111 protein-coding genes and 3 tRNA genes (1 of these 114 running past the window's edge) are annotated in these 112,241 nt (G+C 62.5%); 41 read left to right on the top strand and 73 right to left on the bottom strand.

The features are described from left to right. Positions 1-267: 267 nt before the first annotated feature. The 4 genes from map to NKI10_RS05925 all read left to right on the top strand — a co-directional run bounded on the left by map (position 268) and on the right by NKI10_RS05925 (position 3,358). On the top strand, positions 268-1,101 hold the full coding sequence (map, locus tag NKI10_RS05910) for a type I methionyl aminopeptidase (RefSeq protein ID WP_023744793.1): 834 nt from the start codon (positions 268-270) through the stop codon (positions 1,099-1,101). A 112-nt stretch (positions 1,102-1,213) separates the two neighbouring features. After that, a complete protein-coding gene (gene radC / locus NKI10_RS05915) occupies positions 1,214-1,981 on the top strand; it encodes a RadC family protein (protein WP_352859118.1) in 768 nt (255 codons plus the stop codon). 197 nt (positions 1,982-2,178) lie between these two features. Then, a complete protein-coding gene (locus NKI10_RS05920; RefSeq protein WP_023681625.1) occupies positions 2,179-2,577 on the top strand; it encodes a RidA family protein in 399 nt (132 codons plus the stop codon). Positions 2,578-2,749: 172 nt separating this feature from the next. Continuing rightward, positions 2,750-3,358, top strand: a complete 609-nt coding sequence (locus NKI10_RS05925; protein ID WP_352859120.1) for an isochorismatase family protein — start codon at positions 2,750-2,752, stop codon at positions 3,356-3,358. 25 nt (positions 3,359-3,383) lie between these two features. Here the strand turns inward: NKI10_RS05925 and NKI10_RS05930 are convergent, their stop codons facing one another. Next, positions 3,384-4,298: a LysR family transcriptional regulator gene (locus tag NKI10_RS05930; protein WP_352859122.1), complete on the bottom strand. Its 915-nt coding sequence runs from the start codon at positions 4,296-4,298 to the stop codon at positions 3,384-3,386. A gap of 158 nt (positions 4,299-4,456) precedes the next feature. Here NKI10_RS05930 and NKI10_RS05935 point away from each other — a divergent pair, with 158 nt between their 5' ends. The 7 genes from NKI10_RS05935 (at position 4,457) to NKI10_RS05965 (ending at position 10,906) form a co-directional block, all read left to right on the top strand. Then, positions 4,457-5,098, top strand: coding sequence for a glutathione S-transferase family protein (locus NKI10_RS05935; RefSeq protein WP_352859124.1), 642 nt, complete (start codon positions 4,457-4,459; stop codon positions 5,096-5,098). Positions 5,099-5,229: 131 nt separating this feature from the next. Then, positions 5,230-6,207 (top strand): DMT family transporter, encoded by a 978-nt coding sequence (locus NKI10_RS05940; protein ID WP_352859125.1) that lies wholly within the window; start codon positions 5,230-5,232, stop codon positions 6,205-6,207. A gap of 177 nt (positions 6,208-6,384) precedes the next feature. Further along, on the top strand, positions 6,385-7,269 hold the full coding sequence (locus NKI10_RS05945; protein ID WP_352859127.1) for a cytochrome c oxidase subunit II: 885 nt from the start codon (positions 6,385-6,387) through the stop codon (positions 7,267-7,269). 22 nt (positions 7,270-7,291) lie between these two features. After that, positions 7,292-9,061 (top strand): cytochrome c oxidase subunit I, encoded by a 1,770-nt coding sequence (ctaD, locus tag NKI10_RS05950; RefSeq protein ID WP_352859129.1) that lies wholly within the window; start codon positions 7,292-7,294, stop codon positions 9,059-9,061. Next, the gene (locus NKI10_RS05955) at positions 9,058-9,762 is read left to right on the top strand and encodes a cytochrome c oxidase subunit 3 (protein WP_352859131.1); all 705 of its coding nucleotides are present in this window, start codon (positions 9,058-9,060) and stop codon (positions 9,760-9,762) included. Before ctaD ends, NKI10_RS05955 begins: the two co-directional genes overlap by 4 nt. A gap of 13 nt (positions 9,763-9,775) precedes the next feature. Further along, positions 9,776-10,498, top strand: a complete 723-nt coding sequence (locus NKI10_RS05960) for a heme-copper oxidase subunit III family protein (RefSeq protein WP_023667664.1) — start codon at positions 9,776-9,778, stop codon at positions 10,496-10,498. Between the two features lie 9 nt (positions 10,499-10,507). Then, positions 10,508-10,906, top strand: coding sequence for a cytochrome C oxidase subunit IV family protein (locus NKI10_RS05965; RefSeq protein ID WP_352859133.1), 399 nt, complete (start codon positions 10,508-10,510; stop codon positions 10,904-10,906). 63 nt (positions 10,907-10,969) lie between these two features. Here the strand turns inward: NKI10_RS05965 and NKI10_RS05970 are convergent, their stop codons facing one another. The 4 genes from NKI10_RS05970 to tig form a co-directional block, all read right to left on the bottom strand. After that, entirely contained in the window at positions 10,970-11,791 is an 822-nt protein-coding gene (locus tag NKI10_RS05970; RefSeq protein ID WP_352859134.1) for a DUF2189 domain-containing protein, read from the bottom strand. 179 nt (positions 11,792-11,970) lie between these two features. Then, positions 11,971-12,903, bottom strand: coding sequence for a heme o synthase (locus NKI10_RS05975; protein WP_023807355.1), 933 nt, complete (start codon positions 12,901-12,903; stop codon positions 11,971-11,973). 152 nt (positions 12,904-13,055) lie between these two features. Beyond that, positions 13,056-13,436, bottom strand: coding sequence for a c-type cytochrome (locus tag NKI10_RS05980; RefSeq protein ID WP_023667668.1), 381 nt, complete (start codon positions 13,434-13,436; stop codon positions 13,056-13,058). 260 nt (positions 13,437-13,696) lie between these two features. Next, a complete protein-coding gene (gene tig, locus NKI10_RS05985; RefSeq protein ID WP_023681635.1) occupies positions 13,697-15,172 on the bottom strand; it encodes a trigger factor in 1,476 nt (491 codons plus the stop codon). 340 nt (positions 15,173-15,512) lie between these two features. Here tig and NKI10_RS05990 point away from each other — a divergent pair. After that, positions 15,513-15,597 (top strand) — tRNA-Leu (locus NKI10_RS05990). A 101-nt stretch (positions 15,598-15,698) separates the two neighbouring features. On the opposite strand, the gene NKI10_RS05995 is transcribed toward NKI10_RS05990, so the two are convergent. The 3 genes from NKI10_RS05995 to NKI10_RS06005 all read right to left on the bottom strand — a co-directional run bounded on the left by NKI10_RS05995 (position 15,699) and on the right by NKI10_RS06005 (position 18,913). Next, a complete protein-coding gene (locus NKI10_RS05995; protein WP_352859136.1) occupies positions 15,699-17,147 on the bottom strand; it encodes an aromatic amino acid lyase in 1,449 nt (482 codons plus the stop codon). A 75-nt stretch (positions 17,148-17,222) separates the two neighbouring features. Next, positions 17,223-17,804, bottom strand: coding sequence for a GDYXXLXY domain-containing protein (locus NKI10_RS06000; protein ID WP_352859138.1), 582 nt, complete (start codon positions 17,802-17,804; stop codon positions 17,223-17,225). Beyond that, positions 17,801-18,913 carry a DUF2157 domain-containing protein gene (locus NKI10_RS06005; protein ID WP_023739008.1) on the bottom strand — a complete coding sequence of 371 codons (1,113 nt, stop codon included), beginning with the start codon at positions 18,911-18,913 and terminating at the stop codon, positions 17,801-17,803. Before NKI10_RS06005 ends, NKI10_RS06000 begins: the two co-directional genes overlap by 4 nt. 234 nt (positions 18,914-19,147) lie before the next feature. Between NKI10_RS06005 and NKI10_RS06010 the strand changes: the two genes are divergently transcribed. From NKI10_RS06010 to trmFO, 3 genes are all read left to right on the top strand, one after another. Then, entirely contained in the window at positions 19,148-19,288 is a 141-nt protein-coding gene (locus tag NKI10_RS06010; protein ID WP_006335194.1) for a DUF1127 domain-containing protein, read from the top strand. A 51-nt stretch (positions 19,289-19,339) separates the two neighbouring features. Then, positions 19,340-19,483: a DUF1127 domain-containing protein gene (locus tag NKI10_RS06015; protein WP_023667673.1), complete on the top strand. Its 144-nt coding sequence runs from the start codon at positions 19,340-19,342 to the stop codon at positions 19,481-19,483. A gap of 492 nt (positions 19,484-19,975) precedes the next feature. Next, complete coding sequence (trmFO, locus tag NKI10_RS06020; protein WP_023830617.1) at positions 19,976-21,388, top strand: methylenetetrahydrofolate--tRNA-(uracil(54)-C(5))-methyltransferase (FADH(2)-oxidizing) TrmFO; 1,413 nt, start codon at positions 19,976-19,978, stop codon at positions 21,386-21,388. 36 nt (positions 21,389-21,424) lie between these two features. Here the strand turns inward: trmFO and NKI10_RS06025 are convergent, their stop codons facing one another. The 5 genes from NKI10_RS06025 to yajC all read right to left on the bottom strand — a co-directional run bounded on the left by NKI10_RS06025 (position 21,425) and on the right by yajC (position 26,838). Further along, a complete protein-coding gene (locus tag NKI10_RS06025; protein WP_023741500.1) occupies positions 21,425-22,243 on the bottom strand; it encodes a phytoene/squalene synthase family protein in 819 nt (272 codons plus the stop codon). A 25-nt stretch (positions 22,244-22,268) separates the two neighbouring features. Beyond that, complete coding sequence (locus tag NKI10_RS06030) at positions 22,269-22,658, bottom strand: Mth938-like domain-containing protein (protein ID WP_023667676.1); 390 nt, start codon at positions 22,656-22,658, stop codon at positions 22,269-22,271. 11 nt (positions 22,659-22,669) lie between these two features. Beyond that, positions 22,670-25,222, bottom strand: coding sequence for a protein translocase subunit SecDF (secDF, locus tag NKI10_RS06035; protein ID WP_023830616.1), 2,553 nt, complete (start codon positions 25,220-25,222; stop codon positions 22,670-22,672). Between the two features lie 218 nt (positions 25,223-25,440). After that, a complete protein-coding gene (locus NKI10_RS06040; RefSeq protein ID WP_031194771.1) occupies positions 25,441-26,436 on the bottom strand; it encodes a SecDF P1 head subdomain-containing protein in 996 nt (331 codons plus the stop codon). Between the two features lie 54 nt (positions 26,437-26,490). Continuing rightward, entirely contained in the window at positions 26,491-26,838 is a 348-nt protein-coding gene (gene yajC / locus NKI10_RS06045; protein WP_023667680.1) for a preprotein translocase subunit YajC, read from the bottom strand. Between the two features lie 270 nt (positions 26,839-27,108). On the opposite strand from yajC, the gene NKI10_RS06050 reads away from it, so the two are divergent. Continuing rightward, positions 27,109-27,984, top strand: coding sequence for an ATP-binding protein (locus NKI10_RS06050; protein ID WP_352859142.1), 876 nt, complete (start codon positions 27,109-27,111; stop codon positions 27,982-27,984). Positions 27,985-28,094: 110 nt separating this feature from the next. Here the strand turns inward: NKI10_RS06050 and NKI10_RS06055 are convergent, their stop codons facing one another. The 13 genes from NKI10_RS06055 to NKI10_RS06115 all read right to left on the bottom strand — a co-directional run bounded on the left by NKI10_RS06055 (position 28,095) and on the right by NKI10_RS06115 (position 44,292). Next, positions 28,095-29,594 (bottom strand): peptidoglycan DD-metalloendopeptidase family protein, encoded by a 1,500-nt coding sequence (locus tag NKI10_RS06055; protein ID WP_352859144.1) that lies wholly within the window; start codon positions 29,592-29,594, stop codon positions 28,095-28,097. Positions 29,595-29,916: 322 nt separating this feature from the next. Next, complete coding sequence (locus NKI10_RS06060) at positions 29,917-30,570, bottom strand: protein-L-isoaspartate(D-aspartate) O-methyltransferase (RefSeq protein WP_023667683.1); 654 nt, start codon at positions 30,568-30,570, stop codon at positions 29,917-29,919. Between the two features lie 26 nt (positions 30,571-30,596). Next, positions 30,597-31,358, bottom strand: coding sequence for a 5'/3'-nucleotidase SurE (gene surE / locus NKI10_RS06065; RefSeq protein WP_023681648.1), 762 nt, complete (start codon positions 31,356-31,358; stop codon positions 30,597-30,599). Further along, complete coding sequence (gene serS / locus NKI10_RS06070) at positions 31,358-32,662, bottom strand: serine--tRNA ligase (RefSeq protein WP_352859146.1); 1,305 nt, start codon at positions 32,660-32,662, stop codon at positions 31,358-31,360. The genes surE and serS overlap by 1 nt, the downstream gene beginning before the upstream one ends. Before the next feature lie 109 nt (positions 32,663-32,771). After that, positions 32,772-33,647 (bottom strand): twin-arginine translocase subunit TatC, encoded by an 876-nt coding sequence (tatC, locus tag NKI10_RS06075; RefSeq protein WP_023667686.1) that lies wholly within the window; start codon positions 33,645-33,647, stop codon positions 32,772-32,774. Continuing rightward, entirely contained in the window at positions 33,644-34,384 is a 741-nt protein-coding gene (tatB, locus tag NKI10_RS06080; protein ID WP_023741506.1) for a Sec-independent protein translocase protein TatB, read from the bottom strand. The genes tatC and tatB overlap by 4 nt, the downstream gene beginning before the upstream one ends. Before the next feature lie 86 nt (positions 34,385-34,470). After that, a complete protein-coding gene (locus NKI10_RS06085; RefSeq protein ID WP_023681650.1) occupies positions 34,471-34,692 on the bottom strand; it encodes a twin-arginine translocase TatA/TatE family subunit in 222 nt (73 codons plus the stop codon). Positions 34,693-34,872: 180 nt separating this feature from the next. Continuing rightward, entirely contained in the window at positions 34,873-35,640 is a 768-nt protein-coding gene (gene scpB, locus NKI10_RS06090) for an SMC-Scp complex subunit ScpB (RefSeq protein ID WP_023667689.1), read from the bottom strand. Beyond that, positions 35,637-36,437 carry a segregation and condensation protein A gene (locus NKI10_RS06095; protein WP_352499670.1) on the bottom strand — a complete coding sequence of 267 codons (801 nt, stop codon included), beginning with the start codon at positions 36,435-36,437 and terminating at the stop codon, positions 35,637-35,639. Before NKI10_RS06095 ends, scpB begins: the two co-directional genes overlap by 4 nt. A 174-nt stretch (positions 36,438-36,611) precedes the next feature. After that, complete coding sequence (nagZ, locus tag NKI10_RS06100; RefSeq protein WP_023681654.1) at positions 36,612-37,631, bottom strand: beta-N-acetylhexosaminidase; 1,020 nt, start codon at positions 37,629-37,631, stop codon at positions 36,612-36,614. Positions 37,632-37,764: 133 nt separating this feature from the next. Then, the gene (locus tag NKI10_RS06105; RefSeq protein WP_352859148.1) at positions 37,765-41,148 is read right to left on the bottom strand and encodes an SPOR domain-containing protein; all 3,384 of its coding nucleotides are present in this window, start codon (positions 41,146-41,148) and stop codon (positions 37,765-37,767) included. A gap of 103 nt (positions 41,149-41,251) precedes the next feature. Beyond that, positions 41,252-43,015 carry an arginine--tRNA ligase gene (gene argS, locus NKI10_RS06110; protein WP_352859150.1) on the bottom strand — a complete coding sequence of 588 codons (1,764 nt, stop codon included), beginning with the start codon at positions 43,013-43,015 and terminating at the stop codon, positions 41,252-41,254. Between the two features lie 62 nt (positions 43,016-43,077). Continuing rightward, positions 43,078-44,292 (bottom strand): deoxyguanosinetriphosphate triphosphohydrolase, encoded by a 1,215-nt coding sequence (locus NKI10_RS06115; protein ID WP_023716245.1) that lies wholly within the window; start codon positions 44,290-44,292, stop codon positions 43,078-43,080. 76 nt (positions 44,293-44,368) lie between these two features. Between NKI10_RS06115 and erpA the strand changes: the two genes are divergently transcribed. The 4 genes from erpA to NKI10_RS06135 all read left to right on the top strand — a co-directional run bounded on the left by erpA (position 44,369) and on the right by NKI10_RS06135 (position 46,286). Then, positions 44,369-44,716, top strand: coding sequence for an iron-sulfur cluster insertion protein ErpA (gene erpA, locus NKI10_RS06120; RefSeq protein WP_352859153.1), 348 nt, complete (start codon positions 44,369-44,371; stop codon positions 44,714-44,716). Between the two features lie 4 nt (positions 44,717-44,720). After that, entirely contained in the window at positions 44,721-45,113 is a 393-nt protein-coding gene (locus tag NKI10_RS06125) for a VOC family protein (protein WP_023667697.1), read from the top strand. A gap of 8 nt (positions 45,114-45,121) precedes the next feature. Then, positions 45,122-45,916, top strand: a complete 795-nt coding sequence (gene xth / locus NKI10_RS06130) for an exodeoxyribonuclease III (protein WP_023681659.1) — start codon at positions 45,122-45,124, stop codon at positions 45,914-45,916. 115 nt (positions 45,917-46,031) lie between these two features. After that, positions 46,032-46,286 carry a hypothetical protein gene (locus NKI10_RS06135; RefSeq protein WP_245260192.1) on the top strand — a complete coding sequence of 85 codons (255 nt, stop codon included), beginning with the start codon at positions 46,032-46,034 and terminating at the stop codon, positions 46,284-46,286. A gap of 199 nt (positions 46,287-46,485) precedes the next feature. On the opposite strand, the gene NKI10_RS06140 is transcribed toward NKI10_RS06135, so the two are convergent. From NKI10_RS06140 to NKI10_RS06160, 5 genes are all read right to left on the bottom strand, one after another. After that, positions 46,486-47,310 carry a tetratricopeptide repeat protein gene (locus NKI10_RS06140; RefSeq protein WP_023667701.1) on the bottom strand — a complete coding sequence of 275 codons (825 nt, stop codon included), beginning with the start codon at positions 47,308-47,310 and terminating at the stop codon, positions 46,486-46,488. After that, positions 47,297-49,021 carry a dihydroxy-acid dehydratase gene (ilvD, locus tag NKI10_RS06145; RefSeq protein WP_023706010.1) on the bottom strand — a complete coding sequence of 575 codons (1,725 nt, stop codon included), beginning with the start codon at positions 49,019-49,021 and terminating at the stop codon, positions 47,297-47,299. Before ilvD ends, NKI10_RS06140 begins: the two co-directional genes overlap by 14 nt. Positions 49,022-49,288: 267 nt before the next feature. Beyond that, a complete protein-coding gene (locus NKI10_RS06150) occupies positions 49,289-50,542 on the bottom strand; it encodes an outer membrane protein transport protein (protein ID WP_352859155.1) in 1,254 nt (417 codons plus the stop codon). Between the two features lie 360 nt (positions 50,543-50,902). Next, positions 50,903-53,686 carry a valine--tRNA ligase gene (locus tag NKI10_RS06155; protein ID WP_352859156.1) on the bottom strand — a complete coding sequence of 928 codons (2,784 nt, stop codon included), beginning with the start codon at positions 53,684-53,686 and terminating at the stop codon, positions 50,903-50,905. 266 nt (positions 53,687-53,952) lie between these two features. Beyond that, the gene (locus tag NKI10_RS06160) at positions 53,953-54,849 is read right to left on the bottom strand and encodes a PopZ family protein (protein WP_023825722.1); all 897 of its coding nucleotides are present in this window, start codon (positions 54,847-54,849) and stop codon (positions 53,953-53,955) included. Between NKI10_RS06160 and NKI10_RS06165 the strand changes: the two genes are divergently transcribed. Further along, entirely contained in the window at positions 54,791-55,162 is a 372-nt protein-coding gene (locus NKI10_RS06165; protein ID WP_352859456.1) for a hypothetical protein, read from the top strand. The two genes, NKI10_RS06160 and NKI10_RS06165, sit on opposite strands and share 59 nt — an antisense overlap. Before the next feature lie 15 nt (positions 55,163-55,177). Here the strand turns inward: NKI10_RS06165 and NKI10_RS06170 are convergent, their stop codons facing one another. The 4 genes from NKI10_RS06170 to NKI10_RS06185 form a co-directional block, all read right to left on the bottom strand. Next, positions 55,178-56,563, bottom strand: a complete 1,386-nt coding sequence (locus NKI10_RS06170; protein WP_352653686.1) for a TolC family outer membrane protein — start codon at positions 56,561-56,563, stop codon at positions 55,178-55,180. Between the two features lie 185 nt (positions 56,564-56,748). Further along, a complete protein-coding gene (locus tag NKI10_RS06175; RefSeq protein WP_023667707.1) occupies positions 56,749-57,423 on the bottom strand; it encodes a protein-L-isoaspartate O-methyltransferase family protein in 675 nt (224 codons plus the stop codon). Positions 57,424-57,526: 103 nt separating this feature from the next. Further along, a tRNA-Cys gene (locus NKI10_RS06180) sits at positions 57,527-57,600 on the bottom strand. A gap of 335 nt (positions 57,601-57,935) precedes the next feature. Beyond that, positions 57,936-58,196, bottom strand: coding sequence for a PGPGW domain-containing protein (locus NKI10_RS06185; RefSeq protein WP_023667708.1), 261 nt, complete (start codon positions 58,194-58,196; stop codon positions 57,936-57,938). A 231-nt stretch (positions 58,197-58,427) separates the two neighbouring features. On the opposite strand from NKI10_RS06185, the gene NKI10_RS06190 reads away from it, so the two are divergent. The 4 genes from NKI10_RS06190 (at position 58,428) to NKI10_RS06205 (ending at position 60,108) form a co-directional block, all read left to right on the top strand. Next, positions 58,428-58,502 (top strand) — tRNA-Asn (locus NKI10_RS06190). A 171-nt stretch (positions 58,503-58,673) separates the two neighbouring features. Beyond that, entirely contained in the window at positions 58,674-59,291 is a 618-nt protein-coding gene (locus NKI10_RS06195; protein WP_352859159.1) for a DUF6338 family protein, read from the top strand. Beyond that, the gene (locus NKI10_RS06200) at positions 59,284-59,445 is read left to right on the top strand and encodes a hypothetical protein (protein ID WP_023739024.1); all 162 of its coding nucleotides are present in this window, start codon (positions 59,284-59,286) and stop codon (positions 59,443-59,445) included. Before NKI10_RS06195 ends, NKI10_RS06200 begins: the two co-directional genes overlap by 8 nt. A 108-nt stretch (positions 59,446-59,553) precedes the next feature. Then, entirely contained in the window at positions 59,554-60,108 is a 555-nt protein-coding gene (locus NKI10_RS06205) for a DUF8453 domain-containing protein (RefSeq protein ID WP_023749168.1), read from the top strand. A gap of 48 nt (positions 60,109-60,156) precedes the next feature. Here the strand turns inward: NKI10_RS06205 and NKI10_RS06210 are convergent, their stop codons facing one another. Then, a complete protein-coding gene (locus tag NKI10_RS06210) occupies positions 60,157-60,420 on the bottom strand; it encodes a hypothetical protein (protein WP_352859162.1) in 264 nt (87 codons plus the stop codon). Positions 60,421-60,805: 385 nt separating this feature from the next. Between NKI10_RS06210 and NKI10_RS06215 the strand changes: the two genes are divergently transcribed. Further along, complete coding sequence (locus tag NKI10_RS06215; protein WP_352859164.1) at positions 60,806-61,120, top strand: hypothetical protein; 315 nt, start codon at positions 60,806-60,808, stop codon at positions 61,118-61,120. A gap of 31 nt (positions 61,121-61,151) precedes the next feature. Then, the gene (locus NKI10_RS06220; RefSeq protein WP_023739028.1) at positions 61,152-61,379 is read left to right on the top strand and encodes a hypothetical protein; all 228 of its coding nucleotides are present in this window, start codon (positions 61,152-61,154) and stop codon (positions 61,377-61,379) included. A 37-nt stretch (positions 61,380-61,416) separates the two neighbouring features. On the opposite strand, the gene NKI10_RS06225 is transcribed toward NKI10_RS06220, so the two are convergent. The 3 genes from NKI10_RS06225 to NKI10_RS06235 all read right to left on the bottom strand — a co-directional run bounded on the left by NKI10_RS06225 (position 61,417) and on the right by NKI10_RS06235 (position 63,294). Beyond that, entirely contained in the window at positions 61,417-62,484 is a 1,068-nt protein-coding gene (locus tag NKI10_RS06225; RefSeq protein WP_352859166.1) for a glycosyltransferase family 2 protein, read from the bottom strand. Further along, a complete protein-coding gene (locus NKI10_RS06230) occupies positions 62,478-63,023 on the bottom strand; it encodes a cupin domain-containing protein (RefSeq protein WP_023681672.1) in 546 nt (181 codons plus the stop codon). The genes NKI10_RS06225 and NKI10_RS06230 overlap by 7 nt, the downstream gene beginning before the upstream one ends. A 202-nt stretch (positions 63,024-63,225) precedes the next feature. Continuing rightward, on the bottom strand, positions 63,226-63,294 hold the full coding sequence (locus tag NKI10_RS06235; RefSeq protein WP_352859435.1) for a hypothetical protein: 69 nt from the start codon (positions 63,292-63,294) through the stop codon (positions 63,226-63,228). 138 nt (positions 63,295-63,432) lie between these two features. Here NKI10_RS06235 and NKI10_RS06240 point away from each other — a divergent pair, with 138 nt between their 5' ends. Further along, positions 63,433-64,524, top strand: a complete 1,092-nt coding sequence (locus NKI10_RS06240) for an acyltransferase family protein (protein ID WP_352740640.1) — start codon at positions 63,433-63,435, stop codon at positions 64,522-64,524. Here NKI10_RS06240 and NKI10_RS06245 read toward each other — a convergent pair. From NKI10_RS06245 to NKI10_RS06270, 6 genes are all read right to left on the bottom strand, one after another. Further along, the gene (locus NKI10_RS06245; protein ID WP_156932365.1) at positions 64,521-64,691 is read right to left on the bottom strand and encodes a hypothetical protein; all 171 of its coding nucleotides are present in this window, start codon (positions 64,689-64,691) and stop codon (positions 64,521-64,523) included. The genes NKI10_RS06240 and NKI10_RS06245 overlap by 4 nt on opposite strands. Positions 64,692-65,000: 309 nt before the next feature. Then, a complete protein-coding gene (locus NKI10_RS06250; RefSeq protein ID WP_023681677.1) occupies positions 65,001-65,300 on the bottom strand; it encodes a DUF6074 family protein in 300 nt (99 codons plus the stop codon). A 131-nt stretch (positions 65,301-65,431) separates the two neighbouring features. Continuing rightward, on the bottom strand, positions 65,432-65,794 hold the full coding sequence (locus NKI10_RS06255; RefSeq protein WP_352859170.1) for a hypothetical protein: 363 nt from the start codon (positions 65,792-65,794) through the stop codon (positions 65,432-65,434). A gap of 261 nt (positions 65,795-66,055) precedes the next feature. Continuing rightward, entirely contained in the window at positions 66,056-66,751 is a 696-nt protein-coding gene (locus tag NKI10_RS06260; protein ID WP_352859172.1) for a hypothetical protein, read from the bottom strand. Next, a complete protein-coding gene (locus tag NKI10_RS06265) occupies positions 66,748-66,930 on the bottom strand; it encodes a hypothetical protein (protein ID WP_031197728.1) in 183 nt (60 codons plus the stop codon). Before NKI10_RS06265 ends, NKI10_RS06260 begins: the two co-directional genes overlap by 4 nt. A gap of 119 nt (positions 66,931-67,049) precedes the next feature. After that, complete coding sequence (locus tag NKI10_RS06270; RefSeq protein WP_352859174.1) at positions 67,050-68,351, bottom strand: tyrosine-type recombinase/integrase; 1,302 nt, start codon at positions 68,349-68,351, stop codon at positions 67,050-67,052. Between the two features lie 410 nt (positions 68,352-68,761). On the opposite strand from NKI10_RS06270, the gene NKI10_RS06275 reads away from it, so the two are divergent. Both NKI10_RS06275 and dhaL read left to right on the top strand, forming a co-directional pair. After that, a complete protein-coding gene (locus NKI10_RS06275; RefSeq protein WP_352859176.1) occupies positions 68,762-69,769 on the top strand; it encodes a dihydroxyacetone kinase subunit DhaK in 1,008 nt (335 codons plus the stop codon). 24 nt (positions 69,770-69,793) lie between these two features. Then, entirely contained in the window at positions 69,794-70,435 is a 642-nt protein-coding gene (gene dhaL / locus NKI10_RS06280) for a dihydroxyacetone kinase subunit DhaL (protein WP_023744772.1), read from the top strand. 15 nt (positions 70,436-70,450) lie between these two features. Here the strand turns inward: dhaL and derI are convergent, their stop codons facing one another. The 15 genes from derI to oiaX form a co-directional block, all read right to left on the bottom strand. Further along, positions 70,451-70,888 carry a D-erythrulose-4-phosphate isomerase gene (gene derI, locus NKI10_RS06285; protein WP_023672592.1) on the bottom strand — a complete coding sequence of 146 codons (438 nt, stop codon included), beginning with the start codon at positions 70,886-70,888 and terminating at the stop codon, positions 70,451-70,453. A 26-nt stretch (positions 70,889-70,914) separates the two neighbouring features. Continuing rightward, a complete protein-coding gene (locus tag NKI10_RS06290) occupies positions 70,915-71,682 on the bottom strand; it encodes a triose-phosphate isomerase (RefSeq protein ID WP_352859178.1) in 768 nt (255 codons plus the stop codon). Positions 71,683-71,757: 75 nt separating this feature from the next. Beyond that, entirely contained in the window at positions 71,758-72,696 is a 939-nt protein-coding gene (locus tag NKI10_RS06295) for a sugar phosphate isomerase/epimerase family protein (protein WP_023753375.1), read from the bottom strand. After that, positions 72,696-74,213, bottom strand: a complete 1,518-nt coding sequence (locus NKI10_RS06300; protein WP_023739038.1) for a glycerol-3-phosphate dehydrogenase — start codon at positions 74,211-74,213, stop codon at positions 72,696-72,698. The genes NKI10_RS06295 and NKI10_RS06300 overlap by 1 nt, the downstream gene beginning before the upstream one ends. Next, positions 74,210-75,769 (bottom strand): FGGY-family carbohydrate kinase, encoded by a 1,560-nt coding sequence (locus NKI10_RS06305; protein WP_352859179.1) that lies wholly within the window; start codon positions 75,767-75,769, stop codon positions 74,210-74,212. Before NKI10_RS06305 ends, NKI10_RS06300 begins: the two co-directional genes overlap by 4 nt. Positions 75,770-75,879: 110 nt before the next feature. After that, positions 75,880-76,821, bottom strand: a complete 942-nt coding sequence (locus NKI10_RS06310; RefSeq protein WP_081725422.1) for a D-ribose ABC transporter substrate-binding protein — start codon at positions 76,819-76,821, stop codon at positions 75,880-75,882. Between the two features lie 38 nt (positions 76,822-76,859). Continuing rightward, positions 76,860-77,993 carry an ABC transporter permease gene (locus NKI10_RS06315; RefSeq protein WP_352511733.1) on the bottom strand — a complete coding sequence of 378 codons (1,134 nt, stop codon included), beginning with the start codon at positions 77,991-77,993 and terminating at the stop codon, positions 76,860-76,862. A 25-nt stretch (positions 77,994-78,018) separates the two neighbouring features. Further along, positions 78,019-79,557: a sugar ABC transporter ATP-binding protein gene (locus tag NKI10_RS06320; RefSeq protein ID WP_352769418.1), complete on the bottom strand. Its 1,539-nt coding sequence runs from the start codon at positions 79,555-79,557 to the stop codon at positions 78,019-78,021. Then, positions 79,554-80,201, bottom strand: coding sequence for a DUF2291 family protein (locus NKI10_RS06325; RefSeq protein ID WP_502897532.1), 648 nt, complete (start codon positions 80,199-80,201; stop codon positions 79,554-79,556). Before NKI10_RS06325 ends, NKI10_RS06320 begins: the two co-directional genes overlap by 4 nt. Positions 80,202-80,234: 33 nt before the next feature. Further along, entirely contained in the window at positions 80,235-81,248 is a 1,014-nt protein-coding gene (locus tag NKI10_RS06330) for a sugar-binding transcriptional regulator (RefSeq protein WP_352769421.1), read from the bottom strand. Positions 81,249-81,572: 324 nt separating this feature from the next. Further along, positions 81,573-83,231 carry a glycerol-3-phosphate dehydrogenase/oxidase gene (locus tag NKI10_RS06335; protein ID WP_352859440.1) on the bottom strand — a complete coding sequence of 553 codons (1,659 nt, stop codon included), beginning with the start codon at positions 83,229-83,231 and terminating at the stop codon, positions 81,573-81,575. A 50-nt stretch (positions 83,232-83,281) separates the two neighbouring features. Further along, positions 83,282-84,058, bottom strand: coding sequence for a DeoR/GlpR family DNA-binding transcription regulator (locus NKI10_RS06340; RefSeq protein ID WP_352769424.1), 777 nt, complete (start codon positions 84,056-84,058; stop codon positions 83,282-83,284). Next, positions 84,055-85,578, bottom strand: a complete 1,524-nt coding sequence (locus NKI10_RS06345; RefSeq protein ID WP_352859182.1) for an FGGY-family carbohydrate kinase — start codon at positions 85,576-85,578, stop codon at positions 84,055-84,057. Before NKI10_RS06345 ends, NKI10_RS06340 begins: the two co-directional genes overlap by 4 nt. Before the next feature lie 234 nt (positions 85,579-85,812). Continuing rightward, on the bottom strand, positions 85,813-87,147 hold the full coding sequence (locus NKI10_RS06350; RefSeq protein WP_352625941.1) for a four-carbon acid sugar kinase family protein: 1,335 nt from the start codon (positions 87,145-87,147) through the stop codon (positions 85,813-85,815). A gap of 4 nt (positions 87,148-87,151) precedes the next feature. After that, positions 87,152-88,402, bottom strand: a complete 1,251-nt coding sequence (gene oiaX / locus NKI10_RS06355) for a 3-oxo-isoapionate-4-phosphate decarboxylase OiaX (RefSeq protein ID WP_352859184.1) — start codon at positions 88,400-88,402, stop codon at positions 87,152-87,154. A gap of 187 nt (positions 88,403-88,589) precedes the next feature. Here oiaX and NKI10_RS06360 point away from each other — a divergent pair, with 187 nt between their 5' ends. Continuing rightward, entirely contained in the window at positions 88,590-89,303 is a 714-nt protein-coding gene (locus tag NKI10_RS06360; protein WP_023697639.1) for a transcriptional regulator NanR, read from the top strand. 1 nt (position 89,304) lies between these two features. On the opposite strand, the gene apnL is transcribed toward NKI10_RS06360, so the two are convergent. The 8 genes from apnL to NKI10_RS06400 form a co-directional block, all read right to left on the bottom strand. After that, positions 89,305-91,143: a D-apionate lactonase gene (gene apnL, locus NKI10_RS06365; RefSeq protein ID WP_352859186.1), complete on the bottom strand. Its 1,839-nt coding sequence runs from the start codon at positions 91,141-91,143 to the stop codon at positions 89,305-89,307. Beyond that, a complete protein-coding gene (locus NKI10_RS06370; RefSeq protein ID WP_023681700.1) occupies positions 91,140-92,174 on the bottom strand; it encodes a Gfo/Idh/MocA family protein in 1,035 nt (344 codons plus the stop codon). The genes apnL and NKI10_RS06370 overlap by 4 nt, the downstream gene beginning before the upstream one ends. Positions 92,175-92,176: 2 nt before the next feature. Further along, a complete protein-coding gene (locus tag NKI10_RS06375; RefSeq protein ID WP_352859188.1) occupies positions 92,177-93,241 on the bottom strand; it encodes an ABC transporter permease in 1,065 nt (354 codons plus the stop codon). After that, positions 93,238-94,785 carry a sugar ABC transporter ATP-binding protein gene (locus NKI10_RS06380; RefSeq protein WP_023730742.1) on the bottom strand — a complete coding sequence of 516 codons (1,548 nt, stop codon included), beginning with the start codon at positions 94,783-94,785 and terminating at the stop codon, positions 93,238-93,240. The genes NKI10_RS06375 and NKI10_RS06380 overlap by 4 nt, the downstream gene beginning before the upstream one ends. After that, positions 94,782-95,426: a DUF2291 family protein gene (locus NKI10_RS06385; protein WP_352511743.1), complete on the bottom strand. Its 645-nt coding sequence runs from the start codon at positions 95,424-95,426 to the stop codon at positions 94,782-94,784. The genes NKI10_RS06380 and NKI10_RS06385 overlap by 4 nt, the downstream gene beginning before the upstream one ends. Positions 95,427-95,517: 91 nt before the next feature. Further along, positions 95,518-96,459, bottom strand: coding sequence for a D-ribose ABC transporter substrate-binding protein (locus NKI10_RS06390; RefSeq protein ID WP_023691074.1), 942 nt, complete (start codon positions 96,457-96,459; stop codon positions 95,518-95,520). A 329-nt stretch (positions 96,460-96,788) separates the two neighbouring features. Next, positions 96,789-97,616: a phosphogluconate dehydrogenase C-terminal domain-containing protein gene (locus NKI10_RS06395; protein ID WP_023681705.1), complete on the bottom strand. Its 828-nt coding sequence runs from the start codon at positions 97,614-97,616 to the stop codon at positions 96,789-96,791. Positions 97,617-97,833: 217 nt separating this feature from the next. Continuing rightward, positions 97,834-98,061 (bottom strand): KTSC domain-containing protein, encoded by a 228-nt coding sequence (locus NKI10_RS06400; RefSeq protein ID WP_023681706.1) that lies wholly within the window; start codon positions 98,059-98,061, stop codon positions 97,834-97,836. 151 nt (positions 98,062-98,212) lie between these two features. Between NKI10_RS06400 and NKI10_RS06405 the strand changes: the two genes are divergently transcribed. From NKI10_RS06405 to NKI10_RS06425, 5 genes are all read left to right on the top strand, one after another. Next, the gene (locus tag NKI10_RS06405; RefSeq protein ID WP_352859192.1) at positions 98,213-98,809 is read left to right on the top strand and encodes an alpha-ketoglutarate-dependent dioxygenase AlkB; all 597 of its coding nucleotides are present in this window, start codon (positions 98,213-98,215) and stop codon (positions 98,807-98,809) included. A 64-nt stretch (positions 98,810-98,873) separates the two neighbouring features. Continuing rightward, positions 98,874-99,260: a hypothetical protein gene (locus tag NKI10_RS06410; RefSeq protein WP_352499604.1), complete on the top strand. Its 387-nt coding sequence runs from the start codon at positions 98,874-98,876 to the stop codon at positions 99,258-99,260. A 77-nt stretch (positions 99,261-99,337) separates the two neighbouring features. Beyond that, positions 99,338-99,772, top strand: a complete 435-nt coding sequence (locus NKI10_RS06415; protein ID WP_352859194.1) for a cupin domain-containing protein — start codon at positions 99,338-99,340, stop codon at positions 99,770-99,772. Between the two features lie 108 nt (positions 99,773-99,880). Beyond that, the gene (locus NKI10_RS06420) at positions 99,881-100,651 is read left to right on the top strand and encodes a copper homeostasis protein CutC (RefSeq protein ID WP_502897533.1); all 771 of its coding nucleotides are present in this window, start codon (positions 99,881-99,883) and stop codon (positions 100,649-100,651) included. After that, positions 100,651-101,157, top strand: a complete 507-nt coding sequence (locus NKI10_RS06425; RefSeq protein WP_352859441.1) for a GNAT family N-acetyltransferase — start codon at positions 100,651-100,653, stop codon at positions 101,155-101,157. The genes NKI10_RS06420 and NKI10_RS06425 overlap by 1 nt, the downstream gene beginning before the upstream one ends. Positions 101,158-101,196: 39 nt before the next feature. Here NKI10_RS06425 and NKI10_RS06430 read toward each other — a convergent pair whose 3' ends face one another. From NKI10_RS06430 to NKI10_RS06445, 4 genes are all read right to left on the bottom strand, one after another. Next, the gene (locus tag NKI10_RS06430; RefSeq protein WP_352859197.1) at positions 101,197-102,219 is read right to left on the bottom strand and encodes an acyltransferase family protein; all 1,023 of its coding nucleotides are present in this window, start codon (positions 102,217-102,219) and stop codon (positions 101,197-101,199) included. 288 nt (positions 102,220-102,507) lie between these two features. Beyond that, positions 102,508-103,305, bottom strand: a complete 798-nt coding sequence (locus NKI10_RS06435; protein ID WP_023672622.1) for an FAD binding domain-containing protein — start codon at positions 103,303-103,305, stop codon at positions 102,508-102,510. Between the two features lie 105 nt (positions 103,306-103,410). Further along, on the bottom strand, positions 103,411-105,756 hold the full coding sequence (locus tag NKI10_RS06440; protein ID WP_023756366.1) for a xanthine dehydrogenase family protein molybdopterin-binding subunit: 2,346 nt from the start codon (positions 105,754-105,756) through the stop codon (positions 103,411-103,413). Between the two features lie 111 nt (positions 105,757-105,867). Further along, positions 105,868-106,368 (bottom strand): (2Fe-2S)-binding protein, encoded by a 501-nt coding sequence (locus tag NKI10_RS06445; RefSeq protein WP_023725653.1) that lies wholly within the window; start codon positions 106,366-106,368, stop codon positions 105,868-105,870. A gap of 263 nt (positions 106,369-106,631) precedes the next feature. On the opposite strand from NKI10_RS06445, the gene NKI10_RS06450 reads away from it, so the two are divergent. Both NKI10_RS06450 and NKI10_RS06455 read left to right on the top strand, forming a co-directional pair. After that, the gene (locus NKI10_RS06450; RefSeq protein ID WP_373432828.1) at positions 106,632-107,801 is read left to right on the top strand and encodes an FIST N-terminal domain-containing protein; all 1,170 of its coding nucleotides are present in this window, start codon (positions 106,632-106,634) and stop codon (positions 107,799-107,801) included. A gap of 3 nt (positions 107,802-107,804) precedes the next feature. Beyond that, a complete protein-coding gene (locus NKI10_RS06455) occupies positions 107,805-109,148 on the top strand; it encodes a hybrid sensor histidine kinase/response regulator (RefSeq protein ID WP_023805427.1) in 1,344 nt (447 codons plus the stop codon). A 123-nt stretch (positions 109,149-109,271) separates the two neighbouring features. Here NKI10_RS06455 and NKI10_RS06460 read toward each other — a convergent pair whose 3' ends face one another. Beyond that, complete coding sequence (locus NKI10_RS06460; protein ID WP_023701705.1) at positions 109,272-109,955, bottom strand: response regulator; 684 nt, start codon at positions 109,953-109,955, stop codon at positions 109,272-109,274. 208 nt (positions 109,956-110,163) lie between these two features. Between NKI10_RS06460 and NKI10_RS06465 the strand changes: the two genes are divergently transcribed. The 3 genes in view from NKI10_RS06465 to NKI10_RS06475 are tightly spaced (at most 36 nt apart) and all read left to right on the top strand, a layout consistent with a single transcriptional unit that may run on beyond the window. Beyond that, on the top strand, positions 110,164-110,886 hold the full coding sequence (locus NKI10_RS06465) for a fumarylacetoacetate hydrolase family protein (protein WP_023701706.1): 723 nt from the start codon (positions 110,164-110,166) through the stop codon (positions 110,884-110,886). Between the two features lie 4 nt (positions 110,887-110,890). Beyond that, positions 110,891-111,541 carry a maleylacetoacetate isomerase gene (gene maiA / locus NKI10_RS06470; RefSeq protein WP_023672629.1) on the top strand — a complete coding sequence of 217 codons (651 nt, stop codon included), beginning with the start codon at positions 110,891-110,893 and terminating at the stop codon, positions 111,539-111,541. Positions 111,542-111,577: 36 nt separating this feature from the next. Beyond that, a protein-coding gene (locus NKI10_RS06475) for a zinc-dependent alcohol dehydrogenase family protein (protein WP_023825747.1) crosses the window boundary here: on the top strand, positions 111,578-112,241 show its 5' portion. Its footprint extends 377 nt past the window's final position; the window shows 664 of its 1,041 coding nt (coding positions 1-664); its start codon is at positions 111,578-111,580; the stop codon falls past the right edge of the window.

The following is a 112,241-nucleotide window of genomic DNA, read 5'->3' on the forward strand; positions in this document are numbered from 1 at the left end:
AAGCCCCGTTTTAAGACCGTTTTAGGACCAAAAGTTGGTGCCAAATGAAGTTGCGCGGAGGTGCCAACCGATTTTGCGCGCTACAACAGCATTCGGAGGAGATCGCGCACCTGGATGTCATCTGAGCGGCCGCGCAAGCCAGGAATATCGCCAGTATCAGTCCATTGCCGGCAGTTCTTCCTTGAACCTTGCGGCTTGCAGTGCCAGATCTGGGGAAATTTTCTAACGGGCTGATATGCGCCGCCCGCTTACAGGCAAACGGACACTATGGTCACCTATCTCGACGCCGCCACGGCACCCCTCAGGAACACCGGCCAGATCCGCCTCTACGGCGAAGAAGGATTTGCCGGCATGCGCAAGGCCTGCGATCTCACCGCGCGCTGCCTTGATGAACTGGTGCCGATGGTCCAGCCGGGTGTCACCACCGAGACCATCGACCGTTTCGTCTTCGAATTCGGCATGGACCAAGGCGCGCTACCGGCGACGCTCAACTACCGCGGCTACACCAAATCGTCCTGCACCTCGATCAACCACGTCGTCTGCCACGGCATTCCAGACAACAAGCCGTTGAAGGATGGCGACATCGTCAACATCGACGTCACCTACATCCTCGACGGCTGGCACGGCGATTCCTCGCGCATGTATCCCGTCGGCACCATCAAGCGCGCCGCCGAACGCCTGCTTGAAGTCACTCATGAGTGCCTGATGCGCGGAATCGCGGCGGTCCGGCCCGGCGCCCGCACCGGCGCCATCGGCGCCGCCATCCAGACCTATGCCGAGGCAGAGCGCTGCTCGGTGGTGCGCGATTTCTGCGGCCACGGCGTTGGCCAGCTGTTCCACGACGCACCCAACATCCTGCACTATGGCACCGCCTCGGAAGGCGTCGAGATGCGGCCGGGCATGATCTTCACCATCGAGCCCATGATCAATCTTGGCCGGCCGCATGTGAAAGTGCTGTCGGACGGCTGGACGGCGGTGACGCGCGACCGCTCGCTGTCGGCGCAGTACGAACACACGATCGGCGTCACCGAAACTGGCTGCGAGATTTTCACCCTGTCGCCAAACAAGCTCGACCGCCCCGGCCTGCCGGCGGTCAGCTGAAACAAGATCGCCTCAAGCCGCGGCTTTGAGGCGCCGTCGCCGAAAAAACTCGACCGCGCGCTGCTTACCGCTCTAATCTGCCGTCGAAGCCTTCGGGGAGTGTGGGGGATGGATGGGGAACAGCGGTGACGACGAACGGGGGTTCTTCTCCGAGCGGTGGCTTGAACCACCGGCGAAGGACAAGGCACCAAGAGACAAATCGGCGGAGAAGCCACACTATCACGGCCATCGCGACCGTTTGCGCGAGCGCTTCGTTGCCGGCGGCGCGGACGCCCTGCCCGACTACGAACTTCTCGAACTGCTGCTGTTTCGCCTGATCCCGCGCGTCGACACCAAGCCGATCGCCAAGGCGCTCTTGGCGCACTTCGGCACTTTTGGCGAAGTGCTTGGCGCACCGGTGGCGCTGCTGCAGGAGGTGAAGGGCATCGGCCCCGCCGTGGCGGTCGACCTGAAGGTGATTGCCGCTGCCGCGCAGCGCATGGCGCGGACCGAGGTTCGCGACCGCGAGGTGCTGTCCAACTGGACGCAGCTTCTCGCGTACTGCCGCTCGGCGATGGCGTTCGAGAACCGCGAACAGTTCCGCATCCTGTTTCTCGACAAGAAGAACGTGCTGATCGCCGACGAGGTACAGCAGGTCGGCACCGTGGACCACACGCCGGTCTATCCGCGCGAAGTGGTCAAGCGCGCGCTGGAACTATCGGCCAGCGCCGTCATCCTGGTGCATAACCACCCATCAGGTGATCCGACACCATCGCGTGCGGACATCGAAATGACCAAGCAGATCATCGACAGCGCCAAGCCGCTCGGCATCGCCGTCCACGACCACATCATCATCGGCAAGAAAGGCAACGCCTCGATGAAGGGCCTGCTGCTGATCTGAGCCTGATGGGCGCCGGTGCCGTCATCCCAAACGCCACCGCTCGCGAGCCAATCAGCAACATTCCGGCTTGGCTCAAACGCCCACGCTTGCGGTGTAGAAGTGATATTGCGACGGAAGCGCCCGCTTCGGCGACAATGTCGTAGACTCGCGAATACGAAGCAGCCAGTTCCCGTCAGCCATTGCAGGAGATCTATTCAATGACGCTCGAATGCATAAATCCAAATGATTTGCCGATTCCGGAAATGTACTCCCAGGTCGTCGTTGCGACAGGAAGCAAGCTGGTGTTCGTCTCGGGCCAGCAGCCAGAAGACATACACGGCAAGCTCGTTGGCCATGGTGATTTCGCAGTCCAGGCGCGCCTGGCGTTCGGGAATCTCGGCCGAGCGCTTGCTGCCGCCGGCGCTCGGCCCGAGCAAGTCTGCAAGATCACGATCTACATCGTCGATTACAAACGCGACGAACACGTGCCGATCATCGAAGCGGCCCAGATCGAGCTGTTCGGCGATCACAAGCCGGCAAACGTAGTGGTCGGGATAGCGGTGATGTCTCCCGGCTACCTGATAGAGATCGATGCGATCGCGGTCATCGACCCGTAGGCCAGGCGAGGACGCGTCAAGTCGCCCAAACAAATCCCGGAACTCGCTGCGAGATTGCCACGACCTTGATCTCTCCATCCATCCACGATCACATCGTCATCGGCAGGAATTGCGATGTCTCGATGAAGAGCCTGCTGCTCACCTGATCAACGTCGGAAACAGGAAACACGCAATGCCCCAGCCCGGCGACGAACCATGGGCGTTCGACAAGCAACGCGCAGCCCTCCTGGTCATCGACATGCAAAGCGACTTCGTCGATGAGGGCGCCGTCATGGAAGTGGCCATGGCCCGCCATCGCATTCCGGCGATGCGGCAGGTGGTCGAGCTTTGCCGCGCGCAAGGCGTCCCGGTTATCTACACCCAGCATGTGCTCAGCGACCATTTCGATATCTCGCCGCTGGAAACCGGCTATCAGCCGAAGCTGAAAACCAAAGGAATGCGGGAAGGCAGCGCCGGCGCCGAAATCGTTGCCGCGCTTGCGCCCTTGCCTGGGGATGTCGTCATCAAGAAGCACCTCCACAACACGCAGCTCGAGACGGTGTTGCGTAACATCCGTGGCGCAGGCCGGGTCGACACGGTGATCATCATCGGCACCGTGACCAGCATCTGCTGCGAATCCACCGCGCGGAACGCCTTCATGCGCGACTACAAGGTGGCTTTCATCAGCGACGCCAATGGCGGACTGGACGAGCCATCGCACAATGCAACCCTCGACATCATAGGCAAGGTGTTCGGGCGCGTGATGACCGTCGCAGAGCTTGGGAACCTGTTGCAGAGTTGAACCCCAGCGTCAGCTGGCGTGCGTCTCAAGCTCCGGCGCCGAGCCTGCCCTCAAGAAGGTCGCGCCGCTGCTGCAATTCGCCGGAGACGAATTTGGTGAAGGCGTGGACGCGCGCCGTGCGGCGCAAATCGTCGTGCACCAGCACCCACAGCGCCGAGCCAATCTCCTCGATCAGCCCTCCGACCCTTACAAGCCCGGGCAGGCTGTCGCCGAGATAACAGGGCAGCGCCGCAACCCCGATACCGGCGCCCGCCGCATACGACATCGTCACCAGGGAATCGGCGCGCATGGCGATCTCGACATCGGGCAGCGACGACCGCATCCAGCGGGCGACGCCGGTGTTGGCTAGGCTGTCGTCGGGCGCGATCCAGCGCAGCGCACCCAATCTCGGCTCCGGGGGTAGCGTTTCGGCGTAGGAACGTGTCGCGTAGGCGGCGAAGGCGACGCCCGAAATGCGCCGGCCCACCAGGATTTCCTGCGGTTGCGACACCGGCCTGATCGCCACGTCTGCATCCCTTTGCGTCAGGTTGGCGATGGAATTCTGCGTCATCGCCTCGACCCGTATGCCGGGATGGAGCTTATGAAACGCCGCCAGGATCGGCGGCAGCACCGACGCCATCAGCGTATCGGTGGTGGTGACCCGCAACCTGCCTTCGAACCTGAGATCCTGCCCCGACAGTTTGCGCGCCAGTTCATTGACCGTCTCGGCCATTGTGCGTGCCGCGCCCAGCAGTTCCTCGCCGCCCGGGGTGAGGGCATAACCAGTCGGCAACCGATCGAAAAGGCGGATACCCAGCCGCGCCTCGAAGGCGTTGACGCGCCGCAGCACAGTCGTGTGGTTCACGCCCAGGATCCGAGCCGCCGCCGCTAGCGAAGCGCCATCGGCGACGGCCAGCACCATGCGCAGATCTTCCCAGTCGATATCGCGCGAGCTGTGCATTCTTGCAGAAAGATAAGAGAAAGCGCTGCGCTCTGCGAGTCAAATGACGCTTCACTGTGCAAAAACGCAGAGCGAGCGGGCGAATCGGCATGTCGATCTGCGCATGCACGCACGCCATATGGAGTCCAACGACGAAAGAACGGTCGCGGAGAAGAGCCATGACGCCGATAGAACTCTACACCTGCCAGACACCCAACGGGCACAAGGCCTCGATCATGCTGGAAGAGGTCGGCCTGCCCTACTCGGTCCGCTTGGTCGACATCGAAAAGGGCGACCAGACCAAGCCTGATTTCCTGGCGCTCAACCCCAACAACAAGATCCCGGTGATCGTCGACCGGGACGCCGGCCGCACGGTCTTCGAATCCGGCGCCATCCTGCACTACCTGGCGCGACGGTCGGGCAAGCTTCAGCCGGTGGGCGCGCAGGAAGCGGACGATACGCTGACCTGGACCTTGTTCCAGGCGGCCCATGTCGGCCCGACGCTTGGCCAATTGTGGAATTACAAAATCTTCGCGCCGGAAAAAATCCCTTACGTGATCGAGCGTTTTGAGCGCGAAACCGGACGTGTCTTCCGAGTGCTCAATAGCCGGCTCAAGAACCATGAGCACATCGTCGGCAGAAGCTACGGCATCGCCGATGTGATGACATGGCCATGGATCAACGCGGCCGTCACCAGGCTCGGCCTCAGCCTCGATGACGCGCCAGACCTGGCGCGTTGGTATGCCGCCATAGGCCGACGCTCCGCAGTTGTCAGAGGCATTGCCGTTCCCGCCCGGCCTGAAGCATCGGCTGCCGCTTAGATCATGATGAGATTTGGTTGAAATCTCATCATGACCTAACCCTTTGTTGGAGCATGATCTTTTCGAAAAACCGGTACCCACTTTTTGGGATCATGCCCTAGCCGCAGCACCCACATTCAAGGAATACGATCGTGGAAATCCTCTTCGTCCCTCTGGCGCTTGTCGCCGGTGGCCTGCTTGCGGTGCAAGCCGGCGCCAATGCCCAACTTTCAAAGGCGGTCGGCTCACCCTTTGCCGCGACTACGCTTCAGCTCGCGGTCGGCGCCATCGTGCTGTTGTCGATCACAACTCTCACCGGAACGACACCGGCGCTGCTTGCCGTTCGGCAAGCCGAATGGTGGCACGCGATCGGCGGCATGGCTTCGGCCTTCTATGTCGTTTCCACCATTCTTCTGTTCCCTCGCCTTGGCGCCGTCGTGTCCGTCGGGCTCTTCATCGCCGGGCAGATGCTTGCATCCTTCGCCCTCGACACGTTCGGCTGGCTCGGGATCCCCGAAGCAGGACTGCGAGCCGGGCCTGCCTTTGGCATGCTGGTCGTGCTTGCCGGTGCTGCCCTCATCGTTCTGGGACAGAAGGGCGCGGCGGACAATCTGGCGCCCTCGAAACCAGGGTGGATCGGACTGGCGCTGCTGGCAGGCGCCGTGCTTCCGGTGCAAGGCGCTGTAAACGCTTTGCTTCGGCACGACCTTGGCGGCGCGCCGTTTGCGGTCGGCACCATTTCATTCCTGGTGGCGATGCTGGCCATGGCCGCGGTGCTTCTGATCGCGCTTGCCCCGACGAAGACGCCCCGCCCTCGCCTCGCCGGCCTGTCGTCGATGCCCTGGTGGGGCTGGCTCGGAGGTTTTGCCGGCGCCACCTATGTCACGACCGTGTTCACCGCCATCCCCGTCATCGGAGCGGCAGCTGCCGTCAGCCTGACGGTGGCCGGCCAGCAGGTCGCCGGCATCTTCGTCGACACCTTCGGCTGGTTCCGCCTGCCGCAGCGGCTTGTCTCCGGCATGCGGCTCGCCGGCGTCGTGCTGCTTTTTGGCCGGCTGCATCACCATCAAGGCGCTTTGATCCCGCTGGAACAAGGCAAGCCGAATCAAACCAGCCCCTGCCCTCCCTGATTTGGGGGGTCAGGTGTCGCTCCGGCGTCAGCAACGAAGCAAGGTCCGGCGCCGCAGAAGCAATTTTTCGCTCCTTCCACAACCGGCTCTAGAATTTCGATCGCAAATCACGCATGATGCACTTGGTATTTTCCCGGGACGGCTTCGCGCCCCCTGAAATACCGGGAGGAACGGGACATGCCCATAGTGGTTGTACTCGTTTTGATCGTCGTGGGCTCGGTGTTGTTCCACTTCCTGAGCCCATGGTGGTGGACTCCGATTGCCTCGAATTGGGACTATATCGACAACACCATCATCATCACCTTTTGGATTACCGGCGTCGTCTTCGCCGCAGTCGTCCTATTCATGGCCTATTGCGTTTTCCGCTTCCGTCACCGCGAAGGCAACCAGGCGGCCTACGAACCGGAGAACAAGCGGCTCGAATGGTGGCTGACGATCGTCACCGGAGTGGGTGTTACCGCCATGCTGGTTCCCGGCCTGTTTGTCTGGAGCCGGTTCGTCAACGTTCCAAGCGACGCAACCGTGGTCGAAGTCGTCGGCCAGCAATGGCAGTGGAGCTTCCGCTTGCCCGGCAAGGACGGCAAACTCGGCACATCCGACACCCGCGACGTCACCGCTGAAAATCCGCTGGGCGTGATCGCCAAGGATCCCAGCGGCCAGGACGACGTCGTGGTCGAAGCGGCCGACCTGCATCTGCCGGTCGGCAAGCCGGTCAAGATGCTGCTGCGCTCGATTGATGTGTTGCACGATTTCTACGTCCCGGAATTCCGCGCCAAGATGGACATGATACCGGGCTCGGTCACCTATTTCTGGTTCACCCCCACCAAGACCGGGACCTTCCAGGTTCTGTGCGCCGAACTGTGCGGCCAGGGGCATCCGATGATGCATGGCATCGTCATGGTCAATACCGAGCAGGACTATGTGGCCTGGCTCGACCAGCAGCAGACGTTCGCGCAGTTGTCGGCGCCGCAGCAGACGGGCTCGGTGGAACAGGCGCCGGGCAACGCGACGGCGTCAGCTCTAGAAGTTGCGGCAAAACTCGAAACTGTCGGGTCCCGCTGAAGGGCACGGAGGTGCTCCGCCTATGGTCGATATCACGCCTGCAGATGCCGTCCCGCCCGCCGAAGTCGCGGAAATGGAGCTTTACCATCCGCACAGCTGGTGGACGAAGTATGTGTTCTCGCAGGACGCCAAGGTCATCGCGATCCAGTATTCGGCGACCGCAACGGCCATCGGCCTGGTCGCGCTGGTGCTGTCCTGGCTGATGCGGCTGCAGCTCGGCTTCCCCGGCACGTTCGATTTCATCACCCCCGAGGCCTACTACCAGTTCATCACCATGCACGGCATGATCATGGTGATCTACCTGCTCACGGCACTCTTCCTCGGCGGCTTCGGCAACTACCTGATCCCGCTGATGGTCGGCGCCCGCGACATGGTCTTTCCCTATGTCAACATGCTGAGCTACTGGATCTACCTCCTTGCCGTGCTGGTGCTGGTGTCGAGCTTCTTTGCGCCCGGCGGACCGACCGGCGCCGGCTGGACGCTCTATCCGCCGCAAGCCATCATGACCGGCACACCTGGCGGCCAGGAATGGGGCATCATCCTGATGCTGGTCTCGCTGATCCTGTTCATCATCGGCTTCACCATGGGCGGTCTGAACTATGTCGTGACGGTGCTGCAGGCCCGCACGCGTGGCATGACGATGATGCGCCTGCCGCTGACCGTCTGGGGCATCTTCACCGCCACCGTCATGGCGCTGCTCGCCTTTCCGGCGCTGTTCGTCGCCTGCGTGATGATGCTGCTTGACCGCGCGCTTGGAACCTCCTTCTTCATGCCCGCAGTTGTCGAGATGGGGGAACAGCTACAGCACAATGGCGGCAGCCCGATCCTGTTCCAGCATCTGTTCTGGTTCTTCGGCCACCCGGAAGTCTACATCGTGGCGCTGCCGGCCTTCGGCATCGTCTCCGATCTGATCAGCACGCATGCGCGCAAGAACATTTTTGGCTACCGAATGATGGTCTGGGCCATCGTTGGCATCGGCGCGCTGAGCTTCGTGGTCTGGGCGCACCACATGTATGTCAGCGGCATGCACCCCTATTTCGGCTTCTTCTTCGCCACCACGACACTGATCATCGCCATCCCGACGGCGATCAAGGTCTACAATTGGGTGCTGACGCTGTGGCGGGGCGACATCCATCTCACCATACCGATGCTGTTTGCCATGGCTTTCATCGTCACCTTCGTCAATGGCGGGTTGACCGGGCTGTTTCTCGGCAACGTCGTCGTCGACGTCCCGCTGTCGGACACGATGTTCGTCGTCGCTCACTTCCATATGGTCATGGGTGTTGCTCCGATCGTCGTCATCTTCGGCGCGATCTACCACTGGTACCCGAAGGTCACCGGCCGGATGCTGGACGAGACGCTCGGCCGGTTCCATTTCTGGGTCACATTCCTCGGCGCCTACCTGATCTTCTTTCCCATGCATTACATCGGCCTGATGGGCGTGCCGCGGCGCTATGCCGAACTGACCGACGTGACGGTCATGACGGAGTCGGCGCATCACCTGAACTCGTTCATCAGCATCATGGCGTTTATCGTCGGCTTCGCCCAGATCGTTTTCCTGTTCAATCTTATCTGGAGCATCCGCCATGGGCGCGAGGCCGGTGGCAATCCATGGCGAGCCACGACACTCGAATGGCAAACGCCGCAGACGCCGCCGGCGCATGGCAATTTCGGCAAGGATCTGCCGATCGTCTATCGCTGGGCCTATGACTACAGCGTGCCGGGCGCCAAGGAGGACTTCATTCCGCAAAACATGCCGGGCACGTTCGGCCCCTCAAGGGAGCCGGCATGAGCGTCATCCTGGTCTTCCTTCTCGTGATCGCCGGCTTTGCTGGCTGGTGGCTCTCGCATCAGCGGCTGATGGCGAAACCATGGCTCGAGCAAGGTGTGGCAGGAGATTTTGTCGCCTTCGACCGATCGAGCCTGCCGACCGCCAAGATTGGCCTCGGTGTCTTCCTCGCCGTGGTCGGCTGCCTGTTTGCGCTGTTCACCAGCGCCTACTTCATGCGTATGGCGCTGTCGGACTGGCAGCCGCTGCCCATCCCACGCCTGCTCTGGCTCAACACCGGCATGCTGGTGCTGAGCAGCGTTGCGCTGCAATGCGCCTCGATCGCGGCGCGCAAGCGCCAGATGGACACGGTCAGGCTCGGCCTTGCCGCGGCTGGGCTCACCGCGATCGCCTTCCTCATCGGGCAGCTCATGGCATGGCGGGACCTGACCGCCGATGGCTATTTTCTGGCCTCCAATCCGGCCAACAGTTTTTTCTACCTAATAACCGGGATGCACGGCCTGCATATCGTGGGAGGGCTGGTGGGCCTGGGCAGGACAACCGTCGGCGCCTGGAACGGGGCACGGCCGGAACGGCTTCGCCTCAGCGTCGAATTATGCGCCATGTACTGGCATTTCCTGCTTTTCGTCTGGCTCGCCATCTTCTCTCTTTTGGCCGGCTGGGCCGCGACGTTCATCGATATTTGCCGGCAGTTGCTGACCTAGGAGGTCGAGGAGCATGGCAGAAACGACACTGACGCATACCGGCCAAACGGAGACGCGGCCCGCAGGCTGGCAAGGCATCGCCGCCGACTGGTCCTCGGATCAGCGCGCGTTCAAGAACGTGTCCTGGGGCAAGGCCATGATGTGGATCTTCCTGCTCAGCGACACCTTCATCTTCGGCTGCTTCCTGCTCTCCTACATGACCGCGCGCGTCTCCACACGTGTGCCGTGGCCCAATCCGAGCGAGGTCTTTGCGCTTCGCATCGGCGGTTCGGACATTCCACTGATCCTGATCGCCATCATGACCTTCGTGCTGATATCGAGCAGCGGAACGATGGCCATGGCGGTCAATTTCGGCTATCGCCGCGACCGCCGCAAAACCGCAATCCTCATGCTTCTGACGGCAGCGCTAGGAGCCACCTTCGTCGGCATGCAAGCCTTCGAATGGACCAAGCTGATTACCGAAGGGGTACGGCCGTGGGGCAATCCCTGGGGCGCGGCACAATTCGGTTCGACTTTCTTCATGATCACCGGCTTCCACGGCACGCATGTGACGATCGGCGTGATCTTCCTCATCATCGTGGCGCGAAAGGTCTGGCGTGGAGACTATGACGTCGGACGTCCCGGCTTCTTCACCAGCCGCAGGGGTCGCTACGAGAACGTCGAAATCATGGGGCTCTACTGGCATTTCGTCGACCTGGTCTGGGTGTTCATTTTCGCATTCTTCTATCTTTGGTGAGAGGCTGACATGGCTGAAGCAACCGCAAACGGCCTCGGGCAACACGCGCTGCACTCTGATCGTGCGCATGAAGGGCCATCGACCGGCGTCGCGGAGGTTCATCAGGAACATCCGATCAAGCTCTATCTGGTGGTCTGGGCATGGCTGTTCATCCTCAGCGCCTGCTCCTACATGGTCGATTATCTCGGCATCCACGGCTATCTCAGATGGTCTCTGATCCTGATCTTCATGATCCTCAAGGCCGGGCTGATCGTCGCCGTGTTCATGCACATGGCCTGGGAGCGGCTGGCGCTGACCTATGCGATCATCCTGCCGCCGCTTCTGATATTGGTGTTCGTGGCGATGATGCTCTTCGAAGCGGACTACACGCTTCTCACCCGGTTGTCCTTCTTCGGACCGGGGCCCTGACGCACAGTCTTCATCTCCGGTCAAAGACCGGAGATGAAGCTTCCCATCAGCTGATCTGCGGGGTCAGAGGCCGACCCGCGTCGGGGACGATGGCGGCTCCACAACCTTGCGGTAGACATGCCAGGTGGCGTGACCCAGGATCGGCAGCACGACCGCCAGCCCGGCAAACACCGGCAGCGAGCCTATGATCAGGGCGACGGCGACAATCAGTCCCCAGACAGCCATGGGGATCGGGTTCGCCAGCACCGCTCGCACCGACGTGTGGATGGCTTCGTAGGCGCCGACGTCGCGGTCGAGCAGCAATGGGAAGGCGACAACCGTCGTGCACAACACCACCGCGGCGAAGACGAAGCCGATGGCGTGCCCCAGGACAATCAGAGACCAGCCGCGTCCGGTGGCAAATATTTCATTGATGAAGCCCGGAATCGATGCAGGCGGAGACGGGCCGAAGAGATATTCGTAGAACACCTGCGCCGCCAAAAGCCAGGCGATGAAGATTGCAACCAGCATGATCCCGACTGCGGCGATGGCTGGCAGGGCCGGAGAATTCCTGACCTCGAACGCGTGCGTCCAGGAGGTTTCGAGCCCGGCTTCTCGTCTGCGGCTGATCTCGTAAAGGCCGATCGCCGCGAATGGACCGATAAGCGCAAAGCCGGACACCAGCGGAAACAACATCGGCAACGCATTGGCGCCCGAAGTCCAGGCAGCGAGCACCACGCCGACAAGCGGATAGATCAGGCAGAGAAAGACGATGTGCGACGGTTTGACCATAAAATCGTCAACACCGCGCTTGAGCGCATCGAAAAGATCGGAAACGCTGATTTTTCGGATTTTGGTGTGTTCCAGCGTTTCGCTGGCGCCTGCAATCACGTGAAAACTTGTCATGCCCGTTCCTCCAGACCAGGTCCGGCAAGGTCGCGGTATCACGGTGCTGCCGTTCTGCATGACTGGCCACGCGAACCGCGACCTGCACCGCAATCAATATACCCCATTGACTGGAGCTTGTCGCCCGTTCTTACAAAAGGCTCCCGGAAGGCGAAGTTTCCGAACACAGCGTCATGCCGTCACCCTCCGGCTGACATGAACGCGCGCATCGCGATGGTATCGGCAAGCAGCACGGCAAAGATCGCGAAAAGATAGAAGATCGAATAGGCAAACAGCGCCTTGGCCGGCTTCATCTCCTTGTCGAGGATGACCAGGGCGTTCCAGGCATGCCAGATGAAACCCGAGCCCAATGCAGCCGAAACAATCCCATAAACCCCGCTCGTAAATCCGAACGCCCAGGGCAGCACTCCGATCGGTGCCAGGAGCAGTGAATAGGCGAAGATCTGCCTTCTGGTCGAGGCCTGGCCGGCCACGTTCGGCATCATCGGGATGCCGGCAGCGGCATAGTCGCCGGCCTTGAACAGTGCGAGCGCCCAGAAATGCGGCGGCGTCCACAGGAAAATGATCAGGAACAGGATGAGGCTTTCAATGCCGATGGCGCCGGTGGCCGCCGCCCAGCCGATCATCGGAGGAAGGGCACCCGCCGCGCCGCCGATGACGATGTTCTGCGGTGTCGAGCGCTTCAGCCACATCGTGTAGATGACGACGTAGAAAAAGATGGTGAAGGCCAGCAGTGACGCGGCAAGCCAGCCCACCAGCACGCCGAGCGTCATGACCGAAAGTGCGGAAAGCACCAAGCCGAAGCCGAGCGCTTCGCCGGCCGTGACGCGGCCCGACGGAACCGGCCGCTTTGACGTGCGCGACATCAGCGCGTCGATGTCGGCGTCGTACCACATGTTGAGCGCGCCGGCCGCTCCCGCTCCAACCGCAATCGCACCTATGGCGATCACGGCGATGACCGGGTTCATCGCGCCGGGCGCCACCATCAGACCGACGAAGGCGGTAAACACGGCAAGGGCCATGACCCGAGGCTTCAAGAGCGCAAAGAAATCACTGGCCGTCGCTTCCGAGAGGCGGACGCCGGTATCCTTGAGGCTTTCCTTGACCGACATTTGAGACGACCATCGATGGAAACCGGGCAGCCTAGAGCAATTCCAGGAAAGTGTATGGGGTTTTCCGCCCGGAATTGCGTAAGAACAAAGAGATCGAGCGGATCGCAGTTTCCGTGAAACGGTGAAACGCTCTGGCCGGCCGAAGAGCCAGGTTACGGGGAAAATTGCTTCAGATAGGCGATGACGTTGGCGACGTCCTCGTCCTTCTTGAGGCCGGGAAACGCCATCTTCGTCCCTTTGACCATTGCCTTGGGGTCGTGAAGATACGTCGTCAGTGTCGGCTCATCCCATTTGACGCCGGATGTGCCGGCCGCGATCATGGCTTCGGAATATTTAAAATCCGGATGCGTGCCGGCCGTCCGGCCGATAACGCCATGCAACGAAGGGCCTATCTTGTTGGTGTCTTGGTCTGCGACGTGGCAGACCTTGCATTTGGTGAAGACCTTCTCGCCCGCCGCGGCGTCCTGTGCCCGCGATGGATTGGCGATGAAAGTTGCAACGGAAACGACGGCGAAAAACGCAACCAAGCGCATGGCATTCCTCCCTGATCGTCAAATTTTCCTCAGACGGTCTGCACATGCCGGTAGCACCAGCATGCGCCCTGCACGGCAGAATAGATTCTCCGCTCCTCCCCAGATGGAATTGCGCTACCTGTGTACCACAGAATCTGGCCGGTAGGTAGAACAGGTCGACCGTACAAAGGTTCAGGTGGGCTGCGGTGGCTCAAGGCACATCCGCCACAACGAAAAAGGCCGCCTCGAGGGCGGCCTTTTCTGATCTTGTCGTCAGGCGCTTATTCGGCGTCCTTGGCGGCCTTCTTCTTCGGGGCTGCCTTCTTCTTCGGCTCTTCCGCGTCGTCGGCCTTTTCAGCCTTGTCGGCCTTCTTGGCAGCGGCCTTCTTCGCCGGCTTGGCCTTGGCGGTATCGCCCTCTTCGTCGTCAGCCATCAGCTCTTCCTTGCTGACCTTGACGTCGGTGACCGAGATCTGGCTGAGCAGATGGTCGACGACCTTCTCCTCGAACATCGGCGCGCGCAGCGTGTTCAGGGCTTCCGGATTGCTGCGATAGAACTCGAAGGCTTCCTGCTGCTGGTTGGCCGGGTAGCGGCGCACCTGCTCGAACAGGCCGCGCTGCAGTTCCTCGTCGGAAACGGTGACGCCGGCCTTCTCGCCGATCTCGGCCAAAACCAGGCCGAGACGCACGCGGCGCTCGGCAAGCCGCAGATATTCGGCGCGTGCCTCTTCTTCCGTCGTCTCCTCGTCGGCGAAGGTACGGCCGGCGGCTTCGAGATCGCGGTTGACCTGGGTCCAGATGTTGTTGAACTCGGCATCGACGAGCTTCGACGGCGCCTCGAACGAATAGGCCGCGTCAAGCTGGTCGAGCAGCTGGCGCTTGACCTTCTGGCGGGTCATCGAACCGAACTGGTTCTCGATCTGGCCGCGCACCACGTCGCGCAGGCGCTCCAGCGATTCCAAGCCGAGGTTCTTGGCCATCTCGTCGTTGATTTCCAGCGCGCCGGGCTTGGACACTTCCTTGACGGTGACGTCGAAGGTGGCTTCCTTGCCGGCCAGATGCGCTGCCTGGTAGTTTTCCGGGAAAGTGACGGTGACCTGCTTCTCGTCGCCGGCCTTGGCGCCGATCAGTTGGTCCTCGAAGCCCGGAATGAATTCCTTGGACCCCAGAACCAGCGGCTGGTCGGTGCCGGCGCCGCCGGAAAAGGCCTCGCCGTCGATCTTGCCGACATAGTCGATCGAAACGCGATCGCCTTCGGCGGCCTTGCCGGTCTTCGGCTCGAAGCTTCGCGCCGATTCGGCAACGCGCTGGACCTGCTCGTCGATCTCGCTGTCCGGCACTTCGAATACCTGGCGCGTCACCTTGATGTCGGAGAAATCCTTGATCTCGATCGCCGGGATGACCTCGTAGTTGAGGCGGAATTCGAAGTCGGCGCCGCCGGCCAGGATCTTCTCGGCCTCTTTCTCGTCTTCCGTCATGATCACTTCAGGCTGCATGGCGGCCTTTTCGCCGCGCCCCGTGATGATCGAACGGGTCGAATCGTTGAGGATTTCGTTGACCACTTCGGCCATGAACGACTTGCCGTAGACCTTGCGCAAATGCTGCACAGGCACCTTGCCGGGACGGAAGCCGTTGATGCGGACCTTGTTCCTGGCGTCGGACAGCCGCGCCATCAGCTTGGCTTCCATATCACCGGCCGGCACGGTGATCTTGATCTCGCGCTTGAGACCGGAGTTGAGCGTTTCGGTGACCTGCATCGTAAAACCTTTATCTTCACCAAAGAGGCTGCCACGGCGTCTTGCCGTTCACAGCCTGCCGGTACAATCTTGCCGGGAATGGCTTTTGGTACGGAACCTGGCGATTTGACCGAAATTACGGCTCAAATTGTTCCAAACTGCGTTCCAAGATGTGAATAAGTTCTTGTTTTTCCTACTTCTTATCACATTCTGCAGAAGCGGATCGGCGCGTCCCGTCACATTTGACACGCCTTTTGTCACAGGCGAGGCCAATTTTCAACCATCTTCGCGTTGCAGCGAATTGACGCCATTTTCGCCCCGACATTGACAGAATGATGGCTACATGGGATTGCCGACAAATGCGGATGTGGCGGAACTGGTAGACGCCCTGGATTTAGGTTCCAGTGCCGAAAGGCGTGGGGGTTCGAGTCCCTTCATCCGCACCACCCTTCGCTCTATCGAGCTTCGGGTGGCAGGCCACCCAGGAGCTTGATAAAGCGAAGGGTGTCCTCCGAAGCCGTGGCGTAGGAGGACTGGCGGCGACGGCCTACACTTCAAACACTTGACCGGTAAACCACTCCGCCAATTTCGCCAGCTCCGGCCCCAGCACCCGGTCGGCGTCGACCGGCGGCACGATCTTCCTGATATCCGCGACAAAATCCTGCAATGCCGGCGGCGCGGCGCGTTCAGTCACGTACAGGGCCTGCGAGGCGATCATGGCCAGCATCGCCATTGCCGCATCGAGGCAGCGGCCGGCCGTCGCTTCCTTGGTCCAGGCGAAGAATGCGGTGGTGGCGACGTCGTCCTGGCCGGCGCCGGCCGATTCGGTGCCCGGAATGAAGGTGCGCTGCGCCGCGAGCTTGGCCTGTTCGAGATAGCCGGTGATCGCCATCGGGACATAGCCGACATTGCCGTGGCCATCGCTGTCGGCCCAATGCCGCCCGGTCATCAACAGATCGGGCAGCAGCGACACCTTGCCGTTCAGCAGCTTTGAGGCGTGGCGGTCGCAAAGCAGGCAGAGATCGGCCCAGATCGCCGCCAGATCGTCCAATGCCGGTGTCGCCATGGCATTGTGGTAGCCGCCGGTGGAGATGCAGCGTCCCAGCGGATGCGCATCGTCGGGCGGGATATAGACCGGATTGTCCGAGATCGAGGCCAGCGACACGGTCGCCGCCTGCTCGGCGCCCGCCAGCGCCCGATGCGCATGGCCGAGCACGCGCGGCACGATGCGGTAGCTGACCGGCGCCTGATAGTTGCGCCGGCCGTCGCCGGCGCCAACCAGGTATTGCCGCAACCCTTGCAAGGCGGCCGCTTCGTGCGCGTCGCCCCACAGCCCGTCGAGCGCGGCATCATAATGCTCGAGCGGCGCACGAAAGGCTTCGATCGACAGCGCAAACACCTTGTGCGCCATCGCGACGCGACGGCGTGCGGCAAGTGCTGCGTCCGCCACAAGGGCGGCAGCGCAGGGCGAGCCGTTGATCAGCGAGCCCCGCTCCTTCACTTCGAGCTCCAGGCCAGCGGTAAGCGCGGCAAACAGCGGATAGAGCGCCAGGATCTCGCCGGCGCCGCCCTGCCCCTGCGACGACACCACCGGCATCGGTCCACCGTCGAGCATCGCCGCAACGGCTAGCGCGATGCGCGGCGTGGTGGCGGCATTGCCTTCGATGAAATTGGTCAGCCGTGCCAGCACGATCGCCCTGACCACGCGCTCGGGCAACGGCTCCCCGAAGGATGTGGCGGCGGCAAAAGCCTTGATGCGCGCATGGCGGTCGCGCTCGTCAAGTTCGAGCTTGCGGCTTGCCAGCTCGCCCATGGCGGTGGTGACGCCGTAGATGACCGGCGGCGGATCGGACTCAATGAGTTTCAGGAACGAGGCGCGGCATTCGGCAATGCGTTGCAAGGCCTTGTCGCCGATTTCGACCGTGTCGTTTCTCCAGGCGACGCGCAAAACGGCATGGAGATTGATATCTTCGCGCGTCGTCACCGTAATCGGCATTGTCTTCGCCCGTCTGGTTTGCATGAGGGCGGAGCGATCGATCGTTGCCGAAATCCATGCCCTGGGTAATGTCTTCTAGTAGAGCGGTTCCTCAAACAATGTCTTGTCGCCGTCCATCAGCCCCTTGATCTGCGCCTCGCCACTGGCGGCGAGCGCGATGCGCACGCCGAATGGCCGCACCCGCATGTCGTTCTGGATCGCCATGCCCTGGCCCTCAGGTAGGTAGAAGCGGTCGATGCCGTATTGCGGTGCGATCGTGGATTCAGGATCAAGCGTCCAGCCCGGCGCGACCTGGCCGACAATATCGGCTTCGTCGGCGGTCGCTGGCGTCGGAGACTTGCCGAACCAGGCCGTGGTCGCATGCCAATAGCCCTCGGCACCCGGCTTCAGCCGGACCACGATCGGCGTGTTCTCGCTCACGAGCTGGCCGGCCGGGATGTTGGCGATCAGCTTCACCGGCAAGCGCGATATTTCATAGTCGAGGATAATATAGTCGCCGCGCAGCAGATCGCGCGGATCGACCGGCTCGACTTTCAGCAAGACCTCCTTGCCGTTGCGCAGGATCGCCGCGCGGCCGGCGATGATCCAGCTCAGGAAGCCGATCTGGACGAGCGCCAGGACCAGCGCCGAGATGACAAGTTTCTTTCCCGACATCATGCTGCCGCTCCTTCCGGGGCCTTCATGCGTTTTTCCACACGGATGATGACGAGAGCCAGGGTGCCGAAAAGCACCGCGGCAGCCAGGAAGAAGCCGGCCGTGCCGAGCATCGTCTGCAAGGTCACGACGTAGATAATGGCAAGTTCGAAGGCAAAGCCGGCATAAGCAACCCAGCGCAGCCCCCTGCTCTCGCGCCCGCCCAGCATGATCGCCGCGGCAATGCCGGCCAGCGCGATGACCGACGCAATGGCAAAGCCGTTGCTGAAGGCGTTGTCATCGCCCAGTTCGATCTGCATCATCGCCAGCCCGGTGAGAAAGCCGATCAAGGCGTGCAAAGGCAACCGCCCGCCGAGCTGCAAGATCCGGTCGGCCGGCCCGGCGGCGAAGATCGAAACCGCAAACAGCAGCGCCGACACCACGACGAGAGGAATCGCCAGGGCGAGCGTGTTCTGGTCCAGGCCGCGCACCGCGATATAGAAAATGACCGAGAGAATGATCAAGTGGCGTGCCGGCTGGCTACGCGTCCAGAACGAGACGACAAAAAGCACCGGCGCCATGATAACGAAGAAATCCGGAAATACGGGGCGGTCATAAAAGTCGAATGCGCGCACGAACAGCCAGGCAACGGATATGCCGACGGCAGCGACCGTCAGCGGGTTCGAGCGCAACGCCACCGCGGCAAATGCCGTGCCGATGCCCCAGGTGACGATGGCCGAGGCTTCGTCACCCGTGAGATGGTACATCTGGCCGATCAGCGCGATCGATCCGCCGAAGGCCGCGGCGGCCACGATCCACAGCGCCTCGCCGATCGCCGCATGGTCGCGCATCTTCAACACCGCGCCGCCGACATAGCCGGCGAGAATGACGGCAAACAGTGCCGCGACCCGCACCAGCCGTGGGATGGCGTCCCAGTTGGCGGCGACGAAGAGCAGGATCGCGGCGCCGAACAGCAGCGCCGCCATCATGGCCAATATAGTGCCGAAGCTCAGCGATTTGCGCTCGTTGGCGTCGATGTCGCGCTTAAGCGCATCGGCCGTCTTTGCGTCGATCAGGCCAGCCTGCAGCCACCGCCCGATATCGGCCCTCGCCCGCGACGAATAGCTCGCCATGCCGCTTCTCCCCCAGATTGGTCTTTCTGACAGCCGATCCGCTCAAATCGTTGACGCAACGTCATTTTCCGATTCGGGTTTCTTCATGACGAAGCGTGAATGCGCGTTAATGTTGCATTGCACAATTTGCATTGCTGCCATGCGCCAACAGCACTTTTAAATCGATATAACCCAGCCTATTTACTGTTCGTACACAAACGGAATGATCCGAAGAAAGACGAAACGAGCACTACCATGAACCTGATCCGCAACTACCGCAACTGGCGCCGCTACCGGGACACCGTCTCCGAGCTGAGCCGCCTGTCGAACCGTGAACTGACCGACCTCGGCATCAGCCGCAGCGACATCCACTACGTCGCCCGCAAGGCGGTCTAATCCTCTTCGGATCGCAAATGGTCCGAACCAGTTTTGAAAAAGAGAACGACAATGAACCTGATCCGCAACTATCGTAACTGGCGCGTTTACCGCGACACCGTTACCGAGCTGGGTCGCCTTTCGAACCGTCAGCTCCATGATCTCGGCATCGTCCGTGACGAGATCAAGATCATCGCCCGCAGGGCGACGATCTAACAAGAATTTCGCCAGGGTCGACCTCCTCCCCGACCCTGACGGATACGGTCAGCCTTCACCTCCTCCCGAGGGTTGACCACCAAAACGGCGCCCGCCGCACCTCCTCCCGCGGCGGGCGCTGTTTCCAAACCGAACGCAGTTCGTCTCCAAAGTGAACGCAGTTCGTCTTCCAGGGATTTCGCCTCCCTCGATCCGGCGAAAAGAATTTCGTCAAAGCCGACCTCCTCCCCGGCGATGACGAATACGGCCGATCCCCACCTCCTCCCGAGGATCGGCCCCAAAAACGACACCCGCCGCACCTCCTCCCGCGGCGGGTGTTGTTGTTTTTGGGCAGGCTTTTCAATTGCGCATGCAGTCGATCGAGGCGCTTTACGCCGCCATCAGAGCGTCGCCGCGGACATAAGAAAGTCGAGCTCCGTCGTTGCACGACAATGACCCACGCGTGCAGCCGGCCAATTGCAAACAGCGCGCCAAGCGATTATTCCGGCGCTCATGAGCAAAAATCCAATCCACATCGTCGGCGGCGGCCTTGCCGGCTCCGAAGCCGCCTGGCAGGCAGCACAAGCCGGTGTTCCCGTCATTTTGCATGAGATGCGCCCGGTTCGCGGCACCGATGCGCACAAGACCGATGGGCTGGCCGAACTCGTCTGTTCCAATTCCTTCCGCTCCGACGATGCCGAGAACAATGCCGTCGGCCTGCTGCATGCCGAAATGCGGCTGGCCGGCTCGCTGATCATGAGTGCTGGCGACGCCAACCAGGTGCCGGCCGGCGGCGCGCTGGCCGTCGATCGCGACGGCTTCTCCGACGCGGTGACGAAGAAGCTCGAAGCCCACCCGCTGATCACCATCCAGCGCGAGGAAGTGCCGGGCCTGCCGCCGGCGGAGTGGGACCAGGCGATCATCGCCACGGGACCGCTGACCGCGCCGTCGCTCGCCCAGTCGATTGCCGAGGCAACCGGCGCCGACGCGCTGGCCTTCTTCGACGCCATCGCCCCGATCATCCATTTCGACACGATCGACATGGACACCTGCTGGTTCCAGTCGCGCTACGACAAGGTTGGGCCCGGCGGCACCGGCAAGGACTACATCAATTGCCCGATGGACAAGGACCAGTATCTCGCCTTCGTACAGGCGCTGGTCGACGGCCAGAAGACCGAATTCAAGCAGTGGGAAGGCACGCCCTATTTCGACGGCTGCCTGCCGATCGAAATCATGGCCGAGCGCGGCGTTGAGACGCTGCGCTACGGGCCGATGAAGCCGATGGGGCTGACCAATGCCCACAATCCGACGGTAAAAGCCTATGCCGTGGTGCAGCTGCGCCAGGACAATGCGCTGGGCACGCTCTACAACATGGTCGGTTTCCAGACCAAGCTGAAGCATGCCGAGCAGGTGCGCGTCTTCCGCACCATTCCGGGCCTGGAAAACGCCGAGTTCGCCCGTCTCGGCGGCCTGCACCGCAACACCTACATCAATTCGCCGACCTTGCTCGACGCCTCGCTGCAGCTGAAGTCGCGGCCGGGCCTGCGCTTTGCCGGCCAGATCACCGGCTGCGAGGGCTATGTCGAGAGCGCGGCGATCGGCCTGCTCGCCGGCCGCTTCGCCGCCGCCGAGCGGCTCGGCCACGCGCCATCGCTGCCACCGCTCACCACCGCCTTCGGCGCCTTGCTCAACCACATCACCGGCGGCCACATCGTTTCCGACGACGAGCTGGGCAAACGCTCGTTCCAGCCGATGAACGTCAATTTCGGCCTGTTCCCGCCGGTGGAAGCACCGAAGACCGAAGGCAAACGCCTGCGCGGCAAGGACAAGACGGTGGCCAAGCGCCACGCGATCACCTCACGCGCGCGGGCAGATTGTCGGGAGTGGCTAGGGCTGCCGGCGCAAACATCGGAAGCTGCTGAATAGCCAAGTCTCAGAGTCCTAACGCGATTGACGTTTACGTTAACTCGCTGGCCAACCCCGCGTTGCGCGCCTGAGCAACAGCCAATGCCGGCGCAGAGCCGAAAGCCGGGCTGCGCCACCAAGCGGCGAGCGGCCATTGGCCATCTTGCCGAGATAGGCGCTGGTCAGCGCCAGCGGCAGGAACGCCGGACGCAGCGTTTCCGGAAGTGCGGACGCCCCTTGCTCGAAAGCGCGGAGATGCTCCTGCGCCAATGCAATCATCGCAGCCACCGCGCGCTGAGCGCCGGGGCCGCCGTCGCCGCTGACGAACTCCTCCGGCGACGAGCCGGCCGCGGCAAGGATATCCGCCGGCACGAAGCATTGCCCGCGTCGGCGATGCAGCGGCAACAGCAGCAACAGGCCGGTCATCGCCTGGGCGCAGCCGGCCCTGCCCGCCAGTTCGGCAAAGCGCGGCGCCTCAATGGGATCGAGCACCATCGCCGCCAGCTGGATCAGCGCGGCCGCCGTCTCGCCGCAATATCCCTCGAGATCGGTGCGCGACGGCATCGGATCGTCATAGAGGTCGAAGATGCGGGCCTCGAGCATGTTGCGAAAGGCAGTTTTGGGCAGGCCATGGGCAGAAATCGTCGCCTTCAGCGCATCGGCGAGCGGGTTGCCTGTGGCTGCGGCTTCAGCAGCGATGACATCGCGCCACCATTGCAGCCTCACTTCGCCCGGCAATGCCTCGTGGATGCGGTCTCGGACAGACGCAATCTCGGCATTGAAGGCGTAAAGCGAAAACAGCGCCGCGCGCTTGTTGGCCGGTGCATAGAGTGCGCTGACATAGCGGTCATGGTCGCCGGCGCGCACCGTCTCCATGACGATGTCAGCTGTATCGGTCACGTCAGTCGACGGCGATCAGCGCCGCGGCCACGGCGCGGTCTTCGGCAAGCAGAACATTGTAGGTCCGCACCGCTGCCCCCGTCGACATCGGGTCGGAGCCAATGCCAGCCGCCTTCAGCGCCGCCCGAAGTGCTGCCGGCAAGGGCCGCAAATCCTTGCCTGTGCCGACCAGCAGGATCTCGACCTTGTCGGCCTCGGCCAGCAGCAGGTCGAAATCCGCCGCCGTCAGGGCCAGCGGATCGGCCGGCTCCCAGCCATGGATGCCGGAGGGCAGGCACAGAAGCGAGCCGCGATGCGACATGTCGGCGAAGCGGAAGCCGCCATTGCCGTAGGCTTCGATCGGCGCCCGTCCGGGGAAATGCGCCTCGCGGATGACGATGCCTTTTGCCACCAGCGCAGCCGTCAGGTCGCCATGGCCTTGCCGCCACCAACCGGCTTCTCCTCATCGGCGCTCGCTCCCTGCGGCCTGAGCCTGAACAGGATCAGCAAGGGGGCTGCGATGAAGATCGACGAATAGGTGCCGAAGACGACGCCGAACAGCATCGCCATGGTGAACGAGCGGATCACCTCGCCGCCGAACAACACCAGCGCCAGCAGCGCCAGGATGGTCGTGACCGAGGTCAGCGTCGTTCTCGACAGCGTCTCGTTGATGGCGTTGTTCAACAATTGCGGCAGCGGCATTCGCTTGTATTTTCGCAAATCTTCTCGAACACGGTCATAGACGACGATCGTGTCGTTGAGCGAATAGCCGATAATAGTCAGGATCGCCGCCAGCGAAGACTGGTTGAATTCGAGCCCGGTGATGACGAAGAAGCCCAGCGTCATCACCACATCGTGCACCGTCGCCACGATGGCGCCGACCGCGAACTGCCATTCGAAGCGGAACCAGACATAGACCAGGATGCCGATCAGCGCGATGATCATGGCAATCGTGCCTTGCTTGGCCAGCTCGCCCGAAACGGTGGGACCCACTACCTCGACGCGGCGAAAATCGTAATTGTCCTGGAGCTCGCCGCGCACCTTGTCGATGACGGTCTGCTCGGCGTTCTCGCCGCCATCCTGGGTGCCGACGCGGATCAGCACGTCGTTCGGCGCGCCGAATTGCTGGACCTGCACTTCACCGATGTTTAGCTCCGACAGCCGGCTTCTGATATCGCCAATATCGGCGTCGCCTTGCTTGGACTGCACCTCGATGATCGAGCCGCCCTTGAAGTCGATGCCGTAATTGATGTCGACGGTCATGAACAGCACGACCGAGAGGACAGACAGCAGGCTGGACAGTGCGAAGGTCCAGCGGCGGATGCCCATGAACGGGATTTTCGTGCCGGCCGGAACGAAGGTCACCGGCGCACGCGGCAATTCCTTCGGACGCGCGCGGCGCAGCCAGATCGACACCAGCAGACGGGTGAAGGTGAAGGCGGTGAACACCGTGGTCAGGATGCCGATGGCATAGGTGATGGCGAAGCCCTTCACCGGTCCGGTGCCGAGATAGAACAGCACGACCGTGGCAATCAGCGACGTCACGTTGGAATCCACGATGGTCGCCAACGCCTTGGTGAAGCCTGTGTCGATCGACTGGATGACCGAACGGCCGGCCCGTCGCTCCTCGCGGATGCGCTCATAGATCAGCACGTTGGAATCGACCGCCATGCCGATGGTCAGCACGATACCGGCAATGCCGGGCAAGGTCAGCGTCGCGCCAAGCAGCGACAAAACCCCGACGATCATCGCCACGTGCACGGCGAGCGCAATGTTGGCGAGGAAGCCCAGAAGTCCGTACGCGACGAACATGAAGGCGACGACGAGAATGGAGCCGATGATGCCGGCGACCTTGCCGGCATGGATCGAATCCTGGCCGAGGCCCGGGCCCACCGTGCGTTCTTCGATCACGGTCAGCTTTGCCGGCAACGCACCGGCCCGCAGCAGCACGGCGAGGTCGTTGGCGCTTTCGGCGGTGAAATTGCCTGAAATCTGGCCGCTGCCGCCGAGGATCGGTTCGCGGATCACCGGCGCCGAAATCACCTGATTGTCGAGGATGATGGCGAACGGCTTGCCGACATTCTGCTGGGTCGCCTGGCCGAACCGTGTCGCACCGCGCGAGTTGAAGACGAACGAAACCACCGGCTCGTTGTTTCGGGAATCATAAGTTGCGGTGGCCTTGGCAAGATCCTCGCCGGACACGATGACGCGATTTTCCACCAGATACGGAACCGGCGGATCGTCCTGCGAATAAAGCACCGAGGAGCCTGCCGGCGGGCGGCCGTTCAGCGCATCCTGCACCGACATCGAGGTATCGACCATCTGGAAGGTCATCTTGGCGGTCTGGCCGATGATCTCCTTCAGCCTTTGCGGATCCTGCAGGCCCGGCACCTGGACGAGCACACGATCGTCGCCCTGGCGCTGCACGATCGGCTCGGTAGTGCCCAGTTCGTTGACGCGGCGCTCGACGACTTCGATCGACTGCGCCAATGCGGCCGAGGTGCGGTATTTGATGCCGGCGTCGGTGACGGTGAATTTGAGCAGGCCGGCTTCGGAATCATCCAGGGACATTTCCTGGATGGAGCCGCCGGTGAACAGGCCGGCGGCGACCGGATCGGTCAGCGGCTTAAGCGCCGCCTTGGCGGCATCGATCTGGGTTGGATCGGTGATGCGCACCTGTACGGTCCTGCCGGTGCCGCCAAGGCCGGTATAGGCTATCTTCGCATCACGCAGCAGCGTGCGGATTTCGTCGCGCGTCGTTTCCAGCTGCGCCTTGACCAGATCGTTCTGGTCCATCTGCAAGAGGATGTGCGAACCGCCCTGCAGATCGAGACCAAGCGTCATCTGCCGCTTCGGAACCCAGTTGGGCAATTGCGCCAATGTGCTGGCCGGGAAGAGATTTGGCGCGGCAAGGATGAATGTGACGGCCACGGCGATCCAGATCAGGATCATCTTCAGGCGCGAAAAATACAGCATATGGCGTTGTCCGTCAGGGCGTACTGGCGGATCGTTCCGCCGACAATTCGGTTATTTCTTGGCGTTCTTATTTGCCACCGGCTCGCCCTTAACCCGCACTTCGCCGATTGTCGAGCGCGCTGAGGTCAATTTGGCGCTGCCGCCGGCAGCGGTTTCGGCGTCAATCGCCTCTGTCGGTTCCCATTCTAATTCTGATCACCGCCGGGCGCTATCGTGCGCTACTCGACTATTTTCAATTGTGCAGGCATCGGTCCGGAACGCAAAAGCAAGGCCAGATCATCGGCGTTCTCCTTTGTAAGGTTGCCCGATATCTGGCCGCGGCCGTTAAGAATTGGCTCGCGGACGACTGGCACCGAAAGCACTTGGTTGTCGAGGATCATCGCAAATAGCTTGCCGACATTCTGCGAGGTCGCCTGCGCAACGCGTGCCGTTGCCCTGGAATCGAAGGTGAACGAAACCGCCGGCTCATTTGTGACGGAGTTGGGAGTCGCCTGAGCATTGACAATGTCGTCACTGGAAACGATCGTTCGGCTCTCAACCAGATAGGGAACCGGTGGATCGTCCTTCGAATAAACCACCACCGAGCCAGCGGGCGTCCGGCCATTGATCGCATCAGCGACCGGCATCGACTCATCAACCCACTGAAAAGTCAGCATTCCGGTTCGGGTGAGAATTCTCCTCAGCCTTTGCAAATCCGCAACGCCCGAGGTCCGGACCAGCATACCGTCTTCGCCCTCTGGCCGCACTACTGGGTCGGCAACACCAAGATCACGCAGGCGATTCTTAATGACCACGATCGACTGCGCAAGCGCGATCGACATCCGATACTTGATGCCTGTGTCTGTTACCGTGAACTTGAGCAACGCTGCTCCGGTATCATCCAGGATCACTTCCTGAACCGGACCAGCGCTGCCAAGGACAGGATCAGTCACCGCCTCCAATGCCATCTTGGCCGCGCCGACCTGAGCGGCGTCGGTGATATGCACCTGAACGGCCCGACCCAACTTAGCAAGACCAGTATAGCCGATCCTTGCATCGCGCAGCAGCGTCCTGATTTCGTCACGCGTCGCCTCCAACCGGCGATCGATCACATCGGTCGCGTCCAATCGAAGCAGCACGTCCGCGCCGGCAGCGTGAAGACTGGGCGCGTCGACGAGCATTGTGGCCATAGCAAGCCAGATCAGGATCATTTTCAGGCGCGAAAAATGGACCATACGCCGTCTTTTGTCAGAGCTCTGCCCGCGGATCGCTCCGCTTGGGAAACTGGCTTACTTCTTGGCGTTCTGGTTGGCCACCGGCTCGCCCTTGACCCGAACATCGGCGATCGTCGAGCGCAGCGCCGTCACCTTGGTGCCGCCGCCAAGGTCGATCTCAAGCTCATTGTCGTCGATCACCTTGGTCACCTTGCCGACGAAGCCGCCGCCGGTGATGACCGTGTCGCCACGGCGCACGGCCGAGATCATCTCCTGGCGCTTCTTCAACTGGGCGCGCTGCGGCCGGATGATGAGGAAATACATGATCACGAAGATCAGAACGAACGGGAGTATCATGCCGATATCCCCGAACGGACCAAGCGGAGTTCCGGTAGCTTGGGCGTATGCCGGTGTGACGAACATCAAGAACTCCTGGTTACGAAGAAGGCCGTAGGGCGGCCTCGCCAAATTTGGCCGGAATATAGTGGGTAAAGTTACCAATGCAACTGCGCGGCCGGGCTTTCAGCTGCTTTTCCGGCCGGTTGACCCGTGTTAGAGCATGCTCCCGGAATACGGGCGTGGTTTTCGCAAAAGATCATGCCCAAACAAAAGCTTGGAACCGGTTTTTCAGCCGCTTCCACCAAGACGATTTCGCCCCGACGCAGTTTTGTGCGGAAACATAAAAGACGAGACATGACCGACAGCACCATCGAGGCCCTGAACCAAAAGCTAGACCTCCTGATCGAGGCAGTCACCCGCCTCGCTCCGCCGCCAGTGCCGCAGACCGATCTTGCCGTGGCCGATTGCTTCGTCTGGCAGGCCGATCCCGGCTATCTCGAGCCGGTGCGCAAGGTCAACCGCGTCGACATCGGCCTGATCCGCGGCGTCGACCGCGTGCGCGACATTCTGGTCGAAAACACGGAACGCTTCGCCGCCGGCCATGCCGCCAACAATGTGTTGTTGTGGGGTGCGCGCGGCATGGGCAAATCCTCGCTGGTCAAGGCCGTGCATGCGCAGATCAACGCCCAGGCCAAATCCGACCTGCCGCTCAAGCTGATCGAGATCCATCGCGAGGATATCGACACGCTGCCCAGGCTGATGGGCCTGCTTAAGGCGGCGCCGTTTCGCTTCATCCTGTTTTGCGACGACCTCTCCTTCGACCATGACGACACCTCCTACAAGTCGCTGAAGGCAGCCCTTGAAGGCGGCGTCGAGGGCCGCCCGGCCAATGTCATCTTCTACGCCACGTCGAACCGCCGGCACCTGTTGCCGCGCGACATGATCGACAATGAGCGCTCGACCGCCATCAACCCGTCCGAGGCGGTCGAGGAAAAGGTTTCGCTGTCCGACCGTTTCGGCCTGTGGCTCGGCTTCCACAAATGTTCGCAGGACGAATATCTCGATATGGTCAACGGCTATGCCACCCATCATGGACTGAAGATCGACCCGGAGCAGCTGCGCGCCGACGCCCTGGAATGGGCAACGACACGCGGCAGCCGCTCGGGCCGCGTCGCCTGGCAATTCACTCAGGATCTGGCCGGCCGGCTCGGCAAGCCGCTGAACGACTGATTGATTTCCGTCAGGTCACTGAAAAAGCCCGCCCCTTGCGGAGCGGGCTGAGCCGGCGGGCCGGACTGGAGGTCAGACGGCCTGCAAAACGTTTATTGTTCTATTCCCGACTATTCGAGATAACCTGAGGGGTCGACCGGGGCCGAGTTCTTGCGCACTTCGAAGTGCAGTTTCGGCGAGTCGGTGGTGCCGCTCATGCCCGACAGCGCGATCTCCTGGCCGCGCTTGACCTTCTGGCCGCGCTGCACCTCGATCGACCTGGCGTGGCCATAGACGGTGACCAGCCCGTTTTCGTGGCGCACCAGCACCGTATTGCCGAATTCCTTGAGGCCGTCGCCGGCATAGATGACCACGCCGTTCTCGGCCGCCTTGACCGGCGTCCCCTCAGGCACGGCGATGTCGACGCCATCCTTGCCGCCACCAAAATTGGAGATGACGCGGCCACGCACCGGCCAACGCATCTTGCCGATGCCGGTGGCATCGGGCGCAACAGCATCGTCGTCCTCGGCCTGCTGGATGACCTTGGCGTCCTTCTTCGGCGGCGTGTAGGTGGCGAGTGTCTCCGTCGGCTTTGCCTCCGGTTGGGTGGTCGCGGTCGTCACCGGATCAACTTTGGTCGGCTTGGCGCTGGCGACCGTTGCGGTGCCACCTGCCGGAACCTTCAGCGTCTGGCCGATCTTGAGCAGGCCGTCCTGCATGCCGTTCGCCTGCTTCAGCGCCACGACGCCAACGCCGGTCTTCCTGGCGATGGAGGACAGGCTGTCGCCCGACTGGACCGTGTAGGTGCCCGCGCCGGCTTTTGGCGCGGCCGAGGCAGTCTGCGCCGGCTTGTCGGTCTTCGGCTTGTTCGCTGCCGAAGCGTCAATCTGCGCGGCGGACTTGCCGTCCTTGAGTTTCGGCTGCTGCGGCAGTACGGCGATCTTCTCCGGCGCCGGCGCCTTGGGGCTGTTTGCCGGCTTGCCGTCGGCAAGTTTCGGCTCTGTCCCCTTGCTTGAATAGGCATAGGCCGGGATGACCAGTTTCTGACCGGTCTTCAGCCCCTTGGTGGCGCTCAAGCCGTTGACCTTCATGATCACGTCGGCGGGCACATGATAGCGATGAGCGATGCCGGAAATGGTCTCGCCGTCGCTGACCACGATCTCGGTCGCATGCGGCGTACCAGCCGCAACTGGTTTCGGATCGGAGTCACCGGCATTCTTGAACGGCCTCGCCGGCTGGACGGTGCCGGTAGTCGTTCTGTCGACATGCGGTGCCGGTGCAAGCGCCGGCGCGGAAGCGGTGCGCATCGGAGCAGCTTTGGGCGCGCTCGGCGGCGGCAGCTGCTGGACGGTGACTGGCTCCAGGCTGGAGCGGCTGACCGACTGGCTATGGCTGCCATCGACAGGTGCCGCAGCGATCGGCTCGGCCGCCACATCGCCCGGATAGGGCTGCGCAGTGCTCTGCTTGTCAATGATGGCGCGCTGATTGTTGGTCGAGGAGGTGAAGACGTCGTCGACACCATTGAACCGCGAGACTTGGGAGCTACACCCCGCCGCCACTCCGGCTAGCATGAGGACAGCGCAGCCCCGCGACAGAGTACGCCCGTTTGCCTTCAAAACACTGAATTGCATCGCACTAACCCGCACAGACCCGGTACACACTGGTCATGATTAAAGCGCGTTAATGTTACTGGCGGGTTAACCCCATAGAATCAGACGCAAATTTTCTTAAAACATTTTCGAATGCGCCGAAGCTGCGTTGATTCAGATCGGCCCGAGTCGAAAATGACAGGTTCTGAGAACCGGCCTACGCCGGCCGTAGCCTTCATAGAGCGGAGGCATTTATGACGGCTTCGGCCGGCGAAGGCCGGAGCGGAGCGTACTCAAACACGTGAGCATCGGATGCGCAGGAAGCTGGCATTTGCAGGCCGGCCTCACCTGAATATCGGTGCACCTAAATAACCGCCGCAACGCTGCGCAGGATCGGCTGCAGGCGCACGGTGCCGATATCCTCGCGCTCGAAGCGGCTGCCGACCTTGGTCAGCTTGGCCAGCACCTGCTCGCCCTCCTCCGGCCCGATCGGGGCAATGACGATGCCGCCGCTCGACAATTGGTCGAGCAGGAAGCGCGGCAGGCTGTCGAAAGCCGCCCAGGCTACGATGCGGTCGAACGGCGCTTCGTTGGCAAGGCCGTTGGAACCATCGGCCTGGCGCACGATGACATTGCCGATGCCGAGCGCCTCGAAGCGTTGCCTGGCCTGCTCGGCCAGCGTCTTGTAGCGGTCGACGCTGACGATGCGAGCCGCGAGCCGCGACATCACCGCTGCCGTGTAGCCCGAGCCGGTGCCGATCTCGAGCACCCGATTGCCGGGCTCTATTGCCAGGGCCGCAATCACCGCCGCCTGCAGGTCGGCGCCCTCGATCGCCTCGCCGCACTCGATCGGCAGCATCCCGTCCGACCAGGCGATCGAATGGAACTGGCCGTTGAGGAAGCCGCGCCGCGGCGTCGCCTCGAAGGCTGCGATCAGCGCCTTCGGCACCGCGCCTTGGCCGCGCAGGCGCAGCAGGAAAGCGGCAAAACCCTCGCGATCGTCGAGCGGCAAGTTCATGCCAGAACCTTCTTCATGCGAACACCTTATTCAGACAGCGCCTTGGTCAGTTGGTCACGGATTTCATGCGCGGTGAGGTCGAGCTGCAGCGGCGTCACCGACACGAGCCGGTTGCGCAGAGCATGGAGATCGGTGCCTTGCTTGCCCTCGACCGGCTCGCGGCCGAAGCGCAGCCAGTAATAAGGCAGGCCGCGCCCGTCGCGGCGCTCGTCGACCCACAGGCTGTGCACCAGCTTGCCTTGCGACGTCACGACGGTGCCGGCGACCTCGTCAGGCAGGCAGTTGGGAAAGTTGACGTTGAGCAGCACGCCGTCCGGCAGCGGCATGGCGACGAGCTTTTTCAGCAGCGCCGGCGCCAGCACCTCGGTGGTCTCATAGGGAACGACGCGGTCCTCGCCGACATAGGAATAACCCTGGCTGAGTGCGATCGAGCGGATGCCGAGCAGCGCGCCTTCCATGGCGCCGGCGACGGTGCCGGAATAGGTGACGTCGTCGGCGATGTTGGCGCCGGAATTGACACCGGACAGGATCAGGTCCGGCGCGCCAGGCAGGATCTTCTTGACGCCCATGATGACGCAGTCGGTCGGCGTGCCGCGCACGGCGTAGTGTTTCTCGCCGATCTTGCGCAGCCGGAGCGGCTCCGAGATCGACAGCGAGTGCGCGTAGCCGGACTGGTCCTGCTCCGGCGCCACGACCCAGACATCGTCCGACAGCGTGCGGGCGATGCGTTCGAGCGACGCCAGGCCCTCGGCATGGATGCCGTCATCATTGGTCAGAAGGATGCGCATTACTTCGATTCGATCTTCGCCAGACCGCCCATATAAGGCCGCAGCACTTCAGGAATGGTTACGCTGCCATCCTCATTCTGGTAGTTTTCGATGACGGCAATCAGCGCACGGCCGACAGCGGTGCCCGAACCGTTCAGCGTGTGCACAAAGCGGTTGCCCTTGCCATCCCGGTCCTTGTAGCGGGCATCCATGCGCCTGGCCTGGAAGTCGCCGCAGACCGAGCAGGACGAGATTTCGCGATAGGCGTTCTGGCCGGGCAGCCAGACCTCGATGTCGTAGGTCTTGCGCGCGCCAAACCCCATGTCGCCCGTGCACAGGACCATGGTGCGGAACGGCAGCTCCAGTCGCTTCAGCACCTCTTCCGCGCACTGCGTCATCCGCTCGTGCTCGGCGAGCGAAGACTCCTGGTCGGTGACCGAGACCAGCTCGACCTTGTAGAACTGGTGCTGGCGCAACATGCCGCGCGTGTCGCGGCCGGCGGAGCCCGCTTCCGAGCGGAAGCACGGCGTCAGCGCCGTATTGCGCAGCGGCAGCTTTTCATGGGCCGTGATTTCTTCGCGCACCAGGTTGGTGAGCGGGACCTCGGCGGTTGGAATCAACCCGAGCCGGCCATCGCCATGCTGCACGAAGAACAGGTCGTCCTCGAATTTCGGCAGCTGGTTGGTCCCGAAAAGCACTTCGTCGCGCACCATCAGTGGCGGGATGACTTCTTCATAGCCATGCTCGGTCGTGTGCAGATCGAGCATGAACTGGCCGATGGCGCGCTCCATCCGCGCCAGCCCGCTCTTCAGCACGGTGAAGCGTGATCCCGACAGCTTTGCCGCCCGCTCGAAATCCATCATGCCGAGCGCTTCGCCGATCTCGAAATGCTCCTTCACCCAGTTCGGCCGGGTCGGCACCTCGCCGACGATATGCTTGACGACATTGTCGTGCTCGTCCTTGCCGACCGGCACGTCGTCGAGCGGCACATTCGGCAGCACCGCCAGCGCATCGTTCAGCGTCTTGTCGAGCTCGCGCTCGCGCGCCTCGCCATTCTGGATGAAGGTCTTGATATCGCCGACTTCGGCCTTGAGCTTTTCGGCAAGTGCCGTGTCGCCCGAACGCATGGCGTTGCCGATCTCCTTCGAGGCGGCGTTGCGGCGTTCCTGCTTGGTCTGCAGCTCGGTGACGTGCTCGCGCCGCGCTTCGTCCTTCTTGATCAGCTCATCGACCGTGGACTGCGCCTCGTCAGCCGACCACGAGCGCTTGGCCAGCGCCTCGACAAGGGCCTTCGGGTTGTCGCGAATCCATTTGATATCAAGCATGGTTGGTCGTCCTCGAGCTAAGGCCTGAGGGCGTAAACCGCATCCTTCATCGATGCAAGATGGCGGCTGTCGCGTTTTTCCGCTAACGCGGATACCCGAACGCGACAGCCTATGAACGAGCCTGCTTTGAGGACGCGTCCGCCGCCTTTTCGGCCACGGCTTCGGCGGCTTCCTGCTTCTCGCGCGCCAGCTTCTGCTTGACCTGATCGCGCTCGATCAGCCGGGCCGCCCAGATCGACACCTCGTAGAGCAGGATGGTCGGGATGGCCAAACCGATCTGGCTCATCGGATCAGGCGGCGTCAGCACCGCCGCGACGACGAAGGCGATGACGATCGCCCATTTGCGCTTCTCGGCCAGCGCCTTCGACGACAGCATGCCGACGCGCGTCATCAGGCTGGTCACCACCGGCAGCTGGAACACCAGGCCGAAGGAGAAGATCAGCGTCATGATCAGGCTGAGATATTCCGACACTTTCGGCAGCAGCGAAATCTGCACCTGGTCGTCGGTGCCGGCCTGCTGCATGGCGAGGAAGAACCACATCACCATCGGCGTGAAGAAGAAATAGACCAGCGACGCTCCCATCAGGAACAGGATCGGCGATGCGATAAGGAACGGCAGGAAGGCGTTGCGTTCGTTCTTGTAGAGGCCTGGCGCGATGAATTTGTAGATCTGCGTGGCGATCAGCGGAAAGGCGATGACCATGCCGCCGAACATGGCGAGCTTGACCTGGGTGAAGAAGAATTCCTGCGGCGCCGTATAGATCAGCTCGACCTTGTGCGGATCGAGCCCGGCCCACTGCGTGGCCCACTTGAACGGAACGACCAAAAGATTGAACAGCTTCTTGGCAAAGAAGAAGCAGACGAGGAAGGCGACGAAGAAACCGCCGATCGACCAGATCAGCCGCCGGCGCAGTTCGATCAGATGCTCCATCAGCGGAGCCGACGACTTCTCGATCTCGTCCTTTTCGCTGTCCGTAATGCTCACTTGGCGGCCCCCGCCGTCTTCTTGGACGCGGGCTTCGTGGCCGGCGCAGGCTTCGGCTCAGCCTTTGCGACTGCCTTCGGTGCAGCAGCGTGCTTGGTGGCGGCTTTTCCAGGTGCAGCCTTGGCGGGCGCCGCTGACGGCTTGGCCGCAACCTTCGCCGCAGGCGCCGGCTTTGCCGGTGCTGCCTTGGCTGCCGCTGTTTTGGTTGCCGGGGCCTTTGATATCGCAGCCCCCTTGGCGCGCGCGTTTCGTGGCGCTGCTGTTGCTGCAGCCGGTGTCACCACCGCCTGATCGGTCATCGCCGGAAGGATCGGCGCCGCCGGCGCTGTTTCCGGTCCGTTGACACCCGGCATCACCGTCGCGCCGTTCTTGAGCGGCTCGGCCGGCTGTGGTGTTTCTGCCGCGGGCGTTGAGGGGTCGACGGCGGGCTTCGGCTTCATCACCGCATCGACGCCGGAGCGAACCTCGGCTGCCGCCTGTTCGAACGGATTGAGCTGCTTGCGGATTTCGGCCGCCGGATTGAGGCCGCGCAGCGTATCGACAGACTTCTTGACGTCGTCGAGCTCGGCTTCCTTCAACGCCTCGTTGAACTGCTTCTGGAAGTCGGAGGCCATGGCACGCAGCTTCGCCGTCGTGCGGCCGAAGGTGCGCAGCATATTGGGCAAATCCTTGGGTCCGACGACCACGATCATGACGATCGCGATCACCAGCATTTCGGTCCAGCCGACTTCAAACATGGCAATCAGTTCCGACTAGTGCTTGTCGCCCAAAAGTGCGAAGCGGTTTTGGGACAACGACTTGCACAAAAGCAACAACCTTCGGCTCAGCTCTTGCTGGCCTTTTCCTTCACTGCCGAAACGGTCTCGTCCGGGCGGTGCTCGACGGTGCGCTTGTCTTCGGCGGTATCGTCGTCGGCCATGCCCTTCTTGAAGCTCTTGATGCCCTTGGCCATGTCGCCCATCAGCTCGGGTATCTTGCCGCGGCCGAACACCAGCAGCACGATCACCAGCACGATCATCCAGTGCCAAATCGAAAATGAACCCATTGTAACTCTCTCTCGAATGTTTTCCCTGGCGATGATCTATGCGTTTTCGCGTTGGGATTCAAACACAACAGCGACAAAGTTTATGAAGGCGCGGCTTATGTCACGCATTTTCGGCAAAGCTGCCCGCTACCAATCGGCGCATCTACCGCAGCAATGCAGCTTTTTGACAGCGGCTTGCGGTCAATCTTCCGTGACGCGCGGCGTCAGCAGGCCGAGTTCCTCGAGATCGATGTCGGTCAACGCATCCTCGTCCTCGGTCAGCGCGTCCGGATCGGCCGGCGGCAACGGGATGGCGAAATTCGACGGCATGCGGCCGGAGAGCAGCCCTGCCCCCTTCAGTTCGTCCATCCCAGGAAGATCGCGGATCTCCTCCAGTGCGAAATGGTCGAGGAAAGTGTCTGTCGTGCCGTAGGTGACGGGACGGCCGGGCGTGCGGCGGCGGCCGCGCATGCGCACCCATTCCGTTTCGAGCAGCGTATCCAGCGTGCCCTTCGAGGTCTCGACGCCTCTGATGTCCTCGATCTCGGCGCGCGTCACCGGCTGGTGGTAGGCGATGATCGCCAGCACTTCGAGCGCGGCGCGCGACAGCTTGCGCTGCTGCACCGTGTCGCGGCTCATCAGGAAGGCGAGATCGCCGGCGGTACGGAAAGCCCAGGCATCGCCGACCCGAACCAGATTGACGCCGCGCCGCGCATAGATCTGCTGCAGCTCAGCCATGGCAGCGGCAATGCTGATGCCATCGGGCAATCTGGCTGCGAGCTGCTTTTCGCTGACCGGCTCGGCGCTGGCGAACACGATCGCCTCGGCCATGCGTATGGCTTCGGCCATATGCAGCCGTTCGCCAGGATTCAGAAGCAGGGTATCAGTCGGGTCCTGGGCGATAATGCCCTCCTCGGTCTCTTCTTCGACCTTGAACGGAATGACCGAAGCGTTGGCGCGTTCGCTCATGATGCCACCTCGACTGCCTTGATTGGTTGCGCGCGGCCGCGCAGATAGAGCGGCGCGAACACCTGGTCCTGTCGCATCTCGATGCTGCCTTCGCGCACCAGTTCCAGCGACGCCGCGAACGAGCTGGCAATCGCGGTACGCCGTTCGTCCGGGCTGGTCAGGTAATTGATCAGATAGCTGTCCAGCGCCGTCCAGTCGCGCAGCGAGCCGATCAGCCGGGTCAGGATATCGCGCGCATCCTTGAGCGACCACACGCCACGCCGGGCAATTGTCACATTGGTGATCGCCTGTTTCTGGCGCTGCTGCGCATAGGCGGTGAGCAAATCGTAGAGCGAGGCCGAATAGGCGTTACGCTTCTCGACGATGACCATTTCAGGCATGCCGCGTGCAAACACGTCGCGGCCGAGCCGGTTGCGGTTGACCAGCCTTGCCGAGGCGTCGCGCATGGCCTCCAGACGCTTCAGCCGGAACTGCAGCACCGCAGCCAGTTCCTCGCCGCTTTCGCCTTCCTCGCCGGGCTGCTTGGGGATGAGGAGCTTCGACTTGAGGAAGGCCAGCCACGCCGCCATCACCAGGTAGTCGGCGGCAAGCTCAAGCCTTAGCGCCCTCGCCGTCTCGACGAAGGTCAGATATTGCTCGACCAGCGCCAGGATCGAGATGCGCGACAGATCGACCTTCTGGTTGCGGGCGAGATGCAGCAAGAGGTCGAGCGGACCTTCGAACCCGGCGACGTCGACGACAAGCGACGGGTCGCCGGTCAGCCGGGAATCGTCGTTCTCGGCCCACAGACGGTCCATCGGTGCGGCCTTCGCAGCCTTGCTGTCCAATGTCTCCGCCACTTGTTCCTTTACCTCTGGTTAGAGCATGATGCCGAAAAGTGTGAAGCGGTTTTCGGACGACATCATGCTCTCTCTATCTAATTTAGAGACGGATTCAGATTTCAGGTCGAACAGACCTGAAATCATCCGTCTCTAGGCCACCGCGTCGAAATAGGTGGCAAACTCGGCGCGTATCTCGGTTTCGTCGGCCCGGTCGCGATCCCTTATATAGGTCAGCGCCCGCTTGGCGCGCTCCAGCGACGTCCCTTCAAGTCCCGTGGTTCGCGATGCGATGCCCGCCATCTCCTCGAAAACGCCATTGCAGTGAAGGACCAGATCGCAGCCCGCCGCAAGGATCGAGGCCGCCTTTGTAGGGAAATCCCCAGAAAGTGCCTTCATCGAGGTGTCGTCGCTCATCAACAGCCCGTCGAAGCCGATCTCGCGGCGGATGATCTCGTCGATGACCTTGCCTGACGTGGTCGCCGGGTTGTTCGGATCGATGGCGCTGTAGACGACATGCGCCGTCATCGCCATCGGCAGATGGCTAAGCTCGCGGAAAGGGGCGAAATCATGCCGCTGCAGGTCGCTCAGGGAGGCGTCGACCACAGGCAGCTCGAAATGCGTGTCGGCAAAGGCGCGTCCATGGCCCGGAATGTGCTTCATGACCGGCAGCACGCCGCCCGACATCAGCCCTTCCGCTGCCGCGCGGCCGAGTTCGATGACCGGGCGCGGCTCCTTGCCATAGGCGCGCGCGCCAATGACGTCGCTGGCGCCCTCGATCGGCACGTCCAGCACCGGCAGGCAATCGGCCGAGATACCGTAGCGCAACAGGTCGAACGCGTGCAGCCGCGCCATCAGCCAGGCAGCGCGGGTGCCGGCATCATGGTCCTTGCGCCACAATGCGCCGAGCGCGCCGCCGGCGGGATAGTTCGGCGCCAGCGGCGGCCGCAGCCGCTGCACCCTTCCGCCTTCCTGGTCGATGAACACCAGCGCATCGGGTCGCCCGATACAGTCGCGCATTTCGGCGACCAGATCGCGGATCTGCTCGGTCTCGCCGATGTTGCGCGCAAACAGGATGAAGCCCCACGGGCATTCATTGCGATAGAAACGGATTTCTTCGCGGGTCAGCGATTTCCCGGCACAGCCGAGGATCATGGATTTTGATTCGGTCATTCCGCCAGTTTAGGGCTTCGCGCCGCCAAAGGGAATCTCCCCGGACGGCAAGCGCCTCAACCTCCCGCCCATCCACATGAAGAAGCCGGCGCGACCCTTGGGAACGCGCCGGCTCTGATAGTTGGATCCGGCCTTACCGCGACACGAAGCAGTTGCCGCCGGCAGCCTTGTAGCTGGTGCACAGATTGATCGCATCGTTGCGCGATTGCGCAGGCACCCGGACACGGTAGAAGGTGCCCTTGCCGGCGATCTCCGCCTTGACGATGTTGGCGGTGCGACCGGCGAGCACATTTCCGTAGCGGCGCTGCAGGTCGGCGTAGTTGGCCTGGGCGCTTTCGACCGTCGGCTGCGAAGCGATCTGCATCGACCACGAACCGCCCGATGTCGAAGCCGTCGCCGGGATGGAGGCAACCTGGTCGGGCTTGACCTCGCCGACCACGTCGACCGGCTGGTCGGACGGGCGCTGCGGCGCTACGGCAACCGTCTGCGGCGTGTTGGCGGACTGGGTCTCAGCCTTCGGCGTGGCCGCCGGCTTCACCGGCTTGACCGGCTTGGCGGTCTCGGCACTTGCCTGGTCGCTATTTGCCTGATCGGCAGGCGCCACGGTGCCGGTCTGCTCGGCATCGGCCGAAGGGGCGACGTGCTGCGGCGCCGGGTCAAGCGGCTCAGTCGCCGCAACCTGTGGCGCGGCCGGCGTCGAGTCCTCGCGGGCCACCAACGAGCCGTCGGGCTTGACCACCATGGTCCGCACCTTGCGCGGGGCAACGGCGACCGTATCGGGATTCTTGTCGGCTTCCTGCAGCACCTGAGCGATGCGGTCCTCGGACTTTGGCGCCGGCGCGACAGCCGCGTCGGGGTTGACGGCAGCTTCGGGGTTGCCGGCAGGGTCGGGGCCTGGGGCAGCGTCGGTATCGTCGGGCGACAGATCGACGACGCGGCTTTCAGGCTCCTGCGCCTTCACATCGACCGGCTCTTCGGTGTTGGTGACCAGCTTCTCCTGAACCGGCTCGGCCGGCTTGGTGCCCTTGGCGACCGCATCATAAACCTTGTTGTCCTGGTTCGGCACCACGGCGCCGCCCGGATTTTCGGGCTTGACCTTGATCGGCCTGTTGTCGGCCTTGACAATGACCGGCGCATCGCTGCCGCCCTTGCCGCCGAACGACAAGGCGAAGGCGCCAAGGCCGCCGGCAATCGCAACCGCAGCAACGACCCCCGCGACCAGCAGGCCGCTCCTGCGCGGCCGTGCGGCTTCCTGCTCGGCGAGGCCCGGCACCGCCATTGCCTCGTCCAGATCCGGATCGTAGTCGAGTTCGTCGACCGCGAAATCGTCGGCCTGCGAAACCGGCTGGCTGCCGGGCAGATCGTCCATGTCGAAGCCGCCAGCGGCATCGGCGTGGTGAGCTTGCGTGGCTGCAAGCACTTCGGCTGGCCGCGCCGCATAGGCGCGCCGGTCGAGCTCGTGGCCCGAACTGAAGCCGGAACTGTAGGAATCGTCATCATAGCCGGCACTGCGTGCGGCAGTGGGCGGCGCCACTTCCACCGCGTTCATGTCGTTGAGCATGCCGGCGAATTCGGCGTCGATGTCGTCATAGGCGGCCGGCTCGTCTTGCTCGAAGCTGAGTTCTGGAATGTCGAGGTCGTCGGCAATCGCCACCACACGCTCCGGCACATCGACCGTCTCAACATCCGGCATCTCGTCATAGGCCTGAGGCGGCGCCTGGCGCGATGGCGTCGGCGCCACATAGGCAGCAGCGGCAACCGGCTGGTCGCGATAGCTTGGCGCTGCCGCCGGCGGCATGGACGGCTTTTCTGCAAAAGAAGCTTGCGGCTGCGCTGCAAAAGAAGGTTGCGGATGCGCTGCAAAGGAAGGCTGGGCCGGGGTGGGAGTCACGCGGCTCCACGAACGCGCCGGCTCCGGCGGCGTCGAGCGCCAATCGCCAGCGACCGGTGCTGCCGTATCGTCATGACCGAGATCGATGCCCTTGGCCAGCGCCGCGTCGAAGGCGTGATCATCGAACTCGATCTCGGGCACATGGCCTTCAAGTTCGCCGGCAAGCAGATCGTCGAAATCGGCATCGTCCGCCTGGGCCTCCTGAGGAGCAGGCGCGTGTTCGTCTAGGTCCCAGTCGAGATTATCGACCGGAGCGACCGGCGTCGCGACGGACCGCTGCACCGGGGCAACCGGCTCATAAGTCCTGGTGGGCTCGATGGCGGCAGCCCTGGTGGGCTCGGTGACCACCGGAATCGGGGCGACTGGCGCCGGGCGTGGTGTGGTCATGGCGCCAAGCAGCGCGTTGAGTTCATCTTCCAACGTCCGTTCGTCAGCGACCGGAGCGGCCGGGGTCGCCATATTGGTAGGCGCCACATAGGCTGGTGCGACCGGAGTTGGCTGAACCGGAGCGGGTGCGGTCTCGGCCACCGGCTCGTGATCGGCAAGCGCATCATCGATGCTCAGATCGAAATCGTCGAATGCTTCGTGCGCAGTCTCATGAGAGGGGCTGGCCTCCACGGTCCAGGCCGGCGTCTCGTCCACTTCCGGCGCATCCATCTCAACCGGCGCGCTGACCTGCAGATCGCTGACATCCAGATCGCGCTCTTCCGGATCCTCGGCCTCAACAGGCTGAGCCTCGAAAGCCTGAGGCTCGAAATGCTCGGCTGCAAAGTCCATGTCGACATCGGCCATCGCGTCATCGAAATGAACCGCAAAATCCTCGTCGGCAACAGCGTGGTCGGCGGCGCCGACGCCCGGCGCCTCGGCTACTGGCGCGGCATACTGGTCCTGCGCCGGCGCAGGACCGTCCAGCGTCAGCTCGTCTTCCAGCGACATCGAGACGGCATTGTCGAAATCATCGTCGAACGCGAGATCGTCGGCAGGCGCAGCAGCAACCTGCGCGACATCTGCGGCATGGGCGACCGTCGCGCCGTCATCGAGCAGCAACCCCTGCTCGAGCGAAGCGGCAAGGTCGTGATCCATCGGCAGGTCGTCTTCGAGCGGCGATACGTTTTCCAGCGAGCTGGCGACGGCATTGTCGAAATCATCGTCGAATGCAGCTTCGTCGAATGCGGGCTCGGCAAACGAAGGTTCGGCAAACGAGGGTTCAACGGGAGCAGCCGCAGCCTGCGGGGCAGCGCCGAAATCCAGATCGGCGGCATCGTCGAAGACGAAATCATATTCCAGCGAAGCAGCCAGCGCATCGTCCATCGCGGCATCGGTGGTTTCGAAAGCCGGCTCGCGAATCTCGGCAGCAGGTTCGTAGGGCTCAGCGGCAGGCTGGTGAACCTCGGGAGCTGGCTGGCTGGCCTCCATGGAACCGACTTCATCGCCGAATTCGCCCATCAACTCCTTCTCGAGGTCGATGTCGAAATCGCCCTCGTCCGCAGCCGTCTCGACGGCTGGCGCCTGCGGCTTGACCGGCTGGCGCGGATCGAAACCCATGATCCTGGTCAGTTCAGCGAACGGATCATCTTCGGCGATGTCGTTGTTGTCGGCTACTCTCAGCTGGGTTCTGTCTGCCATTATTGTTCCCGAACTCGCACTCATTCGGACGCCATGGACGTCGCGTAGGGTTGGCCCTTACCAGCGCAATGTGGGCAAATGGTGACAGGTGTTTTAGTTAAACCTAACGCATCTCAGTGGGCGCATCAGCCCCAATCAGCGTCAGGCCGGAGGTCAAAACATCCGAAACAGCCTGCACCAGCCCTAGTCTGGCATGAGTCAATTGTCGGTCGTTAACCTTAACAAAACGTAAGTCGGGATTCTCGGTGCCCCGATTCCAGTGTCCATGGAAGCTGGAAGCCAGATCGTAGAGGTAGAATGCCAGCCGGTGCGGCTCCAGCGCAAGGGCCGCGGATTCGATCAGCCTTGGATATTCAGCCAGCTTCCGGATCAGGCCGATCTCGCCCTCGTCGGTGAGCGACGCCGAGGCCGCGGCCAGGCTGTTGCGGTCGAAATTGGCCTCGCCCAGTTGCTCGCTCGCCTGCCGGAACACCGAATGACAGCGCGCCGACGCGTACTGCACGTAGAACACCGGATTGTCCTTGGACTGTTCGGTCACCTTGGCGAAATCGAAGTCGAGCGGCGCATCGCTCTTGCGGTAGAGCATCATGAAGCGGATCGCATCGCGGCCCACCTCCTCCACCGCTTCGCGCAACGTCACGAAGTCGCCCGACCGCTTCGACATCCGAACCGGTTCGCCATCGCGAAACAGCTTCACCAGATTGCACAGGAGCACCGTGAGTTGCAGCTTCAGATCATCGCCTGCAATCGCCCGCGCCAGCGCTTCCAGCCGCTTGACGTAGCCGCCATGGTCGGCGCCCAGCACATAGATCAGGCCGACGAAACCGCGGTCGACCTTGTCCTTGAGATAGGCGACGTCGGCGGCGAAATAGGTGAACGAGCCGTCGGACTTGACCAGCGCCCGGTCCATGTCGTCGCCGACCGCCGTCGAGCGGAACAGCGTCTGCTCGCGGTCTTCCCAGTCGTCCGGCTTCTCGCCCTTGGGCGGCGGCAGCTTGCCCTTGTAGATATGGCCCTTCAGCGTCAGATCGTTGATCGCCGAGCGGATCCTCCTGGCATTGTCGGCATGCAGCGTGCGCTCGGAGAAGAAAACGTCGTGATGGACATTGAGCAACGCCAGATCCTCGCGGATCATCACCATCATGGCGTCGATCGTGCGGTCCTTGACGATTACCAGCGACTCATCGTCGGGCATCTGCAAGAGCTTGCGGCCAAATTCGGCAGCCAGCGCCTGACCGACCGGCACAAGGTAATCGCCGGGATAGAGACCGGCCGGTATCTCGCCAATGTCGTCGCCCAGCGCTTCGCGGTAGCGCAGGAAGGCCGAACGCCCGAGCACGTCGATCTGCGCGCCGGCGTCGTTGATGATGTATTCCTTGGTGACGTCATAGCCGGCGAAGGCCATCAGATTTGCAAGCGTGTCGCCGACAACCGCGCCCCGGCAATGGCCGACATGCATCGGCCCGGTCGGATTGGCCGAGACATATTCGACATTGGTCTTCTTGCCGCCACCAATGGTCGAGCGGCCGTAGTTTTGCCCCTCGCCCAGCAGCGCAGTCAGATGTGCCTGCCAGAAAGCGTCCTTGAGCCGGAGATTGACGAAGCCGGGACCGGCGACGTCGGCTTCGGCAACATCGGCGTCGCTGCGCAGCACTTCCACCAGCCGCTCGGCCAGCGCGCGCGGGTTCTGCCCGGTGGGCTTGGCCAGTACCATCGCCGCATTGGTGGCGAGATCGCCATGGCTGGCGTCGCGCGGCGGCTCGACGGCGATGCGCGACAGGTCGGGCGAAACGCCATTACTGTCTTTCAAATCAAGCGCTTCGACGGCTTTTGTGATTCGCGCGCTGAAATCGGCGAAGATGTTCATGGGTCTTGCTCTGGCGGACTGTGCAGGGGAACCGGCTCATTGGCCGGCAAATCGCGCCCGCCCTAGCTTAAATCGGGCGTATGGTCAAACAGACGGCGGTGTTCCTTCAAGGCGTAGGTATCCGTCATCCCCGCCAGGAAATCGGCGACGCTGCGCGCCTTGATGCGGTCCTCCGCCCGGTCGAGCCCCTCCCGCCAGCCGTCCGGCATGGCGCGCGGATCGGCGAAATAGACATCGAACAGGTCGCGCACGATCTGCTCGGCCTCAGTGCGAACGCGCATCACCTCGTCATGCCGGTAGAGATGCTTGTAGAGAAAGGTCTTCAATTCCTTCTCGGTCGCCGCCACGTCAGCGGAAAAGGTCACCATCGTTTCGCCCGCCGCCCGCACCGCTTCGGCGCTGTCAGGCTTGATGCGCTCAAGATTGGCGGTGGTGGAAACAATGACATCCTCGACCATCATCGTGATCTGCCGGCGCATCAGCTCATGGCCGGTGCGCACATCGTCCAGGCCCGGATAGCGCGCGCGCACGCTTGCCAGGATCGATCCCGGCAGCGCCACCGTTTCCAGCATGTCCAAGGTCAGGAAGCCGGAGCGCAGGCCGTCGTCGATGTCATGGGTGTTGTAGGCGATATCGTCGGCGATCGCAGCACATTGCGCCTCGATGCCGGCGAAATGGTCGAGTTCGAGGTCGTGCAGCTCGGAATAGTCGCGGATCGCCTGCGGCACCGGGCCTTTGAGCCCTTTTCCCTTGGCATCTGTCAGCGGCCCATTGTGCTTGACCAGGCCTTCCAGCGTTTCCCAGGTCAGGTTTAGCCCGTCGAACTCGGCATAGCGCCGCTCCAGCCGCGTCACCACGCGCAGCGACTGCGCATTGTGGTCGAAGCCGCCCCATTGGGCCATCCGCTCGTTCAGCGCGTCCTCGCCGGTATGGCCGAACGGCGTGTGACCGAAATCGTGCACCAAGGCGACCGCCTCGGCCAGATCCTCGTCGCCGCGCAGCGCTCGCGCCAGAGCCCGCGCAATCTGCGCCACCTCGATCGAATGCGTCAGCCGGGTGCGATAGTGGTCGCCTTCATGGGCGACGAACACCTGCGTCTTGTGCTTCAGGCGGCGGAAGGCAGTCGAATGAATGATACGGTCGCGGTCGCGCTGGAATGGCGTGCGAGTCGGGCTCTCGACCTCGTCATAGAGCCGCCCGCGCGACCTGGCTGGGTCGCTGGCATAGGCCGCGCGCGGCCGATAGCCGAACCCAATGTCGCCAAGCTCATTTGTCATGGCTGATGCCGCCGCAGTTGACTTGCCCCTTCCCGCTTCATACCTATCATGTGAAACCGAAAGCAAGGTGACGCCCATGGGCGCTGATGCCAAGACTGCCATGAAAGTCGAGATGACCGGCGCCGCCGCCAGGCGGATCGCGAAAATCGTCTCGGGCGAGGTCGGCAAGACGGCGCTGCGCGTCTCCGTCGAAGGCGGCGGCTGCTCCGGCTTTTCCTACAAGTTCGACCTGGTCGATACGCGCAACGACGACGACGTCGCCATCGAAAAGGACGGCGCCACCGTGCTGATCGACGATTTGTCGCTGGTCTATATGGGCGGCTCGGTGATCGACTTCGTCGACGATCTGATGGGCCAATCGTTCCAGATCCGCAACCCCAATGCAGTCGCCTCCTGCGGCTGCGGCACCAGTTTCTCCATCTAGGCAGATGTCCGGCGTCGGCCCGGTCCGTCAGGTCGCACTGTCGGCCGGGCGCGATCTCGACGTGACGCTGGCCTTCTGGCGCGATGTGCTCGGCCTCAACGTTCACGCCCGCTACGATCCGCCGGGCATCGCCTTCATCATGGCCGGTGATATCAGGTTGCTGTTCACCGATGGCGTTCCGGCCGGCACCGTCTATCTCGATATAGCCGGGCTCGAAGCCTTCCACGCCGAGGCGAAAGCGTCCGGCGTTCCCTTCACCGCACCGCCGGCGCTCGTCCACAACGACACCGAAGGCACGTTCGGAACGGCGGGGGAAAGCGAGTGGATGGCCTTTCTAAAGGACCCGGCAGGCAATACGATCGGGCTTGTCGAACGTCTTTCGCCCGAACATCCCTGAGGCCGCCCATGAAAATCGTCACCTGGAACATAAACGGCATTCGCGCCCGCATCGGCAACCTCACCCACTGGCTGAGCGAAAGCCAGCCCGACATCGTCTGCCTGCAGGAGATCAAGTCGGTCGACGAGCAGTTCCCGCGCGCCGAGATCGAGGCGCTTGGCTACAACGTGGAAACCCATGGCCAGAAGGGCTTTAACGGCGTCGCCCTGCTGTCGAAGCTTCCCTTCGACGAGGTTATCAGGGGCCTGCCCGGTGATGACACCGACGAGCAGGCGCGCTTCATCGAGGGCGTGTTCTCGACCGACCAGGGCGCGCTGCGCGTCGCCTCGCTCTATCTGCCCAACGGCAATCCCATCGATGACGAGAAGAAATTTCCCTACAAGCTGGCCTGGATGGAGCGGCTGCATCGCTGGGCCGAGCAGCGGCTGCTTCTGGAGGAGGCGCTGGTGCTGGCCGGCGACTACAATGTCATCCCCGAGCCGATCGATGCGCGCTTCCCCGAGAACTGGCTTGGCGATGCGCTGTTCCAGCCGCAGACCCGGCAAGCCTTCCGGCGACTGAAGAATCTCGGCTTTACCGAGGCGGTGCGCGCCGTCACCGATGCGGCCGACGTCTACACCTTCTGGGACTACCAGGCCGGCGCCTGGCAGAAGAACAACGGCATCCGCATCGACCATCTGCTGTTGTCGCCCGAAGCGGCCAACCGCTTTTCCTCGGCCTCGATCGAAAAGCATGTGCGCGCCTGGGAAAAGCCTTCCGATCATGTGCCGGTGGCGATCGATCTGGCGCTGCTGCCGGCCTGATATCAGCCGAAACCCTGATATCGCCACAATCGCGCCATTCAGTCAGAGATCAGCATGGCGGCTGGGGTTCCATGGCACTACGATTCCTCTTTTGCCCGATCGGCCTGGATTTGCCATGGCCTCCCCTGCAGCGGCACTTGCCGACCAGCAGTGCCTGGCCAATGGCAAGTCCTACCAGGTCGGCCAGGTCACCTGCCTGACGGTTTCAGACAAGAGCCATATGGCCCGCTGCGACCTGGTGCTCAACAACACCTCATGGACCAAGATCGGCGACAGCTGCCCCGACAGCACGATGAAGCCGCATCTGCACGTCACGCCGATCTCGATGCCGGTACACAGAGCGGCGCCGGCGGAACTCACCGAGAACTGATGGATGTGAGCTAATCTCCCCCCTTGAGGGGGAGATGGCCGGCAAGCCAGAGGGGGGCGCGAAGAAACGCGACCTTTCGGTCAAACAAGCTCACCCTCTCAGTCCAACCCGGGCAAACTTTAGTCAACTGAAATGCCAGCGGGACAGCGCCCCCCTGTCCTGCCGGGCATCTCCCCCTCAAGGGGGGAGATTGGCAATTTCACTGGTCGCCGCCGCCCTTGGTCAGGATGTCGTCGGCAAGCGAAATGGCAGTGCGACGGTCGGCTTCGCCGGCGGCGGCAAATGCCTCTTCCTGCATGCCGCGGATCCACGGCTGGTCGCTCGGCGAGGCGCGTTCGAGCGCGGCGGTCATCATGGCCAGACCGCGCACGATCTTGCCGCTCTGGAACAGAAGATTGCCGAGCGTCGCCTGGGCGCCGGCATGGCCCTTTTCGGCAGCGAGTTGGAACCAGCGGCCGGCCTGCTTGACGCTGGCCTTGACGCCGCCCTCGCCCTTCAAAAACATCTGGCCCATCTCGAACTGGGCGTTCGGGTTGCGGTAATTGGCGGCCGCGCGCATGTAATATTCCTGCGCCGCGACCTCGTTTTCCTCGACCGGGCTGCCGGGGATACCTGTCCGGAGATAGTCGCCCAGCGCCACCAGCGCGTCGGAGACATAGCTTTCCTCCGGCGATCCCGGCTCGACATCCTGATCGACGATCTCGGAGAAGAATTTGAAGGCCGCATAGTCGTCGCGCGTCACGCCGTCGCCTTCGGCGTACATGCGCGCGAGCTTCCAGGTGGCGCCGATCTGGCCGTTCTCGGCGGCGTATTTATAGGCCTCGACCGCCTGTTCCTTGTGGCCGCTCTTGTAAGCGGAGAAGCCGAACTGGAACACGGCCCATGGGCTCGATTGCGGCTTCACGCCGGTCTTGTCGTCGAACACCTTGTCGTCGAAGGCCATGGCCTGGCCCACGGCGCCAAAGATCGCAACAGCGACCAGTGCCGGAAGGACAGACGACCTCAACAACTCAGATATCCGCATAGCAATGTGTTTCTTTGGCACCGCCCGGATGGGTGACCGCGCCGTCGCGGGCAGGCCCTACCGTCTGTGCGTATTTCCAGATCGCGCCCGACTGATAGTCGGTCGTGCGCGCCTTCCAGGCCTTCGCCCGCGTTGCCAGTTCGGCCTCGGACAAATCGACCTCGATCGTGCCTTTGGTTGCATCGATCGAAATCACATCGCCGTCTTTCAAGAGCCCGATCGGGCCGCCCACGGCAGCTTCGGGCCCGACATGGCCGATGCAGAAACCGCGCGTCGCGCCCGAAAAACGACCGTCGGTGATGAGGGCTACCTTGCCGCCCATGCCCTGGCCGTAGAGCGCCGCCGTCGTCGACAGCATCTCGCGCATGCCCGGGCCGCCGCGCGGACCTTCGTAACGGATGACGAGAACCTCGCCTTCCCGGTAGTTGCGGTGCGTGACCGCCTCGAAACATTCCTCTTCCGAATCGAAACAGCGTGCCGGACCTGAGAATTTCAGCTCCGTCATGCCCGCGACCTTCACGATCGCGCCTTCGGGGGCAAGGTTGCCCTTCAAGCCCACGACACCGCCGGTTTGGGTGATTGGTCGGTTGGCGGGACGGACCACATCCTGGCTATCATTCCAGGCAACATGCTCCATGTTTTCGGCCAAAGTACGGCCAGTCACGGTCATGCAGTCGCCATGCAGATAGCCATGGTCGAGCAGCGTCTTCATCAACAGCGGAATGCCGCCGGCCTCGAACATGTCCTTGGCGACATATTTGCCGCCCGGCTTGAGGTCGGCGATGTAGGGCGTCTTCTCGAAAATCGCGGCAACGTCGAACAGGTCGAACTTGATGCCTGCCTCATGCGCGATCGCCGGCAGGTGCAAAGCCGCATTGGTCGAGCCGCCGGTGGCCGAGACCACGGTCGCCGCATTCTCCAGCGCCTTCAGCGTGACGACGTCGCGCGGCCGGATGTTCTTGGCGATCAGCTCCATTATCTTTTCGCCGGAGGCGAAATTGAAGCGGTCGCGCATCTCGTAAGGCGCCGGCGCGCCGCAGGAATAGGGCAGCGCGAGGCCAATCGCCTCGGCGACGGTGGCCATGGTGTTGGCAGTGAACTGGGCTCCGCAGGAGCCGGCGGACGGGCACGCCGCCTGCTCGATCTCGAGCAGTTCGGCATCGCTGACCGTGCCGACCGAATGCTGGCCGACCGCCTCGAACACGTCCTGCACAGTGATCTGGCGGCCGCGATAGGAGCCCGGCAGGATCGAGCCGCCATAGATGAAGATCGACGGCACGTTGAGCCGCACCATGGCCATCATCATGCCGGGCAGCGACTTGTCGCAGCCGGCAAGGCCGACCAGCGCATCGTAGCAATGGCCGCGCATGGTGAGTTCGACCGAGTCGGCAATGACATCGCGCGACACCAGCGACGACTTCATGCCCTGGTGGCCCATGGCGATACCGTCGGTGACGGTGATGGTGCAGAATTCGCGCGGCGTGCCGTTGGCGGCCGCGACGCCTTTCTTGACCACTTGCGCCTGGCGCATCAGCGAGATGTTGCAAGGTGCCGCCTCATTCCAGCAGGAAGCAACGCCGACCAGCGGCTGCGCGATCTCGGCTGCCGACAACCCCATCGCATAGAGATACGAACGATGCGGCGCACGCGCCGGACCAACGGTCACATGGCGGCTAGGCAGCTTGGCCTTGGAAATGACTTTGGCGTCCATACTCTTCCTTGCCGCGGGCGGTGCGGCCTGCCTCATCGCCGAGCCTTCTGGCGCGTGTCCCGAGACAAATTCGAGGTGCGCCGGGTTTATGGCGGGAAATGGGCAATTTGGTCGAGCGGGACCGTAGTGCGGGGGTTGGTCGGGAACTGTTGCCAAAACGTCACAATTACCAGAGGCGAAAGTGATGCGACGGATTTGCAGGCTAACTTTCACCCACAAAACAAAAGGCCGGGCAACGCCCGGCCTTTTATTATAATTTTCAGAGCCTTAGAACTTGATCTTGACGCCGCCCGAAATGGCCGTGACCAAGTCGTTTCCGAAATTGTAGCTGACATCGGTGCCGGCCTGGTAGCCGTTCTCGTCTGTCAAAGTTCCTGAGTGACCGCTGGTCAGCACACCGATCGCGCCGGCCAACCGCACTTCGATGTTGGCGGTTGGCGTGTAAGCGACGCCGCCACCGAGTGTCCACGTGTCGCTCTGGGAGCCAACGCCGTGCGAGGTACCACGATCCCACGAAATCTGAGCTGCGCCGCTCCACTGCTCGTTGAACTTGTGGCCAATGCCTGTGGTAACCGTCCAACCGTCACGGTACATCAGATCTAGCGACGTCAATCGCACCGGAGTCGGAGAGCCGAGCCCCGGAGAAATCGACGTACAAGCTGCCAGCCCCTTAGAAGCTTGCGAGCAGATAGGAATGCTCTGCAACACGCTCCAGTTGACCCATTTGACGGACCCGAAGGCAAGCCAGCCGGGTGCGATACCGGATTGGAGCTTGAATTCCAACGAATCTGGCATGGAGGCATTGCCATATATGTCTATCGGCTCGGCCCCTATGCCGACCTTCGTCAAATCAAGCGTGCCAGAGAGATTGTCGAGCTTTACTTGCGAATTATAAACGAGGCTTGCGCGCAGCGCTATCTCAGGAATTTCGTAAGCAAGGCCAGCACGCCAGCCCCAGCCAGTGCCTTTGAGGTCAACGCGACCCGTGCCGCCGAAATTGGGCACCAGTGGCGACACAAGGCTTTCCTTGAAACCGTAGACTTCCTGGTAGAACACACCGCCGATGAAGCGAAGCTGCCCCTTGCCGGCATCCATCTTGTAGGAGCAGGTGCCGGCGTAGTTATTACTCTTGATGTCGGTTTCCATGTTGGACTGCGCGCCGGCCCAAAGGCCGGGAGCCGTATGCGCACCCCAAGGCTGTGAATAGTCGACCATACAGTCGACACCCTTGACCACCTCGGCCCTGACGCCGATGCGTGGCACCCAGTAGCTCTCGCTCTCTTTCGCCGTGCTGCCCAATGCCGACACGTTGCCATCTGAATTATCTGTGTCCACCGCATTCTTGAGCTTGCGCTCCGGCATGACATACGTCGCTTCGGCTTCGGTGGCGAAGGGCGCCGGATCGAAAAGAAGGTCGACGTCGTAGCCACCGCGCTCGATGCCGCCGGCATGCACAGAACCGATCAGACCCAGCGAAAAACACCCTGCCCCCAGCAGTGCTTTCAAACGCAAATTGCTCATGGATGTCCTCCCCGAAATACTAGTGCATCAAGCTAGAACCAATTCGGGTTAACGGCGCAACAATGAATTCGAATAGCGTACATGTACACTCTTGCGGACCGCATTTCGAACACAGTGGCGGCCTGGCCGGTAGGTTCGAAAATGACCATTTGGGCGGCAGACTAGGGAGCAAATCAGGTAAAACCGCTCGAAACAGCACCCAAAACCAGCTATTTTGCCGGCATTCGGCCCCATTGTTACATTATGGCAACAATGAGGTCGAAACTTTCCGTTTACGTCAATATTAACGTTACGGAACGCCTATTTTTCGAGCAAAAGAACCGCCGCCAAGCACTTGCCGGCGCCTTGCGAATCCAGCGCTCAACCAGCGTCGCGCACCCTGGTCAACGCCACCGAAAGCTTCTCCTGCTGATCGCGGTATTCCGCGAGCTTTTCACGCTCGGCTGCGACGATCTCTTCCGGCGCGCTGGCGACGAACCGTTCGTTCGACAGCTTCTTGTGCAGCCGCGCGATTTCCTCGGTCACCTTGGCCAGTTCCTTCTGCAGCCGCGCCGCCTCGGCGGAGAGATCGATCAGGCTGCCGAGCGGCAGGCAGATCGTAGCCTCGTTGAGCACGATCTGGGCCGAGCCCTTGGGCGCGGCGTCCTGCAGCGAGATGTCGCCGACCCGCGCCAGCCGCTGGATGGCGGACGCATGGCGATCCAGCCTCTGCTGGGTCTCGACGCTGGCGCCAACCACCACCAACGGCGCGATCGCCGCCGGCGGCACGTTCATTTCAGAGCGCACCGAGCGGATGCCGGAGACCAGATCGACCAGCCAGTTGATGTCGGCGGCTGCATCGGCGTCCTCGAAGTCCGGTGATGGCCAGGCGGCGTGGCAAAGCAGCGTTGCGCGCGTCCTGCCCTCACCTGCCGTCTGCGCCCACAGCTCCTCGGTCATGAACGGCATCATGGGGTGAAGCAGCTTGTAGATCTCGTCGAGCACGAAGGCGACGCAGGCGCGGCTTTCGGCCTTCGCCGCCTCGTCGGTGCCCATGAACACCGGCTTCAGCAGTTCCAGATACCAGTCGCAGAACAGGTTCCAGACGAAGCGGTAGGCGGCGCCCGCCGCTTCGTTGAAGCGGTAGCCGGTGATCCCTTCGGTGATCGCGTGCGACGCCCTGGTCAATTCGGTCAGGATCCAGCGATTGACCGGCAGCTTGGCGTCGTTCAGCCAGAAGTCGTCATTGCGCGCGACCTCGTTCATCTCGGCAAAGCGTGTCGCGTTCCACAGCTTGGTGCCGAAATTGCGGTAGCCGGCGATGCGCGCCGGATCGAGCTTTACGTCGCGCCCCTGCGCCGCCATCACCGTCAGCGTGAAGCGCAGTGCGTCAGCACCAAACTCGTCGATGAGGTCGAGCGGATCGATGACGTTGCCTTTCGACTTCGACATCTTCTGCCCGTTCTTGTCGCGCACCAGCGCATGCACATAGATGGTGTGGAACGGCTCCTCGTGCATGAAATGCAGGCCCATCATCATCATCCGGGCGACCCAGAAGAAGATGATGTCGAAACCGGTCACCAGCACGTCGGTCTGGTAATAGGTCTTCAGCTCCGGCGTGTGATCCGGCCAGCCCAGTGTCGAGAACGGCCAAAGCGCCGACGAGAACCAGGTGTCGAGCACGTCCTCGTCGCGGGTCAGGATCTCGCCCGGCTTGAAGGTCTCGAGCTTGTCCTCGACCCAGGCCTTCCATGGACCTTCCAGCGCCAGATAATATTCGATCGCGGCGCCCAGCGCCTCTTCCTCGGTCTTCTCGACGAAGACCCGGCCGTCCGGCCCGTACCAGGCCGGGATCTGGTGACCCCACCATAGCTGGCGTGAAATACACCAGGGCTGGATGTTCTCCATCCAGTCGAAATAGGTCTTTTCCCAGTTCTTGGGCACGAAGTTGGTACGGCCTTCGCGCACCGATGCGATCGCCGGCTTGGCCAGCTCGGCGGCGTTTGCATACCACTGCTCGGTCAGAAACGGCTCGATCGGCACGCCGCCGCGGTCGCCATGCGGCACGGCGTGGCGATGCGGCTCGATCTTGTCGAGGAAGCCGCCGGCCTCCATCAGCTCGACGATTTTCTTGCGCGCGACGAAACGGTCGAGACCGTCGAGCTCGTCCCAGACGGCCTGGCGCTCCGGCGTCACGTCGAGCCCGGCGAGAAAATCCTCGTTATCCCTGAGCGTTATTGCCGCCTCGATGGTCAGGATGTTGATCGCCGGCAGCTTGTGGCGCTTGCCAACCTCGAAATCGTTGAAGTCGTGCGCCGGCGTGATCTTGACGGCGCCGGAACCCTTTTCCGGGTCGGAATACTCGTCAGCCACAACCGGAATTTTCCGGCCGACGATCGGCAACACGACATTCTTGCCGACCAGATGCCGGTAGCGCTCGTCGTCCGGGTGCACGGCGACTGCCGTATCGCCCAGCATCGTCTCGGGCCGTGTCGTCGCCACGGTGATGAATGTCCCAGGATTTTCCGGATCGAAAATCTCGCCCTCGATCGGATAGCGGAAGTGCCAGAGATTGCCATTGACCTCCTGCGGCTCGACCTCCAGGTCGGAGATCGCCGTCAACAGCTTCGGGTCCCAGTTCACAAGGCGCTTGTCCTTGTAGATCAGCCCTTCCTTGTAGAGGCTGACAAAAACTTCGAGCACGGCCTTGGACAGGCCTTCATCCATGGTGAAGCGTTCGCGCGACCAGTCCGCCGAGGCGCCGAGCCGCTTCAGCTGGTTGAAAATGGCGCCGCCGGACTCGGCCTTCCACTCCCAGACCTTGTCGATGAACTGTTCGCGGGTGAGATCGCGGCGATGTATCTGCTTTTCCATCAGCTGGCGTTCGACCACCATCTGCGTGGCGATGCCGGCATGATCCATGCCGGGCTGCCACAGCACGTTTTTGCCGCGCATGCGCTCGAAGCGCACGAGTATGTCCTGCAGCGTGTTGTTGAGTGCATGGCCCATATGCAGCGAGCCGGTGACGTTGGGCGGCGGGATGACGATGGTGAAGGCCTCCGCCCCCTCCTCGGCGCCGGCGCCGGCGCGAAATGCGTCCGCCTCTTCCCAGATTTTGGCGATCCTGGGCTCGACGGTCTTGGCGTCGTAGGTCTTTTCAAGCATGGGAAAATGGTCCGCGCGGTCGGGAGTTTTGCTGACCCGGTGTAAATCGGAAGGTTTTGGCCAAGTCAACCGCGAGGGCGGCCTCAGTCCTTCAACGCAAATAAGCGGGGCCCTGGTCATTTCAACGGGAAGGCCATGCCTGCACCTTCATCGTCAGCGATCCCGACGGTAACCTGATCGTGTTCGCGACATCGGCCGGAAGCTGACCTGCAGCGAAAGCGTCACCCGAAGGCGGCGCCTTAATCCGGAACGGGCTATGGTGATGTCTACTGCGCGCCGCGCGCGACGCGCTCGATTTCTTCGCGTACCAGGCGCTCGACCAGCGTCGGCAGATTGTTGTCCAGCCAGTCCTGCAACATCGGCCGCAGCATCTCCTCGGCCATCTCGTCGAAGGTCTTCTTGCTGCGGCTGGCGAAGGCGTCGGAGAGCTCGCCGAAGGCGGCTGCGACCTGCCGTCCCGTATGTTCCGAAACGATCGCCGACCGAACCGGAGTTGTATCGGCCGGGCGCGCGCGCTCGCCGCTCGAAGGACGAGGCTCGAAAGCCGGCTCGGCAGCGAGATCGTCCTCGAAAGCCTCGACCTCCGCGATTGCTGCCTGCCGATTTTCAGTCTCCGGCTGCCTGATCTCCGGCTGCCTGATCTCGGGCCGCCGTACTGTGTCAGCCGGTTTTGCCTGATTGCCAACGGACGCGATTTCGCGGCGCCAATCCGTGACGATCGAGTCGGTGGTTTCCGCCTTTGCCCGCACTGCAGCTTCTGCCCTGACGGCGGGAGCTGGCTCACTGGCTATCCTGGCGCTTACTTCCGCCAATGTCATCGGAGCATGCGCGGGTGGCGCGGCGGTCGTGGCATTTGCCGCAATGGCCGGCTTCACTGGCGACGGCTCGGAGCGCGGCTCCAGCCGCGCAACCACCGGCTCGGCCAGTTGGGCCTGCACCTCGGCCAGCGTCACCGGCTTCTTGCTTTCGGTCGAGCTGTGCAATTCGCTGCGGAAGGCCTCAACATCCGAAACAGGCCCGGCGGCCGGCACAAGGTCCTGGCGCAACTCATCGGCGTCGCCCGGCAGCTTGCGGCCGGTGTCGCTGTCTTCGATGATCCTCCTGATGGAAGCCAGTATTTCTTCCATGGAAGGTTCGCGCTGTGCGCTGCTTGCCGTCGCCATCGTCACATCCGCCGCCCCCGCGCATGATCCCGAAAATCGATTTTCGATTTTCGAAGAGGATCAGGCGCAAAATCAAAGTTCTACAGCCTCCTTTGCGCATCCATCGGACGCGTGGCGCTGTAGTGACCCGTTCCTGGATTCCTGTCCGGCAAAGCCGGATACGAATCATGGCGACAGCGTAGCCGACGGATCGCCATCCGAGAATCCCCAATCTCGGAAGACGCCGGATTTCAACAATTTAGGCTACAAAAGACAAACGCCGCGCATCCATGGGAAGCGCGGCGTGAAATGCTTCAACCCTGGCGGGACTTGAGCCGCCCAGGTGGGCTCAACGACCGTCCGGCGTACGCAGCCCGATCCATTTGTCCTTGACGGCTCTGTAGTGCTCTTCAGGCTTGTACTTCACCACATTCAACGCCAGGCGATCGGCCGACAGGCGGCCCATGGCCGACAGGATGGCGTAGCTGGCTACAACCACATCGCGCTCGGAGCTGGCGAGGTCGATCTTTGCCGAGATGACGGCGTTCTGGGCATTCAACACGTCGAGCGTGGTGCGCTGTCCGACATTGCGCTCCTCGATGACGCCGTTGAGCGCCAACTGTGCGGCCGCGATCACCTGCCGATTAGCGTCGACGCTTTCACGCGCTGCGATGTATTGCGTCCATGCCGAGGTCACGGCCTGGCGCACCGAGTCACGGCTGACATCCACCTCGATGCGAGCCTGGCTGAGCGATTCCTTCGACTGACGAACGAGTGCGGAGGTACGGCCGCCCGAATAGATCGGAACGGTCAGCGTCGCGCCGACGGTGGCGGCATTGGAATCGCCGTCCGAATCCCCCGCGCCAGGTACGGTATTTTGATAGGCATGGGAAAGGCCGGCACTGGCAGTCAACTGCGGCAGCAACGCACCCTCCTGCGTCTTTACATCAAATCCGGCTGCATCGACGGAATGTAGGGCGGCCAGGATGGCCGGATGCTCGTTCGATGCAATGCCGATCGCCGCCTCGAGACTCCTCGGCAACAGCTTCGCCAACGGCGACGCGGCCTTGAGCTTGCCCGGCTCGTCACCGACGATCTGATGATAGGTTGCCGCACTGGCCAGAGCCTGCGCACGGGCAGCACTCAATTGCGCCACCGCGGCCGAACGCGACGCGTCGGCCTGCGCCACATCGGTGCGCGTGCCCTCGCCAACCTCGAAGCGCGAGCGTGCCGCGCGCGCCTGCTCGGTCAGGAACTGCAGATTCTGTTCGGTCAGCACCGCCACCTGGCGGTCGCGAATCACGTCCATATAGGCGCTCGCCGCGTTGAACAGCGTGTTCTCTTCGGTGTTGCGCAGGCCCTCGACCGAGGCCCTCACCTGTGCAGCGGCCGACGCGACCCTGTTCTTGGTCTGGAAGCCGTCGAACAGCGTCTGATCAATCCGAACGCCGAAGCTGCCGGTGGTCAATGCCAGGCTCGCGTTCCTGCCGTTCAGGTGCCTGGAGGTGTAATCGATATCAGCCGAACCAGTGATCACCGGGCGATAGCCCGACTTGGCGATCGCCACGCCCTCATCGGTGACGCGCACGCCGGCACGGGCCGAATTCAGCGAGGAATTGTTTTGGTAGGCCTTGGAAAGCGCGCCGAGAATGGTTTCCGCCGAGGCGGCTATCGGCGAAAGCGCTGTCGCGGAAATGAGGACAGTAACAAACAAACTCTTGGCTAAGGACGGCACTTTATATCCCTCATTCGTTTTGCACGGGAACCACGCCACGCCAGCCCATCCCTAGGGATCGGCCAGCGCCGCGTCGATGTATCGTTCCCCCGCTGACAGCCTCCCGAAACCCCGGTTAACCAATCAGCAACGATTGTTCAATCGCAAGCCAACATGACAGAGTCTTTGCTGCAAGGCAAAATCACTTAGAACTCGAAGGCATGAATGCGTTCAAATCCGGGTAGTGGCTTAATTGCCGCATTAAATGCCCGTCTTCCGGTTACAACCCCCCCTGCATTGAAAAAGAGCCGGGCTACGCCCGCATTGCCCTGCCCTTCCACAGCCACCAGCCGGCCGCCTTCGGCAAGCTGGTCAAGCAGCGCCGCAGGCACTTTCTCGACGCTGCCGCCGATGAGAATCACATTGTAGGGCGCCTTGGCGGCATGACCTTGCGGCAGTGGGCCGGTGACCACGGTGACGTTATCGCAGCCCTGCGCCGAAAGCGCCGCTTTGGCTGCTTCCGCCAGTGTGGTATCGCTTTCCAGCGCCACGACGGATTTGGCCAGCCTGGACAGCAGCGCCGCGGAATAACCGGTGCCGCAGCCGACATCGAGCACCGAATCGCCGGCGTCGATCTCGGCCAACTGCAAAAGCTTGGCCAGTGGCGACGGCTCCATGAGGTAGCGCGCACCGCTGCCATCGGCGCCGTCGGAGATGCGGATATCCTCGTCGATATAGGCGAGAGCCTGTTGGCCGGCCCCGACAAAGGCCTCGCGCGGCACGGCAAGCATGGCATCGAGCAATGCTGCGTCGGTCACATCGGTGGTGCGGACCTGGCCGTCGACCATCTTGACGCGAAGTTCGGAGAAATCAGCGCTCATGTCCCAACCAATCCGTCAAAAGCCAATGCGCTGAATGCGCTTGTCGCGCCGACACTGCGGCGCATTCGAACTCAAGCCCCCGGCATGCGGGAGTTGAAGCGATTGGAGGCCTCGCCCGGAATCGAACCGGGGTGCAAGGATTTGCAGTCCTCTGCGTAACCACTCCGCCACGAGGCCTCATCGCTCCCGGCGAGCGAACTCAATATGGTGGCAGCGAAAGGTCGTCAAGCGTCCGCGCGGCATTCCGGCGCGCTTTCCTCATCAGCCGCCGCAACGTGGTTCCCGAGCGATTTTAGCGCTTGGCGCACCGGCATATTGGCCGCTCCTCAAGCATGGCTGCGCGACCGGCGAAACTCGAACCCGCAGCTTTACGCAGCGGGTGCAAACTGGCTTTCACCGTAAACGCGCGGCTGACACCAGGGGCTGCCGTTCTCAAGGAGATATTCGAGGGGAAGGTCTGCGGGGGGCTGGAAGCGAAGCGTCCACTGAACCGGGACCGCGCGCCATCGCTTTCAATTTGGCCGGCGACGCCGTTCCCACCAGACGACGAACCGGCGCCGCAGGCGGCGCACCGCGGCAAATTCGTAGGAAAGCACCAAAAGGCCGAGCGGAATCATCCAGAAGCCGAGAATCGGCAGGAAACCGAGAAGGCCGAAAAACACCAGCATGATACCGATGGCGATCCTCAGCCCGCGCGAGCGCGGCATGGTGAACTCGCGCCCGAACACCGAGATTTTCCGCGCCGGTGCCTGGTTTTCGTCTGCTGCAGTCATGTCGAAAGTCGATCCGGTTGCCTTCGATAAAGCCATATGCGCTAAAGGCTGCAATCGCCTTTCAGGTTCCGCCGACCAAGGTCCGACGGCGCCCAAGACGGCTCATATGTGGTGTCATCCGGCGATTGCCAGAAACCATTGGGTGAAAATGCGCTAAAAAATGCGAAATGCTTCTTTGCAAAGCCGAAAAGGGTTTGCTATAGGCTGCGCCACTCACATGAGAGCCTCTATTCCCCGGTAGCTCAGTGGTAGAGCAACCGGCTGTTAACCGGTTGGTCGCTGGTTCGAATCCGGCCCGGGGAGCCAACATTTCCAAACACTTACTGAAGTTTGCGGCTCGACCGATTTGGCAACCCAAGATCCAGGGCAACAATTGGGGCAACAATCTTCCCTGTGATTAATCACGAAGGCTCATTGAACTCCTGCAATTTCGCGCGCGAAAGTCCGTCGCCCGACAAACAGGAGTGATTCGCGACAATGGGGTTCGAGGTGGAAGACCTGTCTAAGGTCGCCAATGGCCTCGCCCTGCTCGCCCCGGGTTTGCTCATTCTCTACGTGCGTGCACAATTCCTCACTGGACGCACCCCCTCTCATACCGAAGCCCTGCTCTCCTACTTGGTAGTGACCGTCATTTATTATGCGGCGGTCCTGCCGCTGTTCGCCCTAGGCATTCATAAGGACTCAGCGCCGTGGTGGGTCTGGATTGGATGGGCCGGCCTGATCATCATCGTGCCCATGGCCATCGGCCTTCTACTCGGACTAGGGCACCAAAAGGGATGGTATGGAACAATTTGTGAGAAACTGAACCTTGAGGTCGTCCACACCATGCCGACCGCATGGGACTGGAAGTTTGCCCAGCGGACCGAGCATTGGCTCATCATCACGTTGAAAGACGGCACTGTCTTCCATGGATATTACGGGCGCCGGTCGTTCGCTTCCTCCGACAACGACCGCGACATTTACGTCGAGCAAATTTTCAGTCGGGGCAGAGGCGGCAGCTGGGTGCCAATGCCAAATGGCCTTTGGGTCCAGGCATCAGAGGTGAGCACCCTTGAGTTCTTAGACATTGATCGAACGGAGGAAGGAAATGACTGACAAGAAAGGGACGACCAAGACGGTACAACAGGCTGCCGTCAAGAAGGGCTACTCCCCGACCAAAAGCAATGTGCAGGGCGGGTATAAGCCGGTTTCTGGCGGCGGCGCGCCGAAGGTGACGCCCACCACCAGCAGTGGCGGGAAAAAGAAATAGGCGCAAGCGTTTCGGGTACGAAATGATACACCCGGCCGCCAGGGAAAGGCAGCGGCGATGCGGGTGAATTGGTTCTTGCTACTGTTGAGGTTACGGAAAGGGGCAATAATGGGCGTATACGCAGACTTGCTCAATCTTGCAGTCGCAGCCGTTGCACTGGTTGTCTCGGCGGTGGCCTTAGGTTTTTCCATCTTCTTTTGGTACCGTCAGTTTCGGCCGATTGTAACGGCAATGGTTGAGACGCACCACGGCGGCACTGAAGGGATCGCGTATGACCTGGTCATCCTTAACTCCGGATCGATCCCTGCAAAGAACATAAGGCTCCTTGTTACCGATCAGGCAGCGCTGCGGGCGGCGTTGGGCGCCGGCGCCAATGACGAGAACAAGGGTCGATGGTTGGCTTGTTTCGAGCCTTCCAGCGTGATCCGTCTCCTCCAGAACGGTGCTAGGACCTCATGTTCCTTTGGTCTAACCCATAGAGATCCGCGTCAGAGCTTTTGGATTGCCCAGGCCGAGTTCCTAATCCAGATCGAGTATGAAGGTTGGTTCGGAGAAAAATATAGAAGAGACCGGCCGAACATGTTGCAGATCGCCGATTCTGAAAGTTTTACAGGCGGAATGTGGGGACCGGTCAAGACAGTCGCAGTAAGCCGGCGCGCCTAAAAGGCCCGCCACCGTGAGGCAGCGGGCCAAATGTAACATTGTTACGGTTCAAGCACCTTCGTGCGCTCGGCCGCCGCCTTCCCCGCCGCCCCATATGAAGCCGGGCCAGTCACAGTCTACGGCGTCTTGCTCATACTCGTTATCGTCGTTGATGTCGCCGCCGTGCTCGTTCTCCTCCTCGCGCTCGCCGTCCTGGGCGTGCAACTCCAGTTGGCTGCCATATCCCCATCCGAGGCTTTCCTCGAGGTCAGGATCCGGGCTCATGGCGTCGAGCAGGTCAATCAGCCGCTCGATCGAGGTGGCGATTGCCACGGCGCATTTCAGGTTGATGGATGGTCATGATGTAGGCTCTCTGGTTTCGGCTTCTCACGGCCGGTTGCCAATGGACAGCACTGGCGCCGGGAGGGTGAGAACATGGCCAGAGACCATGCGCGAACGGCCTTTCCCTTTCGGGTCTTGTATAGCCGCCGCTCTCCCGGCATAGTGCTGCCGTTTCGCTCCGACGGCTAAGTCGGCTCGTTCTACCCGTTGGCAATATCGATCCTTGGAGGGATCGCCCCGCCAACGCTCTGGGTGCAGATGGCCCGGCAGGGCCATCCGCGGGAGTTCTCACGCTCCGCCGGTGATGATGCGCCGACACCTTTAAAAACTCAAGCACGCCCTTGCGGGGGCGAAGCTTGCGCGCGATGCTTCAGCCATGAAAGCGATGCTTTGTTCGTTGGTGATGGGTGCGACGATCTGCACCGCGGGCGCCGAAACTACTAAGCGGGAGGCGTTCGAAGCCTGCCTTGGCGCCGGGATCGACCCGTTCAAAGGCCTCTGCGAGCCGGCCGACCTACTGGCCAGGGCAATCCTCTTCGAGTGCAACCCGCAACTCACCGACCTCCTGATATCGATGCCGCTGGGGCCTAGCAATGATAGAGTCGCTTTGGCAGAGAAGCACCGGCGGGACAAAACCGAAGAGGTCTTAACCCTCTTGCTAGAGCACCGGCTGCAACATCCCTGTCGGTAGCAACAGTCCGCGAAAAAAGGGGAATTATCCCATGGTAGATGATGTATATCTGCAAGCCTACCGAGACGGCGGCTTGAATGCCGTCAACGATCTTCTCAAGGAGCATTTCCCGACCGACCGCGATCGGGTGATGGTCATGGAGGGTCTTCAGGACACCGGCTATTGGGCGATCACCTGGCATGAGAAGAAACACCCGGACGGCGGAATGTACCGCGATTTCGGACGTGTGAAGGCGTACCTCGGCGACGGGGACGAATAGGATTATCCGGCCGCTTCATGCCCTTTGGCGCCGGCTCCTATCGGCCGATATGCCTTCGCAATTGCCTTAGAGGGGCAGTCCAACGCCAACTCTTCGAGCGCTTGAGCGCCTCCATCTCCATCCTCATAGCGTCCCTTTCAATCGCGAGAGCCTGTACTTCTACCGCAAGCGCCTCGGCTCGGCCGTCATCTGGGGCAGCGGGGGGAGGAGGTGGTGTGGGCGGCGAGTCGGGTGTAGCCAGGTTTTCGAGACGGTCGAGCGCAAGTCGGTTCACGGCGTCGGCTGCGGCTTCCCGAATGAGCGCGGTCCAGCCATCGGGATCGACACACATGATGTCCCAGAAGACCTTTTGTTCCAGGTGTCCTGTCGGAATGGCGACCCGTAGCGGCGCCGGAAACCAGATCGACGTCTCACACGCTTTGATGAAGCCCGTCAGCCTCGCGAATCCGGAGTCTCTGAGGTTTTTCCACTTAGCGGAGAAATGCAGGCACGTAGGAAGGCGAAGGTAGCGCACGGCGGCGAAGCCCTTTGTGAGCACGATCCGACGCCAGATCTCCCAGTCTCCCGCCCCGTTCACATCTTCTGGCCACACCGTCCGCTCTGCAAGAGCGCTGGCGCGATATACGACGCCTGAGGCCGCTATCGTGTTCCCTCTCGCCATGAATTGGCGCCGCTCTTCGGGAAAAAACAGGTTGGTAAGATCAGGACCGCAAATGCCGTCGGTCGAGACCCAGAGGACCTGGCCGTAGACAAGTGCCACCGACGGATCGACGAACTGGCCGCGCATGAGTGCAAGATGATCCGGCATCATCAGGTCATCGTCGGCGGCGAAGGCTATCAATTCCCCGCGTGACGATCGAAGCGCCAGATTTCGATTGGCATAGCCAAAGTGAGGCGCCTTGGGGAAATCAAACCAACGAATGCGCGGGTCGGAAAAGCTTTTCACGACCGCTTCGGTCTCCGGTGCTGCACCGTCGCCAACGACCAGAAGCTCGAACGATTGCTCCGTCTGCGCCAGCACCGACTGGATCGCATAGGCAAGAGAGTCGGGACGATTATGGGTCGGCATCAGAACGCTGAAGAGCGGCGGAGCGTCGTCTACCATCCCTTGAGGCCGCCAAAGTCGACCGGGATCAAATCGGTATCCAGCGGCAGCCGGTATTTGTCGGGATTGGCGTGGTCATATTGCATTGTAGGAAAATTGATTGCTCTAACGTCCCTCGCGCCGATGTTGTGGTCCGCGTGCCAGACGAATCTGGGGATGTTCATCAGGCGTGGCCGGGCTGAAGACAGAACAATCCGAAATACCTGTCCGCAGGTGCTCGACTCGGGCCTTGGGTCATACAGGACGACCTCCATCTCGCCATCGACAACGAAGTATCGATCCTCGTGAAGCTTATGCAGCGCCCAACCCTTCACCGTTCTCGGTCGTATGGTAAACATGTAGCAAAAAACAAGCGGATCGGGATGCCAATTCCAGCGAGGGTCGTAGACCTCGGTGACGCTTCCCCTGTCGTCGAGGTGAGCGGTCATGTCGTGAAACGTCACGCCGTCGGGGACCTTGCCGATCGGCTCGCCGGATCGAACCGTCTCCTGATCCTTCTGGGCCCCTGCCAATGTCTTATCGAGAATGCTCTGCGTCATAGGACTCATCCAATCTAACTAGCTTTGGCAGCGCTCCTCATGCCCTTCTTTTAACTGTCTTTCAACGGCAGCGTGGAAGGCCACGCAATCAAAGAGGACGGCACTGTAGCCAATTTCTCCGATTGGAGAGTGGAGCGGAACTGCCGTTTGACTTTCGGTTCGACGACATCACCCGGCTGCGCCAACCGCTGCCGGCGTCTTGCTATACCGCAAGCGCAAGGCCCTTGCGCTTGCGGTAGCCGTCATAAACACGCTGGGTCACGCCCTTCATTGTTGGGCCGCCAGGGTCGGCAGGGGTGGTTTGAGTAGCCGCCTTCGTGCACCAGCACGAGGTCAAGGCTTTGCTTCTCGCGGGTTACGGCCATGGGTGCCTCTTGAGGTTGTGGGGATTTGGTGCGAGAAGCCGGCCATGACCTCTCCAAAATTGTACTTGGCGCCGCTAGACGGCCTGCGATTCTTCGCGTTCCTTGCGGTGTTTTTCCACCACATGTCGGACTTCACGGCGTCTGCCGTACTTGACAAGATGCACAACTACGGCTGGGTCGGCGTCGAGTTGTTCTTCCTGATATCGTCGTTCCTGTTTTTCCACTTGCTCGATGCGGAGTACGTCAAGACAGGCGGCATCGGCGTGCGGAATTTCTTTGTGCGCCGCTTTCTGCGCATCTACCCGCTGATGATCCTGTTCGCGATCGCCATGCTGGTCATCTACGGCAGCCCGGACGGCAACGGCTACTTCCGGCTGGCTGGTCTGGCGCTTTTTCTCGATAACGCCGTCGCGTGGTTCAAGAGCTACAACCTGTCGATCCCAAACACGGCGCACCTGTGGACGCTCTCATTCGAGTTCCAGATTTACCTGCTGATCCCGTTCGTCTTTCTCGCTTATCGCCGGTTCGGCAAAACCGTCTTTCTTGGAGCGCTGCTGGCTGTGTTCGTCTACTGCTTCCTTGCGCGGATGACGGTCTACGGCCTCGGAGCGAGCCACCCGATCATCTGGGTTACGCCGTTCTTGCGACCTGAGAGCGTTCTGGGCGGAATGGCGCTCTACATCCTTCGACCGCAGTGGCATTGGGGGTTCTCGATCGCCGTAGCCGTGGCTGCTGGCGCTGCTTTCCTGTCGTTGGCGCCGCCGTGGGTCTCGCCCGTGGCCTCTGCCTTCAGTTACCCTCTGGCGGCGTTGATGTTCGGCGGGCTGGTCGACGCCGGATTACGCGCACCGCTTCTAGCAACGGTGCTGTCGGCCACTCCGTTGCGGTTCCTGGGTCGAATCTCGTACGGCCTGTACGTCTATCACTTTGCCGTTATCGCCTACTCGGTCGGGACGGCAACGAAGGCGCGAGGACATGCCATCGCACCCGCGACGAATGCCGGCGACTATTGGACATTGTGGGCAACCGCGCTGATGCTGACAATTGTAGCCGCGACCATCAGCTACTTCGCTTTCGAGAAGTGGGTGGCGATGTACAAAGTCCGGTTCGCTGCGGTTGAAGGCCGGGCGGCTTAGGCGCTCTTCAAGTTTTTCACTTCTTCGGCTTCCTTAGCCGGATCGCGCTGCTTCACAAGCTGCTCGTTTATGGATTGAATGATCGGCATTGCAAATTTGAAAGGCACGTCCTGCGGGGCGCGGTCGAGAACCGCCATCTGCTCTTCGGTAAAGGTCAATGTGTACATGGTTTCTCCTATCATACCGCCAACCCGTAGTTGATCAGCGCGGTGCGAAGTTCATTGATGCGTGTGGCGAGGTTGACGTTTGTTTCGGCGCCCCCTGTAGAGAGGGCGGCACGACAGTGGCTTTAGCAACCGGAGTTGTATTCATTGAAGAAACCAACACCAGCCGTATTTATCTGGTTGTTGGCCGCGCCGTCACGAGGCGGATACCACCAGTCCCCTTGCCTATCAGGCTCATGTCGGCGTTGGCATCATCACCGCCAACTTGGGGCCTGAGGCCCCACACCCCCACTCGTTCCGCTTCGCGGACCGTTATGCTGCCGTTGGTGGCGGCGCTCCATGATTGGGCATGGAATGGTCGATAGTGCTGGCAACGGCTGCCGAGTATCGACGGATTTCCATATCGACTTGGCGGCAGGGAATACCGACAGCGCGAAGCTGGGCTCGCAGGCCTTTGACGTGCTCGCTCCAGAACTTGCGGCCGGCGATATAGTGGAGGGTGCAGAGTTCGTGGGCGGTGGCGCGGATAAGGACGGCGCGGCGATCGGCGGGGAATGCCACTATCTGGCCGGTCTTCCTTGCTGGCTGCTTGAAAAGGTCGAGTTGTGTCATGCGTCACCCGAGCAAGATGGCTGTATTAGCGGGACCACTGTGGTCTCGCCTGCGGAGGGGTGCGGGAAAGGTCCATGCGGGACCACTGTGGTCCAGGAGACCAGCGCCGGCATGCGGGACCACTGTGGTCCTCATGGCTCCTCACCTCTCGCTGTAAATTTTGGATTGAAGGGCCTCGGCAGCGCCAACCGAAGCGTCCGCACTTCGTTGATGCCACCACCCGGGATTTTGTGCCGACACCGGCTCACGATGAACAGGCCGAGCCGCTCGTACAGGCCTATCTCGCGGGATGTCGTTTTGATTGAGCAGCCTCCTCCCATCTTGGCAAATTCGAAATTCGTGCCGCTGATGGTCCCGGCCTTCATGTTGAGGTGCTGTCGGGCGAAGGCCAGCAACCGAAAGCTGATGTTCTCGGCGTGAACGATTTGCAGGGCGCAGTGGTGCCAGTCGGCGAAAGCCTCCTCGCATTCCTTGAACGTGGATCCCCACCTCATGTGGATGGCAGCGCTGCGCTGGATCTTCTTCCGCTAGCCGGTCCACCGCGGATTGCTGGCGTCGGCGCCGGGGATGAATGGGCTGGGCTGGACGGTCACGCATCCCCCCTCGGGGCCGGCAAGGCTGCAGTGATCAACTGCCGCTCGCGTGCCTGTATATCGCGGTCTTCATGGAACTGGTGAACGTCGAACAGGTCGATGATATGTGACCGCAAGATATGAGCGATGTTGTCGGGCGACAGCGCCTCGAGTTGGCATGTCTCACCCTCCCATCGCGCGGTGCGGCTGTCGGTCTTCTTGGGCGGCGGTAGGCAGCGAATAGCGAAACATTTGGTCAGCAGTCAGGGGGATGCGCTTGAGGTCGACTGTCACAGATTTGCCGCTCGGGTCATAGTCGCCCAGGTGCAGGATCACCGTCGGCTTTGCGATCTCGCATATTCGATCGGCCAGATCCTTCTTCGCAGTGAGACTGTCGAAGCCGCCTGAGGAATAGGCTTGCACCGAGAATTCTCGGCTGACCTTGAAGAGCTGCGACAGCATGCCGGCGGCCTCGCACCAGACCTCGACGTGCAGGTTTTGATTGGCGAGCATGTTCCGATGGTAGTTTTCGCCGAGCACCCGAACATGGCGCAGGAAATGGTTCTGGTCGTCAAAATGGTCCATGCGGTGCGTGACCACGCCATCGTCGCGGATCGCATTGAACGGGATCACCCGGCCGCGGCGCGCGTTGCCGATATGGTCGATCAGCTTCGAGTAAAACGACTCATCCTTCGGATAACCGTAGGCGCCGACCAGCCGATAAAAGACATGGCGGATCGTGAGCGGCCAGTGTTCCCGGTATTCGGTGAGAACCATGTCGACCGCATCGAGCAGCGCCAGCGTCTTGGTCTGCGGCTGGTAGTTGGCGATGTAGCCCTTCGGTCGGCCAGTTTTACGGCTAGGCGTAATTTCGCTCATGTGGCGCGGGCCCGCCGCAGGTTCGCTTCCCTGATCGCTTCGATCGCTTCAGCAGCGGTCAGGCCGAACGCCTGCTTCAGATGGGGGATAATTGGCCGGCTGATGCGCTCCCGGCTGTCAGATCGCAGCCAGGCTGCAGCCTCATCGATAGCAGCGCTATGTTCGTGATCAGTGGTCATTAGGCCACCGCGTCTCGCTGGTCGACGCGGGCCTTCACCCAAGCATCTAACTCAGCCTCGACAAACGATCTCTCGTTCGGCTCGCTCCGAGAAATCGTGCTGATAGTTGAAATTGAGGGTCATTGACCGGCCGCCTTTATCTGGATGACATTGTTGGCCGTCTTGCGGCCTGTCAGCGCCACAAGCGCGCCCTCCCAGCGCGTCAGGGCGTCTCGCTTCACCTTGAGGCGGTCAGACTGGTTGTACGTCCTGACTAGCGCCGTAGGCACATGCCCGATGACAGCCTCGGCAACCTCGTCCATCACGTCGAGCTCGGACAGCCGGGTGCGGACCGTCCGGCGGATGTCATGATTGACCCATGCCGGAAGCTTGGCCTCGGGATCGTCCTTCCGAAGCGCTGCGAGCATGGCGGCGTCAATCCGCAGCTTGACCTTATGGCCGATCGTCACAGGTCCCGCGCCGTCGAGAGAACAAAGCCAATTGCATTTCTTGAACTGCGGCAACTTGGCGATGATGCCGAGCGCTTCTTCGGTGAGAGGCACAACGTGATCGCGGCCGGACTTGAAGCGCGCCGCCGGCACAGTCAGCGTCTTGCGGTCCACGTCGACTTCGGACCAAGACGCCTGGGCGATATCGTTGAGGCGCTGGCCGGTCAGCAGCAGCAGCCGATAGACGGCGCTGTAGACGTCGCCAGCGGCCGTGGCAGTCCAGAGCGCCCCAATCTCAGCATCGGTCAGGACGCGGTCCCTTGATCCCTTCTCGCCGATGGTGGTGCGCACCTTCTTTGCCCGGAAGGGTGAGGCGGTGATCAGGTCGTCATCGACACACCAGCCGAAGAACGTCCCGATCTTCTGGGCGATGTTGAGCGCCTGCCGCTGCGCGCCGCGCGCATAGATCGGTTCGACCACTTCCATGATGTCGGCATTGGTGAGGGTGGCGACGTCCCTGCCCTTCCACTTCGGCAGGCATTCCCGGTTGAGGTCGCGCTCGTCCTCGTCGGCCTTGCGGATGCCATCGCGGCGCCGGGCTTTGATGAACCGTTCAAGGATGGTTTCGAAAGACCGGTCACGGCTCTCTGTCGCTGCCCTCGCCGCCTGCCGCTCCTCGTCAGCCTGGACCTTCGGGTCAATGCCGCGATCAATGAGCGCTGCCCACTGCCTCGCCTTGGTGCGTGCCGCTTCAAGCGACATGACGTCGTACTCTCCCAGCGCGCGGCGGGCTGGCTGAGTTGCAACACCGAAACGGGCGATGTAGACAAAGCTGACTTGTCCGGCCTTAAGCTTTGAACCGTTGGACGGCTCCTTGTCGGTTACGCGGACGCCCATGCTCGGGACTTGGGCATCCATGATCACGTATCGCTTGCCAGGAGCAGCCGGCTTCAAAGCCTTCAGGCGGTTGTCGTTCAGGTTCTCGCGGGGCATTAGGGCTCTCCGGGGCAACGTCGGGGCAACAGGATGCAACTGCTGCCTATGTTGCCCTGTGTGCTCTAATGTGCAACAGGAAAGCTGAAATCGTTATGAAACAAGGGGTTTTTCAGGAGTGGAACAACCGGTATATGGCGCTGGTGGGCTATCCCGAGAGCGGCTGTTAACCGGTTGGTCTCTGGTTCGAATCCGGCCCGGGAGCCACCGCCTTTTCTAAGCCGTGGTGCGAACTTGTACACTACAGTGCCATTGTCCGTGCACGTCGGTCCGCTTCGGTTCTGCCAGAACGGCTGGTAAACAGCTACGAAGCCGATCGAAGGCAGTTTTCTGGGCATCCCTGCCCTCGCTCGAGGCAGCCTGATAACGCCCGGTATCATTTATGAAAATACCAAATCGGGAGGACGTTGGTGCAAACCAAGAAGATCATCAATGACGGCAATCGGGCCGTCGACGAGATGCTGGAAGGCATCCTGGCTGCGCATCCCCGCCATCTCAAAGCCGTTGACGGAAGCCCGCGCTCGATCATCGCCCGCGACGGACCGCGCCAAGGCAAGGTAGGCCTCGTCATTGGTGGCGGCTCGGGCCACGAGCCGAGTTTTCTCGGCTTCGTCGGCAAGGGGCTGGCCGACGCGGCGGCGATCGGCAATGTCTTCGCCTCTCCGCCGCCCGACCCGATCCTCGAATGCGCCAAGGCGGCGAGCGGCGGCGCCGGTGTGCTGTTCATGTACGGCAACTATGCCGGCGACGTCATGAATTTCGACATGGCGGCCGAGATGGCCGCGATGGACGACATCGAGGTGCGCACGGTGCTGAGCACCGACGACGTCGCTTCCGCGCCCGTTGGCGACAGGCACAAGCGGCGCGGTGTCGCAGGGAACTTTTTCATCTTCAAGGCGGCAGGCGCCGCCTGCGACCGCATGTTGTCTTTCGATGAATGCGAACGCATTGCCGGGAAAGCCAACGACCACACCTTTACCATGGGCGTCGCATTGGCGCCCTGTTCGTTGCCGCAAACCCGCCGGTCGAATTTCGAAATCGGACCCGACGAGATGGAGATCGGCATGGGCATCCATGGCGAACCCGGCATCGCACGCGGAAAACTCAAAACGGCCGACGAGATCACTGACGAAATACTGGACAGGATTCTCGCCGAGATGGCGCCGGCACGCGGCGAGAAGGTCGCCGTGCTGGTCAATTCGCTGGGTTCGACGCCGCTGATGGAACTCTACATCATGAACCGGCGCGTGAAGCAGAGGCTTGACGATATCGGTGTATCCATTCACGCAAGCTGGGTCGGCAATTACTGCACCTCGCTCGAAATGGCCGGCGCTTCGATCACGCTGCACCACCTCGACGACGAGTTGCAAACGATGCTCGACCACCCTTGCGACTGCGCCATGTTTCGCGCCGGGTAAACTGGGGACGGCAAGGAACAACAGATGACAACAATCGACACCACCCGCCTTGCCGCGATGTTCGTTGCCATCGCCGACGCCATGTCAGCCGACCGGGACCGGTTGTGCGCGCTTGACGGGGTGATCGGCGATGCCGACCACGGCATTGCCATGGAGTTGGGATTTGCCGCGGCACGCGACGCGGTGGCCGCATTGGACGACGGGACCACCGATCCGACCATCTTGCTGAACACGGCGGCGAAGTCGTTCCTCAACGCCGTCGGCGCCTCCTCGGGCCCGCTCTATGCCACGGCATTCATGCGCGGCGCGGCCGCCGTCAAGGGCAAGGCGACGCTCGACGACGCCGACGCGGTCGCTATGTTCCAAGCGATGGCCAGAGGCATTCAGGATCGCGGCAAGGCCGAGCCTGGGGAAAAGACGATGATCGATGCGTGGGCGCCGGCCGCGACGGCTGCGGGCGAGGCACTGGCCGCCGGCAAGGGGCTGGCCGGCAGCCTCGCGGCTGCAGCCGAGGCGGCAAAGGCCGGCGCGGAGGCGACCAAGGCGATGATCGCCACCAAGGGCCGGGCCTCCCGCCTCGGCGAACGCTCGCTTGGCCATATGGATCCAGGCGCGGCGTCCGCCGTAACCGTCATCGAGGCGATGCGGATCGCCTTGACCGGCTAGGTCGGGAGCGGATCCTCAGCGCTTCGCGTCGAGCTTGTCGACAGCCTGCACGTTGGCGGCAGAGGGACCGTTCGGATCGAACTCCGAGGCCAGCCAGGCGTCGGCGATCGATTTGGCCAGTTCGGGGCCGATGACGCGCGCACCCATGGTGATGATCTGGGCATTGTTGGATTTCGCAGCGCGTTCCGCCGAATAGGTGTCGTGGGTTAGCGCGGCACGGATTCCGGGCACCTTGTTGGCCGAGATGCTGACGCCGATGCCGGTGCCGCAAAACAGGATGGCGCGGTCGTAATTGCCGTCGACAATTTCGTGGCCGACCGCAGCGGCAATATCGGCGTAGAATCCGGCCTGGCTGAGATCGACGACCTGCAGTTCTGGCTTGGTGGCGAGATGCTTGGCGATGACATCGAGCAGCGGCTTGCCGGCGCTGTCGGCTCCGAGTGCGATCTTCATGGCAATGAACTCCTTCGTTTTCGTGGTCAGCGCGCGATGGCGGCCGACGCCTTTTTGAGAATGTCGATATAGCCTTCCGCTTGCCATGCCGAGCGGCCGATGAACAGCCCATCGATACGCGGCTGGCCAATCAGTTCAGCCGCGTTGCCGGGATTGACGCTGCCGCCGTAGAGCACAAGCGGGGCGGTCGGCAACCGGGTTGCTGCGACCTGCTTGATCAGCGCCTGCTGCTTGTCGGCATAGTCGGCGCTGGCCGGAATGCCTTTCTCGCCGATCGCCCACACCGGTTCATAGGCAAAGAGTATCTCTGCCGACAACTCATTGTTTGCGAGACCCTGCAGCGCGCCCAAGACCTGCGCGGTCAGAATTTCGTCGGCGCGGCCGCCCTCGCGCTCGGCCAGCGTCTCGCCGACACAAATCAAGGGTACGAAGCCGTGCTTGACTGCCGCTGAGGTTTTCAGTCCCACGATCTTGTCCGTCTCGCCAAAATGCTCACGGCGCTCGCTATGGCCGAGTTCGATCAGGTCGAGCCCACAATCCCTCAGCATCACCGGCGAAATCTCGCCCGTCCAGGCACCGGCATCGGCCCAATGCATGTTCTGGGCGCCGACCTTGACGCGGGTGTTGGCGAGCGCCGCCTTGACCTGCCGCACCGCGGTGAAGGGGGGAATGACGAAAGGCTGTATCGCCGGATCGAAGCCCGGCACGAACGCCGCCAATGCCTCGGCGAACTGCAGCGCCTCCGCCAGCGTCTTGTTCATCTTCCAGCTCGTGCCGACCCAATATGGGGCCATTCTTCTCTCCTTCGATCCGAAATTCGAATGATGCGTGTTTCCGGGTCTGCGCCGCCTTCGGGCCGGCGGTTTGCCTCAAGCGCGAGGCTTGAGACTTTCGCGGCCGCTGTCGATGTAAGGCGCCCAGAAATCCACCGACTCACGGATCATTGCAATAACCTGATGATCGACCGGTTCCCTCTCCCGGAAGGAAAGTTCAAGGCAGATTTCATTGTCGGTTCCGCCACCCGCCCGCACGGCGTCGAGCAGCTTCTGCGGGATGATGCGGCCATCCTTGTTGTAGGCGGCGGTGAACGGCCAGTGCCCGCCCTTGTTCATCGACGATTGCTTGATGTGGATGATCGGCGATTGCAACGGGAACGCTTTCGCCCAGGCATAGGGATCAGTGTCGTCAGGATTGGGCGAGGTCACGTCGCCATGGTCGATGTCGACCATCATCTGCATCGGGATCGGCAGCTTGGCCGCATCGACGGCGCCTTGCAATTCGACGCAGCTTTCGATCGTGTGGCCAAACTCGCGGCCGACCGACATCGGTTCCCAGAAAAGGTAGGTCAGGCCCGCCGCCTTGGCGTGCTCGGCCACTTCGCGCCAGCATTCGAGCGCGATGTCGAGAAGCGCCGCGCGCCGCTGCGGATCGTCAAAATCCTTGTAGGTGAATATGGCGAACTGCGTGCCCATGCCCGACGCGCCGAGTTCGGCGGAGATGTCGGCGAAGGTCTTGAACCAATCGACATAATAGCGGCGCACATCCGCGTCCGGATGGCCGAAATGATTGAGCCGGCCATAGGGACCGGTCATACCCGAAGTGATCCGCACGCCGGTCCGCGCCAGGGCGCTGTTGAACAGGCGAACGAACTTGGCGATCGTTGCCGCCGGCCAGCCCGGATTGACGAATTCATGCGTCAGCTGCACGTCGCGGATGCCGATGCCATAGGCAATGGCGTCGATCAGATCGTCGGGATCGGCGAAGCGATTGACCAGCGGGTTGGTGTTCAGCGAAAGCGTGAAGGCCATCAGTTCACCGCCGCCATTGTCTTTGTGCACCAGTCTTCGAATGTTTTCCGCTCGGCCGCATTGATATGCAGCCCGTGTTTGGTCCGGCGCTCGAGAACGTCGGCGGCGGTCATCGCCCATTCGGTCTCGAACAGGAAGACAGCTTCGAGCTCGTAGAAATCCGGGCCGAAACGACGGCCGAGATCCGCTTCGTCTTTGACCCCTTTCAGCAAAGCGCGTGTGCGCGTGCCGTAGCTTCGAGCATAGTGCTTCACCAGCGACGGGCTAAGCCACGAAAACTCGGCGTGCAGATCACCCAGGAACTGCTCGAAATCCGCGTTGGGCAGGTCGCCTCCCGGCAGGGGAATTTTGGCCGTCCAGGCCTTCTTCATGGTCGGAAAGAAGGGCTGTATTTTTTCGAGCGCATGTTCGGACAGTTTGCGGAAGGTGGTGATCTTGCCGCCGAACACAGAAAGCAGCGGCGCGCCACCGTTCGGGGCGTCGAGTTCGAAGATGTAGTCGCGCGTCACCGCGCTCGGGTTGTCGGCATTGTCGTCATAGAGCGGACGCACGCCCGAGAAACTGTAGACCACGTCTTGCGCGGTCAGCTGCCGCTTGAAGTAGCGATTGACCACCTTGATCAGATAATTGATCTCGCTTGCCTCGGCGGCCACTTCTTCGGGCCGACCTTCATAAGGAATGTCGGTGGTGCCGATCAGCGCCAGATCGTTCTCATACGGGTTGACGAAGATCACCCGCTTGTCGTTGTTCTGGATGAGATAGGCCTGCCGTCCCTCCCAGAATTTCGGCACGACGATATGGCTTCCTTTCACCAAGCGAACGTTGCGGGTGGAATTCTGTCCAGCGACGCGGCTGACGATGTCATTCACCCATGGCCCGGCCGCGTTGACCAACCCGCGTGCGCGGGCCCTCGTCACAGCACCCGTGCGGCCATCCTGCATGTCGATCGACCACAGGCCGCCTTCGCGCCTGGCGGCAATACAGGCCGTGCGCGTGAAGACTTTTGCGCCACGCTGACTGGCGTCGAGCGCATTGAGCAACACCAGCCGTGCATCATCGACCCAGCAGTCCGAATATTCGAAGCCTCGTTTGAATTCATCCTTGATCGGCGCTCCTTCCGGCGCGGTTCTCAAATTCAGCGTCCTCGTTCCCGGCAGGCGCTTGCGGCCGCCAAGATGGTCGTAGAGAAACAGCCCGAGCCGGACCAGCCATGCCGGCCTGTCTTCGGGGCTGTGCGGCAGCACGAAGCGCATCGGCCAGATGATGTGCGGCGCCGCCTCAAGCAGCACCTCGCGCTCGATCAGCGCCTCGCGCACCAGCCGGAACTCGTAGTACTCGAGATAGCGCAGGCCCCCATGCACCAGCTTGCCGGAACGCGAGCTGGTGCCTTGCGCCAGATCGTCCTTCTCGCACAGGATGACCGACAGCCCGCGACCCGCGGCATCGCGCGCTATACCGGCGCCGTTGACGCCACCGCCGATCACGAAGAGATCGACAATATCCGTTGTATCGCTCAAGACTTAGCTCCTGTGCGGTGCGCCATCGATTTCCACACCGGATGCAGCGCCTGACGCGCCGCGACAAAGGACGGAAACAGCGCATCGTAGGTTTGCGAAAGCGCCTCGTCATAGGCGTCGCATTCGCCCAGCAGCGGCGTCACCCACTCGGCGCAGCAAACATCCATCGAGCGATAGACGCCAAGCCCGACCGCGGCCATCATCGCCGCACCCGCGGCGCCGGCTTCCTGGCGGCTGCTGGTCCTGACTTGCGCGCGGGTCGCCGCAGCGATGATACGGCGCAGCGACGGGCTGCGCGCGGCGCCGCCAGACAGGCGGATCTCGCTGGGCATGCTGCCCATCGCCTGGTAGCAATCGCGTGCCGCAAACGCCAATCCCTCGAGAACCGCGCGCGCCAGATCGCCAAAACCGTGCTTGACGGAAAGCCCGATGAAGCCGGCGCGCGCGTCTGGATCGACGAACGGTCCGCGTTCGCCGGCCAGCGAGATGTAGGGCTGATAGACCAGCGATCCGGGCTCCGATCCTTCGACCCAGGCATCGAGCGCTTTCAGCAATTCGTCGCGCGAAGGTTTTACACCGCTGGCGGTCAGCACGTCGCGCGCCAGTCCAAGCAGCCAGTCGATGTTGAGCGTCGCCGCCATATTGGATTGCAGTTGCGCATAGGCGCCGGGAACCGGCATGGCGATCGTGTAGCCTGATGCGTTGTCGTTGAGGACGACATCGTCGGGAGTGCGCGCCAGGCGCGTGTGGATGCCGGTCGAGCCGATGACCGTGCAGCCGACATTACCGCTTGGATCATAGAGGCCGGCGCCAAGCGCGGTGCTGACCATGTCGACGTAGCCCAGCACCACCGGCGTGCCCGCAAGCAGGCCGGTCTCGCCTGCTGCCGACACAGAAAGCGGATGATGATCGGTCGTGCCTTCGAGCATGGGCGGCAACAGGCGGCGGTGCGACGTCAGATCCAGAATGTCGAGCACCTCGTCGGAATAGCTGCGCGAGCGAAAATCGCCGAAGGTGAAGGTGCCTTCCGAAGGATCTGTGGCGCGCTCGCCGGTCATCTTGAAATAGAGCCAGTCCTTGCAGTGAAAGGCAGTGGCGGCGCGCTCCAGAATTTCCGGGCTGTTCCTCTTCAGCCAGCTGAGCTGAGCTCCCTGCTGGCAGGCGTTGAGCCCGGTGCCGGTGATCTCGAACCGCGTGCGATCCCGGGGATCGCCGCGCATCTCGTCCACCAGATGGCCGGCGCGGGCATCGAGCCAGAGCCACGCGCGCCCGACCGGCATGCCGTCGCCATCGATCAGCCAGGTGCCGTCGCCCTGCCCGGTGATCGCGACAGAAGCGGCTCGCCGCGCGAGGTCGGGAATTTTCGTCGCCAGATCGCGAACCGTCAGCGCCATGTCGCGCCAGGTTTGATCAAGGTCCTGCTCGGCGCCGCCGCCTTGCAGCGTGACGAAGCTGTTGCTCACCGACGCCATGGCAAGCTGCCGCCCCGACAGATCGAAAGCGACCGATTTGATCACGGACGTTCCCGCGTCGATCCCGATCAGCAGGTCTTTCATGCCGCAAGTTCCGGATGTTTATGAAGGCAATTCACAAGGAGCAGTCTTTGTTGTCTCGAACCCATGGAAGAGCCAGGGAGTGTCCGCGAAGGACACCCCCTGAGCAGGTTTTACTCCGACAGCACGAAGGGTGCGGTGTACTTGTCCACATTGTCCTTGGTGATGAGAAGGCAATCGAACAGCTGCTTCTCGCTGGTGGCGCCGGTAGCGCCCGACTTGATGAACGAGTCGGCCTGCTGCACAGCCTTCGCCGAGAAGATGGCCACCGGCTGAAGCACGGTGTACTGCAGTTCGCCGGACTTGATCGCCGCAACCGCATCCGGGGAGCCGTCGAAGCCGCCGACCTTGATGCCGGCGAGCTTGCCGGCTTCCTTCAGTGCCGCAACCGCACCAAGCGCCATTTCATCGTTGCCGCTGATCACGGCGATGATGTCGGGATTGGCCTGCAACATGCTCTGCATCTTGTCGTGGCCCTGGGTGCGATCCCAGTTGGCGACCTGCGAAGCAGCCTTTTCGAGATCCGGATACTGGCTCAGCACGGTCGCGTAGCCGTTCGAGCGCGTGGCCGCGTTGTTGTCCGACGGGGCGCCGAGCAGTTCGACATATTTGCCCTTTTCACCGACCGCCTGCACCCACTGCTGGGCGCCGAGGGCTGCACCCTGCGCGTTGTTGGAGACGAGCTGTCCCTTGGCAAGGCCTTCCTGGTTGATCTCGGCATTGACGAGGAAAACCGGGATGTTGGCGGCAATCGCCTTCTTCACCGCGCCGACCGAACCATCGGCATTGGCCGGGTCGAGGATGATCGCCACCGACTTGTTGGTGATGGCGGTATCGATCAGATTGCTTTCCGTATTGGTATCCCCCTTATGGGCAGCGACATTCGCCGTATAGCCAAGCTTTTCGGCTTCGGCCTTGGCGACGTTGCCTTCGGTCAGCCAGTAGGGGTTGGCCGGATCGTTGACGATGATCGAGATCAGGCCTGCGGCCGATGCGGCTGCGCTAAACCCGACCACCATCGCGGCGGCAAGCAAACTTCTAAGCACGATTTTCATGTACATTCCTCCAATGATTTACGCGGTCTTGCTGCCAGTCAGCTGGCAGTCTTCCCTTGGGCAGGATTGGCCGGTTCGGCCTTCCCCCGTTTCTGAGAAGTCGGTTGGCCGCCCGGCGAAGCTGGAAGCTTGCTACGGCGGCGATACTGAACGGCATTGAGGAGCACGGCGAGCACGATGACGGCGCCGGTGAACACTGTCTGCCAGTAGGATGAGATGCCGATGATCACCAGACCGTCGGACAGGAAGCCGATGACGAAGGCCCCGAGCAGAGTGCCACGAATATTGCCGCGGCCGCCAGTCAGTGCGGCGCCGCCGATAACGACGGCGGCGATGGCCGTCAATTCGTAGGTGGTGCCCGCGGTCGGCCCGGCCGAGGTCAACTGCGAGGACAGGATCAGGCCGGCAATGGCGGCACAGATGCCTGAAAGCACATAGACCGAAATCTGCACGGTCTTGACCGGAACGCCGGACAGTTCGGCGGCGCGCTCATTGCCGCCCGAGGCGTAGAGCCAGCGCCCGAACGCGGTGCGGTTCAGGACGATGCTGCCGATCAGCGCGATGACCGCCAGCACCACCACGCCGGTCGGCACGCCGAACAGACGGTTAAAGCCGAGCGCGTCGAAACCGGTGTTGCCCAACTCCGGCTTGCCGCCGAGATTGTTGTAGGTCAGGCCGCTGGTCATCAGCAGCGCCAGGCCGCGCGCCATGTACATGACGCCGAGCGTGGCGACGAAGGCCGGAACCTTGAACCGCGCGATCAGCACGCCGTTGATAAGACCGACGGCCGCACCCAGCATGCAGGCCAGCACCGCGACCACCCAGACCGGCGGGTAGAGAACGACGCCCAGCCAGGTCAGCGTCACGCCCTGCATCAGAAACCCAGCGACGACGCCGGCAAGCCCGAGCGTCGACCCCACCGACAGATCGATGCCGCCATTGAGGATGACGAGCAGCATGCCGACGGCGAGAATCCCGAAAATGGCGACATGCGAGGCCATGGTCAGGAAATTCGCCACCGAAAGGTAGTAGGGCGACAGGATCGAGAAGACGACGATGATGACGATCAGGGCAAAGAAGGCCCGGCCTTCGAGCAGCAGCTTGGCCACGTCGAAGCCCTCGCCGCCCGCATTGGGGCTGGACTGTTTGCTGGCCTGGCTGACATCGCTCATGGGTCGGGGCTCCGAAATTCTATGGTCAGGCGACCACGGCTTCGCCGGAGGCGGCCATGATCTGCTCTTTGGTGGCGTTGGCGCCGAATTCGGCTGAAATCTTGCCGCGCCGCATCACGACGATGCGGTGGGCGATGCTGAGGCACTCATTGACCTCCGAGGTCGAGAAGACGACCGCCAGGCCTTGCGCGGCGCGCTCGCTGAGCAAGCGAAAGACTTCGGCCTTGGCGCCGACATCGATGCCGCGGCTCGGCTCGTCGAGAAGGATGACCTTGGGATCTGTCGTCAGCATCTTGCCGATGACGACCTTCTGCTGGTTGCCGCCCGACAGCGATCCGATCATGGCATTGCCGCCCGCGGTCTTGATGGTCACCTTGCGGATCGAATTGTCGATCAGTGCGCGCTCCCTCGGCCGGGAGAGGAAGAGCCCCTTGGCGAATGCCTCGATACTGGCAAGCGACAGATTGCGGCCGACGGTCATGGTCTGAACCAGGCCATCGCGCTGGCGATCCTCGGGGACCAGAACCAGACCTCGGGCGATGCGCTGGGCAATGGTCAGCCCCGAAACGTCCTCACCCTCCAGCAGCGCCCGCCCGCCCGCCATGGGCACACGGCCGGCGACGGCCTCCAGCAATTCCGTGCGGCCCGCGCCCATCAGCCCATAGATGCAGACGATCTCGCCCGCTTTGACATCCAGCGACAGATGATCGACGACGTAGCCTGAACCCGAAGCGTCGGTGACGCTGACATCCTCGATCGACAGCGCCACCGCGCCGAACTCGTGGCCGGTCGGCGGCGAGCCGAGATCGAAATTCTCGCCCACCATGTTGCGGACGATCCATTCGAGGTCGATGTCCTTGGCCTCGGCCGTCGCCGTGATCGCCCCGTCACGCAGCACGACGGCGTAGTCGGTGATCTGCAGCGCCTCTTCGAGGTGATGCGAGATGTAGACGATGGAGACGCCGCGGCTGGTCAGATCGCGGATCACCTTGAACAGCACTTCGACCTCCGTGGCGCTCAGCGCGGAGGTCGGCTCGTCCATGATCAGGATGCGGGAATCGACTGACAGCGCGCGTGCGATCTCGACGATCTGCTGCTGCCCCAGGCGCAGGTCCTCGACCAGGGTCATCGGATCAATGTCCTCTTCGAGGTCGGCCATCAGCGCCCGCGCCTGGCGCGCCTCCTCGGCGAAGTCGAGGCCGGTTCTGGTGCGCAGTTCGCGGCCCATGAAGATGTTGTCGCGAACGCTCAGATTCGGCGCCAGGCTGAGCTCCTGGTGGATGATCGAAATGCCGCGATCGCGCGCGTCCGAAGACGAGGCAAAGCTGACGAGATTGCCGTCGAGCACGATGTCGCCGGATGTCGGCGTCACCACGCCGGACAGGATCTTCATCAGCGTCGATTTGCCGGCGCCATTCTCTCCGAACAGGGTGGTGACCTTGCCGCGATGGATGTCGAAGTTGACGCCCTTGAGCGCGTGGACGCCGCCATACGACATGACGACATTGCGCGCCGAAAGCACGGCATCGCCAGTCGCGGGTTCTGTGCCGGCAGCCATTGTCATTTGACGTCCAGCCTCACCGGTGTGACCAGCCAGCTCTTCGGATTGACCAGCTTGAAGACGCCGACCACCGCTATTGTCTTGCCGCTCAAGGCACTGGTATCGACTTTCGCCAGCACCTCCTTCTTCATCTCGTTGTTCAGCGCCGAGCCGGCGTCCTGATACTCGATCTGGTTGGTGAACTGACCAAAGGTGATCTTGCCGGTGGCGTCGCGAAGCTCGGTTCCGTTGATCGCCGGCCCAGTCTGCACGCGGACCGTCAAAGTGTCGGGCAAACCGCCGACGGCGACCTTGTAGATGCCCGATTTTCCCTCGCCGACGACGCCGGTGAACTTGACCGAGATGACCGGTCCGACACCCGCCGGCACGCCATATTCCTTTTCGGCCGTCGCCCTGTCCTTGGCGATCGCCGTCGCCACCGTCGCGGCGTCGGCGGCACGCGCTTCGACATCGGCTTGCACCTTGGGGAATTCAGATTTGCCGTAGTCGGCTGCCGAAAACACGGCGTTGCGAACATCGCCGGCAGAGCCGATCTTGATCACCTTGGTGTCGAGCGCCATGGCGCCGAGCAGAACCAGAGCCGCGGCGCCGGCAAGCACCCGGCGCAGGCCGGGCGAAGCTTGCCGGGCGGTGGCCTTCGCGCTCATGATGCAACCACCAGCGGTGCGGATTGTCCGTTGTCACGCATTCGAAGTTCCTCCGTTCACGCGGCGCTTCGCGGCCCCGGCTGCATCGTCGAGCTCGACCAGGGCGCGGGCCGTGCATTCGTCGGTGATCAGGCCGCTGAGATAACGGCTTTCGAGTACTGCCTTGATGGCGCGCACCTTCACCTTGCCGCCGGCAACGGCAACGATCCTGCGGCCCTTCAACTGATCGCGCGGAAGCGCCAGTATTCTTTCCGACAGGGCCGTTTCGACCGGACGCCCCTTGTCGTCGAAGAAATGCGCCAGCAATTCACCGACGCCGCCGTCCCGCTTGACCTCATCGATTTCGGAAGGCTCGATCATGCCGGTGGCGACCAGCGACGCCTCCCGCTCGGCCGTGCCTATTCCGACGAACATCAGGTCGGACCGGCTGGCGAGAGCGAACACATCGCTGATGCCGCGTTGGCCAAGCAGCACTTCACGGTCCTCGGCGGTATTGGCGACAAAAGGCACCGGCATGACAAAGGCCTGCGCGCCTGTCCGCTCTGCCAGGCGATGCATGACGTCGTGCGGGTTGGCGGCGAATTTGCGCGTCACGCCGCCAAGCAGCGAGACGAAACGGATGTGAGCAGCAGTTGCCCGCGTCAGATATTCGACGCTGGCGGCAAGCGTGCGGCCATGGCCGACGCCGATCAGCATGTCTTCGCCGCGATCGATTTCGCGCTTCAGGAACTGGGCGCCTGCAATGCCCAGCCCCTTCAGCGGCAGGTCGTCCTGATCGAGATCGGGAACCACCTCGCAATAGTGGAGCCCATAGGCGGCGATCAGGCGCTGTTCCAGGTCGACGCATTCGGCGACGTCGCCGTCGATGAAGACCCTGACCAGACCTTCCTGGTTGGCCTTGGTGATCAGCCTATGCGCCTTGAGGCTGGTCAGGCCAAGCCGCTTGGCCACCTGGGCCTGGGTCAGACCACCGGCATAGTGCAGCCAGGCCGCGCGCGTGGCGAGGCTGGATTCATGATCGCGGTTTGCGCTTCCGCCGGAATTCAAGCCATCCCCTCCCCAGGGTGATAATATTATCTTTGTGTGCAAAAATTTTCATACCTTTGCACCGCTGTCAATCCCTCCGCAGATGGTTGCCTCAGCCGACGTTCGGCAGCCAACGCGAGCCTATTAGAAGGTAAGCATATAATATGACCATACGGTACTGTTAACTTAACGTCAATTTGTGTTACCGATCCAGTGACGGCATGAGCCCGTAGGCGCCGGCAAATCCCAATCCGGGTGCAAAATGGGAAGGTTGATGCACACGGCGGAACAAGGGCAAATCGATCGGATTGCCTCAGGAAAAGCTAGGCGTCGGCGATCAAGCGATCAGTCCAGCCGCATCAGGTTCCTGCCCTCGAGCTCGACAACAGCGGCTTCGACCTCCCGCGTGAGGCGCTCGGTGCTCCACCCCAACGCCCGCCCGGCGATCGCGGCAATCTCCTGCAGGTCGCGGCTCGTCAGCGAGCCGCCTATCGCCATCGTGCTGCGGCGCATGACGACATCGGCCAGATGTTCGACGAACTCGTTGCGCGCGATGTAGTCGATTTCCGCCTTGCCGTAGCCGCCGGAGTCCGGCAGGCAACCCTCATCATCCGACCCGTGCCTGGCGATCTCAACGGCTCTGGTCCCGTAGCGCGACAGCAATTGATCAAGGCGCCCTTCCCCGGCGCCCGTTGCCTGCTGTGCCTCAGCCAGCCAGTCCGCGCGCGCGGCGGCATTGGCCGGAAAATCCCGCCCACCGCCGATCGGCATCGACTGAGTCGACATCTTGCGGCTGCGCTGCAAGCGCTTGAGTACGGTATCAGTGACTTCCTCGGCAAAGCCGCGGAACGTCGTCCATTTGCCGCCGACCAGCGAAATGACTGCAAAGGGCCTGTTGCCGTCCGGCTCGGCAACGGGCGCCGAATGATCGCGGCTGATCAGTCCGGGCGTCGCTGCTTCAGACGTCGGCAGCGGCCGGATGCCGCTATAGGCGTAGACGATCTGGTCGTGCTCGAACGCCATGCCCGGCAAAAGCGTTCCCACGCTGTCGAGCAGATAGTCGACTTCTTCGGGTTCGCAGCGCACCGCGTCGGGATTGTCGGCTTTGATGTCGGTCGAACCGACCAGCGCCAGGCCGAGATAGTCGTAGACCAGGCAGATGCGGCCGTCATCGGCCTCGAAATAGAGCATGCGCCCATTTAGGCTTTTGACCAGTTCGTCATGCTTTAACAGGATATGCGAGCCCTTGGTGCCGCCGATCATCTTCGATGGAGCACCAAGCAACGCATTGACGTCGTCGATCCACGGACCGCCGGCGTTCACCACCAGCTTCGGCCGCACCGAAAAGGCCGCGCCGTTTTCCGGCTGGAAGGTGAGCACGCCATTGGCTGAAGCCGCCAGTGTCGTGTAGTTGGCACCGGCAGACGCCGCGTGAGCCTGCAAGCCGTCGAGGATCAGTTCCAGCACCAGCCTTTCCGGGTGACTTATCTTGGCGTCGTAGTAGGTCCCGGTGGCGACGATCGCCGGATTGAGCGCCGGCATCTCGCCAAGCGCCTGCCGCCGCGCGACCATGCGGTGGCGCGGCATGACCTGGTTTCGCGAACCATAGAAGTCGTAGATCATCAGCCCGATCTTGATCAGTATGGCGCCGCGGCTGCGCGGCGCGCTGGTCGAGCCGAACAGAGTCCGCAACGCCGCCAGCATGCCCTTGCCCCACGAGAAGATCGGGATGACGGTCGGCAGCGGGCTGACATAGTGCGGCGCGTTTTGCAGAAGCAGATTGCGTTCGAGCGTCGACTGCGCCACCAGCCCGAACTCGCCGGTCTCGAGATATTTCAGGCCGCCGTGGATGAGCCGCGACGGCGCGGCACTGGTGCCCGAGCCGAAATCCGCCTTGTCGACGATCAGGCAGTTGACACCTTGCGCGCACAGATCGCGAAACAACCCTGCCCCGTTGATGCCGGCGCCAAGAATGACGACGTCGACCTCGCCGGTCGCAGCCATAGCTGCGAGACGTCCGGCGCGATTGTCCGCCCCTGCTCCGTCTGTTCGGCTCATGGCGCTTTCGTCTTGACGATGCGCAGTTTCACGCCGGCCCGCTCGAGGCTCTGCGCCTGCGCATCGCCGAGGCCCTCGGTCACCAGCACGGCGTCGAAACTGGTCAAATCGTCGAAGACATGCAGCGCGATCCGGTCGAATTTTGCGTGGTCGACCAAAAGGATGCGCTTCACGGAGGCGGTCATCATCGCCTGCTTGACCCGCACGACATTCGGATCCTGGATGAAAGCCGTGGTTCCGGTGACGGCCGAAGCCGAACAGATCAGCACATTGGCGCGCAATTGCGCCACGGCGTTCTCGCAGACGATGCCGATATAGGCATTGTAGGTGCCGTGATACTGGCCGCCGAGACAGATGAAGTCGAGGTCGTCGACATTGATCAGCAACGCAGCCGTCGACACGCTGTTGGTGACAACCGTCAGCGGCTTGACGTCGAGCAGCAGCGTCGCAACCGCGTTTGCCGTCGATGAATCGTCCAGCATCACCACCTGGCCGGCCTCGATATAATCCAGTGCTGCCCGCGCCAGCGCATCCTTCTCGGCTCGGTTGACCGTCACCCGGTAGCGGAAGGCGCTCTCATAGAGACCGGACGGCTGAACCGTCACGGCACCATGCAGCTTGCGCAGCACGCCCTGCTGCGCCAGCCGGTCGATGTGCCGGTGGATGGTCATGCGCGATACGCCGAAATGCTCGACCAGATCGTCGATGCGCACCTGGCCCAGCTTGATCACATAATCGGCGATCTCTTCGCGTCGTTCGTCGGCCTTGATCATGCGTCTCCCCTTGGCCGCGCCAGCCTTTCGATGTCCGGCCAATGCGACTTCAGCTGCTCGGCTATGCGGCAGTAGAGCGAAAACCGCTCATTGAACACAGCACTGGAGGCGGGCACCGGTTGATACGTCCGCTCCGTCATCCCAACCTGCCTTGCCCCCTCTTGCGGCGTCTTGAACAAGCCGACCGCGGCACCCGCGCAAAGCGCGGCACCGAAGGCCGCGGTCTCATCCGTCGAGGTGACGGTGACCGGGGCGTTCAGCACGTCGGCAAACATCTGCACGAAGGCAGGATTACGCGAGCCGCCACCGGTCAGGCGGATCTCGCTGACCGCAAAGCCGTCGCGCAAGGCCTCGACATGGGTGCGGTGATTGAAGGCGATGCCTTCCAGAACCGCCTTCAGCATGTCGCCGCGATTGTGCCAGCCATGCAGGCCGATAAAGCTGCCGCTGGCGATGTCGCCATAGGGCGAGCCGAACAGATAGGGATGAAACAGGATGGTCGAAGGCTTCTTCAACGCCGCGTCGATCTCTCCCGCCAGCAATTCGTGGATGGAACCGCCATCCGTCCTGTTCTGCTCCAAGCGACAGAAGGTGTCGAGAAACCAGTCGTAGTTCGCGGTCGAGGCCGGCGAGATCGACATGTTGTTCCAACGGCCCGCATCGATGGCGTTGCGGCAGAACCAACGTCGGTCGACGCGCGGTTGCGAAGAGACGACTTCGTTGATGGAATAGGTGCCGGCGACGATGGCGAGCACGCCCTCCTCATGGCCGCCCATGCCAAGCGCCGAGGCGGCCACGTCGTGCAGGCCGCAGGCGACCGGTGTTCCCTTGGGAAGGCCGGTCTTTTCGGCGGCATCGGCGGTGACTTGACCGGCGATGTCAGCCGAATGCGCCACCGGCGGCAGCGCGTCGAACAGATCCTCCAACCCGAAGATGCGCAGCGCTTCAGGCGCATAGGCTTGCGTGCGAAAATCCGTGAATGAGGTGCTGGCCTCCGTGCGGTCGGTCCCGATCGTGCCGCTCAGGCAAAAGCGCAGCCAGTCCTTGCAGGCCAGCACATGGCCGATGCGGCCATAGCGATCAGGATCGCTCTGCTTGAGCCATGCCAGCAGCGCCGACGGCGCCGAAACATGCGGCGTCTGGCCTGTCGTCGCCAGCGCATCGGTGAAAACGGTACCGGCGAACCACCTGTCGACAATGTCGCCGGCGCGGCTGTCGAGCGACAGGATGCCTGGTCCCAAAGGCTGACGATCATGATCGAGCAGATAGAGACCATCGCCATGCGCGGTCGCCGCCACCGCCTTGATGTCTTCCGCCGGCCTGCCGGAGAGCGCGATCGCCTCCTTGATGGCGTCGGCGGTTGCTTGCCACAGGCCTGACATGTCGCGCTCCACCCAGCGCGCGTGGGGCATCGATTGCGGCACCCGGCGACGCGCCACGGACAATTGCGTGCCGTCGGCATCGAAGATGACCGCCTTGGTGACCGTGAGGCCGTTATCGATTCCGAGCAGGCTGGGCATGATCACCGCCTCTTTCAGCAACTGGCGATTGCTACAGGGCGATCCTGCAGTCTGATGCAAGGGCGAAACACATGGCGACAACCCCGATTGAGCAAGGGGGACAAACGGCAAAAGCACCTCGCCGCAACAAAGAACTCATATCTTTATGTGAATTTAACGTCAACATACGCGACAAAAAGGCTTCGGCGCCAGGGAGCCACGGATGGATCTCGCGGTTGCCGGAGCGACGCGTTGTCAGCTGCTAAGGCCGTCGCGGATGGCGCTGAAATAGCGGTCGGTTCCAACCTGCCCGCCCTTGAGCGCCACCTCCAGCCCATCGATCGCCTCAATACGCGAGTGAGCGACGCAAAGCGGCGAGCCCGGCGACGCCGGCAACGGCATCCGCACGGTCAGCGCATCGACGCCCATCTGGCCGAGCGCGTGGCTCGACGTATCGCCGCCGGCAACGACCACGCGCTGCAACTTCTGCTCGATGGTCAGCGCGCGAAGCAGTTCGCCGAGGCCCCGCCCGAGCTTGTGGCGGGCGCCTTCCTGGCGGTCGATTTCGCCCCCCCTATCGGCCGCGGGTCCAAGGGCCGTGTAGAGAACGACGCTGCGCCCGGCTTCCAGACTGGCGCGACCGGCTGCCGTCGCGCGTGCGATCGCATCTCCGGAAGCTGCGGAGATCAGTTCGACGGGATCGACCTCGATGCCATCGAAGCCGTCGGTCAAAGCGTGCCGGATCTGTCGTTCGGTCGTCGGCGAACAACTGCCCGAGACGACCGCGATCCGGTCGGCAGCACCCGGCGGTGAAAATTTTGGTTCAGCTCTGACCGTCCCATTCGACACCCATTCGGCCAGCAACGCATATTCGATTCCGGACGAACCGACGACGAACGAACCGCCCGGCTTGCGAGCGCGCCATATCTCCTTGCCGGCAAGCGCCTGCGTCTCGAGGCTGTCGACATCGACAAGTACGATGTCGGTGCCCTCAGCGAGCAAGCGGTCGAAGGCTTCCGAGCGCGACACCGACTGCAACGTCGCGAGATCGACCAGCCCCGATGTGAGCTCCGTCTGCCGCGACAGATGGATCAGCAGGTCGGATTCATCCATCGGCGTCGTCGGGTGGCGGCTCATCACCGGATGGCGGTCGATGCGGAAATACTTTTCACGATAGGCCGCGAACAAATGTCCAAAGGCGGTGTAACGCTTGAGCTGCGGCGCCCCAACCAGCAGCGGCACGCTGTCCTGAGCGAAAACCGAGCGGCCGATCTCGATGGCGCGACCGATGCTGCCGATCGTCGGACTGGAATCGAAGGTCGAGCAGACCTTGTAGTGACAGATCGCGGCATTCAGCGTCTTCAGCCAAGCGAAGGCATCGCTCAGATGCGTGTCCATCCATTGTGGCGTCTCGCTGCGGCTGGTGCCGGCCAGGCCAACGGCTCGGCAATGTGCGAACTGCGCAAGCATGGCCGCGTCCGGCTGGCGCATGAACAGCACGGTCGGCACGCCGCCGAGTTCGAGCGCTTCCATGACGTCGGTCGAACCGGTGAGGTCATCGCCATAATAGCTGAGAAGCAGATCTTGCATCGCTTCAGGCCGCTTTGCCGTCGCCGAACTTTTCGATCGACCGCGCCAGTTCGGGATGGCTCAAGGCGAACTCCGCCAGCGGAATGCCGTCGACCGCCGCCTGCCAGGCTTGCTGCACGGCACGCACCCCGGCGCCCGGTCCATCCGGATGGCTGACGATGCCGCCGCCGCACAGATAGAGCAGATCGACCGTCCGGCCGGTCCGTTCATAGGTCTCGGGCGCTTGCCCGCCCCATTGGCCGGAGCCCGCCACAGGCAAGGCGCAATCCTCAGGCGCAAAAATCGGCGTCGTCACCGCCTTGAAGGACTCGACGAAAGACGCGTCCGGCTCCCAGTATTTCGATTGGATGCCGTTGATCTGGAACTGGTCGACGCCGAGCAGCCGCCAGAATTGCTGCCAGACCTTGAAGTCCATGCCGAGTCCGGGATGGCGGGTAAGAATGTCCCAGCCGTTGCGGTGGGCATGCAGCACCAGGCTGGAGCGTTTCCTCAGGAAAAGCATGCCGCCGAAGCCAATCGAGTTGATGTTGACCACCGCGCAATTTCCGCCGGCCTTGGCCACCAGATCGTGATTGCGCATCATCTCGTCCGGGTCGGCATGCGAGATGCCGAAGGCATACATCACCTTCTTGCCGGTCCTCTGCTCGTGGTCGAGGATCAGCGGCATGATTGCCTTTACCCGCTCCGCCAGCGGCGAATAGGCTGGGCTCATCAGCTTCTCATCGTCCTTGATGAAATCGACACCGGCGGCGATCAGCTCCCCCACCATTGCGGCGGTCTCGTGTGGCCGAAGCCCCAGCGCCGGCTTGACGATCGTGCCGATAATCGGTCGGTCCGCGACACCTGTTAGCCTGCGGCTGCCTGCGACGCCGAATTGCGGACCTGGATGCGCGCCGCGGAATTGCTCCGGCAGCTTCATGTCGACAACGCGAATGCCGGATAGCCCTTTGATCGAATAGGCACCGCCGATGGCGATCGTCATCAGCGCCGACAGGTCGGTGCCGATGGCATCGAACGGAAAGGCGATGTCGACATCCGCGCGCTTGAACGGCACGTCACCGGCCTCGGGAAGCGATGGCCTGTCAGCCTCAGGCAAATGCCGAATGGTCAGGACACGCGCGGCCACCCGGGCTTTCAGTTCCTCGGTCTCGCCGGGCAGCGCGACGAAGGTTCCAGTCGACTGGTCGCTGGCGATCTTGGCTGCCAGCGTCTCGATGCTGCCTGATGTCTCGATGCGGTAGGTGAGCGTGATCATGGTTCGTTGTCTGAGGCCGCAGGGGGTTCGAAAAGAGTTCCTTGATCGTCGAAATCTGGTATAATGAGTACATAAGCTTTGCAAGTGATATCCTGTCTTGCGGCTATGGCCGATGGGGGCGACGGCCATTCCGGGAATGGCTGTGGCAATGCTAGATAGAGACAGGTCAAGGGAGTGATTCGCGACGATGAACCGTTCGGAGCCGATCGTCCGGCGCAAACTTTCCGACGAAGTGTTTTTGCGGCTGAAGCGCCTGATCACCAGCGGAGAATTGACGCCGGGCGACGACATGCCGTCGGAGCGCGAGTTGATGGAGCGCTTCGAGGTCGGCCGTCCCGCGATCCGCGAGGCGATGCAGGCGCTGAGCAATATGGGCCTCGTCGCGATCTCGCATGGGGAACGCGCCAAGGTGCTGCAACTGACCGCGAAGTCGATCATCAAGCAGGTCGACGGCGCCGCCAAGATCATCCTGTCGTCCTCGAAGGACACGCTGGAACACCTGAAAACCGCGCGCATCTTCTTCGAGCGCGGCATGGTCAGGGAAGCCGCCGAAAACGCCACCGCCGAGGACGTTCAGCGGCTACGCGCCACAATTGCCGAACAGCGCGGTTTTCGCGGCGATTCCGAGGCCTTTATCTCCGCCGACATGAAGTTTCATACCCAGATCGCGGCGATCTCCGGCAACCCGATCTATGTCGCCGTGAGCGAAGCGATGCTCGGTTGGCTGAAGGAATATCACACCGAAATGCTGATCTGGACCGGCAAGGAACAGTTCACGCTGACCGAGCATGAAGAGATCATCGGCCGCATCGAGAAGAAGGATGCCGACGGCGCCGAGAAGGCGATGATCAAGCATCTCGAGCGCTCGCGCGCGCTTTATGTGATGAACTCCGGCAACTGATTCAGCCGATCCGCGTGATCGCGTAAGGGGTCATCACCAGTTGGCCTCGGCCAAACGCTGAGATGTCGACCGTCACGTCGTTCGCTGTCAGGTTCGCCAGCCACACGATGGTCTTGCCCGAAGCGGGGCGGCCGGCCAATGCCAGCACCTTGGTCTCATCGCTCGTCCTTGCCGCCACATGCGTAAGGCCGGCCAGTTCGCAAAGCCCCTTGATGGCATCGAAGATCGGCCGAGGCGATCCTTCCGCGACGGGTTCACCGGATGCTGCGAGCACGCCGAAGGGCCCGGCGAAGCCGGACAGCGTGAGCAGTTCCAGCCCGGCCGGCGCGACGCGCGCTGCATAGCCGATCGCCCATGCGGCTGCGAAGAGGCCGGCATGGCGAGGGTCGCGATCGGCCATGGCGATGCGCTGTCCCCCGGGATTGCCCTTGGTCGCGCCGCCATAGGGGTTCTGGCGCATGGCGATCGTCGACGGACCGATGCGGTAAGGCTTTTCCCCGAAGATCGCCCGCGCCGACGCGGTGATGAAGGGCAGCGCCTCCAGTGACTGCATGACGCTGAGATCGTCGGCGGCGTGCACGATCGGACACGTGCAGTGGGTGACGAAATCGAGCAGGCCCCCCGGCACGCGCTTGCGGTTGAGCTCGGTGAAATAGCTGAACATGCCGCCACCAAGCCGGATATCGGGAAAGGCGCGCCGCGCCGCGTCATAGACGTCTTCGAGCGGCGGACAGTCCGGCCACGCACTGCCCGGCGGTGTCGACTGCCGGTCAACCGAAGGCGAGACGGCAATGGCCGAAAGCTTCAACCCGGCTTGACGCACCAAGTCGGCAACGCCTGACAGCTCGGCATCGAGGTCGCCCGCGCAGGCAACGACGCATTCCAGCGTCGTCTGCACCGGATAGGCGGCGGTGAGCCTTGCATAAGACTGCAATGCTTCGAGACCGTGGCCGCGCGTCGGATCGTAGTGGAAGACAAGTTGCTGCGGGCCGAGCTCGGTCAATGTCGAAAGATTTGCGAGCGCTGCTTCGACCTCATCCGGGTAGATGATCACGCCGAGATCCGGCAGCCTCTGCCCGGTCTCGCCGAGTTCGACGCTGACCGGTTCGGCGGCAGATGCTGCGGCCGGCATTCCCCCCTCGCCGGTGATGCGCAGGCTGACCGTCTGGCTTACAGTTTGGCCGGCCGGCAGCACATAGGGCCAAGGCAGCGCCAGTGGCCGCACATAGGTCTTGTAGGACGCGTCCGACCAGTTACGCTGGTCCTCCATCTCGAAAGTGTCGCCCTCCATCCGGCATTCGGCAGTGATGCCCGGCCGGACCTCATGGGTGATCGCGCGCAAATCCTTGAAAGGCTGCCAGGGATCGATCAACAGCGGCAGTTTCGTCGCCACCACGCTGCCGTCGGTATGCTCGACCGTGACCGGGCTGCCGGCGAGGCCGGCGATCGGATGCAGGACGCAAAAACCGCAGCGATTGGTCTCGAAATCGCTTTCAGGGACCGCGCTGACGTCGAACACTAGGTGACCGTTGGCGGAGCCCTTGATCGTAGCGCGAAAGTCGAGCCGGCTTCCGCCCGGTGCTAAGCAAGTTGCGGAGTAGCTGACGGAGAAGCTGTCGGCGTCCTGATCGACGGCAAGGTCCGTCAGCGCCGGTTCATAGGTGCCCCAGTCGCGGTCGCGCACGATGTAGGCGATGGCGCGCAGCACTTCGATGCCGCCGTAACGGATGGTGCGCAGGCTGCCGTTGACAAAGTCGGCGCTGAGCAAGCCCGCACTCAGCCTAACCGGCTCGACCTCGACCACGCGTGTGCCGTATAGGAGGAAGGCGTCGGCTGTCATGTCAGCAAGCCATCCAGGTGGACAGGTTCGTGGCTCGCGGCGCCCAGATAGGCCGCCTCGACCAGCGCGAATGTCTTGAGATTGTCGGCGCCCGAGGTCGCCGGCTCGGTTCCCTTTGCCAGGCAGTCGACCCAGTGCTGCTGGATGGCGACGACGCTCTCCTGGATGTTGTGCCATGGGCGCGATGCCCAGGCGAGTACGGGCGGCGAAACGTCGGTGATCTTCGTGCCGCTCCTGCCGGTGACGGTGAGCCGATATCCCTGCGCCAAGCGGATCGTGCCGTCGCTGCCGTCGATCTCGATCAGCGTTTCGGGAAACGGTTCGGTGGCGAGCTTCGTCGCGTAGCTACAGTCGACCACTGACGTCGCCCCGCTCTTGTGGTCCATCAGCATCGTCGCGACATCTTCGCCCGCGATGCCGGGGTTGATGCGCGCGGTTCGCGTCGTGATCGTCGACACGTCGCCCAGTAGAAAACGGGCGATGTCGAGACTGTGGATACCGAGGTCCTCGATGATGAAGCGCTTTCCCTTGGCGAGATAGGGCTGGCCGGAAAACACGTCATAGGCAGAGCGGAAGGAGATGCGCCCGAAGAACGGCGTGCCGATCTCGCCGCTGTCGAGCACGGCACGCACCGCCTGGATCGCCGACTGCCAGCGAAAATTCTCATGCACCATCAGCGGTACGCCGGCTTCCACGCAGGCCCTCACCATCGCCTTGGCGTCGGCAAGCGTCGGCGCGAACGGCTTTTGGCAAATCACCGGCACACGGTGCAGCGCCGCCATCTCGACCAGCGGACGATGGCTGGGAACGGTAGTGGCGATATCGACGAAGTCGAGGCTTTCGCTTGCAAACATCTCTGCCGCGTCGGTGTAGCGCTTCGCAATGCCGAACTGGTCGCCGATGATGCGCAGCCGCTCCGGGTCGCGGTCGCAAATGGCGACCATCGCGGCGCCTTCAATGTCGCGCCAGGCATGCATCTGGTTGATGGCAAAGAAGCCGCAGCCGATGAGCCCTCCCCGCAACTCCGCCATGCTCAGCCTGCCTTTGCCATCTGCATCAGCGTCACCCGGCTCTGCAGCCGGCGCTGCGCTTGGTCGACGACGACGGCGACGATTATGACAAGGCCCTTGATCACCATCTGCCAGAAGGAACTCACGCCCATCATCACCAACCCGTCCGAAAGAATGCCGATGACGAAGGCGCCGACAATGGTGCCGCCGATCGTGCCGCGCCCACCCGACATCGAGGTGCCGCCGAGCACTGCCGCCGCGATGGCGTTGAGCTCGAAACTTTCGCCCGTTGCCGGGTGCGAGGCCATCAGTTCCGACGAGATGATCAGGCCGACGATCGCCGCGCAGAAGCCGGAGAACATGTAGACGAACATTTTCACCATGTTGACACGAACGCCCGAAATTCGCGACGCCCGTTCATTGCCGCCGACGGCGAAGATGTGGCGGCCGAGCGGCGTGTATTTGGCGAGATATGCCGCAACCAGCGCAACGACGATCAGGATCCAGATCGCCACCGGCAGGCCGAGCAGCCGCCCGGCGCCGAGGAAACCAAACCCGGTGGTGCCAAGCTCCGGCTTGCCGACCAGGTTGGGGAAGGTGCGGCCGTCCGACGACAGCAACGCCAGGCCGCGCGCGACATAGAGCACGCCGAGCGTGGCGATGAACGGCGCGACGTTCAGCCTGGTGATCAGCAATCCGTTGACGGCGCCGATCAATATGCCGACCGCCAGCGTGATCAGCGCGATCTCGACGACGTTGAAATAGATAGTGTAGCCGAATTGCAGGTCGATGCCGTTCAGCACGAGGTAGCCGGCGACCATGCCGCACAGGCCGACGATCGAGCCGACCGACAGGTCGATGCCGCCGGTGATGATGACGAAGGTCATGCCCATGGCGAGGAAGGCGTTCAGCGCCACATGTTTCGACATCAGGATCAGGTTGGCGGTCGACAGGAAATTCGGCGCCGCGATCGAGAAGAAGATCAAGACGGCGATCAGCGCGATGAAGGTCCTCGCCTTCATCAGCGTCAGCAGCAGCGAGCCGCTCGAAACGGAGGAGACAGCCGCCTTGGCCGGGATGTCAGTCATGGGTTCTCCGTGTGCGGGGCCGGTCCGTGGCCAAGTGCCGAGGCGGCGACAAGGGCTGCCTCCGTCGCCTCGGCGCGATCGAACATGCCGGTCAGTTTTCCATTGCTCATCACCGCGATCCGGTCGGACAGCGCCATCACCTCATCGAGATCGGAGGTGGCGAACAGAATACCGAGCCCATCGCGCGACAGTTTGCGCATGGTGCGGAAGACGTCGGCCTTGGCGCCGACATCGATGCCGCGGCTCGGCTCGTCCATCAGCAGCACCTTCGGCCCGGTGAGCAGCGCCTTGCCGATCACCACCTTTTGCTGGTTGCCGCCCGACAGCGACGAGACCTCCTGCGCCGGGTCGGCAACCTTGATCGCCAGTTCCCGCACCATCTGCGTCACCGCCTGCTTCTCCTGGCCGCCACTGATGTGGAACAGGCGGACAAAGCGCGACAGGCTGGCCAGCGTCAGATTGCTGGCGACGGAGAGGATCGACACCAGCCCTTCGCGTTGGCGGTCTTCGGGGATCAGCGCCAGCCCGCGCCGGATGCGCCGCGTCGTGTCCCGCTCCTTGACCTTCTTGCCGGCGATGAAGATCGCGCCGGTCGCCTGGCCATGGCGGCCCATGATGCAGTCGAACAGCTCGCTTCGCCCGGCGCCCATCAGGCCGTATATGCCGAGTATCTCGCCGGCGCGCAGCGACAGCGAGACGTGATCGACCGCCAGCCCCCCGGTAGCCCGCGGCAGGCAGATGTCCTCGGCGCGGAATATCTCTTCGCCGGGAACATGGCCGTCGGCCTTGGCGAAATCCTTGGCGTCGGAGCCGATCATCTGCCGCACGATCCACCGCGTGTCGACGTTTTTCATCTCTTCCTGGCCGGTGATGTGTCCATCGCGCAGCACGGTGATGTAGTCGCCGATGCGGATCAGTTCTTCCAGCCGGTGCGAGATGTAGACGATGGCCACGCCGCGCGCCTTGAGGTCGGCGATCACCTTGAACAGGATCTCGACTTCCGCCGCACTCAGCGCCGAGGTCGGCTCGTCCATGATCAGGATGCGTGCATCGAGCGAAACCGCCTTGGCGATCTCGACCAGCTGCTGCTGGCCGATGCGCAGATCCTCGACCAGCATGTCGGGCCTTATCCCGGCCTGCAGGCGTTCGAGAAATTGGGCCGCACGGCGCTCCTGCTCCTTGCGGTCGATCTTGCGAAACCGGTTGGTGATCTCGCGCGTGGCGAAGATGTTCTCGGCGACGGTCATATTGCCGAACAGGTTCAGCTCTTGGAACACCATGCCGATGCCGCGGTTCACCGCGTCGCCCGATGACGAGAAGGAGACCTCCTCCCCTTCCAGGAGGATCCGGCCGAGCGTCGGCTGTTCGACGCCGGCGATAATCTTCATCAGCGTCGATTTGCCGGCGCCGTTTTCGCCGACCAGCACATTGACGGCGCCCTTGCGCACCTCGAAATTCGCGCGCTTGACCGCGACGGTGCCGGAATAGACCTTGGAGACGTCCTCCAGCTTCAAGACGACATCGTGAGCAACCGCAGCGCTCATGGCTTCGGCCCGATCTCTGCCTCCGCCGGCGTCACCAGCGGCAGGTCCTGGCCGTTTTCGAGCGTATAGGCGCCGAGGACCTTGGCGGTCCGGCCTTCCAGCGCGTCACGCGGCAGTTTGGCAAGCACGGCCTTGACGGCATAGGCGTTGAACGCCTTGCCGAACTGGGCGAAGTCGATCTGGTTGGTAAAATCGTTGAACTGGATGAAATCGAGACTGTCGCGCAGCGCGGTTCCCCGCATCGCCGGTCCGATTTGCACACGCGCATCGGCCTTGCCGTCGCCGTCGACATCGATATCCATCGTTGCCGCGCGTGACGCCGTGTTGGCTGCGATGATCTTGCCCTCGACGCGAACCGCGAAGGTCCATGGCGAATTCGCCTGCTTGTTCGGATTGCCATATTTGGCGCCAGCGGAAGCAGGATCGGTTTTCGCCAGAGCGTGGACCTCGGCAAACGGCCCGGCCTTCTGCTGGAGGTAAGGCACGACCTTCGCGGCCCAGATCTCCTCGACCATCTTGTCCGGATTGAAGACGGCGGCATTGCCGCTGCCCCCCGAAGGGGTCGGGAGGATCTTGCAGGCGGTCAAGCTGATGCCGAGTATCACGGCAAGGATCGGCCAGGTCGGCTTGTTGTTCAGCATGATGGCTTGTTGAGCATGTGATCAATACCCACGGAAAATGCCGACGAGGGACGACCCTTGGGTCGCCCCTCGCTGTTCATGTCACGCCGGCTCAGTTGGTCAGCGCAAACGTTTCCAGCTTGGCAGCATTGTCACCATTGACCAGAACGCAGTCCATCAGCTGCTTTTCCTTGGCCGGCGACTTCTTGTTCTTGATGAAGTCGTTGGCCTGCTCGACCGCCATCTGCGCCTGCGCATAGGCCGGCTGCAGGACGGTTGCCTTGATGCCGCCCGCGGTGATCGAATCGCGTACGTCGTTGGATCCGTCGAAACCGACGACGATGACGTCCTTGCGGTTCGCCGCAACCAGCGCCGCATACGCGCCCATGGCCATCGTGTCGTTGCCGGAGATGACGCCCTTGATATCCGGGTTGGCCTGCAGGATCGATTCCATCTTGGAATAGGCTTCCGTCTGGCTCCAGTTGGCCGATTGCTGGGCGACCATCTTCAGGTCCGGATAATCGTCGATGACGTCATGATAGCCCTTCGAGCGAATGCCGGCATTGGTATCGGATTCCTTGCCGACCAGCTCGACGAAATTGCCCTTCTCGCCCATCAGCTTGACGAACTCCTGCGCGCCGAGCTGGGCGCCCTGGTAGTTGTTGGAGACGATCTGAGCCACGGCGACGCCGGTGGCGTTGATCTCGCGATCGATCAGGAACGACGGCACGCCTGCGTCCTTGGCCTTCTGCACGGCAGCGACGGTGGCGTCGGCGCCGGCATTGTCGAGGATGATCGCCTTGGCGCCGCGACCGATCGCCGTATCGATCAATTCGGATTGCTTGTTGGCGTCGTCGTCATGGACGAGCACAAGCGCTTCGTAGCCGAGTTCCTTGGCCTTGGCTTCGGCGCCGACGGCTTCCGCCTTGAAGAACGGATTGTCATGCGAGGGCGTGATGATGGCAATGAGGTCGGCCGCATAGGCGGGCGCCGCCGTGCCAAGCGCCAGCATGCCGGCGAACGCCGCAAGTGTCATTCTGCGTGTGAGTTTCATGATGTCCTCCCGTTTGAAAAATTGCCTTGATCAATCAAGGCCCCTGCATTCGAATTCGTCGCGCAGCGCGGGCCGCTGATCGGTTCGGGCTGAAATGCCGTTGCCGGCTTCCCACCTGACGGATCGTTGCGCCCCCGCCGTCCCTCCACTCGTCCAGGCTTCGTACTTCCCGCGAACCCTTGCCCAAGCCATCAACAGCTAAGCCAACTGGTATGATGAGTCAATCACTAATCGAGGTGACATGTGCCCACTGAGCAAAAACAGTTGGGTGTCATGGCGGGTGTGTCGAGCCACCGAGGCACTCCGGCAAGCGCCCGACTCGGCCTTCCTCAGGTAATGCGCCGAATGCTCGCGGCGATCTCTTCCGGTTCGAACACCCGCTTCCAGTCGTCGCGCATCAGCACCGGCTTGCCGAATTCGATCGCCTTGTTGCAGGCATCCGAGAATACGCCCTTGGTCTCGCCGAAAATCACGGCGCCGAGCACGTTCATGTGGCCGAGCAGGAAGTCGAGCGCCGCCTGTTGGTCGACGCCTCGCGCGACGACCTCGTCGACGGCTTCCTTCATGACGACAAGCAGTGACGCGCACACCGTCTCCGATAGACCGGGCTCCAGCAGCGCCATCTGTTCGACGGTGACACGGTGCGAGCGCATGACCGGCGCCCAGATGATTTTTGCGACCGCCTCGCCCTTGGCGTAGTCCGCTTCCGGCCCCTGCATCAGCGCGCTGACCATATGCTGCTTGGCCTTGACGCCGCCAAAATAATCCTTCTTGGCCGCCATGTCGGTCTCGTCGTTGAAGATCGGCGGATGACAGGGATGGGTGACGAAATAGGTCAGGTCCGGCCGGTTGGGCAGATGGCCGGCGAAGGGTGCGGCCGCATCGAGCACTATCACCATTGTGCCTGGCGCCAGTTTGCTCTCGATATCAGCCGCCACCTTGCCGATATGCGTGTCGGGAACGGCCAGGATGACGATATCCGCCCCGTCGAGCGCCGCATCGGCACTGACCGCGTCGAAGCCCAGTCCGGTCTTCAGCCGCTCGCGGCCGGCCTCGCTGACCTCGACATGGCGTACCGTGTAGGGCGATCCGCGAAAATTGGTCGACAGTCGGTAGCCCATTTTGCCGCCGGCACCGAGCAGCGCAATCGTCGTCATCTATCCCTACTCCCGCTTTAAACGACGGCCGCGCCGATCGTCATGTTATTGACTGGTATAATCACCTTACCACGGATTGAGGAGTTGAACAGGGCTTTGATGCGGCCATGCGGTCGTCTGTTTGGCATTCCGCTCGCACGTGGCGGGCCTGCCTGGGTCCCTGGTCTTCCTTCCCAGCCCGAAAACTATCCCTGCGCCGCGAGTTCTCGTAGCGCCTTCAGGATCCAGTCACGCGCCGGCGTCCTTCTTCAACCAGGTGAAACCGGTAGCGATCGCGTATGAACTCGTTGAAAAATTGCCCTTTCGAGAAGGCGGCGCGGAACGCCGCATAGGTCTCGGGCTCGACCTCTTCATAGTCGTAGCGGGCTCCGCTCGGGACGAACCAGACCGAGAGGATTTTCGTCGACGGGTCGTAGTGGGTGTTGCGAATGGCAGTGGACGGCATGTCGAAAATCCTGCTTCGTCCCCAAATCTTTCGCCCCAAATCCTGCTTCGAACATGCGTAATGCCGCAACGATGCGGAGGTTCCGTCAGGGAGGCGCACCACAACGCCGAAAATCTTGCCCGGGCCGCGAGGCTTCCTATCTCTCCGTCAGATGTCACAGACGAAATCCAGTACAACAGCGTATGCCAGCCAGGGCGATCTCTTCGGCGCGGCCGACACGCTGCCGGAAGGATTTTCTTACCGGCCTAGCCTGATCACAACGGACGAAGAGGCGGAACTGGTCCGTCACCTCAATGAACTGTCCTTCAAGCCGTTCGATTTCGATGGCCATATTGCCAACCGGCTGGTCGCCGGCTTCGGCTGGCGCTACGACTATGACCGGCGACAGGTCGTCGAAGCGCCGCCCATCCCGAAATTCCTGCTGCCGCTTCGCGACAAGGTCGCGGATTTTGCCGGCAGGCAGGCCACGGAATTCGCGCAAGTGCTCATCAACGAGTATCGGCCGGGCGCGGGCATAGGTTGGCATCGCGACAAGCCGCATTTCGATCTCGTCGCCGGCGTCTCGCTGCTGGCGCCCTGCAGCTTTCGGCTGCGCCGCAAAAAAGGCTCGAAATGGGATCGCGAGACGATCGAGGTCGAACCGAGGTCCCTCTATCTCATGGACGGTCCGGCGCGCCACGAGTGGGAGCACAGCATTCCGCCGGTCGCCGGGCACCGCTATTCGATCACGCTGCGCACTCTGAAATAGGCGATACTCCAAGCCACGCAGCAGCCGCTCTGGAAGGCAGCACGCAGTTGTGCTTCGATTGCATATGAGCGTTGATCGCAGCAAAATCCCGGCCATCCGCGTGGCGCTCTTTCTGTGGGCATGCCTGTCCTGCGTTCTGGCTCTGCAGTGGCTCGTCGACCTCGGCATGGTCGGCTTTCCCGACGGATACATAACGCCCTATGCCCGAGCAACGAGCACGCTGTTGCATGTCCTTGTCTGGGCATGCCTGGCTCAAAGTCTCTACTTCGCTTGCCGAGCCTTGCTTGGCAAACGCTTCGAGCCTGCTCCTCTCTTCCTGCAAATCCTGATCGCCGCCGCACTGACTGTCGTGCCGGCATTCATCGTAAAACACTGTCCGCGGTCTCAGGTATGCAGCAACATCTATGAAGCGCTCACGAATACGATGATGGACGACGGCACCGGCGGATGACGTTGTGTCTCCAGTAACTGACGAGAGTTAGAACTTTGGCGTCGCGCCGCGCGGTGGCGGTAAAACCTGGAGGAACCATGCGAAAGATCCTGGCATCGATGCTGCTGTTCGCGGCAGCGCTATCTGCAAACCCCGCTCGGGCGCTGGACAGTACCATCCCGCCGGTTGTCGTCACACCGCTTGCCGATCGCAGCCAGACGGCGTCCGGTCAGCCGATCGTGCTGCCGCAGAAAAATGTCCAGGTCCTGGTTTCGAGCTACGACATCGCGATCGGCGCCACTCTGCCGGTGCACAAGCACCCGTTTGCCCGCTACGCCTATGTCGAGGCCGGGACACTCAAAGTGACGAATGTCGACACCGGCAACAGCAACACCTACAAGACGGGCGATTTCATCATCGAGATGATCGGCCAATGGCACCAGGCCACCAACATCGGCGACGGCCCGGTCAAGCTGCTGGTCATCGACCAGATCGAACAAGGCGCCAAGAACACGGTGCTGCAGAAACAATAGATCTCTCGCTACGGACTAGGCCGGGTTGCCGGGCTGGCCCAAGCAGCGACTGGCTGTTCCGGCTTCCCCACCAACCGAGCCGATGCTAGGGCTGGCCATCATGCAATCATGAAGGATCGCCCCTTGGCCGGAAATGCTCGCCCCCTGATCGAAATCTGCGTCGAAGGCATCGATGGACTGCTGGCCGCGCAGGCCGCCGGCGCCGACCGGGTCGAGCTCTGCGCCAGCCTGGTCGAAGGCGGCATCACGCCCAGCCTCGGCACGGTGCGCGCCGCACTCGAGAGCGCGACCATTCCCTTCCATGTCATCGTGCGCCCGCGCGGCGGCGATTTCCTCTACAGCGAGGCCGAATACAGCTCGATGCTCGCCGATGTCACAGCGCTTCGTGACCTCGGCGTCGCCGGTGTCGTCGTCGGTTGCCTCAATGCCGACGGCACCATCGATGAAACCCGCATGGGCGCACTGGTCCATGCCGCCGGTCCGCTCGCCGTCACCTGCCACCGCGCCTTCGACATGACGCGCGACCCGGCCGAGGCGCTGGAAGCGCTGATCCGCTGCAAGGTCGGCCGCGTGCTGACCAGCGGCCAGAGGGACACCGCGGTGGAAGGCGCCGGCCTGTTGGCGGATCTCGTCCGCCAGGCCGACGGCCGCATCATCATCCTCGGCTGCGGCGCGCTGGACCCCGAAAACATCGCCGGGGTGCTGGCATCAACCGGGCTGACGGAACTGCATTTCGCCGCGCTCAAGGACGTACCGAGCGCCATGGCCTACCGCAACCCGCAAGTCGGCATGGGCGGCGGCGATCTGGACCGCGAATACCGCACCACAGTCACCGATGGGGCGCTGGTTGCCGCGACGATTGCGGCGGCCAGAGCATGATGAGCGAAGCCGTGACTGGGCCGTCGCCGATCAGCCGTGTCTCGCCTCAGGACGAAGCGGCCATCCTCGCACTCAACAATGAGCACGCCGCCGAACTGTCATGGCTCCAGCCCGAACGGCTGTCTTTCCTGCTTGGCGAAGCGTTTTACGTCAGGCGCATCGGCGCGCTCGAAGCCTTCATCATGACCTTCGACCAAAATGCGGCCTACGACAGCCCGAATTTCCTCTGGTTCCGCGAGCGCTATCCACGTTTCGTCTATGTCGACCGTGTCGTCGTCGCGGCGCAAGCACGCGGCCGCGGCCATGCCCGCCGGCTCTACGAGGATCTGTTCGGGGAAGTCGCCCGCGCGGGCCACAGCATCGTCACCTGCGAGGTCAATGTCGAACCGCCCAATCCGGCTTCGGACGCCTTCCATGCGGCGCTTGGCTTCGGCGAGGTCGGCGAAGAGGCGATCCATGGCGGCCAGAAGACCGTGCGCTACTACCTCAGGCAGATCGCGGGCTGACACATCGCTGGGCGCCACAGGCCCTTGGTGGCCCGCCTGTCACCAATTCCGGTTCAGCCAGGCCCGCGCGGGCTTCTCGACCAGATAGTAGCTGCATAGTGCACAGGCGAAGACAGCCGCCAGCATCGGGATCGGCGCACTGCCCTGCTTGGCGACGAATTTGTAGAAGGGCTGTTGCCAGAGATAGAGCGAGTACGACCATAGCCCGATCATCACCATCGGCCTGGATGAAAGCAGGCCGGTAAGATGCCAGTTGCTGGTGTCCAGCGTATTGACGGCAAGCGCCAGCAACGGCACCGCCAGTAGGTAATGGATCGGCGTCGGCACCGGATCCAGGAACAGCAATATAGCCGCCGCCGCCGACACGAGGCTGACATAGGGGCTCGTCAGGAATGCCGGCAGCCGGTCATCGTGCTTGAGCAGGCAGATCGATGCCGACAGCAGGATCGAGGCGATATGCACATCGGTGCGCCAATAGCTGTGCTCGTAATCCATGCCGAGTGCCCAGTACGAAATGGCGCCATTGGCCATCGCCAGCAGCGACAGCGTCACCAGCAGCCGAACGACATTACCCCGCCCGGTCACCACCACGCTGATCAGCGCCAGGATGATGTAGGCATGCTCTTCCCCGCATAGCGACCAGATGTGGTCGAGCGCGCCGGCGCGGGTGATGAGAATTCCGGCATAGTTGTAGGTGAATGTCAGCGCCGTCAGCGCCGCCTTCCATTTGAAGCCGATAAAGGTGCCGGAGAGCCCGATCATGGCTGATGTCATGAACACCAGCAGCGCGGGATAGATGCGCGAAAAGCGGCGCTTGAAGAATTTTTTCAGCGGAAAGCGTTCGATGAACAGGATCTCGCCCATCAGCCGGCCTGAGAGCACGAAGAAGAACTCGACGCCGAGCACGCCGAGATTGATCCCGGGAACGGGGAAGAAATGGCCGATCAGCACCAGTGCGATCGAAAGCCCGCGCCAGCCATCGAGATAGGCCAGTCTTGCTCTGGCTGCTTTGTCGGCTGTGGCCCGCGGCAGGGCAACAGACGCTGCGGAGATGTCGGCCATGCCGATCCTCTACGACGCAAGATCTTGGCGCAGCTCACACCGCCGCGCGCAGAATCCACCCCGTGTTCCGCCAAGCTATACATATTGCAGTGCAATATCAGATTGTGCAAGTGCGAGAATGGGGCTGGGCAGTCCCTTGGGAAGTATGCGCCTGTTCTTGCACGGGATTTACCTGAAACAACGGATTTGCGCGTGGCAGCGAACCCGCAAGGACTGGGCAGTTACAGCCCGCCACAGACGAACAAAGGGGCCGCGATGGCCCCTTTCCTTGTCAGTAGCTTTATGATGTCAGGCGTTGGCTGCCGCCACCGCGCGCTTGGCCATCACGGCGATCAAATTGGCACGGTATTCGGCCGAAGCGTGGAGGTCGGTCATCAAATTCTTCGCCGGCACTTTCACGCCGTCGAGCGCCGATGCGGCAAAATTCTTCGCCAGTGCTGCTTCGATCTCCTTCGAGCGGAACACACCGTCATCGCCGGCGCCGGTAACGGCAACGCTGACCCCGTCCTTGCCCTTTGCCACGAACACGCCGACGATCGCATAGCGCGAGGCCGGGTTGCGGAATTTTTCGTAAGCAGCCTTGGCCGGCGCGGTAAAACTCACCGCGGTGATGATCTCGCCTTCTTTCAGCGCCGTTTCGAACAGGCCGGTGAAGAATTTCGCGGCTGAAATCTCGCGCTTGTTGGTGACGATGGTGGCGCCCAGCGCCAAGAGCGCCGCCGGATAATCGGCGGCTGGGTCGTTGTTGGCGACCGAGCCGCCGATCGTGCCCTTGTGGCGCACCGCCGGATCGCCAATCAGCGACGCAAGGTGGGCAAGCGCCGGACAGGCCTTCCGCAGCTTCTCGTCATTGGCGACGTCGTAATGGGTTGTGGCGGCGCCGATGGTGACGGTCTTGCCCGACACCTTGACGCCTTGCAGCTCCTTGATCCGCGACAGGTCGATCAGGTCGGACGGTGCGGCGAGCCGCGTCTTCATCGCCGGGATCAGCGTCATGCCGCCTGACAAAAGCCTGGCGTCGCCGCTCTTCACCAGCTTGGCGGCGTCGGCGACCGAGGCGGCGCGGTGGTAGTTGACTGCGTACATGGGATCCTCCCCTGAAGTGGTTAGGCAGTAGTGAGTAGTGAGTAGGGAATAGGGACGCTGTCATCTCCGGTAATGCCCATTCCCTACTCACTACTCCCTACTCACTCATTTCTTCGCCCTAATCGCCGCCCACACCGTTGACGGCGAGGCTGGCATGGCGATGTCCACAATCCCCAAAGCGTCGGTGATGGCGTTGATGACCGCCGGCGGCGAGCCGATGGCGCCGGCCTCGCCACAGCCCTTGATGCCGAGCGGATTGCTCGGACACGGCGTGTTCGAGGTCGACACCTTGAATGACGGCAGGTCGTCCGCGCGCGGCATGGTGTAGTCCATGTAGCTCGCCGTTAGCAGCTGCCCGCTATCGTCATAGTGCGCGCCTTCCAGCAGCGCCTGGCCGATGCCCTGGGCGATGCCGCCATGCACCTGACCCTCGACGATCATCGGGTTGATGATGTTGCCGAAATCGTCCGCCGCGACGAACTGGACGATCTCGGTCGTGCCGGTTTCCGGATCGATCTCGACCTCGCAGATGTAGCAGCCCGCCGGGAAAGTGAAGTTCGCCGGATCGTAGAAGGCTGTTTCCTTCAGTCCCGGCTCCATGCCTGCCGGCAGATTGTGAGCGGTGTAGGCGGCAAGCGCCACCTGGAACCAGGGCAGGCTCTTGTCGGTGCCGGCAACCTTGACCTCGCCATTCTCGATGACGATGTCGCCCTCGTCGGCCTCGAGCAGATGGGCGGCGATTTTCTTGGCCTTGGCCTCGACCTTGTCGAGCGCCTTGGCAATTGCCGACATGCCGACCGCGCCCGAGCGCGAGCCGTAGGTGCCCATGCCCATCTGCACCTTGTCGGTGTCGCCATGGACGATCGACACCGAGTCGAGCGGCACGCCGAAGCGCTGGGTGACCAGTTGCGCGAAGGTCGTCTCATGGCCCTGGCCGTGGCTGTGCGAGCCGGTCAGCACCTCGATCGTGCCGACGGCATTGACCCGCACCTCGGCCGATTCCCACAGACCGACGCCGGCGCCGAGCGAACCGACCGCCGCCGACGGCGCGATGCCGCAGGCCTCGATATAGCAGCTCATGCCGATGCCGCGCAGCCTGCCCTGGCTGGCGGCCGCCGCTTTGCGCTTGGCAAAGCCGGCATAGTCGGACGCCTGTGTCGCCGCATCGAGTGAAGCTCCATAGTCGCCGGCGTCATAGTTCATGATGACCGGCGTCTGATGCGGAAACTCGGTGATGAAATTGGCGCGCCGAAGCTCCGCCGGAGACACGCCGAGTTCGCGTGCGGCGGTCTCCATTGTGCGTTCGAGCAAATAGGTCGCTTCCGGCCGCCCTGCCCCACGATAGGCATCGACGGGTGCCGTGTTGGTGTAGACGGTGCGCACATTGGCGTGGATCGTCGGGATGTTGTACTGGCCCGACAGCAGCGTCGCGTAGAGATAGGTCGGCACGCAAGACGAGAACAGCGACATGTAGGCGCCGAGATTGGCGATGGTGTCGACTTTGAAGCCGGTGATCTTGTTGTTCTTGTCGAACGCCATTTCGACCGTCGAGACATGGTCGCGGCCATGTGCGTCGGTGAGAAAGCTTTCGGTACGGTCGGCAACCCATTTGACCGGCACGCCGGTCTTCTTCGACGCCCACAGGCAGACGATCTCTTCGGGATAGATGTAGATCTTCGAGCCGAAGCCGCCGCCGACATCGGGCGCAATGACGCGCAGCTTGTTTTCCGGCGCGACATTGTAGAAGGCGCTCATCACTAGCCGCGCGACATGCGGGTTCTGCGACGTCGTCCAGCAGGTAAAATGGTCCTCGGCTTTGTCGTAATGGCCAAGGGCCGCGCGCGGCTCCATGGCGTTGGGAACCAGCCGGTTGTTGACGATCTTCATGCGGGTGACATGGGCCGCCGCCTGGATCGCCGCGTCGGTCGCCTTGGCATCGCCGATCTCCCAGTCGAAGATCAGATTGTCCTCGGCCTCGGCATGGACCTGCGGCGCACCTTTTTGCAGCGCCTTGGTGGCATCGACCACCGCCTTCAATTCCTTGTAGGTGATCTCGACCGCTTCGGCCGCGTCGCGGGCCTGGCCCTTGGTTTCCGCCACCACGATGACGACCGCATCGCCGACATAGCGCACCTTGTCGACCGCCAGCGGCGACCACGCGCCCATCTTCATCGGCGAGCCGTCCTTGGAATGGATCATCCAGCCGCAGATCAGGTTGCCGATGCCGTCGGCCTTGAGCTCCTTGCCGGTCAAGACGCCGATGACGCCGGGCATCGCCTGCGCTCGTCTGACGTCGATCTTCTTGATCTGAGCATGCGCGTGCGGGCTGCGCACGAAAGCGGCATGCTTCATGCCGGGAACCACCATGTCGTCGACATAGCGGCCGGCGCCGGTGATGAACCGTTTGTCTTCCTTGCGCACGACCCGAGCGCCGATGCCTTCAATGCCCATAGGAATTCCTCCGGAATTTAAGGGAATAGGCAGTAGGGAGTTAGGCAGTAGGGAAAGAGCACGCGGTGTATCGCCGTTTTGCCCTACTCCCTATTGCCTACCACCTATTCCCTAAGCTGCCTGTTTCGCCCTGCCCTTCGGCACCTTCGCCATCGTCTGCGATGCGGCGAGGATCGCCTTGACGATGTTGTGGTAGCCGGTGCAGCGGCAGATGTTGCCTTCGAGCTCGGCGCGCACCGTCGCCTCGTCAAGGCCTTCGGGATGGCGCGCGATCATGTCGGTCGCCGTCATGATCATGCCCGGCGTGCAGAAGCCGCATTGCAGCCCATGATGTTCCTTGAACGCGGCCTGCATCGGATGCAGGTCGCCGCCATTGGCAAGTCCTTCGATCGTCACCACGGTCGACCCGGAGGCCTGCACGGCCAGCATCGAACAGGACTTCACCGCCCTGCCGTCGACATGCACGACGCAGGCGCCGCATTGAGAGGTGTCACAACCGACATGCGTTCCGGTGAGACCAAGATTTTCGCGCAGGAAATGAACCAGTAGCGTTCGATCCTCGGCAGCGCCGCTGATCCGTTTTCCGTTCACGACAAACGAAACGTCCGACATGCATCCTCCCTGGGTATGACCTTGGTAGCCATGCTGCCGATGCGGCTTTGGCGCTCGGCCATGCGCTATTGGTACACTGCACAAAGCGCAAAAAACACACGGCGCTCATTGTACTTTCGGTCATGGAGAAAACGAAAATCATGGGCCTGTCCGCCCCATTGCCAAAGAGCGAATAGGGGGCAACAATGCCCTCGACGCCAGCTCGCCGAGAGACATAAAACGGGCGCGCGCAGGAAGCGTCGGAGGATATCGGGAGGAAGCCTCTGGCCAGTTCACGGACGAGCTATGCATCCGGTCTGTCGGCGCTCACCACCGACGAGCCCGACGCCGATGCATTCGCCCTGGCGGTCGCCGTCGAGGCCGCAGCCATCGATGCCGGCTTTGCCCTGCTGTTCTTCTCCCAGAGCCTGTTTGACGCGAGCGTCCTTTCGCAAGGGCTGAAGACCCACGCGCCGACGCTGGCCTACGCCGCCTGCTCGACCGCCGGCGAGATTACCCCCCAGGGCCTGGAGGAAGGCCATGTGCTGGCGCTGCTCTTTCCCTCCGCGTCGTTTTCGGCGGTCAGCACCATGGTCGACAATCTCTCCTCGTCGGGCATGGACAGGATCACTGATGAAGTCGAGGGCTTGCGGCGCCTGCTGCGCGGACGCACCGGCAGTTGCCATGCCAAAAGCACTTTCGCGCTCTGCTTCATCGACGGCCTGTCCTTTGCAGAGGAAGCGGTGACCTCGGCCATCCATTGGGGGCTGGACGACATCCCGCTGATCGGCGGTTCGGCGGGCGACGATTTGAAATTCGAAACCACCAGGCTGATTTCGAACGGCAAGGTAGCGTCAGACAGCGCCATCATTGTGCTGATCGCCACCGAGATCCCGTTCCATGTCTTCAAGACCGACAATTTCATCCCCACCGACGAGAAGCTGGTGGTGACGGCATCCGATCCGGACCACCGCACCGTGCGCGAATTCAACGCCACCAATGCGGCTGAGGAGTATGCAGCCTCCGTCGGCATCGTTGCGCAGAACCTGACGCCGATGAGCTTCGCCTCGCACCCGGTGGTGGTGAAAGTGGGCGGCGAATATTACTGCCGCTCGATCCAGAAGATGCATGCCGACGGCTCACTGTCTTTCTTCTGCGCCATAGACGACGGCGTCGTGCTCTCCATCGCCCAGCCCAAGGACATGGTGGAATCGACGCGCGCCGCACTGCGCGACGTCGAGGAGCGGCTCGGCGGCATCGACATGATCCTCGGCTTCGATTGCGTGCTGCGCCGGCTCGACGCCCGCAACCGCCAGGTGTTCCGCGACATTTCGGAGCTCTACCGGGTCAACAATGTCATCGGCTTCGGCACCTATGGCGAACAGTACCGCTCGATGCATCTGAACCAAACCTTCACCGGCATCGCCTTCGGCGAACGCCAGGCGGCGGAATAGCCCATGCCGCTCAGGGACATCGACGACGTCGACAGGCTGAAGAAGATCAACGCCGCTCTGGTCAGCCGCGTCGAGCGCTCGATGGACCAGCAAGGCAATGCCTTCTCGCTGTTCCAGACCGCGATTTCACTTGAAAACCGCGTGCGTATGCGCACCGAGGAACTGCACTCGACCTTGCGCCGGCTGGAACAGTCGAACATCGACCTCAGCGCCGCCAAGGAAAACGCCGAGCTGGCAAACCTGTCCAAGACCAGGTTCCTGGCCGCCGCCAGCCATGACGTGCTGCAGCCGCTGAACGCCGCCCACCTCTCCGTCTCGGCGCTGGCCGAAGTGCAGACCAGCGACGAGGGCAAGAAGCTGGTCCGCCAGGTCGAGCGCTCGCTGGAGACCATGGAAGACCTGTTGCGCACGCTGCTCGACATTTCCAAGCTCGATGCCGGCGTGGTCCAGCCCGACATCGGCGATGTCAATCTGGAGACGCTGTTTTCCTCGCTGCGGTCGGATTTCCTGCCCGTGGCCGAGATGAAGGGGCTGGCGCTGAAGTTCCGCCCGGTCAGCGCCGTGGTGCGTTCGGACCGCACGCTCTTGCGCCGCATCCTGCAGAATATCCTGTCCAACGCTCTGCGCTACACCCGCTTCGGCGGCGTGCTGGTCGGCACCAGGCATCGCGGCGACACCATCCGCATCGATGTCGCCGACACCGGCTGCGGCATTCCCGAGGATCAGCGCGAGGCGGTTTTCGAGGAGTTCCATCGCGGCTCCGCCATTCCAGCCGATACCGGGATCTCCGGCGGCGGGCTGGGCCTGGGCCTTGCCATCGTGCGGCGCATGGCCGCCGCGCTCGGTCATCCCGTGACGTTCTCCTCGAGGGTTGGGCGCGGCACCATCTTCCACATCGACGTGCCGGTCGGCATCGGCGCCAGCGCCGACGCCATCGCCAGCCTTGCCGAGATGGAGCGGCCGCGCGGCTACGGCCTGTTCGGCACCAAGGTCCTGCTGGTCGAAAATGACGCCGACGTGTTGCAGGCGATGACCTTCCTGCTCGAGCGCTGGCAGTGCCTGGTGCGCGCCGCGACTTCGACCGAGGCTGCGATCAGCCTGCTTGGCGACACCGACTGGGTGCCCGACATCGTCATTGCCGACCAGCATCTCGACGACGGCGACCTCGGCACCGCCACCATCGCCGAAGTCCGCGATTATCTCGGCCGCGCCGTGCCGGCGCTGATCGTCACCGCCGACGGATCGGAGGCCGTCGCCAAGGCAGCCCGCGCCGCAGGCATAGAGCTGATGCGGAAGCCGCTAAAGCCGGCGCAGCTAAGGGCGCTGCTGGCGCATCTGCTGGCTTGAGCCCCATACCCTCCCCTCGATGGGGAGGGTCGGCGCGCAGCGCCGGGGCGGGGTGCAGCGCCAAGCTCCCCCACCCCGCTCCGCTTCGCGGATCGACCCTCCCCACAAGGGGGAGGGTAAAGATCAAAACCCGGCCTGATCGCGAAACAGCTCCGCATTGTCCAGCTTCGACACCTCAATCACCGCTTGCGTGCGGCTGTAGACGTTGAGCTTGCGCAGGATCTCCGAGACATGCGCCTTGACCGTGGTCTCGCCGACCTGCAGCTCGTAGGCGATCTGCTTGTTCAGCAGGCCCTGGCGCAGCATCTGCAGCACGCGCAGCTGCTGCGGCGTCAGTTTGGCCAGCCGCTGCACCATATCGGCGCGGTCGGCGCTGTCGGCGTCGGGTGGCTGTCCCTCATAGGTCTCCGGCACATAGATCGCGCCCTCCATCACTGAGCGGATGGCGGCGGCGAGATCGCTCTTGCGCGCCGATTTCGGGATGAAGCCGGCTGCACCATAGGAAAGCGCCTCGGAGATGATCTTCGGCTCCTCATAGCCCGAGACGACGACCACCGGCAGCCGCGGATGGCGGGTCCTGAGTTGCAGCAGTCCATCGAAGCCATGCACATCGGGCATGTTGAGATCGAGCAGCGCCAGATCGAATGGCTTTATCCCACCCAGAAGATCGAGCGCCTCGGCGATCGAGCGCGCCTCCACCGTGTCGACTTCCGGATAGGCCATCTGCACGGCGCTGTGCAGCGCCTCGCGAAACAGCGGATGGTCGTCGATGATCAGAAACCGGGCGCGATCGTTGACTGCGGTCATGGTGTTCGTTTCAGTCCTCCCTGGGCACGATACTCCCGCTGGTATGGCCAGCTTATTGGCAAATAGTCTATCGCCATCTTAACCCCAGGAGGCGAAGCCGACTTTATCAGACAATCAAGGCGCAGCCGACGCTTTTGCGGAGGCTCCTGCCTTGCCCGGCGGTCCAAATCGGTCAAATGTGCCGGCAGTTGAAGCAGAAAGACCTGGCATGACAGACTTCGTCCTCCCCTTGCCCGCAACCCCATCGGTCGCCATAGAAGGCTCGGCCCAGCGTTTTGCGGTGCGCCGCATCTTCTGCGTCGGCCGCAACTACGCCGCGCACGCGCGCGAACTCGGCAATGACGAGCGCGACCCGCCCTTCTTCTTCACCAAGCCGGCCGATGCGGTGGTCGATAGCGGCACCACGGTCCCCTACCCGCCTTTGACCCAAAACCTGCACCATGAGATCGAGCTGGTGGCGGCGATCGGCAAGGCCGGCTTCCGCATCCCCCGCGCTGAAGCCCTCGAGCATGTCTGGGGCTACGGCGTCGGCATCGACCTCACCCGCCGCGACCTGCAGGACGAGGCCAAGAAAGCGGCGCGGCCCTGGGACTGGTCGAAGGCCTTCGACCGATCGGCGCCCTGCGGCCCGTTGGTATCAGCCGCCAAATCCGGCCACCCGCAAAAGGGCCGCATCTGGCTCGCCGTCGACGGCACGGTGAAACAGGAGGGCGACCTCGCCGAACTGATCTGGCCGATCGCCGATATCGTTTCGATCTGCAGCGGTGCGGTTGTACTACAACCGGGCGACCTGATCTTCACCGGCACGCCGGCCGGCGTCGGCGCGGTGGCGCCGGGTCAGACGATGACCGGCGGTGTCGACGGCATCGGCACCATCGAGATCACTGTCGGCCAAGATTCGATCGGCCAAAATTCCACCGACAAGCCGTGATCCAATGAGCGACCTCGTCCTCCACAACTACTACCGCTCCTCCACCTCCTACCGCGTGCGCATCGCGCTCGAGATGAAGGGGCTGGGCTACGACTACGTGCCGCATCATCTGCGGCATGGCGACCATCTGGAGCCGGCCTATCGCGCGGTCAATCCGCAGGGGCTGGTGCCGGCGCTGATCCTGGGCGACGGCACGCTTTTGACGCAGTCGCTGGCAATCATCGAATATCTCGACGAGACCCACCCCGAACCGTCGCTGCTGCCGAAGGACGCGCTCGGCCGGGCGCGCGTGCGAATGCTGGCGCAGATGATCGCCTGCGACATCCACCCGGTGAACAATCTGCGCGTGCTGACCTCGCTGCGCACTTTGTTCGGCGCCGGCGACCAGGATGTCATCCACTGGTTTCGCCACTGGGTGAACGAAGGGTTCCAGCCGCTTGAAAAGATTCTGGCTTCATCGGATGAGACCGGCACATTTTGCCATGGCGACGCACCGGGCCTCGCCGACATCTGCCTGGTCGCCCAGATCGCCAGCAACGCCCGCTTCGGCGTCGACCTGACACCCTACCCCGAGATCTCGCGCATCCACGCCGCCTGCATGGCGCTGCCGGCCTTTCAGAAGGCGGCGCCGGAGAATCAGATAGATGCCGAATAGGCTCACAATGCCGGAGCAGAGCACGGAGAGTTGCCGATGAAAGCCGTCGTCTTCGAAAGATTCGGCGAGGCGCCGAGAATCCAGACCGTGCCGGATCCGAAACCGGCCGCGGACGGTGTGGTCATCAAGGTCGAGGCGACCGGGCTCTGCCGCAGCGACTGGCATGGCTGGATGGGTCATGATGACGGCATCACGCTGCCGCATGTGCCGGGCCATGAACTGGCCGGCATCGTCGTCGCCGTCGGCAAGCGGGTGACCCGCTGGAAGGCCGGCGAGCGCGTCACCGTGCCGTTCTGCGTCGGCTGCGGCCGCTGCTTCGAATGCAATTCGGGCAATCATCAGGTCTGCGAACACCAGACGCAGCCCGGCTTCACCGCCTGGGGATCGTTTGCCGAATATGTCGCCATCGAGCATGCCGACACCAATCTCGTGCGCCTGCCCGAGGAGATGGAGTTCGCCACCGCCGCCAGCCTCGGATGCCGCTTCGTCACCTCGTTTCGCGCCATTGTCGACCAGGGCCGGGTGACGCCGGGCGAATGGGTGGCGGTGCATGGCTGCGGCGGCGTCGGCCTGTCGGCGATCATGATCGCCAGTTCCATGGGCGCCAATGTCATCGCCATCGACCTCACCGACGAGAAACTGGACTTCGCCAGAAAGATCGGCGCCGTGGCGACCATCAACGCCTCGACCACGCCGAACG

It is taken from the genome of Mesorhizobium sp. M0802, assembly GCF_040320115.1.
GTDB lineage: Bacteria > Pseudomonadota > Alphaproteobacteria > Rhizobiales > Rhizobiaceae > Mesorhizobium.

What these genes read in the sequence shown, in the direction of transcription:
- map (WP_023744793.1), top strand. Translation starts at nt 268, where the DNA reads ATGGTCACCTATCTCGACGCCGCCACGGCACCCCTCAGGAACACCGGC.
- radC (WP_352859118.1), top strand. Translation starts at nt 1,214, where the DNA reads ATGGGGAACAGCGGTGACGACGAACGGGGGTTCTTCTCCGAGCGGTGG.
- NKI10_RS05920 (WP_023681625.1), top strand. Translation starts at nt 2,179, where the DNA reads ATGACGCTCGAATGCATAAATCCAAATGATTTGCCGATTCCGGAAATG.
- NKI10_RS05925 (WP_352859120.1), top strand. Translation starts at nt 2,750, where the DNA reads ATGCCCCAGCCCGGCGACGAACCATGGGCGTTCGACAAGCAACGCGCA.
- NKI10_RS05930 (WP_352859122.1), bottom strand. Translation starts at nt 4,298, where the DNA reads ATGCACAGCTCGCGCGATATCGACTGGGAAGATCTGCGCATGGTGCTG.
- NKI10_RS05935 (WP_352859124.1), top strand. Translation starts at nt 4,457, where the DNA reads ATGACGCCGATAGAACTCTACACCTGCCAGACACCCAACGGGCACAAG.
- NKI10_RS05945 (WP_352859127.1), top strand. Translation starts at nt 6,385, where the DNA reads ATGCCCATAGTGGTTGTACTCGTTTTGATCGTCGTGGGCTCGGTGTTG.
- ctaD (WP_352859129.1), top strand. Translation starts at nt 7,292, where the DNA reads ATGGTCGATATCACGCCTGCAGATGCCGTCCCGCCCGCCGAAGTCGCG.
- NKI10_RS05955 (WP_352859131.1), top strand. Translation starts at nt 9,058, where the DNA reads ATGAGCGTCATCCTGGTCTTCCTTCTCGTGATCGCCGGCTTTGCTGGC.
- NKI10_RS05960 (WP_023667664.1), top strand. Translation starts at nt 9,776, where the DNA reads ATGGCAGAAACGACACTGACGCATACCGGCCAAACGGAGACGCGGCCC.
- NKI10_RS05965 (WP_352859133.1), top strand. Translation starts at nt 10,508, where the DNA reads ATGGCTGAAGCAACCGCAAACGGCCTCGGGCAACACGCGCTGCACTCT.
- NKI10_RS05970 (WP_352859134.1), bottom strand. Translation starts at nt 11,791, where the DNA reads ATGACAAGTTTTCACGTGATTGCAGGCGCCAGCGAAACGCTGGAACAC.
- NKI10_RS05975 (WP_023807355.1), bottom strand. Translation starts at nt 12,903, where the DNA reads ATGTCGGTCAAGGAAAGCCTCAAGGATACCGGCGTCCGCCTCTCGGAA.
- NKI10_RS05980 (WP_023667668.1), bottom strand. Translation starts at nt 13,436, where the DNA reads ATGCGCTTGGTTGCGTTTTTCGCCGTCGTTTCCGTTGCAACTTTCATC.
- tig (WP_023681635.1), bottom strand. Translation starts at nt 15,172, where the DNA reads ATGCAGGTCACCGAAACGCTCAACTCCGGTCTCAAGCGCGAGATCAAG.
- NKI10_RS05995 (WP_352859136.1), bottom strand. Translation starts at nt 17,147, where the DNA reads ATGCCGATTACGGTGACGACGCGCGAAGATATCAATCTCCATGCCGTT.
- NKI10_RS06000 (WP_352859138.1), bottom strand. Translation starts at nt 17,804, where the DNA reads ATGATGTCGGGAAAGAAACTTGTCATCTCGGCGCTGGTCCTGGCGCTC.
- NKI10_RS06005 (WP_023739008.1), bottom strand. Translation starts at nt 18,913, where the DNA reads ATGGCGAGCTATTCGTCGCGGGCGAGGGCCGATATCGGGCGGTGGCTG.
- NKI10_RS06010 (WP_006335194.1), top strand. Translation starts at nt 19,148, where the DNA reads ATGAACCTGATCCGCAACTACCGCAACTGGCGCCGCTACCGGGACACC.
- NKI10_RS06015 (WP_023667673.1), top strand. Translation starts at nt 19,340, where the DNA reads ATGAACCTGATCCGCAACTATCGTAACTGGCGCGTTTACCGCGACACC.
- trmFO (WP_023830617.1), top strand. Translation starts at nt 19,976, where the DNA reads ATGAGCAAAAATCCAATCCACATCGTCGGCGGCGGCCTTGCCGGCTCC.
- NKI10_RS06025 (WP_023741500.1), bottom strand. Translation starts at nt 22,243, where the DNA reads ATGGAGACGGTGCGCGCCGGCGACCATGACCGCTATGTCAGCGCACTC.
- secDF (WP_023830616.1), bottom strand. Translation starts at nt 25,222, where the DNA reads ATGCTGTATTTTTCGCGCCTGAAGATGATCCTGATCTGGATCGCCGTG.
- NKI10_RS06040 (WP_031194771.1), bottom strand. Translation starts at nt 26,436, where the DNA reads ATGGTCCATTTTTCGCGCCTGAAAATGATCCTGATCTGGCTTGCTATG.
- yajC (WP_023667680.1), bottom strand. Translation starts at nt 26,838, where the DNA reads ATGTTCGTCACACCGGCATACGCCCAAGCTACCGGAACTCCGCTTGGT.
- NKI10_RS06050 (WP_352859142.1), top strand. Translation starts at nt 27,109, where the DNA reads ATGACCGACAGCACCATCGAGGCCCTGAACCAAAAGCTAGACCTCCTG.
- NKI10_RS06055 (WP_352859144.1), bottom strand. Translation starts at nt 29,594, where the DNA reads ATGCAATTCAGTGTTTTGAAGGCAAACGGGCGTACTCTGTCGCGGGGC.
- NKI10_RS06060 (WP_023667683.1), bottom strand. Translation starts at nt 30,570, where the DNA reads ATGAACTTGCCGCTCGACGATCGCGAGGGTTTTGCCGCTTTCCTGCTG.
- surE (WP_023681648.1), bottom strand. Translation starts at nt 31,358, where the DNA reads ATGCGCATCCTTCTGACCAATGATGACGGCATCCATGCCGAGGGCCTG.
- serS (WP_352859146.1), bottom strand. Translation starts at nt 32,662, where the DNA reads ATGCTTGATATCAAATGGATTCGCGACAACCCGAAGGCCCTTGTCGAG.
- tatB (WP_023741506.1), bottom strand. Translation starts at nt 34,384, where the DNA reads ATGTTTGAAGTCGGCTGGACCGAAATGCTGGTGATCGCGATCGTCATG.
- NKI10_RS06085 (WP_023681650.1), bottom strand. Translation starts at nt 34,692, where the DNA reads ATGGGTTCATTTTCGATTTGGCACTGGATGATCGTGCTGGTGATCGTG.
- scpB (WP_023667689.1), bottom strand. Translation starts at nt 35,640, where the DNA reads ATGAGCGAACGCGCCAACGCTTCGGTCATTCCGTTCAAGGTCGAAGAA.
- NKI10_RS06095 (WP_352499670.1), bottom strand. Translation starts at nt 36,437, where the DNA reads ATGGACCGTCTGTGGGCCGAGAACGACGATTCCCGGCTGACCGGCGAC.
- nagZ (WP_023681654.1), bottom strand. Translation starts at nt 37,631, where the DNA reads ATGACCGAATCAAAATCCATGATCCTCGGCTGTGCCGGGAAATCGCTG.
- NKI10_RS06105 (WP_352859148.1), bottom strand. Translation starts at nt 41,148, where the DNA reads ATGGCAGACAGAACCCAGCTGAGAGTAGCCGACAACAACGACATCGCC.
- argS (WP_352859150.1), bottom strand. Translation starts at nt 43,015, where the DNA reads ATGAACATCTTCGCCGATTTCAGCGCGCGAATCACAAAAGCCGTCGAA.
- NKI10_RS06115 (WP_023716245.1), bottom strand. Translation starts at nt 44,292, where the DNA reads ATGACAAATGAGCTTGGCGACATTGGGTTCGGCTATCGGCCGCGCGCG.
- erpA (WP_352859153.1), top strand. Translation starts at nt 44,369, where the DNA reads ATGGGCGCTGATGCCAAGACTGCCATGAAAGTCGAGATGACCGGCGCC.
- NKI10_RS06125 (WP_023667697.1), top strand. Translation starts at nt 44,721, where the DNA reads ATGTCCGGCGTCGGCCCGGTCCGTCAGGTCGCACTGTCGGCCGGGCGC.
- xth (WP_023681659.1), top strand. Translation starts at nt 45,122, where the DNA reads ATGAAAATCGTCACCTGGAACATAAACGGCATTCGCGCCCGCATCGGC.
- NKI10_RS06135 (WP_245260192.1), top strand. Translation starts at nt 46,032, where the DNA reads ATGGCCTCCCCTGCAGCGGCACTTGCCGACCAGCAGTGCCTGGCCAAT.
- NKI10_RS06140 (WP_023667701.1), bottom strand. Translation starts at nt 47,310, where the DNA reads ATGCGGATATCTGAGTTGTTGAGGTCGTCTGTCCTTCCGGCACTGGTC.
- ilvD (WP_023706010.1), bottom strand. Translation starts at nt 49,021, where the DNA reads ATGGACGCCAAAGTCATTTCCAAGGCCAAGCTGCCTAGCCGCCATGTG.
- NKI10_RS06150 (WP_352859155.1), bottom strand. Translation starts at nt 50,542, where the DNA reads ATGAGCAATTTGCGTTTGAAAGCACTGCTGGGGGCAGGGTGTTTTTCG.
- NKI10_RS06155 (WP_352859156.1), bottom strand. Translation starts at nt 53,686, where the DNA reads ATGCTTGAAAAGACCTACGACGCCAAGACCGTCGAGCCCAGGATCGCC.
- NKI10_RS06165 (WP_352859456.1), top strand. Translation starts at nt 54,791, where the DNA reads ATGGAAGCCAGTATTTCTTCCATGGAAGGTTCGCGCTGTGCGCTGCTT.
- NKI10_RS06160 (WP_023825722.1), bottom strand. Translation starts at nt 54,849, where the DNA reads ATGGCGACGGCAAGCAGCGCACAGCGCGAACCTTCCATGGAAGAAATA.
- NKI10_RS06175 (WP_023667707.1), bottom strand. Translation starts at nt 57,423, where the DNA reads ATGAGCGCTGATTTCTCCGAACTTCGCGTCAAGATGGTCGACGGCCAG.
- NKI10_RS06185 (WP_023667708.1), bottom strand. Translation starts at nt 58,196, where the DNA reads ATGACTGCAGCAGACGAAAACCAGGCACCGGCGCGGAAAATCTCGGTG.
- NKI10_RS06195 (WP_352859159.1), top strand. Translation starts at nt 58,674, where the DNA reads ATGGGGTTCGAGGTGGAAGACCTGTCTAAGGTCGCCAATGGCCTCGCC.
- NKI10_RS06200 (WP_023739024.1), top strand. Translation starts at nt 59,284, where the DNA reads ATGACTGACAAGAAAGGGACGACCAAGACGGTACAACAGGCTGCCGTC.
- NKI10_RS06205 (WP_023749168.1), top strand. Translation starts at nt 59,554, where the DNA reads ATGGGCGTATACGCAGACTTGCTCAATCTTGCAGTCGCAGCCGTTGCA.
- NKI10_RS06215 (WP_352859164.1), top strand. Translation starts at nt 60,806, where the DNA reads ATGAAAGCGATGCTTTGTTCGTTGGTGATGGGTGCGACGATCTGCACC.
- NKI10_RS06220 (WP_023739028.1), top strand. Translation starts at nt 61,152, where the DNA reads ATGGTAGATGATGTATATCTGCAAGCCTACCGAGACGGCGGCTTGAAT.
- NKI10_RS06225 (WP_352859166.1), bottom strand. Translation starts at nt 62,484, where the DNA reads ATGGTAGACGACGCTCCGCCGCTCTTCAGCGTTCTGATGCCGACCCAT.
- NKI10_RS06230 (WP_023681672.1), bottom strand. Translation starts at nt 63,023, where the DNA reads ATGACGCAGAGCATTCTCGATAAGACATTGGCAGGGGCCCAGAAGGAT.
- NKI10_RS06240 (WP_352740640.1), top strand. Translation starts at nt 63,433, where the DNA reads ATGACCTCTCCAAAATTGTACTTGGCGCCGCTAGACGGCCTGCGATTC.
- NKI10_RS06245 (WP_156932365.1), bottom strand. Translation starts at nt 64,691, where the DNA reads ATGTACACATTGACCTTTACCGAAGAGCAGATGGCGGTTCTCGACCGC.
- NKI10_RS06250 (WP_023681677.1), bottom strand. Translation starts at nt 65,300, where the DNA reads ATGACACAACTCGACCTTTTCAAGCAGCCAGCAAGGAAGACCGGCCAG.
- NKI10_RS06255 (WP_352859170.1), bottom strand. Translation starts at nt 65,794, where the DNA reads ATGAGGTGGGGATCCACGTTCAAGGAATGCGAGGAGGCTTTCGCCGAC.
- NKI10_RS06260 (WP_352859172.1), bottom strand. Translation starts at nt 66,751, where the DNA reads ATGAGCGAAATTACGCCTAGCCGTAAAACTGGCCGACCGAAGGGCTAC.
- NKI10_RS06265 (WP_031197728.1), bottom strand. Translation starts at nt 66,930, where the DNA reads ATGACCACTGATCACGAACATAGCGCTGCTATCGATGAGGCTGCAGCC.
- NKI10_RS06270 (WP_352859174.1), bottom strand. Translation starts at nt 68,351, where the DNA reads ATGCCCCGCGAGAACCTGAACGACAACCGCCTGAAGGCTTTGAAGCCG.
- dhaL (WP_023744772.1), top strand. Translation starts at nt 69,794, where the DNA reads ATGACAACAATCGACACCACCCGCCTTGCCGCGATGTTCGTTGCCATC.
- derI (WP_023672592.1), bottom strand. Translation starts at nt 70,888, where the DNA reads ATGAAGATCGCACTCGGAGCCGACAGCGCCGGCAAGCCGCTGCTCGAT.
- NKI10_RS06290 (WP_352859178.1), bottom strand. Translation starts at nt 71,682, where the DNA reads ATGGCCCCATATTGGGTCGGCACGAGCTGGAAGATGAACAAGACGCTG.
- NKI10_RS06295 (WP_023753375.1), bottom strand. Translation starts at nt 72,696, where the DNA reads ATGGCCTTCACGCTTTCGCTGAACACCAACCCGCTGGTCAATCGCTTC.
- NKI10_RS06305 (WP_352859179.1), bottom strand. Translation starts at nt 75,769, where the DNA reads ATGAAAGACCTGCTGATCGGGATCGACGCGGGAACGTCCGTGATCAAA.
- NKI10_RS06310 (WP_081725422.1), bottom strand. Translation starts at nt 76,821, where the DNA reads ATGAAAATCGTGCTTAGAAGTTTGCTTGCCGCCGCGATGGTGGTCGGG.
- NKI10_RS06315 (WP_352511733.1), bottom strand. Translation starts at nt 77,993, where the DNA reads ATGAGCGATGTCAGCCAGGCCAGCAAACAGTCCAGCCCCAATGCGGGC.
- NKI10_RS06320 (WP_352769418.1), bottom strand. Translation starts at nt 79,557, where the DNA reads ATGACAATGGCTGCCGGCACAGAACCCGCGACTGGCGATGCCGTGCTT.
- NKI10_RS06325 (WP_502897532.1), bottom strand. Translation starts at nt 80,201, where the DNA reads ATGAGCGCGAAGGCCACCGCCCGGCAAGCTTCGCCCGGCCTGCGCCGG.
- NKI10_RS06335 (WP_352859440.1), bottom strand. Translation starts at nt 83,231, where the DNA reads ATGGCTGCGACCGGCGAGGTCGACGTCGTCATTCTTGGCGCCGGCATC.
- NKI10_RS06340 (WP_352769424.1), bottom strand. Translation starts at nt 84,058, where the DNA reads ATGATCAAGGCCGACGAACGACGCGAAGAGATCGCCGATTATGTGATC.
- NKI10_RS06345 (WP_352859182.1), bottom strand. Translation starts at nt 85,578, where the DNA reads ATGCCCAGCCTGCTCGGAATCGATAACGGCCTCACGGTCACCAAGGCG.
- NKI10_RS06350 (WP_352625941.1), bottom strand. Translation starts at nt 87,147, where the DNA reads ATGCAAGATCTGCTTCTCAGCTATTATGGCGATGACCTCACCGGTTCG.
- oiaX (WP_352859184.1), bottom strand. Translation starts at nt 88,402, where the DNA reads ATGATCACGCTCACCTACCGCATCGAGACATCAGGCAGCATCGAGACG.
- NKI10_RS06360 (WP_023697639.1), top strand. Translation starts at nt 88,590, where the DNA reads ATGAACCGTTCGGAGCCGATCGTCCGGCGCAAACTTTCCGACGAAGTG.
- apnL (WP_352859186.1), bottom strand. Translation starts at nt 91,143, where the DNA reads ATGACAGCCGACGCCTTCCTCCTATACGGCACACGCGTGGTCGAGGTC.
- NKI10_RS06370 (WP_023681700.1), bottom strand. Translation starts at nt 92,174, where the DNA reads ATGGCGGAGTTGCGGGGAGGGCTCATCGGCTGCGGCTTCTTTGCCATC.
- NKI10_RS06375 (WP_352859188.1), bottom strand. Translation starts at nt 93,241, where the DNA reads ATGACTGACATCCCGGCCAAGGCGGCTGTCTCCTCCGTTTCGAGCGGC.
- NKI10_RS06380 (WP_023730742.1), bottom strand. Translation starts at nt 94,785, where the DNA reads ATGAGCGCTGCGGTTGCTCACGATGTCGTCTTGAAGCTGGAGGACGTC.
- NKI10_RS06385 (WP_352511743.1), bottom strand. Translation starts at nt 95,426, where the DNA reads ATGCTGAACAACAAGCCGACCTGGCCGATCCTTGCCGTGATACTCGGC.
- NKI10_RS06390 (WP_023691074.1), bottom strand. Translation starts at nt 96,459, where the DNA reads ATGAAACTCACACGCAGAATGACACTTGCGGCGTTCGCCGGCATGCTG.
- NKI10_RS06395 (WP_023681705.1), bottom strand. Translation starts at nt 97,616, where the DNA reads ATGACGACGATTGCGCTGCTCGGTGCCGGCGGCAAAATGGGCTACCGA.
- NKI10_RS06400 (WP_023681706.1), bottom strand. Translation starts at nt 98,061, where the DNA reads ATGCCGTCCACTGCCATTCGCAACACCCACTACGACCCGTCGACGAAA.
- NKI10_RS06405 (WP_352859192.1), top strand. Translation starts at nt 98,213, where the DNA reads ATGTCACAGACGAAATCCAGTACAACAGCGTATGCCAGCCAGGGCGAT.
- NKI10_RS06410 (WP_352499604.1), top strand. Translation starts at nt 98,874, where the DNA reads ATGAGCGTTGATCGCAGCAAAATCCCGGCCATCCGCGTGGCGCTCTTT.
- NKI10_RS06415 (WP_352859194.1), top strand. Translation starts at nt 99,338, where the DNA reads ATGCGAAAGATCCTGGCATCGATGCTGCTGTTCGCGGCAGCGCTATCT.
- NKI10_RS06420 (WP_502897533.1), top strand. Translation starts at nt 99,881, where the DNA reads ATGAAGGATCGCCCCTTGGCCGGAAATGCTCGCCCCCTGATCGAAATC.
- NKI10_RS06425 (WP_352859441.1), top strand. Translation starts at nt 100,651, where the DNA reads ATGAGCGAAGCCGTGACTGGGCCGTCGCCGATCAGCCGTGTCTCGCCT.
- NKI10_RS06430 (WP_352859197.1), bottom strand. Translation starts at nt 102,219, where the DNA reads ATGGCCGACATCTCCGCAGCGTCTGTTGCCCTGCCGCGGGCCACAGCC.
- NKI10_RS06435 (WP_023672622.1), bottom strand. Translation starts at nt 103,305, where the DNA reads ATGTACGCAGTCAACTACCACCGCGCCGCCTCGGTCGCCGACGCCGCC.
- NKI10_RS06440 (WP_023756366.1), bottom strand. Translation starts at nt 105,756, where the DNA reads ATGGGCATTGAAGGCATCGGCGCTCGGGTCGTGCGCAAGGAAGACAAA.
- NKI10_RS06445 (WP_023725653.1), bottom strand. Translation starts at nt 106,368, where the DNA reads ATGTCGGACGTTTCGTTTGTCGTGAACGGAAAACGGATCAGCGGCGCT.
- NKI10_RS06455 (WP_023805427.1), top strand. Translation starts at nt 107,805, where the DNA reads ATGCCGCTCAGGGACATCGACGACGTCGACAGGCTGAAGAAGATCAAC.
- NKI10_RS06460 (WP_023701705.1), bottom strand. Translation starts at nt 109,955, where the DNA reads ATGACCGCAGTCAACGATCGCGCCCGGTTTCTGATCATCGACGACCAT.
- NKI10_RS06465 (WP_023701706.1), top strand. Translation starts at nt 110,164, where the DNA reads ATGACAGACTTCGTCCTCCCCTTGCCCGCAACCCCATCGGTCGCCATA.
- maiA (WP_023672629.1), top strand. Translation starts at nt 110,891, where the DNA reads ATGAGCGACCTCGTCCTCCACAACTACTACCGCTCCTCCACCTCCTAC.